At 69.8% G+C, this 90,189-nt stretch carries 80 protein-coding genes and 5 pseudogenes; 53 read left to right on the top strand and 32 right to left on the bottom strand.

Translation table 11 applies throughout. The features are described 5' to 3' along the window. Nucleotides 1–92: 92 nt before the first annotated feature. The 3 genes from EF387_RS09255 to EF387_RS09245 form a co-directional block, all read right to left on the bottom strand. Entirely contained in the window at nt 93–1,601 is a 1,509-nt protein-coding gene (locus EF387_RS09255) for a DUF2637 domain-containing protein (protein ID WP_128376028.1), read from the bottom strand. A 380-nt stretch (nt 1,602–1,981) separates the two neighbouring features. Continuing rightward, on the bottom strand, nt 1,982–2,887 hold the full coding sequence (locus tag EF387_RS09250; RefSeq protein ID WP_128376027.1) for a DUF3558 domain-containing protein: 906 nt from the start codon (nt 2,885–2,887) through the stop codon (nt 1,982–1,984). Between the two features lie 121 nt (nt 2,888–3,008). Continuing rightward, on the bottom strand, nt 3,009–3,860 hold the full coding sequence (locus EF387_RS09245; protein WP_128376026.1) for a DUF3558 domain-containing protein: 852 nt from the start codon (nt 3,858–3,860) through the stop codon (nt 3,009–3,011). Between the two features lie 228 nt (nt 3,861–4,088). Here EF387_RS09245 and EF387_RS09240 point away from each other — a divergent pair, with 228 nt between their 5' ends. Further along, nucleotides 4,089–5,282 (top strand): RtcB family protein, encoded by a 1,194-nt coding sequence (locus EF387_RS09240; RefSeq protein WP_128376025.1) that lies wholly within the window; start codon nt 4,089–4,091, stop codon nt 5,280–5,282. Between the two features lie 3 nt (nt 5,283–5,285). On the opposite strand, the gene EF387_RS09235 is transcribed toward EF387_RS09240, so the two are convergent. The 3 genes from EF387_RS09235 to EF387_RS09225 form a co-directional block, all read right to left on the bottom strand. Next, nucleotides 5,286–5,513, bottom strand: a complete 228-nt coding sequence (locus EF387_RS09235) for a hypothetical protein (RefSeq protein ID WP_420802545.1) — start codon at nt 5,511–5,513, stop codon at nt 5,286–5,288. A 48-nt stretch (nt 5,514–5,561) separates the two neighbouring features. Next, entirely contained in the window at nt 5,562–6,332 is a 771-nt protein-coding gene (locus EF387_RS09230) for an SDR family NAD(P)-dependent oxidoreductase (protein ID WP_128376024.1), read from the bottom strand. 137 nt (nt 6,333–6,469) lie between these two features. After that, nucleotides 6,470–6,808: a YnfA family protein gene (locus EF387_RS09225; protein ID WP_128376023.1), complete on the bottom strand. Its 339-nt coding sequence runs from the start codon at nt 6,806–6,808 to the stop codon at nt 6,470–6,472. A gap of 177 nt (nt 6,809–6,985) precedes the next feature. On the opposite strand from EF387_RS09225, the gene EF387_RS09220 reads away from it, so the two are divergent. Next, nucleotides 6,986–7,459 (top strand): MarR family winged helix-turn-helix transcriptional regulator, encoded by a 474-nt coding sequence (locus EF387_RS09220; protein ID WP_128376022.1) that lies wholly within the window; start codon nt 6,986–6,988, stop codon nt 7,457–7,459. A gap of 185 nt (nt 7,460–7,644) precedes the next feature. Here the strand turns inward: EF387_RS09220 and EF387_RS09215 are convergent, their stop codons facing one another. Further along, on the bottom strand, nt 7,645–8,448 hold the full coding sequence (locus EF387_RS09215) for a helix-turn-helix transcriptional regulator (RefSeq protein WP_128376021.1): 804 nt from the start codon (nt 8,446–8,448) through the stop codon (nt 7,645–7,647). A gap of 309 nt (nt 8,449–8,757) precedes the next feature. Between EF387_RS09215 and EF387_RS09210 the strand changes: the two genes are divergently transcribed. Further along, nucleotides 8,758–9,909: an LLM class flavin-dependent oxidoreductase gene (locus EF387_RS09210; RefSeq protein WP_128376020.1), complete on the top strand. Its 1,152-nt coding sequence runs from the start codon at nt 8,758–8,760 to the stop codon at nt 9,907–9,909. Continuing rightward, a complete protein-coding gene (locus EF387_RS09205; protein ID WP_128376019.1) occupies nt 9,906–10,523 on the top strand; it encodes an FMN reductase in 618 nt (205 codons plus the stop codon). Before EF387_RS09210 ends, EF387_RS09205 begins: the two co-directional genes overlap by 4 nt. A 388-nt stretch (nt 10,524–10,911) precedes the next feature. On the opposite strand, the gene EF387_RS09200 is transcribed toward EF387_RS09205, so the two are convergent. Then, nucleotides 10,912–12,231, bottom strand: a complete 1,320-nt coding sequence (locus EF387_RS09200) for a glycosyltransferase family 4 protein (RefSeq protein WP_128376055.1) — start codon at nt 12,229–12,231, stop codon at nt 10,912–10,914. Nucleotides 12,232–12,574: 343 nt separating this feature from the next. Between EF387_RS09200 and EF387_RS09195 the strand changes: the two genes are divergently transcribed. After that, nucleotides 12,575–13,279 (top strand): response regulator transcription factor, encoded by a 705-nt coding sequence (locus EF387_RS09195; RefSeq protein WP_128376018.1) that lies wholly within the window; start codon nt 12,575–12,577, stop codon nt 13,277–13,279. A gap of 139 nt (nt 13,280–13,418) precedes the next feature. Then, nucleotides 13,419–14,870: a sensor histidine kinase gene (locus EF387_RS09185; RefSeq protein WP_128376017.1), complete on the top strand. Its 1,452-nt coding sequence runs from the start codon at nt 13,419–13,421 to the stop codon at nt 14,868–14,870. Nucleotides 14,871–15,089: 219 nt separating this feature from the next. Here the strand turns inward: EF387_RS09185 and EF387_RS09180 are convergent, their stop codons facing one another. Then, a complete protein-coding gene (locus EF387_RS09180) occupies nt 15,090–16,058 on the bottom strand; it encodes a phosphotransferase family protein (RefSeq protein WP_202918190.1) in 969 nt (322 codons plus the stop codon). Nucleotides 16,059–16,690: 632 nt separating this feature from the next. After that, the gene (locus EF387_RS09175) at nt 16,691–17,299 is read right to left on the bottom strand and encodes a hypothetical protein (protein ID WP_202918189.1); all 609 of its coding nucleotides are present in this window, start codon (nt 17,297–17,299) and stop codon (nt 16,691–16,693) included. Between the two features lie 139 nt (nt 17,300–17,438). Between EF387_RS09175 and hemL the strand changes: the two genes are divergently transcribed. The 8 genes from hemL (at nt 17,439) to EF387_RS09125 (ending at nt 26,426) form a co-directional block, all read left to right on the top strand. Next, on the top strand, nt 17,439–18,758 hold the full coding sequence (gene hemL, locus EF387_RS09165; protein WP_128376013.1) for a glutamate-1-semialdehyde 2,1-aminomutase: 1,320 nt from the start codon (nt 17,439–17,441) through the stop codon (nt 18,756–18,758). Continuing rightward, nucleotides 18,755–19,429, top strand: a complete 675-nt coding sequence (locus tag EF387_RS09160) for a histidine phosphatase family protein (protein ID WP_128376012.1) — start codon at nt 18,755–18,757, stop codon at nt 19,427–19,429. Before hemL ends, EF387_RS09160 begins: the two co-directional genes overlap by 4 nt. Before the next feature lie 301 nt (nt 19,430–19,730). Next, entirely contained in the window at nt 19,731–21,014 is a 1,284-nt protein-coding gene (locus EF387_RS09155; RefSeq protein ID WP_238431411.1) for a polysaccharide deacetylase family protein, read from the top strand. A gap of 420 nt (nt 21,015–21,434) precedes the next feature. Further along, the gene (locus EF387_RS09145; RefSeq protein ID WP_128376010.1) at nt 21,435–22,064 is read left to right on the top strand and encodes a TlpA family protein disulfide reductase; all 630 of its coding nucleotides are present in this window, start codon (nt 21,435–21,437) and stop codon (nt 22,062–22,064) included. Between the two features lies 1 nt (nt 22,065). Continuing rightward, entirely contained in the window at nt 22,066–22,833 is a 768-nt protein-coding gene (locus EF387_RS09140) for a cytochrome c biogenesis CcdA family protein (protein WP_128376009.1), read from the top strand. Nucleotides 22,834–22,836: 3 nt separating this feature from the next. After that, nucleotides 22,837–24,639 (top strand): cytochrome c biogenesis protein ResB, encoded by a 1,803-nt coding sequence (gene resB / locus EF387_RS09135; protein ID WP_128376008.1) that lies wholly within the window; start codon nt 22,837–22,839, stop codon nt 24,637–24,639. Next, on the top strand, nt 24,636–25,730 hold the full coding sequence (gene ccsB, locus EF387_RS09130) for a c-type cytochrome biogenesis protein CcsB (RefSeq protein ID WP_128376007.1): 1,095 nt from the start codon (nt 24,636–24,638) through the stop codon (nt 25,728–25,730). The genes resB and ccsB overlap by 4 nt, the downstream gene beginning before the upstream one ends. Nucleotides 25,731–25,934: 204 nt before the next feature. Beyond that, nucleotides 25,935–26,426: an SRPBCC family protein gene (locus EF387_RS09125; protein ID WP_128376006.1), complete on the top strand. Its 492-nt coding sequence runs from the start codon at nt 25,935–25,937 to the stop codon at nt 26,424–26,426. 68 nt (nt 26,427–26,494) lie between these two features. Here EF387_RS09125 and EF387_RS09120 read toward each other — a convergent pair whose 3' ends face one another. The 5 genes and pseudogenes from EF387_RS09120 to EF387_RS09100 all read right to left on the bottom strand — a co-directional run bounded on the left by EF387_RS09120 (nt 26,495) and on the right by EF387_RS09100 (nt 30,332). Next, a complete protein-coding gene (locus EF387_RS09120; protein WP_128376005.1) occupies nt 26,495–27,769 on the bottom strand; it encodes a hypothetical protein in 1,275 nt (424 codons plus the stop codon). A 179-nt stretch (nt 27,770–27,948) separates the two neighbouring features. Continuing rightward, nucleotides 27,949–28,218, bottom strand: a pseudogene (locus tag EF387_RS48130) (AraC family transcriptional regulator); the annotation flags it as partial. A gap of 21 nt (nt 28,219–28,239) precedes the next feature. Further along, nucleotides 28,240–28,491 (bottom strand): annotated as a pseudogene (locus EF387_RS09110) (aldehyde dehydrogenase family protein); the annotation flags it as partial. Nucleotides 28,492–28,493: 2 nt separating this feature from the next. After that, a pseudogene (locus tag EF387_RS09105) lies at nt 28,494–28,989 on the bottom strand (SDR family NAD(P)-dependent oxidoreductase); the annotation flags it as partial. Continuing rightward, nucleotides 28,986–30,332: a flavin-containing monooxygenase gene (locus EF387_RS09100; RefSeq protein WP_202918188.1), complete on the bottom strand. Its 1,347-nt coding sequence runs from the start codon at nt 30,330–30,332 to the stop codon at nt 28,986–28,988. The pseudogene EF387_RS09105 and the gene EF387_RS09100, both read right to left, overlap by 4 nt. A 367-nt stretch (nt 30,333–30,699) precedes the next feature. On the opposite strand from EF387_RS09100, the gene EF387_RS09095 reads away from it, so the two are divergent. Both EF387_RS09095 and EF387_RS09090 read left to right on the top strand, forming a co-directional pair. Continuing rightward, nucleotides 30,700–31,182, top strand: a complete 483-nt coding sequence (locus EF387_RS09095; protein ID WP_202918187.1) for an MFS transporter — start codon at nt 30,700–30,702, stop codon at nt 31,180–31,182. Then, nucleotides 31,179–31,823 carry a hypothetical protein gene (locus EF387_RS09090; RefSeq protein WP_128376004.1) on the top strand — a complete coding sequence of 215 codons (645 nt, stop codon included), beginning with the start codon at nt 31,179–31,181 and terminating at the stop codon, nt 31,821–31,823. Before EF387_RS09095 ends, EF387_RS09090 begins: the two co-directional genes overlap by 4 nt. Before the next feature lie 372 nt (nt 31,824–32,195). Here EF387_RS09090 and EF387_RS09085 read toward each other — a convergent pair whose 3' ends face one another. Continuing rightward, nucleotides 32,196–32,627: a PLD nuclease N-terminal domain-containing protein gene (locus EF387_RS09085; RefSeq protein ID WP_128376003.1), complete on the bottom strand. Its 432-nt coding sequence runs from the start codon at nt 32,625–32,627 to the stop codon at nt 32,196–32,198. Nucleotides 32,628–32,865: 238 nt separating this feature from the next. On the opposite strand from EF387_RS09085, the gene EF387_RS09080 reads away from it, so the two are divergent. The 15 genes from EF387_RS09080 (at nt 32,866) to EF387_RS09010 (ending at nt 48,823) form a co-directional block, all read left to right on the top strand. Continuing rightward, the gene (locus EF387_RS09080; protein WP_128376002.1) at nt 32,866–34,323 is read left to right on the top strand and encodes a menaquinone biosynthesis decarboxylase; all 1,458 of its coding nucleotides are present in this window, start codon (nt 32,866–32,868) and stop codon (nt 34,321–34,323) included. After that, complete coding sequence (gene mqnP / locus EF387_RS09075; protein ID WP_128376001.1) at nt 34,320–35,222, top strand: menaquinone biosynthesis prenyltransferase MqnP; 903 nt, start codon at nt 34,320–34,322, stop codon at nt 35,220–35,222. Before EF387_RS09080 ends, mqnP begins: the two co-directional genes overlap by 4 nt. 90 nt (nt 35,223–35,312) lie before the next feature. Continuing rightward, entirely contained in the window at nt 35,313–36,017 is a 705-nt protein-coding gene (locus EF387_RS09070; protein WP_128376000.1) for a UbiX family flavin prenyltransferase, read from the top strand. Between the two features lie 48 nt (nt 36,018–36,065). Next, the gene (locus EF387_RS09065; RefSeq protein ID WP_128375999.1) at nt 36,066–36,521 is read left to right on the top strand and encodes an Lrp/AsnC family transcriptional regulator; all 456 of its coding nucleotides are present in this window, start codon (nt 36,066–36,068) and stop codon (nt 36,519–36,521) included. Between the two features lie 84 nt (nt 36,522–36,605). Beyond that, the gene (mqnE, locus tag EF387_RS09060) at nt 36,606–37,769 is read left to right on the top strand and encodes an aminofutalosine synthase MqnE (protein ID WP_128375998.1); all 1,164 of its coding nucleotides are present in this window, start codon (nt 36,606–36,608) and stop codon (nt 37,767–37,769) included. Between the two features lie 191 nt (nt 37,770–37,960). After that, on the top strand, nt 37,961–38,614 hold the full coding sequence (locus EF387_RS09055; protein ID WP_128375997.1) for a UdgX family uracil-DNA binding protein: 654 nt from the start codon (nt 37,961–37,963) through the stop codon (nt 38,612–38,614). Nucleotides 38,615–38,706: 92 nt separating this feature from the next. Next, on the top strand, nt 38,707–39,240 hold the full coding sequence (locus tag EF387_RS09050; protein WP_128375996.1) for a GNAT family N-acetyltransferase: 534 nt from the start codon (nt 38,707–38,709) through the stop codon (nt 39,238–39,240). Between the two features lie 108 nt (nt 39,241–39,348). Then, the gene (locus tag EF387_RS09045) at nt 39,349–39,612 is read left to right on the top strand and encodes a DUF4229 domain-containing protein (protein ID WP_128375995.1); all 264 of its coding nucleotides are present in this window, start codon (nt 39,349–39,351) and stop codon (nt 39,610–39,612) included. Nucleotides 39,613–39,714: 102 nt separating this feature from the next. Beyond that, nucleotides 39,715–40,353, top strand: coding sequence for a TetR/AcrR family transcriptional regulator (locus EF387_RS09040; protein WP_128375994.1), 639 nt, complete (start codon nt 39,715–39,717; stop codon nt 40,351–40,353). A 572-nt stretch (nt 40,354–40,925) separates the two neighbouring features. After that, entirely contained in the window at nt 40,926–41,813 is an 888-nt protein-coding gene (locus EF387_RS09035) for a 2-dehydropantoate 2-reductase N-terminal domain-containing protein (protein WP_128375993.1), read from the top strand. A gap of 132 nt (nt 41,814–41,945) precedes the next feature. Beyond that, nucleotides 41,946–43,175 (top strand): glycosyltransferase, encoded by a 1,230-nt coding sequence (locus EF387_RS09030; protein WP_128375992.1) that lies wholly within the window; start codon nt 41,946–41,948, stop codon nt 43,173–43,175. Beyond that, a complete protein-coding gene (locus EF387_RS09025) occupies nt 43,172–45,031 on the top strand; it encodes a right-handed parallel beta-helix repeat-containing protein (RefSeq protein ID WP_128375991.1) in 1,860 nt (619 codons plus the stop codon). Before EF387_RS09030 ends, EF387_RS09025 begins: the two co-directional genes overlap by 4 nt. 36 nt (nt 45,032–45,067) lie before the next feature. Beyond that, complete coding sequence (locus EF387_RS49405) at nt 45,068–47,041, top strand: right-handed parallel beta-helix repeat-containing protein (protein ID WP_128375990.1); 1,974 nt, start codon at nt 45,068–45,070, stop codon at nt 47,039–47,041. A gap of 94 nt (nt 47,042–47,135) precedes the next feature. Beyond that, entirely contained in the window at nt 47,136–48,014 is an 879-nt protein-coding gene (locus tag EF387_RS09015; RefSeq protein WP_128375989.1) for a polysaccharide lyase, read from the top strand. Between the two features lie 35 nt (nt 48,015–48,049). Further along, on the top strand, nt 48,050–48,823 hold the full coding sequence (locus EF387_RS09010) for a nucleotidyltransferase family protein (RefSeq protein ID WP_128375988.1): 774 nt from the start codon (nt 48,050–48,052) through the stop codon (nt 48,821–48,823). Between the two features lie 19 nt (nt 48,824–48,842). Here EF387_RS09010 and EF387_RS09005 read toward each other — a convergent pair whose 3' ends face one another. Continuing rightward, nucleotides 48,843–49,760, bottom strand: a complete 918-nt coding sequence (locus tag EF387_RS09005) for a MaoC/PaaZ C-terminal domain-containing protein (protein WP_128375987.1) — start codon at nt 49,758–49,760, stop codon at nt 48,843–48,845. A gap of 280 nt (nt 49,761–50,040) precedes the next feature. Between EF387_RS09005 and EF387_RS09000 the strand changes: the two genes are divergently transcribed. Further along, complete coding sequence (locus EF387_RS09000) at nt 50,041–51,951, top strand: AMP-dependent synthetase/ligase (protein ID WP_128375986.1); 1,911 nt, start codon at nt 50,041–50,043, stop codon at nt 51,949–51,951. A gap of 414 nt (nt 51,952–52,365) precedes the next feature. On the opposite strand, the gene EF387_RS08995 is transcribed toward EF387_RS09000, so the two are convergent. After that, the gene (locus EF387_RS08995) at nt 52,366–52,569 is read right to left on the bottom strand and encodes a cold-shock protein (RefSeq protein ID WP_003998944.1); all 204 of its coding nucleotides are present in this window, start codon (nt 52,567–52,569) and stop codon (nt 52,366–52,368) included. A 343-nt stretch (nt 52,570–52,912) separates the two neighbouring features. On the opposite strand from EF387_RS08995, the gene EF387_RS08985 reads away from it, so the two are divergent. Next, nucleotides 52,913–53,770 (top strand): menaquinone biosynthetic enzyme MqnA/MqnD family protein, encoded by an 858-nt coding sequence (locus EF387_RS08985; RefSeq protein WP_128375984.1) that lies wholly within the window; start codon nt 52,913–52,915, stop codon nt 53,768–53,770. 312 nt (nt 53,771–54,082) lie between these two features. After that, nucleotides 54,083–56,005: a serine/threonine-protein kinase gene (locus EF387_RS08980; RefSeq protein WP_128375983.1), complete on the top strand. Its 1,923-nt coding sequence runs from the start codon at nt 54,083–54,085 to the stop codon at nt 56,003–56,005. Nucleotides 56,006–56,095: 90 nt separating this feature from the next. Here EF387_RS08980 and EF387_RS08975 read toward each other — a convergent pair whose 3' ends face one another. After that, nucleotides 56,096–60,946, bottom strand: coding sequence for an FtsK/SpoIIIE domain-containing protein (locus EF387_RS08975; protein WP_128375982.1), 4,851 nt, complete (start codon nt 60,944–60,946; stop codon nt 56,096–56,098). Between the two features lie 666 nt (nt 60,947–61,612). Between EF387_RS08975 and EF387_RS08970 the strand changes: the two genes are divergently transcribed. The 6 genes from EF387_RS08970 (at nt 61,613) to EF387_RS08945 (ending at nt 66,015) form a co-directional block, all read left to right on the top strand. Further along, nucleotides 61,613–61,918: a WXG100 family type VII secretion target gene (locus EF387_RS08970; RefSeq protein WP_128375981.1), complete on the top strand. Its 306-nt coding sequence runs from the start codon at nt 61,613–61,615 to the stop codon at nt 61,916–61,918. Nucleotides 61,919–62,061: 143 nt separating this feature from the next. After that, nucleotides 62,062–62,385, top strand: coding sequence for a hypothetical protein (locus EF387_RS08965; protein ID WP_128375980.1), 324 nt, complete (start codon nt 62,062–62,064; stop codon nt 62,383–62,385). 3 nt (nt 62,386–62,388) lie between these two features. Beyond that, on the top strand, nt 62,389–63,819 hold the full coding sequence (locus tag EF387_RS08960) for a hypothetical protein (RefSeq protein WP_128375979.1): 1,431 nt from the start codon (nt 62,389–62,391) through the stop codon (nt 63,817–63,819). 20 nt (nt 63,820–63,839) lie between these two features. Then, nucleotides 63,840–64,442: a hypothetical protein gene (locus EF387_RS08955; RefSeq protein ID WP_128375978.1), complete on the top strand. Its 603-nt coding sequence runs from the start codon at nt 63,840–63,842 to the stop codon at nt 64,440–64,442. Between the two features lie 2 nt (nt 64,443–64,444). Beyond that, the gene (locus tag EF387_RS08950; RefSeq protein ID WP_238431410.1) at nt 64,445–65,053 is read left to right on the top strand and encodes a YusG family protein; all 609 of its coding nucleotides are present in this window, start codon (nt 64,445–64,447) and stop codon (nt 65,051–65,053) included. Nucleotides 65,054–65,298: 245 nt separating this feature from the next. Next, a complete protein-coding gene (locus EF387_RS08945) occupies nt 65,299–66,015 on the top strand; it encodes a hypothetical protein (RefSeq protein WP_128375977.1) in 717 nt (238 codons plus the stop codon). 13 nt (nt 66,016–66,028) lie between these two features. Here the strand turns inward: EF387_RS08945 and EF387_RS08940 are convergent, their stop codons facing one another. The 7 genes from EF387_RS08940 to EF387_RS08905 all read right to left on the bottom strand — a co-directional run bounded on the left by EF387_RS08940 (nt 66,029) and on the right by EF387_RS08905 (nt 71,805). After that, nucleotides 66,029–66,421: a hypothetical protein gene (locus tag EF387_RS08940; protein WP_128375976.1), complete on the bottom strand. Its 393-nt coding sequence runs from the start codon at nt 66,419–66,421 to the stop codon at nt 66,029–66,031. Between the two features lie 66 nt (nt 66,422–66,487). Next, the gene (locus EF387_RS08935; RefSeq protein ID WP_128375975.1) at nt 66,488–67,315 is read right to left on the bottom strand and encodes a hypothetical protein; all 828 of its coding nucleotides are present in this window, start codon (nt 67,313–67,315) and stop codon (nt 66,488–66,490) included. 58 nt (nt 67,316–67,373) lie between these two features. Beyond that, a complete protein-coding gene (locus EF387_RS47060; RefSeq protein WP_238431409.1) occupies nt 67,374–68,300 on the bottom strand; it encodes a hypothetical protein in 927 nt (308 codons plus the stop codon). Nucleotides 68,301–68,365: 65 nt separating this feature from the next. Continuing rightward, nucleotides 68,366–69,667, bottom strand: coding sequence for an enoyl-CoA hydratase/isomerase family protein (locus tag EF387_RS08920; RefSeq protein WP_128375973.1), 1,302 nt, complete (start codon nt 69,665–69,667; stop codon nt 68,366–68,368). A 2-nt stretch (nt 69,668–69,669) separates the two neighbouring features. Beyond that, nucleotides 69,670–69,981 (bottom strand): hypothetical protein, encoded by a 312-nt coding sequence (locus tag EF387_RS08915; protein ID WP_128375972.1) that lies wholly within the window; start codon nt 69,979–69,981, stop codon nt 69,670–69,672. A gap of 94 nt (nt 69,982–70,075) precedes the next feature. Then, nucleotides 70,076–71,110, bottom strand: a complete 1,035-nt coding sequence (locus EF387_RS08910) for a hypothetical protein (protein ID WP_238431408.1) — start codon at nt 71,108–71,110, stop codon at nt 70,076–70,078. Then, nucleotides 71,098–71,805, bottom strand: a complete 708-nt coding sequence (locus EF387_RS08905) for a hypothetical protein (protein ID WP_238431407.1) — start codon at nt 71,803–71,805, stop codon at nt 71,098–71,100. Before EF387_RS08905 ends, EF387_RS08910 begins: the two co-directional genes overlap by 13 nt. Before the next feature lie 942 nt (nt 71,806–72,747). Between EF387_RS08905 and EF387_RS08900 the strand changes: the two genes are divergently transcribed. From EF387_RS08900 to EF387_RS08860, 9 genes are read left to right on the top strand one after another with little or no spacing between them, the layout of a single operon-like run. After that, complete coding sequence (locus EF387_RS08900) at nt 72,748–73,485, top strand: hypothetical protein (protein ID WP_128375971.1); 738 nt, start codon at nt 72,748–72,750, stop codon at nt 73,483–73,485. A 17-nt stretch (nt 73,486–73,502) separates the two neighbouring features. After that, nucleotides 73,503–74,366: a hypothetical protein gene (locus EF387_RS08895; protein ID WP_128375970.1), complete on the top strand. Its 864-nt coding sequence runs from the start codon at nt 73,503–73,505 to the stop codon at nt 74,364–74,366. After that, complete coding sequence (locus EF387_RS08890; protein WP_128375969.1) at nt 74,363–75,673, top strand: TadA family conjugal transfer-associated ATPase; 1,311 nt, start codon at nt 74,363–74,365, stop codon at nt 75,671–75,673. The genes EF387_RS08895 and EF387_RS08890 overlap by 4 nt, the downstream gene beginning before the upstream one ends. 7 nt (nt 75,674–75,680) lie before the next feature. Beyond that, complete coding sequence (locus EF387_RS08885; RefSeq protein WP_128375968.1) at nt 75,681–76,652, top strand: type II secretion system F family protein; 972 nt, start codon at nt 75,681–75,683, stop codon at nt 76,650–76,652. Further along, on the top strand, nt 76,649–77,578 hold the full coding sequence (locus EF387_RS08880) for a type II secretion system F family protein (protein ID WP_128375967.1): 930 nt from the start codon (nt 76,649–76,651) through the stop codon (nt 77,576–77,578). Before EF387_RS08885 ends, EF387_RS08880 begins: the two co-directional genes overlap by 4 nt. Before the next feature lie 43 nt (nt 77,579–77,621). After that, a complete protein-coding gene (locus EF387_RS08875) occupies nt 77,622–77,873 on the top strand; it encodes a hypothetical protein (RefSeq protein WP_128375966.1) in 252 nt (83 codons plus the stop codon). A 53-nt stretch (nt 77,874–77,926) separates the two neighbouring features. Continuing rightward, nucleotides 77,927–78,391 carry a TadE/TadG family type IV pilus assembly protein gene (locus EF387_RS08870; RefSeq protein ID WP_128375965.1) on the top strand — a complete coding sequence of 155 codons (465 nt, stop codon included), beginning with the start codon at nt 77,927–77,929 and terminating at the stop codon, nt 78,389–78,391. 23 nt (nt 78,392–78,414) lie between these two features. Next, the gene (locus tag EF387_RS08865; protein ID WP_128376049.1) at nt 78,415–78,840 is read left to right on the top strand and encodes a TadE/TadG family type IV pilus assembly protein; all 426 of its coding nucleotides are present in this window, start codon (nt 78,415–78,417) and stop codon (nt 78,838–78,840) included. After that, nucleotides 78,837–79,304, top strand: a complete 468-nt coding sequence (locus EF387_RS08860) for a pilus assembly protein TadG-related protein (protein WP_128375964.1) — start codon at nt 78,837–78,839, stop codon at nt 79,302–79,304. The genes EF387_RS08865 and EF387_RS08860 overlap by 4 nt, the downstream gene beginning before the upstream one ends. A 292-nt stretch (nt 79,305–79,596) precedes the next feature. Here the strand turns inward: EF387_RS08860 and EF387_RS08850 are convergent, their stop codons facing one another. The 5 genes from EF387_RS08850 to EF387_RS48120 form a co-directional block, all read right to left on the bottom strand. After that, nucleotides 79,597–79,947 carry a hypothetical protein gene (locus EF387_RS08850; RefSeq protein WP_128375962.1) on the bottom strand — a complete coding sequence of 117 codons (351 nt, stop codon included), beginning with the start codon at nt 79,945–79,947 and terminating at the stop codon, nt 79,597–79,599. 29 nt (nt 79,948–79,976) lie between these two features. Continuing rightward, nucleotides 79,977–80,495, bottom strand: a complete 519-nt coding sequence (locus tag EF387_RS08845; protein ID WP_338058097.1) for a hypothetical protein — start codon at nt 80,493–80,495, stop codon at nt 79,977–79,979. Between the two features lie 127 nt (nt 80,496–80,622). Continuing rightward, complete coding sequence (locus tag EF387_RS08840) at nt 80,623–81,024, bottom strand: hypothetical protein (RefSeq protein ID WP_128375961.1); 402 nt, start codon at nt 81,022–81,024, stop codon at nt 80,623–80,625. Nucleotides 81,025–81,053: 29 nt separating this feature from the next. Further along, nucleotides 81,054–82,649 (bottom strand): putative T7SS-secreted protein, encoded by a 1,596-nt coding sequence (locus tag EF387_RS08835; protein WP_128375960.1) that lies wholly within the window; start codon nt 82,647–82,649, stop codon nt 81,054–81,056. Between the two features lie 194 nt (nt 82,650–82,843). After that, a complete protein-coding gene (locus EF387_RS48120; protein WP_274388928.1) occupies nt 82,844–83,212 on the bottom strand; it encodes a winged helix-turn-helix transcriptional regulator in 369 nt (122 codons plus the stop codon). Between EF387_RS48120 and EF387_RS48115 the strand changes: the two are divergent. Then, a pseudogene (locus EF387_RS48115) lies at nt 83,178–83,534 on the top strand (NAD(P)-binding domain-containing protein); the annotation flags it as partial. The gene EF387_RS48120 and the pseudogene EF387_RS48115 sit on opposite strands and share 35 nt — an antisense overlap. A gap of 510 nt (nt 83,535–84,044) precedes the next feature. After that, entirely contained in the window at nt 84,045–87,050 is a 3,006-nt protein-coding gene (locus EF387_RS08820) for a BTAD domain-containing putative transcriptional regulator (RefSeq protein ID WP_128375957.1), read from the top strand. A gap of 583 nt (nt 87,051–87,633) precedes the next feature. Here the strand turns inward: EF387_RS08820 and EF387_RS08815 are convergent. After that, nucleotides 87,634–89,031, bottom strand: coding sequence for a cytochrome P450 family protein (locus EF387_RS08815; protein WP_238431405.1), 1,398 nt, complete (start codon nt 89,029–89,031; stop codon nt 87,634–87,636). Nucleotides 89,032–89,194: 163 nt separating this feature from the next. Here EF387_RS08815 and EF387_RS08810 point away from each other — a divergent pair, with 163 nt between their 5' ends. Together EF387_RS08810 and EF387_RS08805 are read left to right on the top strand one after the other, a co-directional pair. Beyond that, entirely contained in the window at nt 89,195–89,932 is a 738-nt protein-coding gene (locus tag EF387_RS08810) for a prepilin peptidase (protein WP_420802544.1), read from the top strand. A gap of 71 nt (nt 89,933–90,003) precedes the next feature. After that, a pseudogene (locus tag EF387_RS08805) lies at nt 90,004–90,189 on the top strand (dehypoxanthine futalosine cyclase); the annotation flags it as partial.

Below are 90,189 nucleotides of genomic sequence, written 5' to 3'. Positions count from 1 at the left end.
CACCCGGGTCGGACCCCCACTGTCGGGGGGCCCCGGGTGTACCCCCCGGGCCGCCCCCGTACGTTCGTGCATCGGGCCTACGCGATGTCGGCCTACGCGATGTGGTCCTCCTCCAGCTCCGCGTTGAAGCGGTTGGAGAAGCGGTTCACCATCCGCTCCGCCTCGCGGGCGGCGAGCGGCGTGCCGAACGTCGCCTCCACGCTGTCGCCGAACTCACGGGGCGTGGGCAGACTTCCGTTGATCGACTGCTTGAAGACCTGGTAGTACGACTCCTCGTCAGGCACCGGGTTGGGGGAGCCGCCCTCGCCGAGCTGTCGGGTGCGGTTCGGACCCGCCGGGATGGGGAAGCTGCCCGTGTCCTCCGGCGAGGGCTCCACGGAGGCCTGCTGCTCGTCGTCCTCGACCCGGTTCCGGGCCTGCCGCTCGGCGAACGCACGCTGCTCGGCCTCGTACTGCGCCTGCTGGGCGGCCTGGTAGCGCGCCCACTCCTGGTCCGGGTCGTACGTGGGGTCGTAGCCGCCTTCGTAGACGACTTCCTGCTGCGGGGCCTGGAACCAGGGATTGCCCTCGGTCCCGGGCAGCTCCTGAGGGAACTCCTGCTGCGGCGCCTGCTGTTGCCCGACCTGGGGCTGACCCTGGGCCTGGGCCTGGATCTGTCCCTGTGTCTGCGGCTGGCCCTGGACCTGTCCCTGTGTCTGCGGCTGGCCCTGGATCTGACCCGGTGCCTGCGGCTGGGCCTGGAGCTGCGCCTGCCGCGGTGCCTCCTGCTGACCCTGACCCTGCGGGAGTTGGTGCTGCTGCGGCGACTGCTGCCGCGCGTACTCCTGCTCGGGTTCCTCGGCGTACTCCGGGCGGCGCGGGGACGGGATCGGGGCTTCGAGTTCGCGGTGCTCGGGCGCCGGGGCCGGTGGCAGCAGCGCCGGCTCGATGCCCGCCGCCGCCAGACCGGAGGGCGCCGTGTCCGCGAGCGGGACGCCGTAGCGGGCCAGCCGCAGCGGCATCAGGGACTCCACCGGGGCCTTGCGACGCCAGGCACGGCCGAAGCGCGAGCGCAGACGCGCCTGGTAGACGAGACGTTCCTGCTCCAGCTTGATGACCTGGTCGTAGGAGCGCAGTTCCCACAGCTTCATCCGGCGCCAGAGGAGGAAGGTGGGGATCGGGGAGAGCATCCAGCGGGTGAGGCGTACGCCCTCCATGTGCTTGTCGGCGGTGATGTCCGCGATCCGGCCGATGGCGTGGCGGGCCGCCTCGACGGAGACCACGAACAGGATGGGGATGACGCCGTGCATGCCGACGCCCAGCGGATCGGGCCAGGCCGCCGCGCCGTTGAACGCGATCGTCGCCGCCGTCAGCAGCCACGCCGTCTGGCGCAGCAGCGGGAAGGGGATGCGGATCCAGGTGAGCAGGAGGTCGAGGGCCAGCAGGACGCAGATACCGGCGTCGATGCCGATCGGGAAGACGTAACTGAAGTTCCCGAAGCCCTTCTTGAGCGCGAGTTCACGGACCGCGGCGTAGGAGCCCGCGAAGCCGATGCCCGCGATGACGACCGCCCCGAAGACGACCACACCGATGAGTATCCGGTGCGTCTTGGTGAGTTCCATTGGCGCCGCCACCCGTGCTCCCCTCCCTGCTGCGTCCACAGGCGCGTTTCGGCCTGAGACTTCCTGACGCGGTTCTTATGCGGGCAACAGAGTGGCACATGTGTGCGTACTGCGGAGGACCGGTATTGCGTGAGCCCGCCTCCGTACGGGGGCGGGCTCCCACGAAAGGACCTGACTGAGCTGGGACTTGGACGTCAGCTCGGGCTATCGGGCCGTCAGCCGGACGATGCGGCTTCTGTGAGCTATTTCTCCGCGCTTCACCGGCTCCTCCGGACTTCTCCCACGTCTCCGCGCTTCTCCGTCTCTCCGGCTTCCCCGCGCTGCTCGCGCCTCTCGCGGGTTCTCGCGTGTTCTCCCGCTTCCGTGCGGTTCGGACCCCGTCAGCGCTTCGACGGGGACGCGGAGGCGCCTTCGGCGTCCTTGGCCGGCGAGGCGCCCTGGCCCGCGGCGCTCTTGGACGGGGACGCGCTCTTGTTCGGCGAGGCTCCCTTGGACGGGGAACCGCTCTTGCCCGGCGAAGCCTCCGCTCCCTGTCCGCCGCCACCCGCGCCGTTCGCCGAGGAGACCGCCGCCACCGACTCCTTGACCGCGTTCTGGGCGAGCTTCGCCAGGTCGTCGGCGTTGGGCGCCTTGTCCCCGGCCAGACCCGCGCCGTTGTAGTCGAGGGTGACGACCACGTTCTCGACCCGCGCCACCACTGTCTGCTGCTTGAAGGTTCCTTCCTTCTTCTTCAGGTCGTAGCGGATCGCGGTCGCCTCGTTGCCGATCCCGCTCACCGGCGCCGACTTGGAGCTCTTCGCGTCCGGGGCGGACTGGGCGTCCTCGACCTGCTTGGCGAAGTACTCCGTCGCCAGCTTCTCGCCCGAACCGCGCACCTGGGACGAGTCGAAGCGCAGCAGCGAGACGTTCAGCCAGCGGAACTGCGAGCCCTTCACACCGTTGTTCTTCAGGCTCGACCAGGAGCAACTGCTCCGGGCGTCGATGTCGTCGGACTGGCCCGCCTTGCCCTTGCCCTTTGCCTCCGGCACCAGTTCCTTGAGCGTCTTCTTCGACAGCACGGCGCACGAATCCGGCAGCTTCGCGTACGCGGCCTGCTGCACGGCCGCCGGGGAGTTGCCGCCGCCTGCCGAGTCCGTGGACGCCGAGGCGCTCGAGCCCTGCTTCGCGTCGTCGCCGGAACCGGAACCGGAGTCCGAGTCCGAGGAACACCCGGAGACGATGAGCATCACCGGGACGGCGGCTGCGCAGACGAGAGTGCGGGTGAGTCGCTGTACTGGTCGGTGCATGGTTCCTTCACTCAAGACGCTCGTTGTTCGTGCGTGCGGACGGGTCCGATGGGCCACGGTACGCCGAGTGAGGCGGTCGCGGATTTGTTTCAGGCCGTTCGCGAGGGCGCCCCGAACCCCGTCAGTCGCCGAGCGTGTCAGCCAGCTGAGCGGCCAACTTCTGCGCTCTGTCCTGCATTTCCTTGCTGTCGGGCAGCTCGGTGACGGTGGCCGACTGCTCCTCGTACTGGACGGTCACGAGCACATTCGACGTGCGGAACACCACAGTTACCGTGCGCTGTGCCGAGGTGGTGTTCAGCTGGTCGTTCAGGAACGCCTCGTCGCCGAGGTCGTCGAGGGTGCGGGGCTGGAGCGCGGTGGGGGTCGCGGAGACGGACGGGAGCGCGCCCCCGGTCGCGGTGGTGCTGGCGGTGGGGGCCGGGGTGGTGCTGCCGCCCGCCGCGACGTCGTCGCCGGCGGTGGCGGACGCAGAGGGGTTTTCCGCGGCTTCTTGGGACTCCGGGGTCGCCGAGGCCGAACCGGCGGGTTCCGGAAGGTCGGCGGTGACTTCCTTCTTGGCGAAGATCTCCTCGGCGCGGCTGTCGTCGCTGACGCTGGTGTCGTACGAGACCACGCGCTCCAGGTCGACCATCAGACGGTCCGTGGCCGTGGCGGACTCCGCCTTCCAGCGGCAGCCGACCCGCCGGTCCGTGTCGTAGGTGACCCGGGCCGTGCCCTCGTAGGCCGTCTCGCGCTGGGTCTCGTCGGCGATCTGGTTGATGCCCGGCAGCAGCGAGTCCAGTGTGCCGCGGCTGACGGCGCCGCACGGCTCGGGCAGCGTTCGGTACCTGCCGGGCGGGGCCGCGCTGGCCGTGGTGGCCTCGCCGCTCGGCTTCGGGTCGTCGTCGCCGTCACCGTCGCCGGAGCCGGAGCAGCCGGCCACCAGCGCCAGGAGAAGCGCGGCGACACCGGACACGTACGCCTTCCGCTGCACGGTGATGGCTCCTCTCCCGAACGGAGTCCCGCTGCCGGGCATCGTCGAGCACCGGGCTGCCGCGGGTTCTTTCTCGCTGTTATTCGCTTGCCGCACGAGTGCGGCCGGTGAACACAATGTGTATCGCACGCACTGCCGTGGACGCCGGTCCGTTGTCCCTTTCATTGACCTTGGCGCCGGTTTTGCGCTTTCAGGCTTCTGTAGTTCTTTCGGGGGAATGAGGACGTTATGTCGTACGTGGAGATGCCGGGCGCGCAGGTTCCCATCCGTATGTGGGCCGACCCCGCGTCGGTGGAGGAGGGAGCTCTGCAGCAGCTCCGCAACGTGGCCACGCTGCCGTGGATCAAGGGCCTCGCCGTGATGCCGGACGTGCACTACGGCAAGGGCGCCACGGTCGGCTCGGTCATCGCCATGCGGGGTGCGGTGTGCCCGGCGGCGGTGGGCGTGGACATCGGCTGCGGGATGTCGGCGGTGAAGACCTCGCTCACGGCGAACGACCTGCCGGGGGATCTGTCGCGGCTGCGGTCGAGGATCGAGCAGGTGATTCCGGTGGGGCGGGGCATGCATGACGACCCCGTCGACCCGGGGCGCTTCCACGGGTTCGCCACCGCGGGATGGGACGACTTCTGGGGGCGGTTCGACGGGATCGTGGATGCGGTCAAGTTCCGTCAGGAACGCGCCGTGAAGCAGATGGGGACGCTCGGATCCGGTAACCACTTCGTCGAGGTGTGCACGGATGAGAACGGTTCGATCTGGCTGATGCTCCACTCCGGCTCCCGGAACATCGGCAAGGAACTCGCCGAGCACCACATCGGCGTGGCCCAGAAGCTTCCGCACAACCAGGGCCTGGTCGACCGCGACCTCGCCGTCTTCGTCGCCGACACCCCGCAGATGGCGGCCTACCGCAACGACCTGTTCTGGGCGCAGGAGTACGCGAAGTACAACCGCGCGCTGATGATGGGACTTCTGAAGGACGTCGTCCGCAAGGAGTTCAAGAAGGCGAAGCCGACCTTCGAACCGGAGATCTCCTGCCACCACAACTACGTGGCGGAGGAGCGGTACGAGGGAATGGACCTGCTGGTCACGCGGAAGGGCGCGATCCGGGCGGGCTCCGGCGACTACGGGATCATCCCGGGCTCCATGGGCACGGGCTCGTACATCGTGAAGGGCCTCGGGAACGAGAAGTCCTTCAACTCGGCCTCGCACGGAGCCGGTCGGCGGATGAGCCGCAACGCCGCGAAGCGCAGGTTCTCGACGAAGGACCTGGAGGAGCAGACGCGGGGCGTGGAGTGCCGCAAGGACTCCGGCGTCGTGGACGAGATCCCGGGCGCGTACAAGCCGATCGAGCAGGTCATCGACCAGCAGCGGGATCTGGTCGAGGTCGTGGCGAAGCTCAAGCAGGTCGTCTGTGTGAAGGGCTGACTGCTACTTCGCGTGCGTCACCGCGTAGATCATCACGAACGCCACGATGTGGATGCCGAAGAGGAAGTAGGCGAGGAACCACCACACGTGGCGTTCGTTCTTCTCTTCCTGCGCGAGGCGCTGCTGTTCCAGGGCGTGCTGTGCTCGGGCCTCCGGTGCTTGGGTGTCCGGTGCCTGGGATTCCAGTTCCCGGGTGTCCGGTGCTTGGGTGTCCGGTGCCTGGGATTCCAGTTCCCGGGTGTCCGGTGCTTGGGTGTCCGGTTCTCTGGGTTCCGGCATTCAGAACTCCCTGTGGACCTTCGTGTTGGACGCCTGGGCACGGGGGCGGAGGACCAGGAGGTCCACGTTGACGTGGGAGGGCCGGGTGACCGCCCAGGAGATCGTGTCCGCGACGTCGTCCGCGGTGAGGGGCTCCGCCACGCCCTCGTACACCTTCGCCGCCTTGTCCGCGTCCCCGCGGTAGCGCGTCGTGGCGAACTCCTCCGTCTTCACCATGCCGGGGGCGATCTCGATCACGCGGACCGGAGTGCCCACGATCTCCAGGCGCAGCGTCTCCGCGAGGACGTGCGCGCCGTGCTTGGCGGCGACGTAGCCGGCGCCGCCCTCGTACGTGCCGTGGCCCGCCGTCGAGGAGACCACGACCACCGTGCCGTCCCCGCCCGCGGTGAGTGAGGGCAGGAGGGCCTGGGTCACGTTCAGAGTGCCGATGACGTTGGTCTCGTACATCTGGCGCCACTCCGCCGGGTCACCCGTGGCGACCGGGTCGGCGCCCAGCGCGCCGCCCGCGTTGTTGACCAGGACACCGATCGTCTTGAAGGCGGTGGCGAACTCGTCCACGGCTGCCCGGTCCGTCACGTCAAGCGGGTACGCGACCGCCTGGTACCCGGCCTCGACCAGTTCCCCCGCGAGCGCCTCGATGCGGTCCTTGCGGCGGGCCGTGAGCACCACCCGGTAGCCGGCCTCGGCCAGCCGGCGGGCCGTCGCCGCTCCGATCCCGCTGCTCGCGCCGGTCACCACGGCGATACGGGAGGCGGGGGCGGGCGCGGTCATGGGCTGCTCCTCGGGGCTGGGTTGCCTGGCGTCGGTCCTCGTGGCTCCGGACTCCGTCAGGATAGGCGGACGGGTTATAGGGGCCGTAGGCCCCCTGGGGCCTGCCCCGTCGTCGGCCCGCACCGCGTACCGGCGGGTCAGCCGCCGCCGCGCGGGGCCCACATGATGACCCCCATCCCGGCCAGACAGACCAGTGCGCCCAACACGTCCCAGCGGTCGGGCCGATAGCCGTCCGCGACCATGCCCCAGGCCAGCGAACCGGCGACGAAGACACCGCCGTACGCCGCCAGGATCCGGCCGAAGTGCGCGTCGGGCTGGAGCGTGGCCACGAACCCGTAGGCGCCGAGCGCGAGCACTCCGGCGCCGATCCACGCCCATCCGCGGTGTTCCCGCACCCCCTGCCAGACCAGCCACGCCCCGCCGATCTCGAACAGCGCGGCGACGACGAACAGGGCGGCGGAGCGAACGATGACCATGAGCGCAGCTTGGCACCTCATGTGTCGGCCGGCTCCTGCGGGGAAGTGGGGAGGGGACCGTCGGGCGACCTGGCGTCGCCTCGTGGCGGGTGAGGCGACGGTGTTCCGTGCGGCTCCCCGCAGCCCCCCGCGGCGTACGATCGCCGTACGACGCAGACGCGACCGGAGAAGGCGCCCATGTCCAACATCAGCGCCCGCCGCAGCCTCCTCCTCGACGAGTTGTCCACCGAGTCCCGGCGGTACATGGCCGCGTACGCCCTCTTCAACCAGGCCGCCGCCGATCATCTGGGGCTGCATCCGACCGATCTTCAGTGTCTGAACCTGCTGGGTCTGGAGAAGGCCCCGGTCGCGACCGGGAGGATCGCCGGGCTGACGGGGCTGACCACCGGTTCCGCGACGCGGCTGGTGGACCGGCTGGAGCGGGCGGGCTATGTCGTGCGGGAGCGGGACACGACCGACCGGCGCCGGGTGCTCGTGGCGGCCGTGCCGGAGAAGATGGCCGAGTTCGGCCGGTTGTGGCAGCAGCTGACCGCCGGCTGGTACCAGCTGTTCGAGCAGCTGGACGAGGACGAACTCGCCCTGCTCATCGGCCATATGCGCCGTACGGTTGAGTTCAGCGCCCGGCAGACCGCCCAGCTGCGCGACGCATGATCGGCCTCGACGGGGCCCGGCACCGGCCTGCCCGTCGGTCGCCTGGTTGCTGCCCGTCGGCCCGCTGGTTGCCGGCCACCGGTCCGCTGGTTGCTGCTTGCCGGCCTTCCCCCGGGTCCACTGCTGGCTGGCTGCTTGCGCTGGGCCCGCTGCCCGCTGCCCGCTGCCCGCCGCCCCGGTAGCGGCTAGCGGGAGCCCTGGGCGTATGCCGTCGGTGGTACCCCGACCGTCGAGGTGAAGTCCCGCACCAGGTGTGCCTGGTCGGCATAGCCCAGGTCGGCCGCCAGGGCCGCCCAGTCCACCGTCGTGTGGGTCTCCGCGTGCTCCAGGGCCTCGTGGATGCGGTAGCGGAGGATGATCCATTTCGGGCCTACGCCGACGTACGAGGCGAACAGGCGCTGCAGTACCCGTACGGACATGCCCTCGGACCGTGCGAAGTCGCCGACGCGGCGGATCCCGCGGTCCGTGCGGATACGGTCGACCAGGGCCATCGCGAGGTCCGCCTGGGGGTCCGGGCGTGGTTCGAGAGCCAGGAGGAAGGCGTCCAGAGCGGCGACACGGACGTCCTCGTCGTCGGGGGTGAGCACGGCCGCGGGGTCGGTCCCCGGGTACACCTCCGCCAGCGGGACCCGCCGGCCCGTCCACTCCGTGACGGCGTGTTCCGGTGCGAAGGGGCGGAATCCGCCCGGCCGGAACTGGATCCCGCACACCCGTCCCCGGCCCTCGAGTTTCTGCGTGAACAGCTCGAGGCCGATCCCCGCGACCTCACCGAACGGCTCGCGGGCCGGGAACTGCTGGAAGACCACGTTCACCGACGGGTGCGGGACCACGTGGGACGCGTACGGCTGGGAGAGGTTCCAGTCGATCAGCCAGTAGTGCTCGAGGTACGGGCGCAGCGGCCCGGCGGGTTCGCGGCGCCGGAAGCGGACCCGGGAGAAGAGTTCCTCGGCGTCCACGATGCCTCGGGTGTCACGGCGTGGGGCGGCCATAAGGCGATCGTAGGCGGGGGGACTGACATCGGACGGGGCCGCGAGGGACCGGTGGGGAATGGCGCGGGTGGGCGGGGAACCGCAGGGGACTGGCGGCCTGCGGGACTGGCGGGGCTGCGGGACTGGCGGGACTGGTGGGGCTATCGGGCTGACGGGAGCGGCAGGACCGGCGCCGTACGAGGCAGGTGGCCGCAGGCTGAGAGGTAAACCGAGTCCCCTGGGTACCCGGCCCGTACCCGGAATAGGGGCAACACGGGGACCGTTACGGAGGTATAGTTTAACGGTCAACAACCTGGAGGGTGAGCGACCATGCAGTTCGGGATCTTCAGCGTCGGCGATGTCACGCCGGACCCCACCACGGGCCGGACGCCGACCGAGCGCGAGCGGATCAAGGCCATGGTCGCCATCGCGCAGAAGGCCGAGGAGGTCGGCCTCGACGTCTTCGCCACCGGCGAGCACCACAACCCGCCGTTCGTGCCGTCGTCGCCCACCACGATGCTCGGCTGGATCGCCGCGCGCACGGAGCGGCTGATCCTCTCCACCGCCACCACGCTGATCACCACCAACGACCCGGTGAAGATCGCCGAGGACTACGCGATGCTCCAGCACCTCGCCGACGGGCGGGTGGACCTGATGATGGGGCGCGGCAACACCGGCCCGGTCTACCCGTGGTTCGGACAGGACATCCGGCAGGGCATCAACCTCGCCATCGAGAACTACGCCATGCTGCGCCGGCTGTGGACCGAGGACGTAGTCGACTGGGAGGGCAAGTTCCGCACGCCGTTGCAGGGCTTCACTTCCACACCCCGCCCGCTGGACGGCGTCCCGCCGTTCGTCTGGCACGGCTCCATCCGCTCCCCGGAGATCGCCGAGCAGGCCGCGTACTACGGCGACGGCTTCTTCCACAACAACATCTTCTGGCCGTCCGACCACACCAAACGGATGGTCGAGTTCTACCGCACCCGGTACGCGCACTACGGCCACGGCACCCCCGAGCAGGCGATCGTCGGGCTCGGCGGCCAGGTCTTCATGCGGAGGAACTCGCAGGACGCCGTACGGGAGTTCCGGCCGTACTTCGACGTCGCGCCGGTGTACGGGCACGGGCCCTCCCTGGAGGAGTTCACGGCCCAGACACCGCTCACGGTCGGCACACCGGAACAGGTGATCGAGAAGACGCTGTCCTTCCGTGACTACGCCGGTGACTACCAGCGCCAGCTGTTCCTGGTGGACCACGCGGGACTGCCGCTGAAGACCGTGCTCGAACAGATCGACATGCTCGGTGAGGAGGTCGTGCCGGTGCTGCGCGAGGAGTTCGCCAAGGGGCGCCCGGCGGATGTGCCGGAGGCCCCCACGCACGCGGCTCGCGTGGCCGCCGCCCAGCAGGCCGGGTCCGACGAGCAGGCCGGGTCCGAGCAGACCGAGTCCGGCCGGAGCGCCGAGGAGGAGGTGCGCACGGCATGAAACTCGTCGTCGTGTCGGCGGGGCTGAGCGTGCCCTCGTCCACCAGGCTGCTGGGCGACCGGCTCGCCGCGGCGGCCGCGGAGCGCACCGGGGCGGAGGTCCAGGTCGTGGAGCTGCGGGAACTGGCCGTGGAGATCGCGCACAACCTCACGAACGGGTTCCCGGGGCCGCAGCTCGGTGGCGCGCTGGACGCGGTGAAGGCGGCGGACGGACTCATCGTGGTCACGCCGGTGTTCTCCGCCTCCTACAGCGGTCTGTTCAAGTCGTTCTTCGACGTCATGGACGAGGACGCGCTCGCGGGCAAGCCCGTCCTGATCGCGGCGACCGCCGGTACCGCCCGGCACTCGCTCGTCCTGGAGCACGCCCTGCGTCCACTGTTCGCCTACCTCAAGGCCGTCGTCGTACCGACGGCGGTGTTCGCGGCCTCGGAGGACTGGGGCGCGGACGGGCTCGCCGATCGGATCGAGCGGGCGGCGGGGGAACTGGCGATGCTGATGGCGGGGCCGGGGCGGTCCGCCGGGCCGCGGGAGTCCGCGCCGGAGGCGAAGGTGACCTCCGGGGACTTCGAGTTCGTGCCCTTCGAGCAGCAGCTTTCCGCTTTGCGCGGGGAGTGACGCGGGGGAGACGGCACGGAGGGAGGGCAGGCGGGCCGACGGGCTGGTGGGCCGCCGACGGGCTGGTGGGCCGGAGGGTCGGACGGCCGACGAGCCGGCGAGCCGGTGGACCGGCCGGCCGGCCGGTCGGCTGGCCGGTGGGTCGGTGAGCCGGCGGGCTGGAGGGTCGGTGGACCGGCCCCGGTGAGCTGGCAGTCCTCCCACCGGGGCCGCCGGCAACAGTCCCCGGCCCCGGTGGGAGGACTGCCACCGAAGCCGGTCCGTTCCGGTCCGTTTCGGTCAGTTTCGGTCCATTCCGGTCCGGTCCGGCCCGTCTCGTTCCGGGGCCGCGTCGGCCGGGGCACGGCGGGGGAGGTCCGCGGCCCGGCCGACGCGGTGTCAGGTCAGCTCAGGTCAGGCCCGGCGGCCGGCGGCGAGCCCGGGGCCGAGCGGGCCCGGCGGGTATCCGGCCGCGCGGCCCCGCGGGGCGGGCGCCGGTCGAGGTGCGCAGCCGTCGTCGCACGCCCCGCCACCGCCGTCGCGCCCACCCCACCGCGTCCACCCGCAACCGCAGCCAGGACCGCTGGTGCCGGGTCGCGAGCAGCTCGCCGAAGAGCAGTTCGTAGCGGGCGACGATCGGTTCGGGGTCGTAGCGGCGGGCGCTCTCCAGGGCGGCCAGGGACATCGCGCGGCGCCACGCGAAGTCCTGGATCAGTTCGATCATCGCCTCGGCCAGTGCCCGGGCGTCGCCCACGGGCACCAGTCGGCCGTCGACGCCGTCGGTGACGATCTCGGCGGGACCCAGCGGGCAGTCCGTACTGATCACGGGGACGCCGCACCGCATCGCCTCCACCAGCGTCATCCCGAACGACTCCGCGTCCGAGGCGCTGACCACCAGCGACGCCTTCGCGAACTCCGCCTCGATGGGCGTGCGCGCTCCCATCAGCCGGGCCCGTCCGGCGAGGCCCAGCTCGTCGATCAGGTTCCGCAGCCGCTCCCGCTCGGCGCCGCCGCCGTAGATGCGCAGTTCCCAGTCGTGCTCCTTCGCGGCGACCGCCGCGAACGCCTCGATCAGCAGGTCGAACCGCTTGCCGGGCGCGAGCCGCCCGGCAGCCGCGATCACCTTCGCGGTGCCGTCGGAGGGCGGTGTCGCGGGCGCCGGGACGATGTTCGGCACGGACGTCACCCGCACGCCCGGCAAGCTCATCCGCGCGCGGTACACGGCGGCGTCGGCCTCCGTCATGGTGACCACCGCGTCCAGGGCCCGGTAGTGCCGGGCGAGCACCGCGCGCAGCTTCTTGCGATGGGCGTCGTGACTCAGGTGCTCCTGGGCGATGCGCAGGGCGCGGCGCGGGCCGAAGCGGGCGAGGTAGACGTTGATGCCGGGGCGGGTACCGATCACCACGTCCGCGGTGCAGCGCTCGAGGTAGGCGCGGACCCGCAGGTCGGTGAGGCGGGAGTACTGCTTGTAGCGCTTCTCGGCGGTGGGGAAGTCGGCGGAGGGCTGGGACCGCGCCGGGTCGGCCAGATCGGCGCTGCCCGCGCGCAGGTCGACCAACGGCACGAGTCTCACCCGGGGATCGACCGCGAACTGCGGGTCGTCGCGGTGCCGGGCCATCGACACGACCTCCACCTCGTGGCGGTCGGCGAGCGCGGCGGCGAGGTTCAGCGTGGTGCGGACGGTGCCGCCGACGGCATAGGCGTTGTGCAGCAGGAACACGATCTTCATACGCGTGGTGCGCCTCATGCGGCTTATGTACCTCATGTGCGGTGTGCGCTTCATGTCGCGCTTGGCGTGGCGCTCCGTGTCGCGCGCCAGGCCGCGTTTCGTGTGGCGCTCCGTGTCGCGCTTCGCGTGGCGCTGCACGGCGCGTTCCGTGTCGCGCTTCGTGTTGCGGCGCCTCATGTCGCGTCCCCCATCGCGGCCGAAGACCTCTCTGCCCGATATGTGGGACACATAGTGACCCGGCGAGGTAAGCCGGCCGTCCGGGGCAGGTGAGAGGCGGGTAAGAAGTCGGCTCCACCACCCCTCACCAGGCGGGACGCGGGCGAGGCCTTGGCACACTGGTCCGGTGTCCCACACCGTGCTGCTCGCCGAGGACGACCGCGCCATTCGTCATGCCCTGGAACGCGCGCTGACGCTGGAGGGTTACGACGTCACCTCCGTCGCCGACGGAGTGCAGGCGCTCGCCCAGGCGCATCGCACCCCGCCGGACGTACTGCTCCTCGACGTGATGATGCCGGGCATCGACGGCCTCCAGGTCTGCCGGGTGCTGCGCGCCGAGGGCGACCGCACGCCGATCCTGATGCTCACCGCGCTCGTGGAGACCGCCGACCGGATCGCCGGACTGGACGCGGGCGCCGACGACTACGTCGTCAAGCCGTTCGACGTCGAGGAGGTCTTCGCCCGGCTGCGCGCGCTGCTGCGCCGTACCGGTGCCGCCGAGAGCGCGCCGCGCGAGCAGCGGTTCGCCGACGGACCCGTCACGACCGCCGGGCTGCGCATAGACGCGCAGGCCCGTCGCGTCTGGCGCGGGGAACGCGAGGTGGAGCTCACCCGCACCGAGTTCGACCTGCTCGAACTGCTGGCCCGCAACGTGGGCATCGTCCTCGACCACTCCACGATCTACGACCGCATCTGGGGCTACGACTTCGGGCCCGGCTCCAAGAACCTCGCCGTGTACGTCGGTTATCTGCGCCGCAAACTGGACGAGCCCGGGCAGCCGCAGCTGATCCACACGGTGCGGGGCGTCGGGTACGTACTGCGGGAGGACTAGTGCGACAAGTGCTTGGGACCGGACGGCCGTGCTGCCCCTGAGGAGGCCGCTGAGGAGCCCCCTGAGGAGGCCGCAGAGGAGCCCGCAGAGGAGCCCGCAGAGGGGGCCGCTGAGAAGTCCGCTGAGGAGGCCGCTGACGATGCCTCTGACGAGGCTGCTGAGCCGACGGAGGTTGGCCTCGCTGCGGACCACGTTCGCGCTGTCCTTCGCGGCCGTGGCCGCGGCCGTCACCCTGCTCATCGGGTTCCTCAGCTATGACGCCGCGGCCCGGCTCGTGCGGGTCGACCAGCAGACCGTGTTCGACGAGGTGGTGCAGAACCTCCGCGACCAGGTGCGCCACAGCGAGCTCCACCCCGAGGACTTCGCCGCCTCCACCCCCAACGGGCCGCGCGACGCGCTGATCCGGCCCAGCCGTATGGATGTGCAGGTGCTGGGACCGGGCGGGACGGTCGTGGACCGCGGCAGTCCGCGGCTGCCGGTGTCCGCCGCGGACCGGGCGGTCACCGACGCGCAGATCGCAGGAAAGGTGACCGAACACCGCGAGGTGGAGGTGGCCGACGAGGCTTACCGGGTGGCGGCCGTGGCGCTCGGGGAGGGGCGCGGTGCCGTGCAGGTGGCGCAGGAGTTCAGCGAGACGGAGGACCTGCTGCGGGAGCTGCAGCAGCGGACCCTGCTGCTGATGACCGCGGTGGTGATGGCGGCCGGGCTGTTCGGCTGGTGGCTGGCGCGGCGGATGACGGGCCGGCTGGTGCGGCTCGCGGGGACCGCCGAGGACGTGGCGCGCACCGGGGACCTCGGCATCCAGGTGCCGGTCACCGGGTACGACGAGGTGGCCCGGCTCGGGCGCTCCTTCGACCGGATGCTCGGCCGGCTGGCCCGCTCGGAGGAGAACCAGCGCCGTCTCGTCCAGGACGCCGGGCACGAACTCCGTACGCCGCTCACCTCCCTGCGCACCAACATCTCCCTCCTGCGCCGCATCGACGAGTTGCCGCCCGCGGCCCGGGAGGAGCTGGTCGCGGACCTGGCCCACGAGTCCCGTGAACTGACCGACCTGGTCAACGAGCTGGTGGCGCTGGCGGCCGGGCAGTCGGACAGCGAGCCGGTGAGGCGGGTCTCCCTCGCGGACGCCGCCCGGGACGTGGCGGTGGCGGCCCGTCGCCGCACGGGACGCGTCATCACGCTCGACGCCTCCGGCGACACGACGCTGGACGGCCGCCCCGGAGCGCTCCAGCGTGCGGTGTCCAACCTGGTGGAGAACGCCGCGAAGTTCGACCGCGACGGCTCGTCCCCCATCGAGGTCGTCGTCGAGGGCCCCGGTGGCGCGGACGGCACGGCCACGATCCGCGTCGAGGTCCGCGACCGGGGACCCGGTATCGCGGAGGAGGACCTGATCCGTGTCTTCGACCGCTTCTACCGCGCCCCGGCCGCCCGCAGCCTGCCCGGGTCGGGCCTGGGCCTGTCGATCGTCCGTGAGGTGGCGGCGGCCCACGGAGGCGCGCCGTTCGCCCGGCGACGGTCGGGCGGAGGGTCGGTGATCGGGTTCACGGTCACGTCCGGGGAGCCGTCCGGCGACGCCACGGAGCCGGGTTGAGATCAGAGGACTCGGTGGAGGTCGACACTCGGGTTGGGGTCGGACATTCGGCTAGAGGCCACCCCAGGCGGCGGTCATGGTTCGGTTGCGCGGGTGCGGTGGATTGCTCGGTTGCTCGTGCTGGGGTCAGGGCCCGGTCGGTCGTGCTGCGATCAGGGCCCGGATGCGCAGGCGGCGGTCATGGCCCGGATGCGCAGGCGGCCGTCATGGCCAAGATCCTCAGGCGGCGGTCATGGCCCGGATGTCCGCGGCGATGCCCGGCAGGCGGTCCGTCCGGCCGGTCGAGGCGAACCAGTCCCACAACTCCAGGGCGTGGTACAGCCGGTAGAGGTCGAGCCGACCGGACCAGCCGGGCGGCAGCGGCCCGTACCCCTCGATCAGGGCCCGCCATTTCTTCGCATCGCCCCGGACCGAGTAGTACTCCGTCTTGGCGAGGTCCAGCAGCGGGTCGGCGGCGGTGGCGTTCTCCACGTCGACGAAACCGGTGACCCGCCAGCCGCGTTCGGTATCACGCTCCACCAGCACATTGCCCTCATGGAAGTCGTTGTGGCACAGCACCGCGTGCGGGCAGTCGGCCAGCAGACCGCCCTGCTCGGCGACCTTGGCCTCGGCCGCCGCCAACAGCTCCGCGTCCCCGCCGAGTTCCCCGAACTCCCGCAGCCGCGCGGCGAACCGCCCCAGCATGAAGGCGCTGTTGCTGGGCGCCGCGTCGACGATACGCGTGGTGATGTACCCGTAGGCGTCCTGCGGGATCCGGTGCACCGCGGCGAGGCAGGCACCGAGCTCGCGGTACAGGGCGCGGACCGTCGCGGTGTCGAGGCCTCCGACGACCGCCGACAGGGGTTGTCCCGGCATCATGCTCAGCACGGTGACCGCGTTCCGCGTCGTCTCATCCGGTGTCACCGCGTCCGGTGTCACCGCTTCCTGTGTGTGCAGGACGGCCGGCACGGGCCCCACCCCGTGTCTGCGCAGCAGTTCGTAGACGTACGCCTCCTTCTGCTGCTTCCAGCGCCACCGGTCGTCGTAGAACTTGACGATCACGGGTTCGTGGGGCGCGGCACGACGGACCTCCAACACCGTGCTCAACTGGCCGCCCGTGCACGGGATCACCTCCGTGACCGCGGCGTCCGGGAGGAGGCCGCGCACGATCGCCTCGGCGGTTCGGCGGTTGCGCTCCGGTGAGGACACGACTGAAACCGTAGGTGAGGTGTCGCCGGAGCACACCTCGATTTCCACGCGGGCGGAGGGCGTGGTGTACCTGGTGTGTAACGGAGGCGTCACGCCACGCGCTTGAGCGGCCGACCGGGCCAACAGCGCTGACATGATGCGGCGTTATGTCGACATCAGGTCATTCACCGGATCTCGGCCCTGCGTCGGAGATCAACGCGCTGCCGACGGCGTCCGCGGCGGCACCCGCCTGGGCCACCGAAGCCGCCAGATCGAGGATCGCGCCGGTGCCCGCGGACCCGGCGGCGGCGTGGGTGGAGGTTCCTGCCGCCGGGCCCGGGCACTGCGCCGTTCCCCGTCCCCACGGGTACGGCGCACAACGGGGTCGTCTCCGCTCGGGCGACCCCGGTCCCCAGTCCCCGCCCCCACGGCCGCGGGTGGCGTGGGGCTCGATGGGTGGTTGGCCCGATGGTTTGCTTGCCTTAGGCAATCATGGAGGGGCTACTTAAGTCCAGCAACTTCTTGGCCGGGTGGGTCGACGGCACACGAGGGTGACGGAACGCCCGCGTGCCGCCTCGGTGAAACCAGCAGCACGACCGGCACATGACGAGGGCGGGGTCGAAACCCCGCCCGAATCCACGCGAAAGCGGAGGTCAGGGCCACACCAGGCAGTAGGGCTGATGCCCCGCCTCATGCAGCCGGTGCGAGAAGTCCTGCCACTCGTGCAGGAGTTGGTAGACGTTGAACGCGTCGCGCGGGCCGCCGCGGTCCGGGACCGTGGACCAGATGAACGCCGCGGCGCCCACCGCCTCCTCGCCGATCCCGCGGAGCGGGTCCACCACCGTCATGGGGAGCCTGACCACCGCGTAGTCGGGGTGCAGGACCACGAGTTCGAGCGGGGGCACCTTGTGCAGCGGGATGCCCTCGATGCCCGTGAGGACCATCGCCGCCATCGTCTCCGGCTTGATCTTGGTGAACATGCCGTTCATGCCGAGCTCGTCGCCGCCCAGTTCCTCGGGACGCATGGAGATCGGGACGCGAGCGGCGGTCGCGCCATCCGGAGCGCCGAAGTATTTGTACGTCACCCCCACCCGGCCACCATTCCTGCTCCCGCTTCCCGCTCCGGGGCGAACGATCCGCTCCGGCTCACTGTGTGTCTGTCGTGTCTCAGCTGCTTCCGCCTCGCGCCGGTGCCTTCCCCGCCTGGCACGCCGAGGACCCAGGTCATCGGTCCCCTCGCCCAGTCCGCCACCGCGATGCATATCTCCACCCGACTGCTTTTTTAAGGCGCGCGACCACAGCAGCGCAACCCGATCATCGTGACAGTGACCTCCCCCACGGTCGCGCGCCGAAACGTGCGTTGAAACACCTGTCCGCGGGATCTTCGGAGCCTCTGACACCATGGCTTGTGTGAGCTATCCGTACGAAGCCCCAGTTTCGCAGACTCTTTTCGAGCGCGCGGCGGCCGTCACGCCCGGCGGCGTGAACTCTCCCGTGCGCGCCTTCCGCGCCGTGGGCGGTACGCCCCGGTTCATGGTGTCCGGTACCGGTCCGTACCTGACCGACGCCGACGGACGGGAGTACGTCGACCTCGTATGTTCCTGGGGGCCGATGATCCTCGGCCATTCCCACCCCGAAGTGATCAAGGCCGTGCAGGACGCCGTTTCACGTGGTACGTCCTTCGGCACACCTGGTGAGGGCGAGGTCGCGCTCGCCGAGGAGATGGTCGACCGGATCGATCCCCTGGAGCAGGTGCGGCTGGTTTCCAGTGGTACCGAGGCGACGATGTCCGCGATCCGGCTCGCGCGCGGGTTCACCCGGCGCACCAAGGTGATCAAGTTCGCCGGGTGTTATCACGGTCACGTCGATTCGCTGCTGGCCGCGGCGGGCAGCGGAGTGGCCACCTTCGCGCTGCCCGACACCCCTGGTGTGACGGGGGCGCAGGCGGGCGACACGATCGTGCTGCCGTACAACGACCTCGACGCCGTCCGTGCCGCCTTCGCCGCCCACCCGGGCGAGATCGCCTGTGTGATCACCGAGGCCTCGCCCGGGAACATGGGCGTCGTGCCGCCGCTGCCCGGGTTCAACCAGGGGCTCAAGGACGTCTGCGCGGAGAACGGGGCCCTCTACATCTCCGACGAGGTCATGACCGGTTTCCGGACGAGCCGGGCCGGATGGTTCGGGATCGACGGCGTACGGCCGGACCTGATGACCTTCGGGAAGGTCATGGGCGGGGGGTTCCCGGCCGCGGCCTTCGGGGGGCGGGCCGATGTGATGGCCCACCTGGCGCCCGCCGGGCCCGTGTACCAGGCCGGCACCCTCTCCGGGAACCCGGTCGCCACCGCCGCGGGCCTCGCCCAGCTGCGGCTGTTGGACGAGGCGGCCTACGACAAGGTCGACGCCGTGTCGGAGCAGATCCGGGGGCTCGTGACCGAGGCGCTCACCAAGGAGGGCGTGGCGCACCGGCTGCAGAACGCCTCCAGCATGTTCTCCGTCTTCTTCACGGAGGGGGAGGTGCGGAACTACGAGGACGCCAAGGCCCAGGAGTCCTTCCGGTTCACCGCCTTCTTCCACTCGATGCTGGCGCAGGGCGTGTATCTGCCTCCGTCGGCGTTCGAGGCCTGGTTCGTCTCCACGGCACACGACGAGCGGGCGGTTCAGCGGATCGCCGACGCCCTTCCGGCGGCGGCACGGGCAGCAGCGGAGGCCACAGCGGCATGAGTGACATCACCGTCGTCCACCTGATGCGGCACGGGGAGGTGGCCAACCCGGGCGGAGTCCTCTACGGACGGCTGCCCGGCTACCACCTCTCCGAACTGGGGCGGCAGATGGCCGACCGGGTCGCCGATCATCTCGCCACGCGGGACATCACCCATGTGGTGGCCTCGCCGCTGGAGCGGGCGCAGGAGACCGCCACGCCGATCGCCAAGGCGCACGGCCTGGACCTCGCGACGGATGCCCGGCTGATCGAGGCCGACAACGTCTTCCAGGGCAAGACCTTCGGGGTGGGGGACGGCGCGCTCAGACGGCCGGAGAACTGGAAGCACCTGTTCAACCCGTTCCGGCCGTCCTGGGGCGAGCCGTATGTCGAGCAGGTCGTCCGCATGATGGGGGCTCTCGACGCGGCCAAGGACGCGGCCCGCGGGCACGAGGCCGTGTGTGTCAGCCATCAGCTGCCGATCTGGATAGTGCGCAGCTTCGTGGAGCGGCGCCGGTTGTGGCACGACCCGCGCAGGCGTCAGTGCACCCTGGCCTCCCTGACCACTTTCACATATCAGGGCGACAGGATCGCGTCCGTCGGATACACCGAGCCGGCCCGTGATCTGGTGCCCGTCCATCTGCTCGCGGGCGCCAAGCCGGTGAAGGGGAAGGGCAAGGCGTTCGGCGCCTGACATCCCGCCGTGTGGGCGCCGAGCGCGTGGAGGCGTGCGCCGCGGACAAAGCATGCGCGCCTTCACAAAACCTGTTCAGTCCCCTCATATTGCTGTTTCTCCGTAACGACCGGGAAATCTGTGGCTTTCCTTGGAACCCCGGTCTTTGCCGCTCCCTCTGAAGGGGTGACCACCCTTCAGGAAGCGGCGAAACGGGGACGTAGTGCGTCATATCGATCGACAGGCGACTGGTTGGCAGGCAACGGGCCGGCAGGCGACGAGTTCACAGGTGACGGGCCGGAGGGCGACGAGTCGGCGGGCCTTGAGCCGACGGGGAGTGATCGGGCTCGGCGCCGGCGCCGCGGCGGCCGCGGGACTGGCCGGGTGCGGCGCCGGAGGCTCCGGCGGCGGCGCCACACCGCGCGACGCGGGAGGCTCTGCCGGCAGGTCCCCGACGGGCCGGCCGAGCCCCTCCGGGAAACCGGTCCGCCCGATCGGTGACGGCTCGACCGCCTTCACCGGCAAACAGCCCAACCAGCCCGCGAAACCGGAACCCCTGGAGCCCGGCCGGACGCCGCCGCAGTTCGTCGTCTTCTCCTGGGACGGTGCCGGGGAGGTCGGCAACGGACTCTTCCCGCGCTTCCTGGAGATCGCCAGGGAGCACGACGCGCGCATGACCTTCTTCCTCTCCGGGCTGTATCTGCTGCCCGAGTCGAAGAAACGTCTCTACGATCCGCCCAACAACCCGCGTGGCGCCTCGGACATCGGTTACCTCACCGACGACCACGTCAGGCAGACGCTGAAGTGCGTCCGCCAGGCCTGGCTCGACGGGCACGAGATAGGCACGCACTTCAACGGCCACTTCTGTGCCGGCTCCGGGTCGGTGGAGCGCTGGACGCCGGCGCAGTGGCGCAGCGAGTTGGACCAGGCGAAGTCGTTCGTGAAGCAGTGGCGCACCAACACCGGCTGGACCGATCTGCCGTCGCTGCCCTTCGACTACGACAAGGAACTGATCGGCGCCCGCACGCCCTGTCTGCTCGGCCAGCGCAACCTGCTCCCCACGGCCCGGCAACTGGGCTGGCGCTACGACGCCTCCTCACCCGGCGGCCGTCAGGTCTGGCCCCGGAAGAGGCAGGGCATCTGGGACCTTCCGCTGCAGCAGCTGCCGTTTCCGGGCCGCAGCTTCGAGGTCCTGTCGATGGACTACAACATCCTCGCCAACCAGTCGATCAACTCGACCAACGCGCCCGCCCACAACTACCCGGCCTGGCGCACCCAGGCAACCAACACCTACATACAGGGATTCAAGCGAGCATACGAGACAAACCGCGCACCTCTTTTCGTGGGCAACCACTTCGAGGAGTGGAACGGCGGCATCTACATGGACGCCGTGGAGAAAGCGCTCAAGTTCATCGCGGCCGAGCGGGAGAAGGGCGAGGACGTCCGCCTGGTCTCCTTCCGGCAGTTCGTCGACTGGCTCGACGCACAGCAGCCGGAGGTGCTCGACAAGCTGCGCACCCTCGACGTCGGACAGCGGCCGACGGGCGGCTGGAACACCTTCCTCGCCGACGCGGGGACGACGACGCGGGGACGACCGGCGGCGTGACCGCGGGGCTGCCAGACCGCCGACACACGGACTGCCGGCTCCAGGACTACCGCCACACGGACTGCGGGCTCCGGGACCGTCGACATACGGACTGCGGGCTCCGGGACTACCGCCACACGGACTGCGGGCTCCGGGACCGCCGACATACGGACTGCGGGCTCCGGGACTACCGCCACACGGACTGCGGGCTCCGGGACTACCGACACACGGACTGCGGGCTCCGGGACCGTCGACATACGGACTGCGGGCTCCGGGACTACCGACACCGGGACCGGGGACCGGGACCACCCGGACCGGGTACGAGGACGCGGGACGGCACCTCGGCCTCGTGGAGTCCCTGGAAACATGGCCTGACAAGGGGCTTACGGCCGTGGAGGGGGGCGCGAAAGATCCTCGGAACGGGCATGCGAAACTTTTCACATGAGTGCCGCCAGCCGCGCCCCTCAGCGCACCGTCCGGACCCGTGGCCGCAACCGTAACGCCCTGATCACCGCCTCAGCCGCCGCCGCGGCGCTGCTCCTTTCGGCCTGCGGCTCCGGGGGTGTCCAAGGAGGCTCCAACAAGACGGGCTTCATCGCCGGCCCCGACGGCATCGCGACCGCGAAGAAGGGCGAGCGGGCCGCCGCTCCCGATCTCTCCGGCAAGACCCTCGAAGGCAAGGACATCGCCCTCGCCGACTACAAGGGCAAGGTCGTCGTCATCAACGTCTGGGGCTCCTGGTGCCCGCCCTGCCGCGCCGAGGCACCGAACTTCGCCAAGGTGTCCGAGGAGACGGCCAAGGACGGTGTGCAGTTCGTCGGCATCAACACCCGCGACACCAGCACCGGCCCGGCCAAGGCCTTCGAAGAGGACTACGGCGTCACCTACCCGAGCCTCTACGACCCGACCGGCAAGCTGATGCTCCGCTTCGAGAAGGGCACGCTCAACCCGCAGGCGATCCCCTCCACCCTGATCATCGACCGCGAGGGAAAGATCGCGGCGCGGTCGCTGCAGCCGCTGAGCGAGGAGAAGCTGCGCAAGATGCTCGACCCCGTCGTCGCGGAGAAGTGACGTGACCGAAGCGTCCGTACTCGCCGCCGGCCTGAGCGAGACGGTGTCCAGCGGGGCTCTGCTGCTCGCCCTGCCCATCGCCGTCCTCGGGGGACTCGTCTCCTTCTTCTCCCCCTGTGTCCTGCCGCTCGTCCCCGGATATCTCTCCTATGTCACCGGGATCAGCGGCACCGACCTGGCCGAGGCACGACGTGGGCGGATGGCCGCCGGAGCCTCGCTCTTCGTGCTCGGCTTCACCGCCGTCTTCGTCTCCAGCGGGGCACTCTTCGGCTACTTCGGCTCGACCCTGCAGAGCCAGCGGGACATCCTCTCCAAGATCCTCGGCGTCCTCATGATCGTCATGGGCGTCTTCTTCATGGGCCTCATGCCCTGGCTGAACATGCGCGAGTTCCGCTTCCACAAGAAGCCGGTGACCGGACTGGCCGGCGCACCGGTGCTCGGCGCGCTGTTCGGGATCGGCTGGACGCCGTGCATCGGCCCGACCCTCGCCTCCGTACTGGCCCTGTCCTCCACCCAGGCGGGTGCGGGGCGCGGAGCCATACTGACCGTCGCGTACTGTCTGGGGCTGGGCCTGCCCTTCGTACTGGCGGCCGTCGCCTTCCGCAAGGCGCTCGGCGCCTTCGGCTGGGTCAAGCGCCACTACGTATGGGTGATGCGCCTCGGCGGCGGCATGATGATCGCGACCGGACTGCTGCTGCTGACCGGCGCCTGGGACCGCATCGTGCAGGAGATGCAGGTCTGGTCCAACAGCTTCACTGTGGGGATCTGATCGATGAGCACCAAGACGGACGACACGGCGAAGGCGGACGGCCCCGACGCCGGCTCCGGCGCCGAGGAGCTGGGCGCCGCCGGCTCGCAGCTGTCCACCGCACCTGTGGAGGACGCCCCCAACCTGCCCGCGCTCGGTGTCATCGGCTGGGCCCGCTGGTTCTGGCGGCAGCTGACCTCCATGCGGGTCGCGCTCCTGCTGCTCTTCCTGCTCTCGCTCGCCTCCATCCCCGGCTCGCTGATCCCGCAGTCCGGGACCGACGAATTCAAGGTCGCCGACTTCAAGAAGGCGCACAGCACGCTCGGCCCGATCTACGACAAACTCGGGCTCTTCAACGTCTACAGCTCGGTGTGGTTCTCGGCGATCTACATCCTGCTGTTCGTCTCCCTCATCGGCTGTATCGTCCCCCGCACCTGGCAGTTCGTCGGCCAGCTGCGCGGGCGCCCGCCTGCCGCGCCCAAGCGGCTGACCCGGCTGCCCGCCTACGCGACCTGGCGGACCGAGGCTGCGCCCGAACAGGTCCGTGAGGCGGCGCTCGGTCTGCTCAAGCGGCGCCGGTTCCGCGCCCATGCCGCCGGGGAAGCCGTCGCCGCCGAGAAGGGCTACCTCCGCGAGGCCGGCAACCTCGTCTTCCACGTCGCGCTGATCGTGATGCTGATCGCCTTCGCCGGCGGGCAGCTGTTCAAGTCCGAGGGCGGCAAACTGATCGTCGAGGGTGACGGGTTCGCCAACACGCTCATCCAGTACGACGACTTCAGGTCGGGCAGCCTCTTCGACCCCGACAACGATCTGGCGCCGTTCAGCTTCACCCTCGACAAGTTCACCGGCACCTACGAGCGCAGCGGCCCCAACACGGGCACGCCCCGCGTCTACCGGGCTGACGTCACCTACAGCGAGGGCGCCGACGGCAAGCCCAAGAAGACGGCCATCGAGGTCAACAAGCCGCTGGAGATCGACGGCGACAAGGTGTACCTGATCGGACACGGGTACGCGCCCGTCGTCACCGTCCGGGACGGGCGCGGCAAGGTCGTGTTCCAGCAGGCCGTGCCGCTGCTGCCCGTCGACTCCAACGTCACCTCCACCGGGGCCATCAAGGTCCTGGACGGCTACCGGGACAAGAACGGCAAGAAGGAGCAGCTCGGCTTCAACGCCTTCTTCGTGCCCACCTTCGCCGGGGCCGGACAGGGGAACATGTTCTCCACCTTCCCCGCGCTGGACTTCCCCGTGCTCGCGCTGAACGCGTACCACGGCAGTCTCGGCGTGGACGCCGGGATCCCGCAGAACGTCTACCAACTCGACACCTCCAAGATGAAGGAGTTCAAGGACTCCAAGGGCAAAGCGCTCAAGCAGCGGCTGCTGCCCGGCGAGACCATGAAGCTGCCGGACGGCGCGGGTTCGATCACCTTCGAGAAGGACATCAAGCAGTGGGCCACCTTCCAGATCTCGCACCAGCCCGGTGACGGCTGGGCGCTGACCGGAGCGGTGGCCGCGATCGGCGGCCTCGCGGCCTCCCTGTTCATCCAGCGCCGCCGTGTTTGGGTCCGCGCCACCACCGGTCCCGACGGCGTCACCGTCGTCGAGACGGCGGCCCTCGGCCGCAGCGAATCCGCGAAGGTCCCGGAAGAGCTGAGCGCACTGGTCGCCCTCCTCCACGCCGAGGCCCCCACCGCCCCGGACGGGCCGCCGTCCGCAGACAAACCCGCGGGTTCCGCCTCCGCCACGGAGACCGAGCCCGCCGCCCCCGGTCAGGCGCCGGAGGCCGAATCCCCCGTACCCGCCTCCGTCGAAGGGGCTGAGCAGCAGTGACTCACGCCGCCGCAACGACTCTCGCTGTCGCGACCAACGAGAATCTCGCGAACATCAGCAATGTGCTGATCTACTCCGCCATGGCCGTCTACCTGCTGGCCTTCTTCGCCCATATGGCCGAGTGGCTCTTCGGCAGCCGCAGCAAGGTCGGCCGTACGGCCGCCGCGCTGACCACCAAGGCCATCGCCTCGGCCGAGGCCCCGAAGGTGCAGGTCAAGGGCGGCACCGCCGTACTGGACCGGCCCAAGGTCGTGGTCCGGTCCGCGGCCGGTGCCCGGGACGTGCCGGACGGGCCGGGCGCGCACGGCGGGGACGAGCAGGGCGACCTCTACGGCCGTATCGCCGTGTCCCTCACCGTCCTCGGCTGGCTCGTCGAGGCCGGGGGTGTCCTCACCCGCGCGCTCTCCGTGGAGCGGGCGCCGTGGGGCAACATGTACGAGTTCAACATCACCTTCTCCACCGTCGCCGTGGGCGTGTACCTCACCCTGCTCGCGCTGAAGAAGAACGTCCGCTGGCTGGGCCTCCCCCTGATCACCACGGTCCTCCTCGATCTCGGCCTCGCCGTCACTGTCTTGTACACCGCCAGCGACCAGTTGGTTCCCGCCCTCCACTCCTACTGGCTGTGGATCCACGTCTCCACCGCGATCTTCTGCGGCGCGGTCTTCTACGTCGGGGCCGTCGGCACCCTGCTCTACCTGTTCCGGGACTCGTACGAGAACAAGCTGGCCACGGGCGGCAAGCCGGGCAGCTTCGCCGGCTCCGTGCTGGAGCGGCTGCCCTCCGCGGCCTCCCTCGACAAGTTCTCGTACCGCGTCAACGCCGCCGTCTTCCCGCTGTGGACCTTCACGATCATCGCGGGCGCGATCTGGGCGGGCGACGCCTGGGGCCGCTACTGGGGGTGGGACCCCAAGGAGGTCTGGTCCTTCATCACCTGGGTCGCCTACGCCTGCTACCTGCACGCCCGCGCCACCGCCGGCTGGAAGGGCCGCAAGGCCGCCTACCTCGCGCTCATCGCCTTCGGCTGCTGGCTGTTCAACTACTACGGCGTCAACATCTTCGTCTCCGGCAAGCACTCCTACGCCGGCGTGTGACGACCGCCGTCGTCTGACACTTCATCAGAACCAGGCCCGGGCCGGTTCCTGTGACGTGAGTCACCGGAACCGGCCCTTGTCGATCCTCGAGCGGGCGGTCCTCGACAGGGCGGGCGAGCGTCCGTGACGGGCTGCGGAGCGAGCCCGTGACCGGCTGCCGGGCGACCGGCTGCGGAACGGTCGGCCCCGAGTCAGGCTGGTGCCATGAACCACTCCGTCGGCGTGATCGAACCGGGCAGCAGCGAGACCCGGGACGGAACCCACACCCTCCGCTTCGTCGTGCGGGTGCCGCACACCATGGAGGAGGTCTGGGACGCGGTGGCCACCCCGGAGGGGCTCGTGAAGTGGCTGGCGGCCGCAGACGTCCTGGAGCGGCACCTCGGCGGGGCGGTGGTGCTGCGCCTGCTCAACTCGGACGCCCCGGCCGTGTCCGGCCGGATCACCGCCTGGGACGTCGAACGGGTCGCCGAGTACACGATGGAGGGCTTCCACGGGCGCATCCGCTTCCACCTCGAACCCGGCACCATCCTCCGTTTCACCAACGAGATCCACGGTGACGACGAGTTCCGCCTCGACTGCCTCGCCGCCTGGCACGACCACCTCGAACGCCTCGCTGCCGCGCTGGACGGCCGCCCCACGGACTGGTCGGCGTGGACTCCCGACCGCTTCCGGGAACTCCGGGCGTCCTACACGTAGGCAGGCTCGGTCAGCGTCAGCCGGTAGCCGCTCAGCCAGCGAGTAGCCGGTCAGTCAGCCGGAGCCGGTCAGCCCGTCGCCAGCAGGAGCGCCCGCGACGCCGCCGTCGCCCGTGGAGCCCAGCCGCTGTCCCGCGCCACCTCCGCGAGCGTGCGGCGTGCCGCGTCGCGCAGCGCCGGGTGGCGGTCGTCGCGGACCGTCGCGAGGAAGGCCACCTGGTCGGTGTTCCCGTCGGCCCGGCCGCGCAGCACGGCCGCTATCAGGGCCGGGGCCTCCTGCGCGTTGTCGATCAGCACCAGCGGACGTCCGAGACGGTGCGTGCGGCGCAGGGCGCGGGTGTACGCGTCGTCGAGATCGGCCAGCAGGGCCCGTACGAGATGGAGCTCGGCCCGCCTGCGGGGTGCGGCCGTCCTGAAGTCCCCGGCCAGCAGCACCAGTCCGAGCTTCGGGCTGCCCCCGGCCCCCGGGTAGTCCCGGTACCAGGCTGCGGCCCTGCGGAGCCGGCGGTGGACGGGGGACACACTCTCGCAGAATGCCTCCAGCGCGGCCTCGATCAGCGGTTCCACGACCGGGCCCGTGGTGGACAGCGCCGCGAGCAGCCTGCCCACGATCCGCCCCGGACCTGCGCCGGAGCCGCCGCGCAGACCGACACCGGGAGCGCCTGTTCCCGGACGGGAGCCGGGGGACGGCCCGGACACCCGCCCTGACGTGCGCCCCGGGCCCCTGCCCACCGGGCCCGGCCCGCCCAGGGCCAGGATCCGCTCGGCCTCGCACCACATCCGCGCGTACGCCGTCTCACCCCGCGCGTATGCCGTATCACCCTGCGCGTGTGCCGTCTCACCCTGCGTGTGAGCCGCCTCGCCCGCGCTCAGGCCACCGGTCCCGTCCGCGCTCAGGCCACCCGTCACGTCCGCACCCAAGCCACCCGTCCCGCCCGCGCTCCAGCCGCCCACCGCGACCGCCAGCAGCCCCGCCGCCAGCCGTGGGAACCCGATCCGGGCGGCTCCCGCCACCGGTTCCGCGAGTTGCTCGGCGATGTGCGCCAGCGCCCGGGCCAGGGGCGGCCCGAAGCCACCGGACCCGTCCGGCCCGAAGCCACCGGATCCCGTCGGCCCGCCCGCGCAGTCGGTGAGCGCGACCGGGGTGTGCCCCCGGTAGGCCGCGCGCAGTTCGCTCAGCAGCGTGCTCCCGTCCGGGCCGGTGAGCAGCACGAACGGCGGTTCCTCCGGATGCTCGTAGGGGGTGGTGTGCCGCCCGTGCGGGAGCAGGCCGACGAGCCGGGGCACGAACCCGGGCGGAGCGCTGCCGAGCAGGGCCTCACGTGTGTGCCGGCCGTCGTCCACCGTGCCTCCCCGCTCCTTCGCCCACCGCTCGCCGCGCGCGCCGCACGACCGTCGGCAGGTCGTGTCCGCGCCGCCAGCAGGTGTATCAACCGGCGGGAAGCACGGGGGAGTTGGTTCGAAGTAGGACTGATGATGTCCTCGAGTGGGGCAGATGCTGCCCGCGTGGTGCGCGGAAGTGTCGACAGCCGACCACGATCGATCCGGTTCCGGAGAGTGAGGCGGGGGCGGTGCAGGAGCTGTTCGACGCGTTCACGGCGGACGCCCTCGACGATCGCCTCGTAGGCGGTGCCGCAGTCGGCCAGGCGACGGCGCAGCGTGCGTTCGCTCGACGCATGTCTGCGAGCCTGTTCGGAGAAGGAGGGGACGACCGGGAGGCTCTGTGCGACGGAGATCTCCAGTACCTCCGGGAGGTCCTGCTGCCGACGACGTGAGGCCATCTGCGCTTGAATTCGCGTCCGGTTCCGGCCTTGCTAGCGAGTGCGGATCCAGACTGTCTTCTCCCTGGTCCACTGGGCGAACGCGTCGGTGGATCGCTCCGCCCCGCCGAATCCGGACTGTTTCCAGCCTCCGAAGGGGGCGGTGATGTCGCCCTCGCTGTAGGCGTTGACGGAGACCACTCCGGCCTGGATGCCGCGGGCGAGGCGGAAGGCAGTGTCCAGGTCGTGGGTCCACAGGGAGGCGGCGAGGCCGTAGGGGGTGATGTTCGCCGTGCGGATCGCTTCCTGGCACCGCGCAACCCGAACTTCGACGCCGCGTAGATGGGGGTCTCGCCCTGCGGGAAGATGCCGGCGAGGGACACCGTGGTGATGACACGGGGGTCGGCGGAGGCCCTCAGCAGGGGAATGGCGAGACGCGTGGCCACCAACGGGGAGATCATGTTCAGGTCGATCTCCCGCTCGATGGTCTCCACCGCGCGCACGTCGAACCGCTCGGTGCTGGTCATGCCGACGTTGTTGACCAGCACGTCGAGACGGCCGGAGACGAAGGCGACGTGCTCGAAGAGGTCCGCCACCCCGGCCCGGTCCCGCAGGTCGCAGCCGAGCCCCAGGTGACCGGGTGCCGGGCAGGCTGTCCGCGACCTGATGCGCGCGGTCGCCGTCGATGTCGACGACGACGCACACGGCGCCGCCGATCGCAAACCGCCGGCACAGCGCGCTGCCGATGCCGCCCGCGCCGCCGGTCACCAGCATCACCTTGCCGGTGTAGTCGTATCCGCTCATGCCACCGTCTCCCTGCTGCGGACGGCCGGCACCGCCGGAGGTCGTCCCTCGGTGGGCCAGCCCATGCCCGCGGCGACCTTGGTGAGGTACTTGGTGTACGCGGCGCTGTCGACGTAGCCGGTGTGGCGCGGGGAGTCCACGAACCTGAGCCCGCCGGACAGGTCGGGGCGGTCGCCGCGGATCATGCGGGCGAACCGCTCGGCGTTCGGCAGGCCTCGACGGGTGTCCTGGATGAAGCCGGCGATCAGCTGTGCCTGCGCGTCGAAGAGTTTGTAGGCACCGGAGTTGGTCTCGATGAAGCCGACGCCGAACAGACCCTCGTGCTCGCGGGAGAACGACGACAGGTACAGGTCGGGGTGCTGTTCGTCGCCGAAGTAGCGCTGTGCTACGGGCACCTTGTGGACGTAGCCGGTGGCCAGCAGGATCAGGTCGAAGTCGGTGCTGCTGCCGTCGGTGAAGTGGACGGTGCTGCCCTCGGCGCGGAGGATTCCCGGCCGCGCGGTGATGTCACCGTGCTGCAGGTGGTGGAGCAGCATCGAGTTGACCGTGGGGTGGGCCTCGAAGAGCTTGTGGTCCGGCTTCTGCAGGCCGAGGCGGCGCGGATCGCCGTTGACGATCCTCAGCAGTGCGCCGAACAGCTTCTGCTCCAGCCACTTCGGCATCCGCGGACCGACGCCTTCGAGGGTGTCCACGGGCCTGCCGAACAGGTGCTTGGGGATGAACCAGTAGCCGCGGCGCATGCTGATCTCCGCGTGGTCGGCGGCGCGGGCCGCGTCGCAGGCGATGTCGCAGCCGGAGTTGCCCGCGCCCACCACAAGAACTCGCTTGCCGCGCAGTTCGTCGCTGCTGCGGTAGCCCACCGTGTGCCGGATCTCTCCGCTGAAAGCACCTGGGATTTCAGGGATGTTGGGGTACCACTGCGCGCCCGTACAGACCACGACCTGCGCGTGCCGACTGGTGCGCCCGTCGGCACGGCTGACCGTCCAGGTGCCGTCCGCATTCTTGGCCACGTCACGGACCCCGGTGCCGAACTCGATCTGCTTCGTCAGTCCGTACGCGTCGGCGAAGGACGTCAGATACGACAGGATCTGGCGCCGCGAGGGGTAGTCGGCGAAGTGGTCGGGCATCGGCCAGCCTCCGAACCCCGAGAGGGTCTTGCTGGAGACGAAATGCGCCGACTCGTACATCGGGCTGCCCGGGTTGTCGATGTCCCACAGACCACCCGCACCCGTGTGCCGCTCGACGTGTGTGTAGGGAAGCCGCCGCTCACCGAGCGCCCGCGCCACCGCCAGCCCTGCGGGACCGGCCCCGATCACACACGTGTCGAATTCGGACTCCTTCACGAGTCCACCTCCTCTCGTCGCCACTTTCGGCGTGGGAGGAACTTAGGCAGCGTGCGGGCACTCACGGACTGTCCTGTGCGGCCACAGAGGGGACCGCAGCGGCCAGCCCGACCGGCCTGGCGCCGCGCGGACCGGTGCCCCTGCCGCTCGGCCGACGGTGAGCCGGCCCCTTGAGGCACCGCCCGGGCCGCCCCGCCCATCCGCTCGTGGCCGCCAGGGTCCTCCGTGTGGCCGTCGGTGTCCTACGCCGCGCCGGTCCGCATTCCTACGGTTGCTCCAATCCGCGAACACCGACCCGTCCACGGTCCGTGACAGGAAGAGGGTCCCCACGCGAGCGCCCCGCCGTCGATGACGTACGAGGCGCTCCATGACCGCATCCGCCGGAGCGACGGCTCCGCCTCGGTCCGCGGGCAGCGGACCGCTCGCGGGAGCCCGCCGGGCCGCGGCCACCGTGTTCGCCGCCCAGGGCGCGGCAGTGGCCGCCGTGTCCACCACCGTGCCCGCCGTGGAGAGCCATCTTGGGCTGTCGTCCCCGGCGGTGACCGCGCTCACCATCGCCCTGACCCTGGCCGCGGGCGCCGGCAGCTGCGCGGGTCTGGCCGCCGTACGCCGCTCGGGCCCCGTCACCGTCATGCGCGCGGCGGTGCCGACCACGGCAGCGGCCCTGCTCTCCGTGGCCTGGGCACCCGGCAGGGTCGCCGCCTCGGCCGCCTATGTCCTCCTCGGACTGGCGCTCGGCGCCATCGACGTGTCCGTCAACACCCGCGCGGCCACCGTCGTAAGAACCGCGGAACCCATCCGCCGTCTCTCCCGTCCCACTGGGGATCGGCAAGGGACGGAGGGCACATGACAGAACGCACGAGGGCCAAGGTGACCACGGGGGCCGCGATGACGGCCGTGCTGGTGCTCGGTGCGCTCCAGGGCTCCAGTGCCAGTGCGGAACCCGATAACACGTCCACCGTGGCCGAGTCCGCCGCGGCGGCGGCCACCGAGTGCGTCGGCGAGCAGCCGGTCGGCAGCCTGCCCGGGCCCGGGACCGGAGTCCCGGACGGCACACCGCTGTTCCGGGTGATGGCGTACGCGGACCGGACGACGGCCCAGGCCCGCTACGACACCGTCTTCACCGGTCTCGCCCTCGACGAGGAGAACAAGGCCGTGGACGTGTACCGGATGCCCTCCACGGCCTCCTCCCAGGCGCTCGACACGCGGATCTGCGCCGCCGCCGAGAAGGGCGTGACGGTACGGCTGCACGACACGCCGATCAGCGAGAAGGACCTCAGCGCGCTGATGGACCGGATCAACGCGGACATGGACCGCTGGGAAGGCACCTTCCAGGTGCGCCAGGCCGGCCCGGACGTCGAGGGGTACGTCGTCATGGGCGTCGACGACCCGGTGAAGGCGGAGCCCGTCATCAAGAAGGCCTACGGGGAGCAGGCGAAGTACATCAAGGTGCGGCACGCCGAGCAGGCGCAGCCGTTCACCACCAAGTAGACGCCACCACGGCCCGCCCGGCGCTGCGTTCGCGGCCGGTCCCGCAGTTGCGTTCGCGGCCGGTCCCGCAGTTGCGTTCGCGGCCGGTCCGGCGCTGCGTTCGCGGCCGGTCCCGCAGTTGCGTCCGCGGCCCGTCCGGCGCTGCGTTCGCGGCCGGTCCCGCCGTCGCGTCCGCGGCCCGTCCGGCGCTGCGTTCGCGGCCGGTCCCGCCGTCGCGTCCGCGGCCCGTCCGGCGCTTGGTCCGCGGCCGGTCCCGCCGTTGCGTCCGGCCCGTCCAGCCCAGCGTCGGCGGAGACGGCTGGCGGGGTGTCGCAACGACCTCTTGAACTGAAGGCCGGCGGGGTGCATCCGCCCCCGCCATCCCTCCCGCCGTCACTCCTTGGCGTCGTCGCCGCCGTTCTCGCGGCGCCGCAGCTCCTCCTCGCGGCGCCGCAGATCGGCCTCCCAGTCCTTCAGCAGCGCCTCGTCGTTCCGGGCCTCGTCGCCCGTCGCCCCGTCCCCGTCGTCCTCGTAGCGCTGCGTCCCGTCCTGCTTCTTGTCCTCGTCGAGGGACTTGAGGAACTCGGGATTGTCGTCGGGCGCGACCCAGCCGGCGCCCCTGCGCGAGCCGCCGATGCGCTCGGCGCTGCGGTCGCGCCCGATGATCAGCCAGGAGATCGAGCCGACGAGCGGGAAGAGCAGGATGAGGATCGCCCACAGGGGCTTGGGCATATGACGGACGTGGTCGTCCTGCGTGGTGACGCAGTCGATGAACGCGTAGATGCTCAGTGCCAGCGGCACCAAGATCATCAGCACCCGGAGCATGAATCGGTCCCTTTGCGAGTCGCTGGTCCGGGCGGCCCCCGCCCCCGGTGACGGGGCCAGGGTAGCCCGTACCGGCCGTGCCATCCCGTGGGACGGCGAGTCCCGACAGCGAGTCCTGGCACCACGTACCCGCGTCCGGCCCACCGTGGCGCGGGCGTGGCGCGGGCCACGGTGGGCCGGACCCTCCGGAGCCGGGGTGGCCACAGACCCGTAGGACCTCTCGGCGATACTGGGACGCATGGCTTACGACGATCTTCGCTCCCTGCTCAGGGCGCTGGAGCGCGAGGGCGACCTCAAGCGCATCAAGGCCGAGGTCGACCCCTATCTGGAGGTCGGTGAGATCGTCGACCGGGTGCAGAAGGCCGGCGGACCGGCGCTGCTCTTCGAGAACGTGCGCGGCTCGGCTATGCCGCTCGCGATGAACGTCTTCGGCACCGACCGGCGGCTGCTGAAGGCCCTCGGCCTGAAGTCGTACGGCGACATCACCGACAAGATCGGCGGACTGCTCAGGCCCGAACTGCCCCACGGGTTCGTCGGCGTGCGCGAGGCCTTCGGCAAGCTCGGGGCGATGACGCACGTGCCGCCGAGGAAGGTGAAGTCCGAGGCCGCGCCCGTACAGGACGTCGTGCTGCACGGCGACGACGTCGACCTCGACGCGCTGCCCGCCCTGTTCACCTGGCCCCAGGACGGCGGCTCCTTCTTCAACCTGGGGCTGACCCACACGAAGGACCCGGACACCGGCATCCGCAACCTCGGCCTCTACCGGCTCCAGCGCCACGACAAGCGCACCATCGGAATGCACTGGCAGATCCACAAGGACAGCCGCAACCACTACCAGGTGGCCGCCCGCCGCGGCGAGAAGCTGCCCGTAGCGATCGCCTTCGGCTGCCCCCCGGCCGTGACCTACGCCGCCACCGCCCCCCTCCCCGGCGACATCGACGAGTACCTGTTCGCCGGGTTCGTACAGGGCAAGCGGATCGAGATGGTCGACTGCAAGACGGTGCCGCTGCAGGTGCCGGCGCAGGCCGAGGTGGTCCTGGAGGGCTGGCTGGAGCCCGGTGAGATGCTCCCCGAGGGCCCCTTCGGCGACCACACCGGCTTCTACACCCCGCAGGAACCCTTCCCGGCCCTGCGGATCGACTGCGTCACCATGCGCAAGCGGCCCCTGCTCCAGTCGATCGTCGTCGGGCGCCCGCCGACCGAGGACGGCCCGCTCGGCCGGGCCACGGAACGCTTCTTCCTGCCCTTGCTGAAGATCATCGTCCCGGACATCGTGGACTACCACCTGCCCGAGGCGGGCGGTTTCCACAACTGCGCCATCGTCGCGATCGACAAGAAGTACCCGAAGCACGCGCAGAAGGTGATGCACGCGATCTGGGGGGCGCACATGATGTCCCTCACCAAGCTGATCGTGGTCGTCGACGCCGACTGCGACGTGCACGACCTGCACGAGGTGGCCTGGCGGGCGCTCGGCAACACCGACTACGCCCGTGACCTGACGGTGGTGGAGGGCCCGGTCGACCACCTCGACCACGCCTCGTACCAGCAGTTCTGGGGCGGCAAGGCGGGCATCGACGCCACGAAGAAGTGGCCGGAGGAGGGGTACACGCGGGACGGCGGGTGGCCCGAGATGGTGCTGTCCGACCCGGAGACGGCGGCGAAGGTCGACCGCCGGTGGAAGGAGTACGGCCTGTGAGCTCAGCCTCCGCCGCGATCCCGCAGCCGGGCCGGACGAGGGCGTTCCTGCGCCTCGTCATGATCGAACACTCGATCTTCGCCCTGCCCTTCGCCTATATCGCCGCGCTCACCGCGATGTTCCAGTGGGACAGGAACATCCACTGGGGCAGGCTGCTCCTGGTCACCCTCGCCATGGTCGGTCTGCGGACGTTCGCCATGGCCGCGAACCGGATCATCGACCGAGAGATCGACGCCCGCAATCCGCGCACCGCCCGCCGCGAGCTGGTCACCGGCGCGATGACGGTGAAGCACGCCTGGACGGGCGCGCTGATCGCCCTCGTCGTCTTCCTCGCCGCCGCCGCCCTGCTCAACCCGCTCTGCCTGGCGCTCGCACCGATCGCCGTGATCCCGATGGTGGTGTATCCGTACGGCAAGCGGTTCACGAACTTCCCGCAGGCGATCCTCGGCCTCGCGCAGGCGATGGGCCCGGTGGGCGGCTGGCTGGCGATCACCGGCGAGTGGTCCTGGACGGCCGTGATCCTGGGACTGGCCGTCGGCATCTGGATCGGCGGCTTCGACCTGATCTACGCGTGCCAGGACGTGGAGACGGACCGTGAGACCGGCGTGATGTCGGTCCCGGCCCGCTTCGGCATCCCCGCGGCGATCTGGGCCGCCCGTGTCTGCCACGCCCTCACGACGGCCCTGTTCGTCTGGTACGCCCTGGTCACCGACGCGGGCGGGTTCTTCTGGCTGGGCCTGCTGATCGTCGCCGGTGCCTTCGTCTACGAACACACCATCGTCCGCCCCCACGACCTCTCCCGGGTCGACCGGGCGTTCTTCTCGACGAACGGCTTCATCGGGATCAGCCTCTTCGTCTGCGCACTGATCGATCTGCTGGTGCGTGGGCTCACGTTGTAGGCCGTACGCGTTCACGCTCGACTGCTCCCCGCGCACGCGCGGATGTCGACCCGACCTGAGACCACTCCGCCCCACCGGTAGGCTCAGGGTGTGAACGCAGGGGAAACGCAGCGTCGGCCTTGGATCGTGGGGGTGTCCGGGGCGTCCGGTACGCCGTACGCGGCTGCCGTGCTGCGGGCGCTGCTCGCGGCGGGGGAGAGTGTCGACCTCGTCGTCAGCAAGGCCTCACGGCTCACCCTCCTCGACGAGACCGGTATCGCCTTCCGGGATGCCCACTGGCGGCGCGACCTGCGGGAATGGCTTCAACGAGGGGCCGACGGAAAGCCGGTCGGCTTCGACGCGTCCCTGGACGACGTACGGCACTGGAGCCCCGGTGACCTGGCCGCGGGGCCGTCGTCGGGCTCGTACCCCGTGAAGGGCATGCTCGTCGTGCCGGCCTCCACCGCATGTGTCGCCGGGGTCGCCCTCGGTCTGTCGAAGGACCTGCTCCAGCGTGCCGCGAGCGTCACGCTCAAGGAGGGCCGCAAGCTGGTCGTCGCCGTCCGGGAGACCCCGCTGAACGGGCAGACGCTGCGGCACCTGGTGACCCTGGACGACGCGGGCGCGACCGTACTGCCCGCCTCCCCGGCCTTCTACGCGGGCGCCACGCACATTCAGGACCTGGTGGACTTCGTCGCCGGACGAGTGCTGGACGCGGCGGGCGTCGAGCACACCCTGTACCGGCGCTGGGACGGCGACGTCGGCGGGGCGCGCTCCTCAGCGGGACCTTCAGGACGGCCCCGGCGTACCACCTGAGCAACACACTCACCCACTCACACTTTTCAGCGGAAGGCTTTCGATCGCATGGACGCGGTGGACAGGCAGCTCATCCAGGCCCTCAGGGAGAACGGCCGCGCCTCCTACGCGGAGCTCGGACGCCTCGTAGGCCTGTCCGGGCCGAGCGTCACCGACCGCATCAACCGGCTGGAGGCGGCCGGGGTCATCACCGGTTACCGCGCCACCGTCGACGCCGCCTCACTGGGCCTGGGCGTGACCGCGCTGATCGGTATCTCGCTCTCCGACGCCGCCGACCACGAGGACGTGGCACGCCGGCTGAAGGAGCTTCAGGAGATCGAGGACTGCTGGTTCATCGCGGGCGACGACTCCTTCATGCTCAAGGTGCGCGCCTCGGACGTCGACGGGCTCGAGAAGACGATCCGGAGGCTCAGCGGCACGAAGGGCGTCTCCCGTACGCGCACCACGATCGTGCTCTCCACGAAGTGGGAGAACCGGGTGGGCGAGCTGCCGGAAGAACGTTAGGCGCGGAGCGCCGTATGGGGCACCGCCCGGCCGAAGGGCCGGGGGTACGGTGGCAAGGCTGTGAAAAAAGGGAGAGGTGGCGGAATGGACGTCGGGCTCAAGCGTGAGCTGGAGGACAAGGTGAGGGCGGGCGTCCGCCTGACCCGCGAGGACGGCATCGCGCTGTACGAGTCGGACGACCTGGCCTGGCTCGGCGGACTCGCCCACGAGGTGCGCACCCGCAAGAACGGCGACGTCGTCCACTTCAACGTCAACCGCCACCTCAACATGACCAACGTGTGCACCGCGTCGTGCGCCTACTGCTCCTTCCAGCGCAAGCCCGGCGAGAAGGACGCGTACACGATGCGCATCGAGGAGGCCGTCCGCCTCGCCAAGGCGATGGAGAACGAGAACCTCACCGAGCTGCACATCGTCAACGGCCTGCACCCGAACCTGCCGTGGCGGTACTACCCGCGCTCCCTCAAGGAGTTGAAGGCGGCGCTGCCGAACGTGTCGCTGAAGGCGTTCACGGCGACGGAGATCCACCACTTCGAGACGATCTCGGGCCTGAGCGCCTCCGAGATCCTGGACGAGCTGATCGACGCGGGTCTGGAGTCGCTGACCGGCGGTGGCGCGGAGATCTTCGACTGGGAGGTCCGGCAGCACATCGTGGACCACCGCACCCACTGGGAGGACTGGTCGAGGATCCACCGGCTGGCGCACGAGAAGGGGCTGAAGACCCCGTGCACCATGCTGTACGGGCACATCGAGGAGCCCCGACACCGCGTCGACCACGTGCTCAGGCTGCGCGAACTCCAGGACGAGACCGGCGGGTTCCAGGTCTTCATCCCGCTGCGCTACCAGCACGACTTCGTGGACATGAAGGACGGCAAGGTACGCAACAGGCTCCAGGCGCGGACGCAGATGGCGACGGGCGCCGAGGCCCTGAAGACGTTCGCGGTCTCGCGCCTGCTGTTCGACAACGTCCAGCACGTCAAGGTCTTCTGGGTGATGCACGGCGTCCAGACCGCCCAGCTGGCACTGCAGCACGGAGCGGACGACATGGACGGCTCGGTCGTCGAGTACAAGATCACGCATGACGCGGACAACTTCGGCACGCCGAACAAGCTGACCCGTGAGGACCTGCTCGACCTGATCCGGGACGCCGGCTTCCGTCCGGTGGAGCGCAACACCCGCTACGAGATCATCCGCGAGTACGAGGGCCCGGACCCGCTGCGCCGGGAGTCACCGCAGCCGATGCGCGTGTGACGAGCGGTGCGCCCGCCCGGGTGCGCACGTGAGGGCCGCGCGGCAGACGCACGCGGGCCGGCGATGTGCGGGGCAGAGGCATGCGCGGCAGACGGACGCGGGCGGGCGACATGCGGGGCAGCGACATATGGGCAGGGACCTGCGGGCAGAGGCACCATGTTTGACCTGCGGCGTCCGGGTACCCGGACGCCGTGAGCCCGCGCACACAAGCCCCCGAAGAGGCCTACACGGCGGAGCCCTTCGTCCCGTCCGCCGCCGACCTCGCATCCCTGCGCGAAGCCGCCGCCGGCTGCCGGGGCTGTCCGCTGCACCAGGACGCCTCGCAGACCGTGTTCGGTGAGGGCGCTGAGGACGCCCGCGTCATGCTCGTCGGGGAGCAGCCCGGCGACCAGGAGGACCGGCAGGGCAAGCCGTTCGTCGGTCCCGCGGGCCGGCTGCTGGACCGGGCGCTGGCCGAGGCGGGCATCGAACCGGGCCAGGCGTACGTCACCAACGCCGTCAAACACTTCAAGTTCACGCTGCGCGGCAAGCGGCGCATCCACAAGGCACCCAGCCTGCGCGAGATGACGGCGTGCGCTCCGTGGCTGGAGGCGGAGCTGGACCGGGTCGAGCCGGAGCTGGTGGTGACGCTCGGCGCGACGGCCGGGAAGGCCCTGCTGGGTTCCTCGTTCCGGGTGACACAGGAGCGCGGGACGCTGCTGGAGCGGGAGATCCACGGACGGCCCGAGCGGGTCGTGGCGACGATCCATCCGTCGGCGGTGCTGCGCGCGGAGGACCGGGAGGCCGTGTACCAGGGGCTGGTGGCGGACCTGAGGGTGGCGGCGCGGGCACTGGGCGGGGAGTGAGCGGCCGGGGGTGACCAAGTGGCCGGTGTGATGCCTGTCAGGCGTGCGGAAAGTGGTTGAGAACCCGGTTGGGTAATGGATAAATTTGCCATATGCCCCTTACCTTCGAACTCGATCCGAACGTCGACCCGGCCCTCCGTGACGGGATCCTCCGACTGTGGACCGATGTCACCAACGCGGGCGGCGCGGTCGGCTTCGTGCCACCGGTGACCGTCGGCACGGTCCGGGTCGAGCTGATGAAGCACCTCGCCGCCATGGCCGAGAAGCGGATGCGGCTGCTGGTCGGGTACGAGGAGGGGGGCGAGGTGGCCGCGACGGCGTTCCTCTCCTTCAACGCGCACCGGCTCATGAAGCACTGGGTGTGGCTGTACACGGTGATGGTGCACCCCAGGCACCAGGGGAAGGGCTACGGCCGCGACCTGCTCGGGGCGGCCGAGGAGGCCGCGAGCGGTTTCGAGGGAATCGAGGCGATACGGCTCACCTGCCGGGGCGGGGAGGGCCTGGAGCGCTTCTACTCGTCGTGCGGCTACCGGGAGGTCGGGCGGGTGCCGTCCGCGATACGGGTGGCGCCCGGTGACGACCGGGACGACGTCATCATGCACCTGCCGCTCGCACGGCGTGCCTGAGGTGGCGCGGCCGAGGGAGGGCCGCCTGAATGATCCGTGGCTGGTCGTGCTTCACTGGACGGTGCCCCATGCCTTTCGGGTACGTTCGAGACGGAAGAGTGGAATGACATGCTCCGCTACACGCTGATGCGCCTAGGGATCTTCGCGGGCTGCCTCGTGGTCGTCTGGGGCCTCGTCTACTCCGGCGTCGTCCCCCGGGGCCTGGGCGATTCCAACTTCATGTGGGTCGTCCTCCTCTCCCTGCTGATCTCGGCTCCCATCAGCTTCGTGGTCCTGCGCAAGGAACGCGATCGTGCGTCGGCCCAGGTGGTGGCGCGAGTGGATCGCGCGAAGGCGAGCCTGGACCGCAACCGGGCGCAGGAGGACTTCTGACCCGGCGCCGCGGGGTGCCGGCCGGCCGCTTTCGGGGCCGGCGTCGGACGGCTGTCCGGCCGGAGCACTGAACTCCGGCCTCCCCGGCTTACGCTGAACCGCATGGGTGCAGTCAAGAGCAAGCGCATGCCGCGTGCCGTACGCGAACAGCAGATGCTGGACGCCGCAGTGCAAACCTTCGGACAACGCGGCTACAGCGCCGCCTCCATGGACGAGATCGCCGACCTCGCGGGCGTGTCCAAGCCGTTGGTGTATCTGTATCTCAACTCGAAGGAAGACCTCTTCTCGGCGTGCATCCGCCGTGAGGCGCAGGCGCTGGAGACGGCCGTGCGCGAGGGTGTCCGCCCCGACGAGCCCGCCGACCGCCAACTCTGGGCCGGACTCCAGGCGTTCTTCACCCACACCGCCCAGAACCCGGACGGCTGGACGGTACTGCATCTGCAGGCCCGCACCCACGGTGAGCCGTTCGCCGCCGAAGTGGCCGCCATGCGCAGGGAGATCGTCGTGTTCGTCACGGAGCTGATCCTGGTGGCGGCACGTGAGGCGCACCGTGATCCCTCACTGCCGGAGCGCGAAGTCGCCGGTCTGGCCGAGGCGTTGGTGGGTGCGGCGGAGTCCCTGGCGGCCTGGGCCAACACCACCCCGGGCATCTCCGCCAAGCAGGCCGCGACGACGTTGATGAACTTCGCCTGGGCGGGGCTGGGGAACCTGATGCAGGGCAACCCCTGGTCACCTCGCTGACGAGTGACGCGAAGTTCATTTGAAGCGTGTAAATGAGCTGCTTTTCCAGATCGGCGAAACGACACCGTACGGCAACGGCCGTGTAATTTTCGCAAGGTATGGCGCATTACCAGGAGTCTCGCCAAGATCGCGACTGTCACCCAGTCAAGTTTCCTTGCACGTAACAAATCTGATCCCGCGTCAGTGAGATCGGTTCCCTCCGATCGGTTAACAAAATTTTTTCGTTTGCGGCGTTGATTGGAGTCTGTCAGCCTCAATACGCTGTCTGGCCGGAGGGGGGTGAGCGCACATGACCTTCGCAATGGGCATGCGCTCTGACAGGACAGGACGCATGTCGACCAGCAGGTATCCGCTGTCGTGACGTCGGCGCGCCGGGTTGCGCGCCTTTTCGTACTCGCCCGCACGGGCCTCCCACGACCACATGACCGGGGGCCCGACCGGGATTCCGCGTCGGCGATCAACACTTCTTCATCCGTCGCTCAAGGCTGCCCGAATGGCGGCGCGGCGGAGTCTTTCCAGCCGGGCCAAGCGCATCTCACGCATGCGCGCATCCGATCAGGAGACCAGCGGACATGGCCAGAATATTCATCGTGGGTTCAGGCGTCGTCGGTACCGCCACCGGCAAGGGATTCCTGCACGCGGGGCACGAGGTGACGTTCATCGACATCCTCCCCTCGCGCGTCGGGGCCCTACGCGCGGAGGGCCTCGACGCGCGGGAGACACTCGACCTGCGCGCCGAACCGGGCGCCTTCATCTTCCTCACCCTGCCCACCCCCAACAGCGGGCACCGCTACGACCTGTCCGCGTTCGAGGCGGGTACCTCGGCCGTCGGCCGGGCCCTGGCCGGGGCGGCCGAGAAGCACATCGTGGTGGTCCGCTCCACCGTACCGCCCGGCACCGCCGAGGGGCTGGTGCTCCCGCTGCTGGAGAAGAACTCGGGCGGCAGGCTCGGCGAGGACTTCATGCTCGCCAGCAACCCGGAGTTCCTGCGCGCGGCCTCCGCGGTCGAGGACTTCCGCTACCCGTGGATGACCGTGATCGCCTCCCGCAGCGCACGCACCAGGGAGCGGCTGCGCGAGCTGCTGTCCCCCTTCGGCGGGGAGATGCGTGTCTTCGACGAGCCGGCCGCGGCCGAGTTCGTCAAGTGCGCGCACAACATCTACAACGCCACGAAGATCAGCTTCTGGAATGAGATGTGGCTGGTCAGCCAGCACCTCGGCCTCGATCTCGACCCCATCGCGCAGACCGTGGCCCGGTCCGCGGAGGCCTCGTACAACCCGTCGTACGGCATCCGCGGCGGCGCCCCGTACGGCGGCGTGTGCCTGCCGAAGGACACCCAGGGCTTCCTCGGCCTGGCCGACTCCATGGGACTGGACATGCCGCTGCTCAAGGCCGTCGTCGAGGTCAACGACCTCCTGGCCGCGAAGGTCGACCAGGAGGCCGCGGCGCTGACTGTCTGAGCCGCGCAGCCGCCGTCCGGGCGGGCGCCGGCCCGCTCCGGCGACACCAGACCCGTACCCCTCCGGCGCCGTGCGGCCAGGCGGGTGGCCCGCACGGTGCACACGACGCACCGGCTCCCAGAGAACAGGCCCATGAGCGGATTCCTCGACAACGCGCTCTACGACTTCCGGTACTACCTCGTCTATCTCCCGCTGGGCATCCTCGGCCTGGTGCGCTGGACGTTCTGGCTCATCCGCAGAGCCCCGGCATCGCTGTACCGGCCGGTCCAGAACCACTTCCGGCTGCCCATGTCGGTCGTGGTCCCGGTGTACCAGGAGGACCCGGTCATCTTCGCCCGGGCCATCGAGTCCTGGCTGCGCAACGATGTCGAGGAAGTGGTCCTGGTCATCGACGTCACCGACGACGCGTGCCGGGAGATCGCGGCCCGTTACCCGGTCACCGTCATCGTCACCGACGTGCCCGGCAAGCGCGACGCCCTGGTGCGCGGCTGGGAGGCGTGCACCACCGATCTCGTCGCCCTCGTCGACTCCGACACCATCTGGGCCGACGACGTGGCCGCAGAAGTCTGCAAACCCTTCGCCGACCCGAAGATCGGCGGGGTGGGCACCCGGCAGAACGTCTACAATCCCAAGGGCTTCCTGCAGCGCGTCAACGACATGTACCTGGACTACCGGTACTTCGACGAGAACGCCGCACAGACCGTCATGGGCCGCGCCGTCTCCTGTCTGTCCGGCCGCACCGCCGTCTACCGGCGGGAACTGCTGCTGGAGATATCCGACGACTTCATGAGCGAGACGTTCATGGGTGTGCCGTGCATGTCCGGCGATGACAAGCGGCTGACGACGCTGATCCTGGAACGCGGCCACCTCACCTACATGCAGCGCTCCGCACGCGTGTGGTCCACGTTCCCCGGAACGCTGCGCATCTTCATCAAGCAGCGGTTGCGCTGGGCCCGCAACACCTGGCGGTCCGACCTGCGGGCGCTGTCCCGGCGCTGGTCGTGGCGCCACCCGTTCCTCGCCTTCACCATGATCGACAAAGGGGTCAGCAGCTTCACCCTGCTGCTGTCACCGGCCTTCATGACGTACGCGATCATCCGGCAGGACTGGTTCTTCGTGGTCTGTCTGGCGGCCTGGTGGTGGATCAGCCGGTCCATGAAGATCCTTCCGCATCTGGTCCGCCGGCCCTCGTCGGTGTTCCTCGTGCCCGGCTTCGTGCTGCTCTCCTTCGTCATGGCCGTGGTGAAGATCTGCGCGCTGGCCACCATCCGCAAGCAGCGCTGGCTGACCCGCCAGGTCTCCGTCGAGAACGGCGTCGTGGTCCGCACCGCCCAGCCCGTGGGGACGGAGGCCGCTGCGTGACCCGCCTGCTGCGCGCCCTGGCCGTCCGCAGGGGCCGGCCGCGTCGCCGGAACCCGAGGTCCCGGCGGCCCTGGCTGTCCCGCATCGCCGTCGTCACGCTGGCGGCGGCCGCCGCACTGGCCGCATCGGCCGGCACCGGTCTCGCCACTCCGGTCGTAGGCGGTCTCACCGCCCGGGCCACCGCTGGTTCGGACGCCGACGCCTGGCAGCGGACCGGCCGCCCGGAGCGGCTGATCGTGCTGCGGCCGGGTGTGGTCGACCTGGTCAGCCGCGGTGTTGTCACCCAGTACCTGTATCCCGGGCCCGGCAACGTCACCCTGGGCTGGCTCGCCGAGCAGGCCGGGCCCGCCTGGCTCGGCGTCGACCAGGACGGGATCCGGGTGCGCTCGGCGATCCTGCTCGCCCCGGACAGCTCCCTGACGATCGGCCCGCTGAAGGGCACCGTACGGTTCGCCGTCGGCGACACCGCGGCCGCCGGAACCTGGATCCGGGGCAGCCGGGCCACGCTCGACATCCGCGACGCGCGCCTCACCGCCGACGGAGGAGCGGCGGACTCGCCCGGACGCCCCTACATCCACATGGGCGCGGGCGGCCGGCTGACCTTCTCCGGCGCTGCGGTGACCGGGTTCGGACCCACCGCGGGCGCGGCCACCTCCCGTTTCTCGGGGGTGACCTGGAGCAAGGGCAGTACGGGCTCCGCGGTGGACTCGGCGTTCAAGGGCAACGGGACCGGGCTGCGGCTGGCCGGTTCCACGGGCGTCCGGCTGCGGAAGGTCGACATCAGCGACTCCCTCGGCGACGGGCTGGTCCTCGACGGCGACACAGGAACCGCCATCTCCGATCTGACCGCCCGGAACAGCGCCCACAGCGGCGTCACCGTCAGCGGCACGGACAATCGCACGCTGACCGGCGTGACCACCCGCGACAACCGCGGCGGCGGCATCCGGGTCGCCGCCCAGCGGGGCGTGCGGCTGGTGGGCACCGTCTCGGAGAACGACCGGGAGACCGGGATACGGCTGGTGTCCTGTGCGCGATGCACCGTCGAGAAGGCGAAGGTGACCGGAGCGCCGGTCGCCGTGGCCGTCTCCGGGGTCGCCGGCCGGGTGACCGTACGCGACGCGGAACTGAACCGCGGCGACACCGGCGTCTCGGTGGCCGCGGACACCCGGGGAACGGTCGTCTCGGGCGGCACGGTGACGGGCTTCGGCAGGGGCATCGCGATCGCCGGGGCCGGGATGAGCATCGAGGAGACCACCGTCAGCGGCTCGCGCACCGGCATCGCCGTGTACGGTGACGCCCGCCAGGTGTCCCTGCGAAAGGTCACCGTGCGCGGCGGCCGAGCCGGCGTCACCGCGTCGAGCACCACCAGTGGAGTGTCCCTCACCGGTGTCACGATCAGCGGCACCACCCGCAAGGGCCTGTCCTCCGCCTCCGCCGGCCTGCTGGTGAGCGGCGGTTCGGTGTCCGGCGCGACCACGGCCGTCGACCTCGGGGCCGCCGCACGGCTGGACTCCCTGACGGTCAGCGGCGCCCGGCGTGGCCTGCACCTGGCCGCCGGTGTGCGGGCCACCGCGAACGGTCTGGACGTCCTGGCCGAACGCAAGGGCATCGAGGCCGACAAGGACGCCCGGATGATTCTCACCGACTCACGGGTGCGGGCCCCCGTCGCCCTGGCCGGCGGCGGCTCGGTCGAACGCCGCGCCGGCACCGAGGTCACCCTGCCGCCCTTCCCCTGGCTCGGTTTCGCCGCGCTCGTCGCCCTGCTCCTGGCCGTCGGGCTGCAGACGGTCCACCAGGTCCGGCACCGGAACACCCCGCTGCCGAAGGTGCCCGACCACGTCCACAACACCGCCTGACAGCCCGCCACGTCACCCGCCAGCCCAGGAGCACCCATGGACAACCCCGCGACCCCACGCGACAGCGCCGGCGCCACCCACAGATCGCGCCCGCACGGCCCGGCGCGGCCCCTCACCGCCACGGTCGCCGCGACGGCGCTGCTGCTCGGCCTGCACACCGCGGTCGCCGGCGCGGCCGACGCCGCGCCCTGCTCCGGGCAGGTCCGCTACGCCGCCAGCACCAACACGCTGTACCTCACCTCCGGCACCGCCGACCCGGCCGGCATCCTCGCGCTGTGCCCGTCGGCGCCCCTGACGGAGATGGACGACGGCGTCTGGCAACTGAACGCCAACCTGGTCATCCAGAACGGCGCCACCCTGGAACTGCACGGCAGCGCGGCGGGCGGGTCGGTGGACACGCTGAGACTGCGCAGCCTGGCGACCAGCGCGGCCGCCGACGTCGTCTCGATCACCGCCCAGTACGGCACCATCGACATCGACTCGACCGTCATCACCTCCTGGGACGACGCCGCGGGCGGGCCCGACACGGACCCCTCCGTGCCGACGGGCGCGCCGGCCGGGTCCAAGGGTCGCGCCTTCATCCGCGCGCTGTCCTACCTGGACGCCGGCGTGCCCCGCGAGTCCCGGATGGACATCGTCGACAGCGACCTCGGTTACCTCGGCTACTACGCCGCGGAGAGCTACGGAGTGTCCTACAAGGGCCGCGGCTGCGACGCCACCCATCTGGACGTCTGCGCGGCGCTGAACGTCTACGGCTCGCAGATCAACAGCCGCTTCCACCACAACTACATGGGCACGTACACGTTCAACGCCGAAGGCATGGTGTTCGACGGCAACGAGTACGACAACAACAAGTCGTACGGCCTCGACCCGCACGACGACTCGGACAACCTCGTCATCACCGACAACCACGCACACCACAACGGCAATCACGGCATCATCTGCTCGCAGCGCTGCAACAACCTGCTGATCGCCCGCAACGAGAGCGACCACAACGGCATCCCGCCCTACCTGCCCCCGGGTGACCCCGACGCCTCGGACAACCAGGTGCACGGCATCATGATCCACCGCGGGGTCACCGACTCGGTCATCGAGGACAACTACGTCCACGACCAGCCCAACGGGGCCGGGATCGCAGTCTTCGACAGCAGCGACGACATCATCCGGAACAACATCGTCGACGGCGCCGAGTACGGCCTGCGCTACAGCGTCGGCTCGACGGGCATCACGACCACCGGGAACACGGTCACCGACAGCGTCCAGTACGCCGTGTTCACCTACCAGGGCTCGGACCTCCCGGCGTACACGAACACCACCGGACGGCCCACCAACCTCGTCTTCATCCAGAACACCTTCGCCGGGTCCGGCAGCAACGCGGTCAAGCTGAACCAGAGTGACGGCACGGTCTTCACCGGCAACAGTCTCACCGGCACCTTCGGCTCCGGGGTCCTCACGCAGTACACCACCGGGACCGTCTTCGACGGCAACACCGTGCCCACGTCACTGAACCACTCGGTCAAGGGCGATACGACGACGCCCGGCAGCATGGTGTTCAAGGACATCACCCAGGGCACCAAGGTGCAGGTGGACAGCGTCAGTTCGGCCTCCTTCACCAGCGGCGCCGGGACGGTGTACCTGGTCTCCGGCGTCCCGGCCGCCACCACGGCGCTGACCGCGAACGGTGGCACGACGACGCTGACCACCCAGGCCGTCGGCACCTCCACCCGGACGGTCACCCCGCTGCCGCTGGCCGTACGGCCCGACAGCGGCACCGCGACCGCCCGGGTGCCGGCCGGGTCCGCGCCGTACGAGGCGGCGGTCGCGGCCGGTGCGGCAGGAACCCAGCTCGCGTTCACCGGCTCGGGGCTGACCCCGGGCACGACGTACCGGCTCACCGCGGCCGGAGTGACCGTGGCCACCGGCACCGCCACCGCGCAGGGCACGGTCACCCTGAACGCCGTGGCCACCACCACGGCGGAGGTGACCTACCGCATCAGCGCGGCCTCCTGAGGGCCGCCCGGCCGCGCGTTCCGCCCCGCGACACCGACCGCGACCGGGAGCGCAACGCCCGCACCCGCCATGTCCGAGTACAGGAGCAGGCACCATGAGCAGTAGACGGCAGATCATCACGGCAGGGGGTGCCGCGGCGGCCACGGCTCTCGTCGCCGCCTGCTCCGACAGCTCGGGCGGCGAGCCGGCCGGCCACCCGAGCGCCTCCGCTTCCGGGACGCCGCTCAGTCGCGGCATGGCGCAGGTGACCCGCTTCTTCGGCCCGGACCTGCTGCCCAGGGACCACGGCGGGTTCGGCCTGTCCCGGGCGGTGCTGCTGCCGGGCCGGGACCCGGTCCTCGGGCCCACGCTGCGGGTCGGCTACCCGGCGGGCTCGGCCAGCATGACCGTAGCCCGGAAGTACGGCCGGCCCGAGGGCGGGGCGCAGCTCTACCTCGAGCGGCGCTCCGGCCCGGTGGATTCCCTGCACCTGCGCTACTACCTGCGCTTCCCCAACGGCTTCGACTTCGTCAAAGGCGGCAAACTGCCCGGCCTGTACGGGGGTTCCGTCACCGGCGGGCAGCACATCCCGGACGGCACGGACGGCATGTCCACCCGCTACATGTGGCGCAGGAACGGCTTCGCCGAGGTGTACGCCTACCTGCCGACCTCCGTGGAACACGGCACATCGCTCGGCCGCAGCGACGACTGGTACTGGCCGGTCGACCGCTGGACCTGTGTGGAGCAGGCATTGCACCTCAACACACCCGGCCGCGCGGACGGTTCGATCACGGTGACGGTGAACGGTGCCCGGGTGCTGGCCCAGCACCGGCTGACGTTCCGTACGACCCCGCGGCTGAGGATCGACGGGGTGTTCTTCTCGACCTTCTTCGGCGGAGACGACCCGAGTTGGGCGACGCCCCGCGCGCAATACGTCGACTTCGCCGCCTTCGCCATCTCGTCCCGCACCCTCGGTCAACTGCCCGGCACCTGACGGGCGGGCCGGACCCACCACCTCTGGAGGCATCCATGACCAGCACCACTCTTCCTGTTCCCCCGATCGCCGCCGGCTGGGAGCGGCCCTCGCTGGTGCGGCAGGCCGTGATCCTCGCCGGCGGTCAGGCCAGCCGGCTGCGCCCGTACACCGACCGGGTACCGAAGGCGCTCGTGGAAGTGGCGGGCCGGCCGATCTTCGAGCATCAGGCGGTCTGGCTGGCGTCGGAGGGTATCGAGGAGGTTGTGATCTCCTGCGGCTACCGGGCCGACGTCCTCAAGGAGTACGTGGCCACCCACGCGCTGCCGCTGCGGGTACGCGTGGTGGTGGAGGACGAGCCGCTGGGGCGCGGCGGCGGCCTGAAGCACGCCGCGCGCAGCCTGCCTCACCCGGGGGAGCGGTGGGTGGGGCTCAACGGCGACATCCTGACCCGGTTCTCGTTGCGTGACCTGGCGCGGACGCACGCCGAGCGGTCGGCACTGGCGACGCTGGCGGTCACGCCGCTGAAGTCGCCGTACGGCATCGTCGAGCTCAGCGGTACGGACTGCGTGACCAGCTTCGAGGAGGCACCCGTGCTGCCGCACTGGATCAACGCGGGCGTGTACCTCTTCGAGCCCGCCGTCACCGACCTGTTGCCGGACCTGGGGGACCATGAGGACACCACCTTCCCCGGCCTCGCCGAGCAGGGGCGGCTGTCCGCCTACCGCGTCAACGGCTACTGGCGGGGCGTGGACAACGCCAAGGACCTGAAGACGGCGACCGAGGAGATCACGGCGTTCGGCTGGGTCGGCGCGCTCGAAGCGGCCTGACCTGCGCCGTCGTCGGGGCTCACCGTCGCGGGGTCACCGTCCCGGTGAGGTGGACCCGTGAGGCGCCGCGGAGTTCGAAGGCGGGCCCGTCGGCGGCGTAGACGACGGCGCCCGGCAGCGGTACCGGCGCCTTGAAGTCGGCCCGTACCCGCACGGCGCCCTGCCCTTCCGCCCCGAACTCGGCGAGGCAGCGGGCGACCGTCCACATGCCGTGGGCGATGGGCCTGGAGAAACCGAAGGGGCTCGCGGTGACGGGGTGCAGATGGATGGGGTTGTGGTCGCCCGAGGCGCGGGCGTAGCGGCGGCCCAGGTCGCCGGCGAGGCGCCATTCGGAGCGGGCCGGTAGCCGCGGGTGGCTTGGTGGCGCCTGCACCCCCTCAGCTCCGCTCGGGGCTGAGGCCGTGTCCCGGCTCGTTCGGTGCCGGGCGAGATAGGTGCTGCACGACTCCCAGACGAGGTCGCCCCCGCACCGCACTTCGACGACCAAGCGGGCTTCGGTTCCGCGCCGGTGGGGAGCGAACCCGTCGACGTGGGCCGCGAGTTCGTACGCCTCGGCGACGGAGAGACCGCGCAGCTGCCGTATCTCGATCGAGGTGTGCACCAGCCCGAGCAGCGGCAGCGGGAACGTGCGGTCGGCCATGATCCGCATGGCCAGCGGGAACGCGAGGACATGCGGGTAGGTGACCGGCAGGTCGACGGCACCGACGCCGAACCCGCAGACGCGCTCGTAGGACGTGAGCCGCTGGACGTCGACGCGGACTTCCGGCAGGACGATCCGGGTGGCCGGAACGGGAGCGTTCCGGGCGTCCGGGCGAGCCCGCTTGAACGGTGACCACAACGCACCACGAGCCAGCAGCGGCCCGAGCCGGGGAGGGGCGGCGAGGGTGACGGAACGCCCGCGTGTCGCCTCGGTGAAACCAGCGTCACTCTCTGTCATTGGAGCAACCCCCCACTTAAGGGCTAAATTTACCTAGAAGTAAGGTTACTCAAGAGTCAGGAGCTGTGGCTACGGCGCGGCCGGGCTCACAAATGCGCGACCACCGCGCGGCTCAGCGAGGGTGGGCAACCGCCTTTCACCCCAGTACATGCCAACCACATACACCTCTCACAAACCTCACTCCCCGGAACACCCTCCTCCGTCCTCCGGCAGCCCCAAGATTGGGATAACTCGCTGACGCGGCCCGAACTTCTCAGCGGCAGACGACAAGGAGCCCCCCATGGCCGGCCACTATGACGCTGTCGCCCGCCCCCTTCTCGTGGAGCCGGAGCTCCGTCGGCTCGACGGGGTCGTCCGGGAGGCGTACGTACCGCCCCTGGTCGCACCCATGACGCACGGTTCGCTCGCGGACATCCCGTTCGACAACGCCCTCGAGGCCCCGGACGAGGCGGTGCTCAGCCGCAAGGACGAGAACGGCGACTGGCAGGACGTGACGGCGGACCGGTTCGCGCGGGAGGTGCTCGACCTCGCCAGAGGGCTGATATCGGAGGGGCTCGCGCCGGGCGACCGGATCGCCATCATGGCCCGGACGACGTACGAGTGGACGTTGCTGGACTTCGCCGCATGGGCGGCGGGGCTGGTCACCGTGCCGATCTATCCGACGTCGTCGGTGTTCCAGACCCGGTGGATCCTGCAGGACTCCGGTGCCGCCGCCCTCGCCGTGGAGTCCGTGGCACAGGCCGCCGTACTGGGACCCGAGCGCGACCGGATCCCCGATCTGCGGCACGTGTGGGTCTTCGAGAAGGGGCACACGGACCGGCTCGCCGAGCTGGGGCGGCGGGACGTCCCGGAGCAGGAAGTGGGCGTACGGCGAGGGATGCTCACTCCGGACAGCCTCGCCACCCTCATCTACACCTCGGGCACCACCGGCCGCCCCAAGGGCTGCGCCCTCACCCACGGCAACTTCTTCGCCGAGGTCGACAACGCGATCGAGCTGCTGCACCCGGTGTTCAAGGCCACCAGCAAGGAGCCCGCGGCGACCCTGCTGTTCCTGCCCCTCTCACACGTCTTCGGGCGCATGGTCGCCATCGGCTGTCTGCGCGCCAGGGTGCGCCTCGGGCACACCCCGAGTGTGGGCACCGAGGAACTCCTCGCGGACCTCGCCGGCTTCCGGCCCACCTTCCTGCTGGCCATCCCCTATGTGCTGGAGAAGGTCTTCAACACGGCGCGGGCGTCCGCCGAGAAGATGGGACGGGCCGCGTCCTTCGACCGCGCCGACCGGGTCGCCCGCAAGTACGGCGAGGCGATGGAGGCCGAACAGCACGGCACCGGACCCGGCCCGGGACGCAGTCTGCGGGCGGCACGCGCGCTGTACGACCCGCTCGTGTACCGCAGGATCCGCAACGCCCTGGGCGGCAAGGTCCGTTATGTGGTCTGCGGAGGATCCCCGCTGGGCAGGGGGCTCGCCGCGTTCTACGCGGGCGCCGGCATCGACGTCTTCGAAGGGTACGGGCTGACGGAGACCACCGCCGCCGCCACGGTCACCCCGCTGCTCAAACCCCGCCTGGGCACGGCGGGCTGGCCCCTGCCCGGCACCCGGTTGCGGATCGCCGCGGACGGCGAGGTGCTGGTGAACGGCGGCCAGATCCTGCGCGGCTACTGGGACCCGCACGCGGGCGGTGTGGTGCCCGCCACCACGGAGGGCTGGTTCGCGACCGGGGACATCGGCGCGCTCGACGACGAGGGCTATCTGACCATCACCGGGCGGAAGAAGGAGATCCTGCTGACCACGGGCGGCAAGAGCGTGCCGCCGGCCCCGCTGGAGCACTGGATCCGGGCCCATCCGCTGGTCTCCCAGTGCCTGGTGGTCGGGGACGCCCGCCCGTACATCACCGCGCTGATCACCCTCGATCCCGAGGGCATGGAGCACTGGCGCCAGATGACCGACAAGCAGCAGGTCCCGTTCGAGCGGCTGATCTCGGACCCCGAGTTGCTGGATGCCCTGCAGCGAGCCGTCGACGACGCCAACCGCCTCGTCTCCCGCGCCGAGTCCATCCGCCGCTTCACCGTCCTCCCCGGTGACTTCGCCGAGGAGGCGGGCCACCTCACCCCGTCCCTGAAAGTGAAGCGGTCGGCGATCGAGAAGGACTTCGCCGAGGAGATCGAGGCGATGTACCAGGCGCAGGACTAGGGCCCAGGGCCATGCCGAGGCTGCCTCTTGTGTACGGCGAACGAATGTACGTTTCCTGACGCTCGCGTGCCGAGGTCATGCCCCCAATATGGAGCACCTGGGTGATATCCCCCATATGTACGAGGCCCCGGAGTCGGGCACCCCTTCGGGGCGGCCGGCAGGACGGTGCTGCCGGCTCGTCCTGATCATGCGGCCCGCCGAGATTCATCCGAGATGGTGGGCCGTCCGGGTGAGGCCGTGGGGGCGGGCCCATGGGGTGAGGCCGCGCGGGTGACCGGGGAGGGCCGGCTGAGGCGCGGGGTCAGGCGGGGGCGACCCGGGCGAGGTCCTGGAAAAAGGGGCAGGGGCCCCGCGCCTTGTCGGCGCAGGGCCCCTTGGGTACTGCTCTCGGTTCCGGATCAGGGGCCTGGCGGCTCAGACCGGGGTGACATTCTCCGCCTGCGGGCCCTTCGGACCCTGCGTGACGTCGAAGCTCACGGCCTGGTTCTCCTCGAGGGAGCGGAAGCCGCTGGCGTTGATCGCGGAGTAGTGGACGAAGACGTCGGGGCCGCCGCCTTCCTGGGCGATGAAGCCAAAGCCCTTTTCGGCGTTGAACCACTTAACGGTTCCGGTAGCCATAAGCCCTCCTTGGGCCAAAGGGTTGCCCTGCTCCAGAACCTGCATCTGCGAAGAGAAGTGCATACGTCTGAAAACGACGAGAGCCCGCGGTCACATGCTCCGCAGGCTCTGTACTGCAAGGGAAACCAAACTGCAACTTGCGGCGAGCCTAGCACGCAGCCCGCCGAATGCAATAGAGGGCAAGATCACGTCACCCGAATGTTTGATACGTCTGTGACATGGATTGACGATCCCGGCGGAGAGCCGGATCGAGCATCCGGACCGATGGCGTCCGCGACGACGCGGTCGCGCCCCGCCGGTACCCGGATCCCGCACCGTATCGCATGGCAGCTAGTCTCGCGATGTGGACAATTCTCGCAACCGGCCGCGCGTCGGCCACATCCAGTTCCTGAACTGCCTGCCTTTGTACTGGGGCCTCGCGCGTACCGGGACGCTGCTGGACCTCGAGCTGACGAAGGACACCCCGGAGAAGCTCAGCGAGAGACTGGTGCAGGGAGACCTCGACATCGGGCCCGTCACGCTCATCGAGTTCCTCAAGCACGCCGACGACCTGGTTGCCTTCCCGGACATCGCCGTCGGCTGCGACGGCCCCGTCATGTCCTGCGTGATCGTGTCGCAGAAGCCCCTCGAGCACCTCCACGGCTCCCGGGTCGCGCTCGGCTCCACCTCCCGCACCTCCGTGCGCCTGGCGCAGCTGCTGCTCGCCGAATCCGTCGGCGTCGTCCCCGAGTACTACTCCTGCCCTCCCGATCTCGCGCTGATGATGCAGGAGGCGGACGCGGCCGTCCTCATCGGTGACGCCGCACTGCGCGCGAACCTGCACGACGGGCCCAGGCTCGGCCTGGACGTGCACGACCTGGGCGCCATGTGGAAGGCCTGGACGGGCCTGCCCTTCGTCTTCGCGGTGTGGGCCGCCCGCCGGGAGTACGTGGAGCGCGAGCCCGTCGTCGTACGGCAGGTGCACGAGGCCTTCCTCGAGTCGCGGGACCTGTCCCTGCAGGAGGTCGGCAAGGTCGCCGAACAGGCCGCGCGCTGGGAGGTCTTCGACGAGGAGGTGCTGGAGCGGTACTTCAGGACGCTGGACTTCCGTTTCGGCGCGCCGCAGTTGGCGGCGGTCGCGGAGTTCGCGCGGCGGGTCGGCCCGGCGACGGGCTTTCCGGCGGATGTGACGGTGGATCTGCTCGAGCCGGAGTCCGCGTAGTCGCTTACTCGGGTAACCGGTGAACGCGCGGGGAATTCCGGTCGACGAATTCCCCATGGAGGTTGGCTCGGGGGCTCCGGCTCCCTTCCGTGGATTTCACTCACGCAATTCGGCGCGGCCGGGCGCGGCCGCGGACATACCGCGTGCCGCCGTGACCCCGGGCCGCGAACTACCGGCCCGTACTACTACGGCGTACTACCGGCCCGTACTACCGCGTCGTACCACCGCTTCGTGACTTCCGGGCAGTAACTTCCGCGGGCGCACACGACTACTCTGCTGGGGGAGTGCAGAGCGTCCGGGGGAGGCAACGCCATGCAGCCGCTCGAAGTCGACGAACCCACGGTGGTGGGCCCCTACCGGCTGCTCGGCCGGCTCGGCTCGGGCGGCATGGGGCGGGTCTACCTGGGGCGCAGCGCCGGCGGCCGTACCGTCGCGGTGAAGATCGTGCATCCGCACTTCGCGCTGGACGCGGAGTTCCGGGCCCGGTTCCGGCGCGAGGTGGAGGCGGCACGGAGAGTGGGCGCCACCTGGACGGCACCGGTCCTGGACGCGGACCCCGACGCGTCCGTGCCGTGGGTCGCGACCGGATACGCCGCGGGCCCCTCGCTGGCCGCCGCGGTCGCGGACGGCGGGGCGCTGCCCCCGCATTCCGCCCGGGTCCTCGGCGCGGGTCTGGCGGAGGCGCTCGTCGCGGTGCACGGACTGGGGCTGGTGCACCGGGACGTGAAACCGTCGAACGTCCTGCTCACCGTCGACGGCCCGCTCCTCATCGACTTCGGGATCGCCCGGGCGACGGACGGGACGGCATCGCTGACGTCGACGGGCGTCTCGATCGGCTCGCCCGGCTACATGGCACCCGAGCAGATCCTCGGCAAGGGGGCCACCGGCGCGGCGGACGTGTTCTCGCTCGGGGCGGTCCTCGCCTTCGCCGCGACCGGTGCCTCACCGTTCCCCGGCGACTCCTCGGCCGCACTGCTCTACAAGGTCGTCCATGAGGAACCCGAACTCGGTTCTCTGGACGGCGAGTTGCGTGAGCTTGTGACGCAGTGCCTGGCCAAGGACCCCGCCGCGCGGCCGGATCCGGCCGACGTGGCGTCCCGGCTCGCCCCCGAGGGCGCGGCCCGTCTGGTCGCGGCGGGGTGGCTGCCGGGTTCCCTGGTGGAGCAAGTCGGCCGCAGCGCGGTGCAGTTGCTGAACCTGGAGGTCTCGGAGGCCGCGCCTTCGGGGCCGGTGGGGTTCAGCAGCCCGTCGGTGGACGGCACGTCGGTGGGGGTGGACGGCCCATCGGCGGGCGTGAGCGGGCGGTCGGGGACGGTGGACAGCCCGTCGGGGGTGGCGGACGGCCCATCGGGGGTGGTGGACGGCCCATCGGGCGTGACAGGGGAACGGTCCGTGGTGGCGGGGGACCGGTCGGCTGCGGCGGCTTCCGGGGCGGCGGCTTCCGTGGGCGGGGCTCCGGGCGCCTCGGCTTCGGCCGCACGGTCCTCGGCCGCCTCCGCCACGGCCGCCGGGTCCTCGGCTTTCCCGGCCCCCGCGGATTCCGGTGTGTTCGGACCGCCCGACCCCGCGTACGGGCTCGGGAGCGCACCCACGTACGTACCGCGGGATCGGGACGCGGAGTTCGACGGGACTCCCCAGGGCCCTGGCCCGGGCAAGCTCTCGGTGAGCGTGGCGGCGGTGTCCGCTCCGGGGGACAACGGGCGGGGCCGGAAGGTGAGTTGCTCCGTCGTGCTCGCGGTGGCCGGCGCACTGGCGGCGGTGACGGTGGGCTCGGCGCTGCTGTTCAACATGGCACCGGGCGTCGGCGACAACGACGACGGGGGCGCCGACGCCGAAGCCCGCCCGAGTGCGTCGAAGTCACTCAGCCCCGACGCCAACGAGCTGAACGTGCCGTCCGCCTACGTCGGCACCTGGGAGGGCGAGGGCGTCGCCCTGGGCGGCACGCTCCCCATGGGCACGTTCCGGGTCACGCTCCGCGAGGCGAAGGCGGGTGAGGAGTTCGGCACCTTCCGCCAGACCGACCCGATCGGTGGCATCTGCGAGAACGCGCTGGTCCTGAAGAAGGTGACGAAGCAGGAGATCATCGCCACCGGCATCCCCGAGGAGTCCAACCGCGACGTGTGCACGAAGGGGTCCCACACCGTCCGCCTCACCCCGGTGGGAGACGACCTGAAGTACGAGTCGGACAACGCGGACGCGGGGAACCCGTTGGCACGGATGTCGAGGGTCGAATAGCGGTCGCCGGTGGAGGCGTGGGCGGAGGCGCGGGTGGAGGCGTGGCTGGAGGCGCCGCACCACGCCGGTCCTGGTTGGGGTGTCCGTCCTTCACATCGGCACGGTGACCGTGACGACCTCGCCGTTGCCCAGATGCAGCATCCCCTTGCCGGGGGTGATCGGGCCGCCGACCATGCTCCGGGTCGTGCGGATGCCGATGAGTTCGCCCGCCGAGGAGTCCTGCGGGGACAGGAGCAGACCCCGGCGGCCCTTCTTCGCCTCCACCTGCCAGCCCGAGAAGCCGCCGCAGACCTCTTCCTCGTCACCACCGATGACCAGGGCCAGACCGCGTTCCGCACCGCGCTGGATCAGGCGCTTCAACTCCCGCTCGCAGTCGGCGTCCTCCAGGACCTCACCGTCGTCGACGAACACCACGATCGGCTCCTGCGGTGACGCCGACTCGATGGCCTCCTCGAAGTCGTCGCTCTCGATGTCGTCGTCGGTGAAGACCTTCAACACACCCTCCTGGCCCGCCAGTTCACGCAACGGCGAGGGCCGCGGGGCGGCGACGACGAGGCGCACGCCCTGCAGGAGGTACGAACGCGCCAGGTTCAACAGAGCTGTGGAGCGGCCCGACTTGGCGGGGCCCGCCACCACGAACGTCGGCACGCCCTGCGCGAGGTCCGGACCGAACGCCATGATGTCGTCGCCCCCGATCCCGGCCAGCGACCACAGCCTGGACGCGGCGACCTCCGGGTCCCGCATCTCCCAGGCCTCCGTGAACCCGATACGGCTGGGCAGCACGTCGACCCGGAAGGGGCGGCGGGAGCGCGGTATCCCGGCGTCCCGCGCCGTCGCCGCCTCCCCGATCGCGGCCAGCGCCGCCGCCTGACCCTGACCGCTCGCATCCTCCGACAGCAGCGCGAACTGTGTCTCCGTCGCCGTCTCGTTCTTGAAGCCACGGCCCGGCGGGATCTCCTCCGGCACCTTGCGGGCGTTGATCCCGAGCATCGAGAAGTCCGACCGGTCCGCAAGCCGCAGCCCGTACTTGTCCTCGGTCAGCGAGGCCATCCGGCCCAGCAGGACCTGCCGGTCACCCGCGATCACCAAGTGCAGCCCGACGCTCGCGCCCTCGCGCATCATCGTCTGCAACTCGTCCGTCAGTTCCCCGTGGTTGTACTCGCCGAGCGTGGGCAGCCACCCCTCCCAGCGGTCCAGCAGCAGCACCAGATGCGGCAGCCGGTCCTCCTCGGAGACACTGGCCCGCTGCTCCCCGATGTCCGCGAACCCCTTCTCCGCCAACAGATCCTGACGTCTTGTCAGCTCAGTCTTGAAGCGGGTGATGAGCCGCACCGCCCGCTCGGTCTGGTTGCGGGAGACCACGGCACCGCAGTGCGGCAGCCGGGTGAGGGCGTTCAGCGCGCCGTTGCCGCAGTCGATCCCGTACAGATGCACATCGGCCGAGGAATGGGTCCGCGCGATCGATCCGGCGATGGTGCGCAGGATCTGCGAGCGGCCGCTGCGGGGGGCACCGCCGATGAGGAGATGCCCGAAGGAGGAGAAGTCCACGACGACCGGGCGGCGCGCCTGGTCGGCGGGCAGGTCCTCGACACCGTACGCGGCCGGAGCCAGCTTGCCCGCGCCGAGCGGCACGGCCGGCACCGCCGGCATGTCGATGTCGTCCAGCAGCAGCGTCTCGGAGAGCGCAGGCAGCCACGGGCTGTGCTGCGCCGGAATGCCGAGGGCGCGATGGGCGTCCCGTACCGCGTCCACGAGCACCTTGAGATCGGTGATCTCCTCTTCCTCGCGCGCCTCGGCCTTGGGCTTGACCAGTGCGGACCTTCCCAGCTCCGCCCAGTCGAGCGGACCCGCCCAGGGCGCGAGCACCTGTGGGTCGGCGGCACCGGGCCGCCGGCCGCCGACCCGCCCCGACTGGAAGGGGACGAGCGAGGCGTGCCCGAGCCGGACGTAGGCACGTCCCGGCGTGCTCTTGCTGATGTGCCCCGCCTCCGGGGAGTCGATGACGTCGCTGGACTCACCGCCGTCGGTGACGCGCAGCGCGATACGGAGGTTGGTGTTGGCGCGGATCTCGGGGGACACCACACCGCTCGGCCGCTGAGTGGCCAGCAGTAGATGGATGCCGAGCGAACGGCCCCGCTGGGCGATGTTCACCAACCCCGTGACGAAGTCCGGAAGATCGCGCACCATCGAGGCGAACTCGTCGATGACGATGAGGAGTCGGGGCACGGGAGTGTGTGAGGGGTCGCGCTTGACGAGGTCCTGGTAGTCCTCGATGTCCTTGGCGTCGGCGGCGGCGAGGATGTGCTCCCGGCGCTTCAACTCCGCGCCCAGCGACTCCAGCGCGCGCTCGACGAGATGCGCGTCGAGGTCGGTGACCATGCCGACGGTGTGCGGCAGCTTCACACAGTCCTTGAACGCCGAGCCGCCCTTGTAGTCGACGAGGACGAACGTCATGTTCTCCGGGGTGTTGGCCACCGCCAGCGCCGCCACGATGGTCTGCAGCAGTTCCGACTTGCCCGAACCGGTCGTACCCGCGATCAGGCCGTGCGGCCCGTCCCGCCGGATGTCGATCCCGAACGGCCCGTCGTACGACTCACCGATCACCGCCATCGTCGACTGCCCGCCCATCCGCCAGCGCGCGGTGATCGCGTCACCGGTGGGCGGCTCCATCTGCAGTACGTCCAGGAGCCGGCTGGCCGCGGGCAGCGCCGAGTCCTCGGTTTCGCCGCTGATGTCACGGAGCGGGGAGAGGGAACGCGAAAGCCGCGCACACCAGGCGGGCGACACGAAGTCCGGCCGTACCTGCCGCAGCCGGGCCACCCCGGTCTGCTCGACACGCAGCCGCAGTTCGAGGGCCTGCTCCTCCTGCCGCCCGGTGTCCTGAGCGGTGGCGTGCCAGGCGTGGAAGGAGGGGAATCCGCCCTGAGGGGCCCCGGCGGCGGCCGCTTCGGCGGGCTTGTCCGCGGTGCTCGCCCGCGGCCTGGGCTCGGCGACGACGACGGCCTGGCACTCCCCGGGCAGGAACCGTTCCTCGGAGTCGAGGCAGATGGCGTACACACTGACGGCCGGTCCCTCGCGCAGCAGCCGTACGACACCGGGCATGGACCGCAGCCGCCGCGAGCCGTCCCAGACCACCACGATGTCCGGGTCGCTGAAGGTGGTGTCCCGGCCGTTGTTCTTGGCGGCCTTCTGCCGGGCGTCCAGGAGCTGGGTCAGCTCTCCGATCCGGGCCCCGACGGTCTCGGCGTCCGTGCCGATGAGAACGTTGGTGTCCTGCGCGCCGGAGGGGCGGGCGTGCGGGAGCCAGCGAATCCAGTCCCAGCTCTCCCGGGCGGTGTTCTCGGTGAGCACATAGAACTGGACGTCCAGCGGGCTGTGCAGCACAGCGGTCTGCGCCACGGCCCAACGCCCCAGCGCGTGCGCCGATTCCCCGGGCCCGGCGATACCGATGACACCGCGCTCGCGCAGCGAGATCCCGACCGGCGCGTCCTGGATCTTCCAGGTGACCTCGCGCTTGTGGTCGTCCTGTTCCGGGTCGTCGAGGAGGACTTCCGAGTCGAGCTGTCCCGTCCCGACCCGGATGAGCAGATGGTCGGGGTCGGTCCGCCGCCGCTCCCACAGCCGGGTACGCGGCCCCGTACTCATACTGAGCACGGTCGCCGGATCGGGGACGGCCTGCCGCCGGTCGAGGCGCTCCGCCACGAGCGCGTCCGACGCGTCCTTCTCGATCCGCTCCTTGGTCTCCTTGTACTCCTTGACCTGCTTCGCATGGGACTTGCGCCCGTGCTTCTTGTCCATGAAGTAGTTGCCGAAGAGGATCAGCGGGCTCAGCAGCGCCATGATCATGTAGTACCAGCGCCCGAAGATCATCACCGAGACGACGGCGCCCACGAGCGGGGTGAACGCCATCAGCCAGGGCAGCGGCCGGGCTTCGAAGTCGCGGGGCGGGGTGGGCAGCCTGAACCGGGTCTGCCGCTCGGGGGGCTGGAGGCGGGGCGGGCGGTTGTAGTCGAGGCCGGTGCCGTCGTCGGACCGCTTGAGGGCGGCGTCGGGAGGGGAGTAGCGGTCGAGTTCGAGGAGGGTGTTGCCGACGGCGATCTGAGCACCGAGGGGCCAGTCGCCGGTCTTGTCCTCGACGGGTTCGCCGTCGAGGGTGGTCGTGCCCCTCGAGTCCTCAGAGTCCCCTGTGTTCCCCGAGCCCCCCGTCGCCGTATTCGCCTTCACCTCGGTCCGCGGGTCCCCCTGGGCGTCAGCCGTCGCCCCAGCCCTCCGGCCCGACCTCCTGCCGGCTCGCGGTTCGTTCCTTTCGGCCGTTCCCGCTTTGTCGTTGTGAACGGTGAATTGGCAGGTTCCGTCGGCGGAGACGGAGAGGGTGAGGGCTCTTCGGCCGAGCTCGGGGTCGTCGACGCGGACGTGGTCGGCGGGGCCGCCGCCGATGTCGTACCGCCCGACGCCGAGCCGGTGCACGGCCCCCGCGGCAGGCCCGCCGGCGACCCGCAGTTCGACCAGCCCGGTGGGTTCGCCCGGGAGGCACCCGGCGGGATCGTGAAGCGAGACCACCGCACCTTCCCGGAGCGGGGAAGTGGGAATGGTGGCGGAGGGATCGACGGCATGCCCGTCGACATAGATGACGGGAGCGCCGGGGTGGGTGGCGTGCGGGTCGGGCTGGGTGGCGGGCGGACCGGGGTGGGTGGCGTGCGGGTCGGGCTGGGTGGCGGGCGCACCGGGGTGGGTGGCGGGCGGACCGGGGTGGGTGGCGGGCGCACCGGGGTGGGTGGCGTGCGGCTGGCCGATGGGGATGATTTGCGCGCCGCCCTGGTAACCGACCTGCGCGGCAAGCTCCTTGGCGATGTCCCCCATGGCGGACTCGGGATCGGCGTCGAGCACCACGTCGGCGTGGGTACCGCCGAGCGGATCGACGACGGTCAGAGTCAGGCGCACGATGGTCCTCCCCGGCGCCACTTCTGTTGTCGCGCCACCCAGTTGTCCCTGTCGACGCTGCCGTTTGCCGCAGCTGCGTCACGTCAGCTGCTTCGGGCTTAGCTGCTACAGCTGCTTCGGCCCGTGCTGCTGTAGCCGCTGCAGCCTGTGCTGCTGTGGCCACTTCAGCGACTCCAGCCGCCGCAGCTGCCGACCGCGCCCCCTGCTGTCCGCTCGACGATATCCGCTTGAGGGTTCCCATCGGCAACGCTGGTGGAACCGGAGCGCGTTGAGAACGGAGCCCCTCACGGAACCCCCACGACCCTCCGACGCAATCCTCACGGCCTGCGGCACGCTCGAACTCGCGGGGCCGCGACGGAACCAACTCGCGGGCTCGCGACCGAACCGAACTCGCGGGCTCGCGACCGAACCGAACTCGCGGGCTCGCGACCGAACCGAACTCGCGGGCTCGTGGCAAAGGGAACAGGGCCGCGGACCACCCCACTCGGGCCCGCCGGGCGCTCGGGTGCGGCCCCGCCGGAGACCCAACTCGGGCCCTGGCAAAGCGAAGCGGGGTGTGCGTCTGCAAGCGTCGTGCGTAAGCTGACGCGCGGCGGAGGATCGCATCATCCGCCACGGGAGCCACGGGGGTTGGCCCTGGGGCATGTTCGGACAACGGAGGGCGCCATGGCCGGCGGCAAAGACGCAGACATCACTTATGACGAGATGCACAAGGCGGCCACGAAGCTGACGGACGCCAAGGACAAGATCGACGAGAGGCTCGACTCCCTGGAGCGCTACATCCAGGGCCTGGTCAAGGACGGCTACACCACCCGCAAGGGTTCACAGGCCTTCGAGGAGTCCTTCACGGAGTTCAAGAAGGGCGCGAAGGACACCATCGAGGGCCTGACGGGCATGGCCAAGTTCCTGACGAACGCCGCGAAGGCTTACCAGGATCTGGACGATGAGATGGCCAAGGGGATTCGGGGCTGAGGCCTGACTCGGGGCGGCTTGCGCAGTCCCCTGGCTCCTTGCGGTGCGGTGGGGTGCAGGTGACCCCACCGCACCGGTGCTGTTACGCATGGCACGAAGCGGCCGGAGAGCAACGGACCGCTCACGGGGAAGGGAAAGCTGCTGTGGGCGAGCATACGAAGGTTGACGACCTTGATGTGATCAAGAGCGTGTCCAAAGGGCTGAACAGCATCGTCGAGGAATTGGAGCGACTCGACGACGAGGACAAGTACGGCTGGAGCCGCGAGGTGATCGGGCACGAGGAACTGACCAACAGGCTCGACGATTTTGCGACCAACTGGGACTACAAGCGCTCCAAGCTCGAGGAAGAGCTGAAAAAACTCGCCGGAATCACGAAGGCGGCAGCCGAGGCTTATGAGCAGATCGACACGGATCTCGCCAACGCTCTGCGCAAGCAGGAGAAGAAGTCGAAGGGTTCCGGGGAATAGCTGATGTCTCGTCCCAAGGATTGGTCACCGGTCGAACTCGACTCGGACCCCGTGGCCGGTGACCCGGCTGCTGTGGCGAAACTCGGCAGACGGTTCCGCGCTGTTGCCGATGCCATCCGGAAGCAGTCGGGAAACATCAATGCGCTGTGCGGGGTCGATGGCTGGCAGAGCGATGCCGCAACCGAATTCCGTAAGGCAGCGGACGGAACGGCGGGGCGCCTGAAGAAAGTTCTGGACCGTTTCGACACGGCGGCCGATCTTTTGGGCGAGCAATCCGACCAGCCGGACGATCGATACTCCTCTGTACTCGCTTCTTCGCAGGAGTCGGCTGACAAGGCACGGAGCGACGCCGAGATCGATCGTGACGAGAAGAACAGACTCGACCGTGCCATCGACGCCCTCGACAAGGCGGCCGACGACTACGAGGAGAAGAAGCGCGATCTCACACGCAGGCGCGATCAAGCAGCCGATCGTATTCAGGACGCCATCAAGCGGGTACACGCTGCGAAGGATGCCAGGAATCGAGCTGCCGAGAAGGCGGCGCGAGCCCTTGAAGATCTGATTGATCACGACGGCCTGAAAGACTCCACCTGGGAGAATCTCAAGGGTGCTCTCAAGAGCATCGCTGATATTGCCGGCTGGGTGGCCACATTCTGTGCCCTCGCCTCGCTTCTGGTCGGATGGATTCCGATTGTCGGTTGGGCGTTGGCCGGTGTTCTGGACGCGATCGCGCTTGCGGCGACGTTGGTCGCCCTGGTCTGTCACCTGGTCCTGCTCTTCACCGGGGATGCCAGCATCGCCGACGTGCTGCTGGACGGAGTGGCCTTGCTGACGCTCGGCCTGGGGCGAGCGGCACTGAGCGCGGGCAAGGCGGCTGCCACGGGGGTCAAGAGCGTTCAGACGGCCAGCCGTACGGCTCGCGCCGACTTCATGGCCGGAAATGTCTTGGCCGGTCGGTCGGTGAAGGCGGCGAACACGCTCAAGGGGAAGGCGACAAAGGCCGCGAACGAGGCTGCAGAGCAGGCTGCCCAGAGGCTCGCGGGAGAACTCCCCGGTGCTTTCGGAAGGCTTGACCAGTTCCGGCACGTACTGAACCCCAAGATGATCTACCGAGATACCGTTGACGCCTTCAAGGGACTCAAGGATTTCAAAGATCTGGGGAAGCTCGGCACGAGGGACGCCTGGGCAGGTGCCCGTCCCTTGGGAAACCCGGAATGGGTCGAATCCAGCAAGGCGCTCAAGGAGATCCCGATCCTCGGCAAATTCGAGACCATGGGCGGCATGCAGTTCACCGACTATGTGAGGTCTGCCGGTAATCGGTGGCTTGCCTACACTACCGCGGCCACCGTGGTGGACGGGAACGACAAGATCCATGGCCTCACCGAGTGGGACAATCCCTACAACAAGTGGAAAGAAGCTTGGACGGTAGGCTGAGCGCGATCCAGGGAGTGCGCGTGAGTGACGATGCGGAATGGCAATGCCTGATCTCGGAGCCGGAAGGAAGTATCAGACTTCCCGTGGGGCAGGGCCTGGAGTTGGGTGAATGGGCCAAGCAGGCCGCGCGGCACTATTTGGGATCTGATGCGCCCAGGAGTGAGACGCGTGAACTGTCATTGGTTCTGGCTCGCTTGGCGGCCACCTCCGAGCTGAGTGACCCGACCTTCGCCTATGCCTACGTGGTGGACGCCGCCAAGGCGGTGACCGCTGTCTACGAGGTCCATGATTACGCCGGAGACGGGTACCGCGCAGTGGACCGGCTGCCCGACCTGATCCGGGACGTGCTCCCTTCGACGCCGGAAAGTCAGGAGGTAACAAAGGTCACGCTGCCGGCGGGTCCGGGGGTGAGGATTCAGGAGCTGCAAGCACTGACCACGGGCACGCTGTTCAAGAAGAAGACGTTGATGGAAACCGTCACCTACGCGGTGCTTCCTCCCCAGGTGGAGAACATCATCGTCTTCCGTATGTCGTGGACCAACCTGGTATTCGGCGAAGCCCTGCTGGAACTGGCGCAGACGCTCGCAGAGTCACTTGAACTGGCGCAGATCCAGGAGGCCTGACGTTGACGGACCCTGTCACCGGCGCGCCGACGCCTGAGATGACAGCGCCGCCGCCCGCCGACTACGGTCTGGTCCTGCCTGACGACTGGTTCAGGATTCCGCTCGAGCCAGGTCAGTGGAAGCGACCCGTCCGAGCCCTCGCGGACAAGGCTTTCGAAGGACAGGACGACGCGGTCGTCCTCAAACGGAGCCTGATCAAGGATATTTCGGACCGGGCGGAGGCGGCGTATGAGAACGGTGGAATCGAGCTCTACATCTCCACCGCCACCATCGGCCCGATTCCGCTCTCGGCGTCACTCCTCGTGACTGTGATGCCTCCCCACGAAGACGCGAGGCTGACCGTCTCGGGAAAGCGCCGGGCTCAGGAAGTAACTCAGGTACACCTGCCCGCCGCTGGACCAGCGATGCGGCGCCGAACGAGAACTGTCCCCGACGAGGATGAGGCTTCCGGTAATCGGCTGCCAGTGACCACCGTCGACTACCTCGTTGCCGTGCCGATGACAGCCGCTTCCCTCCTGCTCACCTTCTCCACTCCCCTGGACGCCTTCGCGGACGCCATGGTCGAGCTCTTCGACGCCATCGCCGGTTCGCTCCACTGGAAGAGAGGGTGACGGGGCCGCCGACACCCGGCGGAGAGACCCGGACGCGCGGGTCGTAGTGCGTGGCATGAGCTGCGTCGGCATTGCGCGGACGAGGTCGTGGCTTTCGCGAAGGGAGCAAGTTTCTACGTGCGGGTTGCCCGTCGCGCACAAGGACCCTGGCGTGCCTCCTGGCGCATCCGGCTCTTTGGTCCACGAAGTACCAACCGTGCCATCATCACTGGGCACGCCGATCATCAATCTCTTGGGACAAGCTCATGCTGACCATGCGACAGCGGACGGCCATAGCCTGCCTCTTCGCCGGTGCCGCACTGGCTTTCACCGGTTGCAGTAGTGATCCAGCCAACAATTCGGCCAACGGTGAGATCGCGGGGGCCGATTCGAGTGAGTCGGACTCGCCGGCCCTGTCCCCCTCCATCACGGCAGAGGAGAACGCGCCGAAGTTCGAGCTGCCCTCCGACGTAGAAGTGACCGTCGAGAGGAAGCCGACGGGGGACGCGACGAAGGACGCGATTTTGCGGGATGTGGCGTACTCGGCCGAGTCTCACCTGGAGGCCTTCGTCAAGGGCGACGGCCGGACCGCGAACATGAACCGTTACTTCGCGGTGGATGCCCTCGACTATTGGGCTGGTGAGGTCGCCAGGGTCAAAAAGGAAGGGCTCACCTGGATCGTGGTGCTGGCACCGGTCGCCTACATCTGGGGCTTTCTGCCGAATAGGAACTGCCACTCGCCCAGTTGCGCGTACATCCCTGGGTCCGGCAGTGCTCTCCTGGCCTACGCCATCACCGCGGCCTCGCTGGGGTCGCTCACGCACCGCGTGCTGGTAGGTCGGGCAGAGGCACGCGCTGCGGAGAAGAGGAACCAGCTCCGGAAGCTGCGCAAGAAGGGCAAGGGGAAGAGCCGCGCGGCGCGTGGGCGGTGGTACCTACCGTCACATCGCCTGGCTCTCGGCCACGCCTGCCCGTTCTTGTAAGTCATCGGAGACGTCAGGCAGTACGGAACTTCTCCACGGCTGCGGAACCGGCGACCAGCAGCGGGGGCACGAACGCTCCGATGACACCCGGCCAGGATCCGGTCACGAGTGCGGGCAGGACGAGCACGACGGACACGAGCAGAGCATGGGTGAGGCCCTGCGGCCGGCGGCTGTGCCACGGATGGCGCGCGAAGATCCACAGCACACCGAGGATGCCGGCCGACACGACCGCGCGCTCCGTCCAGACCCACGCCGGCATGAACGATCGGGGGGTGACGATGGCCAGCAGGAAGTACACGATGATGAACACCGCCGGGACGATGACGCACAGACGCGCCGCCGCCACGACTCCACCGCCCAGGCGTTCCACGAGCGCGGAGTCGGCGAGTGATCGGTTGGGGGGCATCAGTTCATGACTTGCGCTCGTGCCGTGTGTCGGTCTACCGAAGATCAACCTTTCTTGCGCGGCACCCTACTGATTCGTTCGCTGGGGCGACGCGGGGTCGTTCGGCGTGGTGTCCTCGGTGTTGGCGTCGCTGCCCGTGTTCGTCAGGGGGTCGGTGAAGGACACCGTTCGCAGGACGGCGGCCATGAGGTCGCAGAACTCGGCCCAGTAGTCCATGGAGGCCGTGTGGAGGGTGAAGACTGCGGTGAACGGGCCCGTGGGGAAGGGGACGTGGACCTGGATCTGACCGGTCAGCAGGTCGGTGACCTCGCCGCTCGCCGTCACCTCCGGGTTGAGCTTGTATTCGCGCAGGGTGATGCAGGACACCGCCGGTCCGCAGGGGAGGTCGAGCCAGCGGGCGTCGTTGTGCGGGTCGGAAGCGAGAACCGCGAGTATGCCTTGGGCGACGATGTCGGTGCGGGTGCCGGTCGGCTGGGCACCTGTCTGGTCCGTCGGGACGGCTGCCACGGTGAAGGCGCACTGGGCGGCTCCGCCGGAGAGGTCGTGGCGGGGGACGCCGTCGTCGCCCTCGCCTGTGTCGGCGGCGACGTCGTCACCCTTCGCGTCCTCGTCCCCGGCCGTGGAGAACAGGCCCATGGCCGCGTACGACACCCCGGTGCCCGCCATGAGTTCGGCGATCGCCGCGTAGTAGGGGGCGGCGGGTTCCCAGATTTTCTCGTCACCGCGGGAGTAGAGCTCCCGTACGAAGGAGTGGGCGCGCTCCGTGCGTTCTTGGGGGGTGGGAGCCAGGGGGAGAGCGAAGAAGCCTTCGGGGACGTTGAACGAGAGGGGCGGGGGCTCTACGGAGGTGGGGGCGGGTGGGAGCACGCCCGGGGAGGGGCTCGATGTCGTCATCAGTGAGGCTTCTTCTGGTGGTGTGGTGCTTGGGAGCCTGGGGCAGGCAAGTCGAAGGCTACAAGTCGTCCGGGTGGTAGTCGGTGATACTCACCTCGGCACCTTCCGCGTCCATGAGCATGGAGTTCTCGGAAAGACCGAAGAACGAATCGACTCGGCTCGAGCGCATGAACTCGATCCGGTAGTGGCCGCAGGGCCGACGACTGATCACCGGGGTTCCGGCGTCAGGCGCGTTCGATGACGCGACGAAGTTCTCGACGGTGTTCCGCTGTCCAGGTGTGAGGGCTTCCAGCGGGATCAGGTCGAGCGGCTGGTGAAGGTAGCGCATGAACTTCTCCCGTGTGATGGCGTGAAGCCTGCACCAGGATCCGTCGGTGAAGACGACCTTGACGTCGTTTCCGTCTTTGAAGGGCTTCGCTTCCACATGGCGGATCCCGGACCGCGGGATCTCCCAGAGGACCTCGTCCTCGATGAGATCGTCGTTCTTCTTGGAGTAGGGGAAACCCACGATCACGAGCCTGCGGTCGGTGACAATCGCGTGCGTGCGGTAGTGCTTCTCGGGGGAGCGTGCGGGATCCAGTTGCCAGGGCAGGGTGCGGGCGACAGTGCCGGGGGCGGCCCACATGACCGGGAAGTCGTAGACCTCGTCATCGGGGTCGTCCGGCGTATCGGAACCCGAGCCGTGGACCGAACTGCCGCTGACGTTGCCGCCGGCCGAGCTGAGGACGGCCATGATGGCGACGCCCACTGCCATGGCCGCGCCCTTGAGTGTGTTCCTGGCGACCGTGTCGCCGGTCGAGCGAGCCGTGTGCACCGGCCCCTGGGGCCACCCCGGGAGCTCGCCCTGGATGTCGTTGCGCTGGGGGTCGCGGAACCACCTCATGCCCCTGACGCGCATGGCCGCGCCGGTGGCGAAGGTGACGTACGCCCGCGTGAGGAGCGTCTCACCCGGTTCGGGCTGCCAGATGGCCATAACCGTATACATCTTCCCATTGGTGTATCGGGTCTCGTGGTCCTGTGTGCCTACTCTGCCGCGTACACCCCCTGCGTTCAGTTGCCCGAGGCCGATTTCTCGAACTGGTCACCCGGGGAGAGGGCTTGTCCCACGTGCTCGTGAATACTCGGAACTTTGGGGAAAATCTTGAGCACGGAGTCCGTGGCGATACCGAATCCCATGGGGTTGATGTTCACTCCCGGAATGAGGTTGGCGCCCTTCGAACCGAGCCACTGGCCCGCGTGGTAGCCCTGGTTCGCGATCCCTCCCATGCGGGATAAGGCGCCGCTCGTGCTGTGGGCGACCTCGTAGACGTTGTCGGCTGTGCCACCCAGCACCACCCTTCCGGGTAGCAGTTTGAGTCCGCCCTTGACAAACGACGCTTGTTCGCCGGTGGACAGCAGCATCCGCGCGCTACCGATATTCGTCGCTTGGAAGCCCTTGCCAAGCTCTGCGGCCTTGCCGAGCCCGGCTGCCCTGGCCAGCGCCGGGGTCTTTCCCGCGACCTTGATGCCCTTGCTGAGGGCACCGACCCCCGGCATCAACCCCACCGCGTCCAGCCCGATCTGCATCCAGCTCACATCAGCCCCCGCTGCCTTCGCCAAGCCGTGTGCCGCCAGTGCCAGGCCGCTGGTGATGAGGGCTGCTGTGCCGAAGATCGCCGCGAGGGGTGGGAAGGGGAGCGTGATGATGGCCAGGAGGCCGAGGACCGCGGTGAGGTCGCTCAGCAGATCGCCGATGAGTCTGATGAGGTCGGCGTGGTCCTTGATCCACTTGGTGGTGGCGTCCCAGGCCTCCGCCACTCCCTTGGTGAGCTTGTCCCAGAAACCGGGCTCGTCCGGCGCTATGTCCGCGGCCTTGTCGAGTTCCTTGCTGATGTTCCCGGCGGCTCGCTTGTACCGTTCCTCCAGGTCGTGCACCTGACGAATGACATCGTCCACGGCGCCCGAGGCCTCGCCCAGTTCCTCGCTGCCTTTGCCGTCGCCTTTCTGGTCGGCCTTTTGCCGGGCGTCCTGTTTGGCTTCGAGTTTCTCCCCGGCTGACTTCTCCAGGCGGTCGGCCTCGTCCTGGAAGTCCTGGAGCTCGCCCGCCCACCGGTGCAGGGCACGGGAGGCCTTGCCGAAGGATTCGTGGCCCTTGCGGATGAGGGGGGCGACGTCCTTGGCTATGTACTCGGTGAAGGCGCGGGCGGTCTCACCCTTCCAGGCTCCCGCTTCGATTCGCTCCAACTCGCCCAGGGCTGTGCCTAGTTCGCCGGCCAGTCCGCCCAGCTTCCTGGCCAGGTCCCGGGTGTCCTCCACGCTGCCGGGCGTCGGGTCCCAACCGATGTTCGGGAAGGCGGGGCGCTTGCCGGCCACGGTCAGTTGCCCTTCTTGTCGGACTTCTTGGGCGACTTGAGGGATTCTGCGAGGTCTAGGTCGAGTTTGCCGAACTCGTCACCGATCTTGTTGATCATCTTCACCGCGCCGTGCGTGTGCTTGCCGAGTTGCTTGATGCCGTAACCCCAGTCGTCTGCGAAGTCGCGTAGGTCCTCGATGAGTTGGCTTTCGCCGACGGCGGAGGCGTCCGTGGCGCGGAGGGTGCGGCGTGCGGCGTCCATGCTGTCGCTGATCGTGCCGAAGGTTTTCTTCAAATCCTCGAAGACGGTGTCCTCGAGGCGCAGGTCGCTCATGGTGGCCTGTGGGTCCCTCGTTGTCGGTTGCTGGTTGTGGTCTTCCTTGGCGGGCTGGGGCTGGGGCTGGGGTGTGCGTGTGCGGTGCTGGTGCTCAGCGGTTGACGGACTGGATTTCCTGGACTGTGACCGGTTGGTCGTTGCCGAACTCGCCGTCGGGCAGGTTGCCACCGGCTCCGCCGGTTCCGGCCCAGGTGATTTCCCAGGTGACGGTCGCTTGGAGTTTGAACATCTCGTCTCCGGAGGAACGGAGGTACTTGAGGCCGCACGGAGGGGTCTGGTCGGCCTTGCCTTGCGCGTAGGGTTCGCCGATCGAGCCGTCGTCGTTGATCGCGCACTCGCCGGAGGCGGGGTAGGTCTCGGCGTCGGCCGTTCCCGGCTCGAGCCTGAGGGAGACCGGCTTGGCCGTGGTGGTGGCCTGGATGTTGAGACCGCCGACGTTCAACTCGGCCGTTACGGAGACCTCTTTGAACGTCGCCTTGTCCAGCCAGGCCCAGGTGGGGAGGTTCACCTTGGTGACGTTCTCGGGAGCGAGGGTGACCTCGGTGGCCGGGACTTTGGTGCGGCTGTAGGCGAGTTCCGCGAGAACCTCGGGTGTGACGGCGTTCCCCACGTCGGGGGCATCACCGTTCTCGACCCAGAATGGTTCCCTGTCACAGGCTTGTGCCTCGGGTTCCATCCAGCGGTCGGGATCTTGGACCGCGACCCACCAGTTGCCCTCGTCGGCGATGTCCTTGTTGTAATTCTCGAACTCGCCGTCCTTGTACTTCTGGCGGTACTGACCGACGGCTGCCTTGGCGTAGCTGTGCTGACCGGGGTAGTTGACCGTTTCGTCGTATGTCTTCTCGACGGACTGGGCGAACTCGTCCGCGGTGCGGGGTTCGTACCAGCAGGCCGGTGGCGTCCAGTTACCCACGGGCGTCATGCCGTCGGAGGAACCGCCGCCGGAGCCCGTGATGGAGCCGCTGAAAGAGATGCGGGATTCAAGGGTCTGGCCCTGTCGCGTACTGCTTGTCGATAGTTCGCTCTCGGACTTCCCGGGGCCTTTGGCCACGGCAGTCCCGGAAGTCAGAGCGAAGGCGCCGACGAGGGCGACGGTGGCGGCGAGCCGCGCAGTCACGACGCGCATGTCTTGTCCCCCCTCTTGGACAGGACGCTGGTTGTCTGCCAAACACCCTCATCGCTCTTCTCAAGGCGCGTGCTGTAGGTGACATAAGAACTCTCTCCGGAAGGGGATTTGTCGACCTTGCCCGTCTTCCGGTCCTTGTTGTACGCCTTGCTTTCGTCGGCACAGAAACTGACGGCTGCAGTGTTCTTGTCGAACACCTTCACGTTCGCGTCGAAGTACCGTGTGCTGCCGGTCCAGGTGAGGTCTTCGTCCAGCCATGCCTGGATCCACTTGGCCGCACTGATGAGTGCGTCACCCTGCCGGTAGAACTGAACCGTCGACGAGTTCTTGTCTCCGCGCAGGATCGCGTCGTCGACGGCATTCACGCTGCCTTGGGCGTCCGCCAGCACCGCGTCCTTCGCGGCATTCCCCGTCTTCCAGCCTTCGAAAACGTTCTCGACGTCGCGGGGGAACGTGATCTTCGGCCGCTCCGCGTCACCCGCGGTGCCGGCGCTCGGTGAGGCCGAAGTCTTGCCTGCGCCCTGGTCCGCCCCCGCGATCTTGTCGTTGTCCTCGGTCTTGTCACCCCCGCCGCCGCACGCCGTCAGCAGGAGAGCTGCGGTCGCGGCGAACGCGGCAGCAACGGGCAAAGAGCGGCGCTTCACTGTGACTCCCCGTGAGACAAAGATGCCATCAAGTGCAACGACGGTATCCATGGGGTTCGCGGTTTCGCCAGGCTCAACTTGCCCCTGATGGCGGGGCATTCAGGTATTTAGCCAGGTAAATCGGCTCGTCCCTGTGTCCTGATCGTGTCCGGGCGCACACGTACGAGTGGGGTGCTGTGACGAGTTGCCCGGGCTGAGGGCCGGACCCTGCTCTTCGCTGGAGTTATCGATTCGGCAACCCGAAGGGCTGGAGGAGTCGGTCCCGAGGACATCCCCGTCCCCGGTGACGCGTTCAGCCGCTTCGCGGAGTAGCCGCCAGGGCGGCGTGTTCTGAAAGGCCGGCTGACCATGGTGCGGCGTGGAAGCCAGGTCGCTCGGCCGGAGCATGGTCGGCATCTGCCGGCGGTTCACTCGCGGAGGTGATCCGTTCTCGGGCGGAGAAGGTGTGCCGGGTGCGGTCGCTCCGAAGGCGCCGCCCCGGTCTTCGCGGCGGCGCCGGCCGTGGCGGGCCGCCGGGTCCGGTCCGGATGCCACAGCCGTGGCGGGCAGTCGGGGCCCCGTTCAGTGCTCAGCCGCGCGAGCCCACCGAACGGCTCGTGAGTGATTCGTGCAGGCCTCATGACCACCCCGTGACGAACCCCTCTGACGGCGTGAAAGCCCAGCTCCGGCACGGATCGGAGAGCGCCGCGGATTCGCTCCTGCACAGCGGCCGACGGCCCGCATTACCGGCCGGCAACGGGGAACCGAATGGCGGCAGTTGCATGTGAATAAGGTCGAGTCCGGTGGGGTCCGCGATCCACAACGTGCCTTGAGGGGCTTATGTGCGGCTGATACGGTGCGATGGCTTGACACCCGCTCCAGCGCTGGCTATTGGGCCAGATCGGGCAGTACGTCCAGCTCAGGCGGTACGCCCCGCAAGGGCGTGCACGAGCGGAGTGTCCCAAATGGCAGACGAGTTGAACACTTTTTCTTGGGTGTACGGGGAGCGGTTGCGTGAAGATCCAAGAGCGTACGGGGGCGGGCAACACGCGCTCCGCTGCACCGGCTCAGCCGGTGATCGGTGAGCGGCTTCCCGCGCCGCCTCGCGAGCGCAAACCGGCGCTCGCCGCGCTCGCGGTGCTCCTCATACTCGTGGGCGCGCTGGGCGCCACCATGCTGGTGCTGCGCGTCGGGAACCGGATCGAGGCCGTGAAGGTGACCAAGGAGATCCCGATCGGGGAGTCCATCACCGACGACAACGTCACCTCGGTGATGGTCGCCGCCGACGACAGCATCGACTACGTCCCGTGGACCCAGCTCGAGGCCATCAAGGCCTACCGGGCCGTGACCACCATCCCCCGCGGCACTGTCGCCGTCGGGCAGATGTTCGCCAAGACCGTCAGCCTTCCGGCCGGCAAGGCCTCCGTGGGACTCGCCCTCGAGGAGGGCCAGTACCCGGCGGACATCAAGTCCGGCGACACCGTCGCCGCCTACCGCGTCGGCAGGTCATCCGGTTCCTCCGCCTCCAACTCCGGGACCGGCGGCAGCAGTTCCTCGGGCTCCTCGACCGGTACCGACAACTCCCTCATCGTGGACGACGCCAGGATCAACACGGTGCAGGAGGACAGCGACGCCACCGTGAGCAGCGGCAACCTCTCGCTGACGCTCCTCGTCGACCAGGACGACGCCGCGGCTCTCGCGCAGGCCGCCGCCGCGGGCGAGGTCGCCATCGTTCTCGTCCCCGGCAACTAAGGGCGAGCACACCAGACATGGCTCTCATCGCCCTCGCCGCCGACAAAGGCTCCCCCGGCGTCACCACCGCCGCCGTCGCGCTCGCCGCGGTCTGGCCGCGGCGCGTACTGCTCGCCGAGACCGACCCGGCCGGCGGCGACCTCGTCTACCGCAGCGCCGCCGCGCATGGCGGACCGCTCAACCCCAACACCGGCATGCTCTCCATAGCCGCGACCGCCCGCCGAGGCCTGGTGCCGGACCAACTCTGGGATCACGTCCAGCCGTTGAGCGGTGGACTGGACGTACTGGTCGGGCTCGGCATCGCCGAGCAGGCCGCCGGGCTCGCCGGCCTGTGGCCCACCCTCGGCCGTGCCTTCGCCCAACTCGCCGATTCCCCGCACCAGCCCGCCGACGTCATCGCCGACTGCGGACGGATCAGTGGTGACAGCCCGGCCGTTGAGATGTTCTCGCAGGCCGCCCTCGTACTCCTGGTCTCTCGCACCGAGCCCGAGTCCATCGCCCGCGTGCGGGACCGCGCCGCCGCCCTCTCCGCCAAGCTGCACGGGGGCCCGCGCGGCGCCGCGTCCCTGGCCACCCCGCTCATCGGCGTCATCCTCATCGCCGACCCGGGCGACGCGCCCAAGCTCGTCCACCAGGTGGGCGACATGCTGGTGGCCGGGCAGACCGGCGCCCGGGTAGTCGGCACCCTCGCCGAAGACCCAATCGGCGCCGAGCAGTTGGCGGGCCGTCGACGCGGGCGGCTGGACAAGTCGCTGCTCATCCGCAGCGCGCGCAAGGTGACCGCGGACCTCTACCAGCAGTACGGCGCCGCCTGGTCCGTACCGGCCGATGGGCATACGGGCGGGCACCACGGCCGGCCCGCCGCGGGGGCCGGCCGATGACCGCGGTCGACCACCAGTTGGTCAAGCGGTTCCGGCAGGACGCCGGCGACCGCATCGCCGAACAGCGCAGGCTCGACCAGGTCTCCGGCGTCACGCCGATGTCCAGCGAGGACGAACGGCACTACGCCCGCGCCGTCATCGCTCAGATACTGGAGGAGTACGCCCGTACGGAGATCAACTCCGGGCGTACCCCACTCGACGCCGAGACCGAGGAACAGTACGCCGCCGCCGTGCACGCCGCGCTCTTCGGCGTCGGCCGGCTGCAACCCCTGCTCGACGACCCGGAAGTCGAGAACATCGACATCAACGGGTACGACCAGGTCTTCATCGGATACGCCGACGGGCGGGAGGTGACGGGCGATCCCGTCGCCGAGAACGACGAGGAGCTCATCGAGCTGATCCAGGTCCTCGGTGCCTACTCGGGCCTGTCCTCCCGGCCCTTCGACTCCGCCAACCCGCAGCTGGACCTGCGGCTGCCCGACGGCTCACGGCTCTCCGCCGTGATGGACGTGACCCGGCGTCCGGCCCTCTCCATCCGGCGCGCCCGGATGGGCAAGGTCTTCATGTCGGACCTGGTGGGCAACGGGACCCTGACGCCCGAGATCGGGCACTTCCTGGCCTGCGCGGTACGGGCCCGGAAGAACATCATGATCGCGGGCGCGACGAACGCCGGTAAGACGACACTGCTGCGGGCGCTCGCCAACGAGATCCCGCCCCACGAGCGGCTCATCACCGTCGAGCGCGCCCTGGAGCTCGGGCTCGACACCTTCGCCGATCTGCACCCGAACGTCGTCGCGTTCGAGGAACGACTGCCCAACTCCGAGGGACAGGGCGCCATTTCGATGGCCGAGCTGGTGCGGCGCTCGCTGCGTATGAACCCCTCCCGAGTCATCGTCGGTGAGGTCCTCGGCGACGAGATCGTGACCATGCTCAACGCCATGTCGCAGGGCAACGACGGCTCGCTGTCCACGATCCACGCCAACAGCTCCAGCGAGGTCTTCAACCGCATCTCCACCTACGCCCTCCAGGCGCAGGAGCGGCTGCCCATCGAGGCCAGCCAGATGCTGATCGCGGGCGCGGTCAACTTCGTCGTCTTCATCCAGCGGCGCAACAACTACCAGACGGGCGGTCGGCTGCAGCGCATGGTCACCTCCATCCGCGAGGTCAACGGCGTGGACGGCCGGGTGCTCTCCAGCGAGGTGTTCGCCGAGGCTCCGGACGGCCGGGTCGTTCCGCACGCGCCCATCGCGTGCCTCGACGACCTGGTCGCACACGGCTACCGGATTCCCGGCGAGACCTGGGGGTGATCTGACGATGCGACTCGACACGCTCGGTTCCATGGGCGGGCTGTTCTCGACGACGGTGCTGTACGCGCTCGCGTGCGGCGTCGGGGTCGGCGGCGGAGTGGCACTGCTCGTCGTCGCGCTGCGCGGACTGCCCGCAAAGCCACAACACGAGAAGCAGAAGGCGAGCGAACGGGCCAACGAGCTCGTGCGGTTCGCCGGACGGCGCGGCTCGCTCGCGGTGGGTGCCGGACTGGTCGTGCTGCTGTTCACGCGCTGGGCGGTGGCCGGTATCGCCGCCGGTGTCCTCGTCTTCTTCTGGCACAAGCTGTTCGGCGGCGCGGCGGAGGAACGCGCGGCCATGCGGCGCGTGGAGGCGCTCGCCTCCTGGACCGAGTCGTTGCGGGACACCATCGCGGGCGCGGTCGGCCTGGAGCAGGCCATCCCCGCCTCCGCACGCGCCGCGGCACCCGTCCTGCGCCCGCACCTCGACGCCCTCGTCGACCGGCTGCGGGCCCGCACACCGCTGCCCGAGGCACTGCAGCAACTCGCCGACGAAATCGACGACGCGTCCGCCGACATCATCGTGGCCGCGCTCATCCTCAACGCCCGGCTGCGCGGCCCCGGTCTGCGCCAGGTCCTGGGCGCGCTCGCCAAGTCGGCGCGCGAAGAGGTCGACATGCGGCAGCGCGTGATGGCGCAGCGGGCCTCGACCAGGCGCTCCGTGCAGATCGTCGTAGCCGTCTCGATCGCGTTCGTCCTCGGGCTTTCCATCTTCAACCGGGAGTTCGTCGAGCCGTACAACTCGCCGGTCGGACAGCTGGTGCTCGCCTGCGTCTGCGGTCTGTTCGCTCTCGGCTTCTGGTGGCTGCGCAAGCTGTCGACCATCGAGACTCCGGAGCGGTTCCTGGTCCGGGACGAGTCCGCGGTGCAGTTCGTGCGCCCGCGCACGCAGTCCGCCGCCGCGGCCGGAACCCCGCAGGAAGAGGCGATACGACGATGAACGAGCTGACGCTTCCCCTGGCGGTCGGCGCCGTGTTCGGTCTCGGCGTCTACGCGCTGATCCGCGCCCTGATGCCGGCCAAGCGGAGCGCGGTGGCGCAGGTCGCCCGCATCGACGCCATGCGGGCGCGCGGGGCGGCGTACGAGTCGGCGCACCGGGCCAGGCAGGACGGCGGCGGACGACTGGGCTCGCTACGGGCCCACATCGGTGCCCGGGTCTCCGAGTTCTATCTGCAGCAGGGCTGGGAACAGCGCTCGCTGCGCGCCGATCTCGCCGTTCTGGACCGCAGTTGGGAGAACTTCCTCGCGACCAAGATGCTGCTGGCCGTGTCCGGGCTGTTCTTCGGGCCGTTCCTGTTCGCGGTCGTGTGGACGCTCGGCTTCGGCAGCAGCCCGGTCGTCCCGGTCTGGCTGGCGCTGCTGTGCGCGGCGCTGTTCTTCGTCCTGCCGGATCTGGAGGTGCGGCGGGACGCCGCCGAGAAACGACGGGACCTGCGACGGGTGATCGGCGCCTATCTGGACCTGGTGTCGATGAGCCTGGCCGGCGGACGCGGTCTGCCCGAGGCGCTGATGACGGCGGCGGAGGTGTCCGACGGCTGGGCGACGCAGCGCATCCGCAACGCGCTCTCCGACGCCCGGATCACCGGCATCAGCCAGTGGCAGGCGCTGGGTCAACTCGGGGAGGAACTGGGCGTGGAGGAGCTCAAGGACCTCTCCGCGTCGCTCGCGCTGGTCGCGGACGACGGCGCGAAGGTGCGCGAGTCGCTCGCCTCACGCGCGGAGACCATGCGGCACCGCGAACTCGCCGAGATCGAGGGCAACGCGGGCGAGAAGTCGCAGTCGATGCTCGTGGCGCAGCTGCTGCTGTGCGCCGGATTCCTCGTCTTCCTGATCTTCCCGGCGGCGATGCGCGTGTTCCAGGTCTGAGCGGACCATTCTTCGAGAAAGCATTTGGAGAGGACAACTCACCATGTACGGACGGAACTTCAGCACCGGGATCCCGGGGGTCGACTTCCTGGTCACCTTCCTGCAGGCCCGGGTGCAGCGTGCCCGCTCCGGCGAACTCGACCGCGGTGCCTCCGCCGTCGAATGGGTCATCATCTCGGCGGTCGTGGTCGCGATCGTCGGTGTGGTCGCGGCGATCATCAACGCCGCGCTGAGCGACGGCGCCAACAAGGTGGGCGACTGCATCAAGGGTGCCGACGCGGGCAAGACCTGCTGAGCCGTTCTTCGACACCACGTTCACGTACGTCAACTACGCCTAGGCAAACGGGGATGACGGTGCTGCGGGTACGTCGCCGGATACGCGGCTGGGCGCACCGCCGGGTGGAGGCCGCCTCCTCCCGCGGTGACTCCGGTATGACCGCGATCGAGTTCGTGCTGCTGACGCCCGTGCTCTTCTTCATGATCTTCGCGACGGTGCAGTTCGCGCTGTACTTCTTCGCGGACCATGTGGCCCAGGCGGCGGCCCAGGCCGGGGCGCGCAAGGCCCGCGCCACGGCCGACGAGCAGCCCGGCGCGTGGCGGGGCGAGGCGCGGGACGTGGTGGACAGCTACATCCAGCAGCTGGGTCCGCAGTTGGTGCTGGCACCGGAGGTGGTCATGCTGCAGCCGGAGCCGAACACGGTGGGAGTGGAGATCACGGCACGGGTTCCGTCGGTGTTCCCCGGGCTGGACCTGACGGTGCACGCGCAGTCGGCCGGGCCGGTGGAGCGGTTCGTGGAGGAGGGGCAGAACTGATGCCGCCAGTCTCCCTGGTCTCCATGTGGACACGCCGTCGGCGCCGGGCCCCGGCCGACGGTGACCGTGGCCTGTCCACCGTCGAGGTGGTGATCCTCGCCCCGGTGATGATCCTGTTCGTCCTGGTGCTGGTCGCGTTCGGGCAACTGGTCGACGGCCGCGGGGCGTTGGACGGTGCCGCACGCGACGCGGCACGGGCCGGCTCCATCCAGAAGGAACACGCCACGGCCATGGCGGAGGCACGGAAAGCGGCGGAGGCCAACCTGGAGAACGTCTGCTCGGGCCCGGTGGCCGTGACCCAGACCAGCCAGGGCTTCGAACCCGACACCATCTTCACCGTCGAGGTCAGCTGTGAGGTACGGGGCCTGGCGATGATCGGCCTGGACATCCCGACGACGCTGACGGCGAGTTTCAGTTCGCCGCTGGATCCGTTCCGGAGGACGCAATGAAGGTGCGCGCGGCCGTGCGGAGATGGACCAGGACCCGGCGTGAGCGCCTGGACGACCGTGGGTCGGGCGCGGGCGCGGTCATCATCTTCGCGCTGGTGTTCCTGTCGTTGTCGGCCTTCGTCATCGACGGCGGCCTGTCCATCTCCAAGCGGGAACGCGCCGCCGACATCGCGGAACAGGCGGCCCGCTACGCCGCCCAGGACATCGACAAGGAGGCCCTCTACGACAACGAGGGCGGCCCCGCCCCCATCAACTTCGAGAACTGCGACGCGCGTGTGAGGGCGTTCGCCCAGGAGATGGACATGAACGGCGCGGACATCGCCGGGACGCACTGCGTGGCGGCCGACGTCGACCAGGTCGAGGTGGAGGTCCAGCTCACGTACTCACCCGTCTTCACGGGCATGTTCTACGGCGGCGATGTGGTGGTGCGGGGGCGGTCGGTGGCGGAGAACGAGGTGGGGTGAGAGGGATCCCGGGGAGGTGAACCCACGAGGATCCAGTGCCTCGGCACGCGACGTCGGCCGTCAATGAGCGGGCGTGCGAAGGTTGCCCGCCGGGGCAGAAGGGCCCTAGTGCCCCGACAGGCACCGTTCGCCCCGTCGCGACCCCCGGCACGCTCCCCCAAACTCTTCGAGCAGGGGGTACCCCCAGAGCACGCTCCCCCAAGCTCTCGACTTCTCCCCCACTCTCGGCTGCGCTATAGCGGGGGACCCCCATGACGCCGCTCCTGACGGGCAAACGTTGCCTGCCGGGGCACTAGGTACCGTTCCTGCCTTCACCCCGCTTCGCCCCGCCCCCGTCTTTCGTCTTCACGCCCTGCGACACGTCCTTGGCGAGCTTGTCGTCGAGTTTCTTGAACTCGCGTACGACCGCGTCGGACATGTCGGCGAGGGCGTCGAGCTGCTGGCTGATGTCCTCGCGGCCGTCCTCCCAGTTGGACTCGAAGTCCTCGAGCTTGTCGTAGACGCCGTTGTCGCCGATGTCGTCGCGGTACGACTCGAAGAGCTTCTTGGTGTGGTTCAGTCGCCGCTTGATGTCCCGAAGCCGGCTTCCGTAGTCCTCCAGTTCGCTGAGCGGAAGGGCGAGATCGGGTTTGCTGCCGCCCACGTGGTCTCCTCCTGCCTGTTGAGGGGTGCTCAGACGAAACGGAAGGTGCTGGTCACGGCGTCGAAGATGTCGTGGAACGCCTCGGCGAGATCCAGCACCGGGCTGGCTCCGGAGACGAGCACGACCTGGTCGGTGGTTCCCGGGACGGGGATGTACGTCTGGGTCAGCACCATCCGGAGGGTGCGGCTGTCGCCCGGCGCGACGGGAACGTCCTCGACGCCGAACGTACGGGCCGCCGGACCGACTTCGGGAATGTCGACGGTGGTCACGGTGCGCCAGACGTCGCCTTCGCGACGCGGGGTGATGCCGCGCAGGGTGTCGGCGATGGCGCGCGGGTCGGTGGACAGGGCCCCGCCTTGCTTGCTCTTCGCGCCGAGCACCGAGACCGTGACGGTCGCGGAGAGCGGTACGCCGTCGAAGTTCTCGGCCATGCACCCGAGGTAGAGGGCGCCGGAGTCGTGGGCGTCCTTGGCCATCCTGCGGAGCATGGTGGTCAGGTCGGAGCGGTAGGGGGCCAGTTCCGGGGTCTCGCGGACCCGCTCGTCCACCAGTCGACGGATCGTCGCGTCCCGGCCCTCGGGGCGGATGTCGAACTCCCACCAGGAATCCGGGACGGAGAGTGAGATACCCGCCGTCGTGGCGGGTGTCGCCGATCCACTCGGACCGTGGGTGCGGTCACCGGTTCCGGAAGTCAATTCCCGTCACCTCCTCGAGAACGGAGAAGAGGGTGTTCTCGTCGAGTTGCGGAACGGTGTAGTCGAGTTCCCTGATCCTGCGGACGAATTCCTCGGGCAGGGCCAGATGGTAATCGGCCACATAATGCGGCAGGTCGTATCTCCACACCCACGCGCCATCGGTCTTTAGTGATGCCCCACCTGCGATGGCGAACCCGTCCGGCGACAGGACATCGACTTCCGCCCCCATCTCGCTGAAGATGTCGGCACCATTGACCAGATAGGAGACGATCTCGTTCTCGTCCTTCTCTCCCACGGGGCGCACGAAGTCCCGGATGGAGTCACTGTTCTCGATGCCCCACTGCTGCGACTGCTCTCGGAAGAATCCGAAGGTCCTGATCATGTTTGGATTCCTTGTGTCGGGACTGATTGTTACAGAAGGGGCAGGAACGTGCGCCATGTCCCATTGTCCCGAATGGACGGGGTGAAAGGTCCGTTCCCGATGGGTGGTACACCCACCGCGTTCGTGGGCGCCCGCACCGTGGTACCGAGAATATTCGCCATCTCTTGGGCCGGTGCGATTCCGCCCGGCGGTATGGCGCCGGAGTGGCAGGATAGCAACCGCACCGGATCTCCGTCATAGCCAGGAAAGCGGCGCACGGCGTCCGCGACCTGATGAGGGTTGACGATTTCGCCTGCCGCCCGGAATCCGGACAAGTTGTCGCTGCCCGCCAGGAAGGTGCCGTCGCGCAAGCCGTGGATCACGACGTCCTGGTGTCCCGGAAGGCGTTCGGCGACGTTGAAATTCCGTAGCGTCGAACTGTCGTAGCCGATCGCCAGCACATTGTCACCGTGATAAATGGGCATGCCGGAAGCGAGCGCGGCGTCGCCCGGCTTTGCCGGAGGTGCCGGGATCTTTGATCCAGCTCGCTCAGGGTGGCCCTTTGCCATGGTGCGCAGGAACACCGACCTGAGTGCGGCGCCACCGTTTCGGATCCCGTTCGCGAGATTCCTGAGCCCACCCCCTATACCGCCCATGAACGCGGGGCCGAGGGACTTGAGGCCGCCCGCCTTCCACAGCTTTCCGAGCTTCGCGAGGCTGGTGAAACCCTTGGTGGCCGGGATGCAGTCCAGGGCGGCCCATAAAAGGTCGCCCCAGCCTGCCGTGCCATTGGCCATTTTTCTCATCGTGTCGGCGAGGACGACCAACGCGGCGGCGAAGACCAGCCACCCCAGCGGCCCGCCGACGATCATCACGATGATGCCGACGACGGCGACGACCCACTTGCAGACCGTGACGATCTCGTCCCAGTGGTCCGAGACCCAGTCGCCGGCCTCCTCCCACCAGTGACGGTTGGGGATACCCGCGTCGGAGGCCTCTTCGAGTTTCCTGACCGTGCGCCGGGCCGCGTCCTCGCGCAGCCCCTTCGCCTGCGCCGCCAGCTTCTTCGCCGCGTCCAGCGCGCTCTGCGCGGCGTCCACGTCCCGCTGGGCGGCCGCCTGGCGCTCCTTCGCCTGCTGGGCGTTGCGTGTGGCTCGGCGGAGGTCCGCCTCGTCCGGCTGCGGTACGTCCTTGGCGCCGCCGTCCTTCTCCGGGTCGTAGGAGTCCGCCTTCGCGGTGGCCGTACGCACCCAGTCGTTCGCCCCGGACAACGAGCCCTGTGCGGTGGCGAGTTCGTCCCGCGCCCGACGTCCGTCCCGCAGAGCCTTGTCCGCCTTCTCCTGGGCGTCCTCGAGGTCCGGCCAGTAGGCGGCGAGGGCGTCACCCGCGAGCCCGTACGACTTCTCGAGCTTCTTCAGCTTGCCGGGGACGTCCTCGAACTCGGCGGTGAACACGTCCGCGGTCTTGCCCGCCCAGGCGAGGACCGCGTCCTCCTTCGCCATCCCCTTGACGTCCCGGAGCACTTGGCTCACGTCATCGGCGAAGTCGTGCAGACCGCCCGCGAGTTTCCGGATCCGCTGCGGGTCTCCCGGAGTCGGGTCCTTGTCCAGGTCGAGTATGTGCCAGTCCGTCGGCCTGTGCGCCACGCGTCCGTTCCCCCGTAACACCTGCAACGCCTACATCAGAACGTACGTCTGAACGTACCGCACGTTCCAGCTCGCGCGTGGTCGTGCGTCCGGTGGTGGTGTCTTCGCTTTCGCGGAGGTGACAGGGGAAGGGTGGTGGGGTGGCGGACAGCGGCAAGTGCGTGTGATGTGACCTGGAGTCGTCGCGCGCACGCTCACCGGTCGGCGGACTGGTCGTCGAGAACGTTGTGCCGCCCCCACTGGCCCAGGGGGGCCGGCGCCTCGTTGAGTGAGACACCGAGCGGCGTCAGCGAGTACTCGATGCGGGGCGGCACCTCTTCGTACACCTCGCGATGCGCGATGCCGTCCTCTTCCAGTTCGCGCAGTTGCTGGGTGAGGACCTTCTCCGTCACTCCGGGCAGCTCCCTGCGCAGCTCGCCGAAGCGGTGCGGCCGCATCTCCAGTGCCCAGAGGATCAGTCCCTTCCATTTGCCGCCGATCACGTCCATCGCGGCGTCGATCCCGCACGCGTACGCTCCCGGCCGCCGAGTGATCCGCATCGCTCCGCCACTCCACCTGGTCACTCACGCCAGGGTAACCACCCACTCTCAAGTACGTACTTCATCATCCAGGCCTCCCGCGACGAGCCTGATCGACATGGGAGACAACAACGAAAAGAAGATCACGCTGCTCGGTCTCGGTGCGATGGGCACCGCCATCGCCCGTGCCTGGCTCGGCGCCGGCTACGAGCTGACCGTCTGGAACCGCACAGCGAGCCGTGCCGAGGCGATCGCCGCCGAGGGTGCAAAGGCCACGGAGACGGCTTCCGAAGCGGTGGCCGCTAGCGACCTCGTGGTCGCCTGCCTCCTCGACGACGCCTCGGTCGGCGAGGTCCTGGCCGACGCACGAGAACGACGGCGACGTCGTTCAGGTCCTTCGGCACCCTGATGTCCGGTCGGCGGGCGTCTGCCGTGGCCGACGCCGATGCCGAAGCGCTGGTGGAACCCGTGTCCGCCCCCTCGAGGTCCTGCGAAGAGGAGGACTCACCCCACCGCAAGCGGTCAGTACGAGAGCCGCGGTTGCGGCGAGCGTGGCGGTCAGGGGCAGGGCCGGGCGTGCCACGGTTGCTGTCTCCCGGGGTGTTGGCGTATGCAAGTGAGAACGAAGCTATCAGGGCCCGGTAATGGGAAATTGAGCCCCGGTGGATGATTGTGTGCGCAACGTGCGGTGCGGGGCGGAAGAGTTGGAGGAAGGGCCGGCACAACACCCGTGCCCCTGCCCGCCCTTCGACACCCTTCGTAGGATCTCAGTAGGCTCGCACCACGACCCACCCCTGTCCCGAGCGACCACGCCACCGACCCCACGCCCTAGCACCCCACACCCCCACGACTTCACGAAGGCCTCAGGAAACCCTCCATGGCGCGCACCACTTCAAGCTCGACAGGAAGCCCGCCGGGTCCGCCGAACCGGACCCCGCAGCCCCTGCCCCGCCGGCGCCGGTCGTTCGGGGACTTCGTGAAGGCCTTCCTCGCCTTCGTCGCTCTCCTCCTGCTCGTCGTGGGTGTGCCACTGGCCCTCGCCACCCAGGCCGGCTGGCCCTTGCCCGACGGTGCCCCGTCCACCGACTGGCTCAAGCGGCCGATCACGGTCGACACGTTCGTGAACGTGCTGACCGTCGTCGTCTGGCTCGCCTGGGCGCAGTTCACCGCGTGCGTCCTCGTCGAGGTGAAGGCCGCCTTCTCCGGCGTGGGTGTGCCGGGGCGGGTGCCCGGGGCCGGGCCGAGCCAGCTGCTCGCGCGGCAGCTCGTCGCGGCGCTGCTGCTGGTCGGCGCGACCGCCGCCGGCTTCACCCCCGGACTCAGCCAGTTCGGCCAGCAGGTGGAGGGCGACCAGCGGCCCACCGTGGCCGCCGCCCAGCAGACCCCGGGCACCCTGTTCAGCCAGAGCCAGGAGGCCGCGGGCGCCGCCGTGAACGCCGTCGCGGAGCAGGCCGCCCACGCCGAGAGCAGCGCCCGGAACACCCCGAAGGCCGAGGGGGACACCAAGTACTACCGGATCCAGCCGCCGGAAGGGCGCCACCACGACTCCCTCTGGGAGGTCGCCGAGCGCCACCTCGGCGACGGCCGCCGGTACAAGGAGATCTACGAGCTCAACAAGGACCGCGTACAGCCCGACGGTTCACGGCTCTCCGAGGCCAGCCTCATCCGGCCCGGCTGGATCATGGAGATGCCCGGCGACGCCCGCGGCGGTGAACTCGTCGAGATGCCGGAGGAGTCACCCAAGGTCTCCCCAGAGGCCCGGCAGCAGATCTCCGAGTACGCCAGGACCGGCGACCACCAGCAGGGTCGTCAGCAGGGCGACGGCAGCGCCGCCACCGACCGGGACCGCGACACCGCGCAGATCAACATTCCCCAGCAGCGGCCCTCCCAGGACCACGGCCGGTCGCACCAGTCCCAGCAGCCGGGGCAGCCGGGACAGGGACAGGAGCAGGAACAGGGGCAGGAGCACGCCACCGCCGGGCAGGGAAGTGGCGGCGGGTTCGGGCTGCCCGAAGCCCTCATCGGCGCCCCACTGCTCGCCGCCGGCCTCCTCGGCGCCCTCGGCCGCCGGCGCCGCCAGGCGCTGTGGCAGTCCGCGCTCGGCGCGGTCGGCGGGCGCCGCGGTATGGAACCGCCCACCCCGACCGGTGACGCCGCCGACGCGCGGGACGCACTGCTCGTCGGCGCCGACCCCGAAGGCGTACGGCTCCTCGACCGCTCGCTGCGCGGCCTCGCCGCCTCATTGGCCCAGGAGTCGCGCCCGCTGCCGACCGTGTACGCGGCCTGGATGAGCAACGGCGATCTGCACCTCCAGCTCGCCCAGCCCGCCGGAAAGCCGCCGCTGCCCTGGCAGTTGGGGCAGGACCAGACGTTCTGGATGCTGGCGCGCGCCGACGCCGAGCGGTACGACGAGGTGGACACCGCGGCGCCGTACCCGGGTCTGGTCAGCCTCGGCACCATGGACGACTCGCGGCTGCTGCTCAACCTGGAGTCCGTTCCGGGGATCGTCTCCCTGAGCGGCAGTGAGACCGACCGGGCCGGCGTCTTCGCCTCCGTCGCCGCCGAGCTGGCCACCAACGGGTGGTCCGACCGCATGACGATCACCCTCGTCGGCTTCGGCGAGGACCTCACCCCGCTCGCGCCCAACCGGCTGCGTCATCTCGACGGCATCGAGGCGCTCCTGGAGACGATGGAGGCCGAGACCCGGCAGCGGCGCGGAGCGCTGGGCGCGGCAGGGCACGACTCGGTGCTCACCGGCCGTACGGGCCCGGCGCAGCACACGCGTTGGGCGCCGCACCTCGTTCTCCTCGCGGCCGAGCCGTCGCCGGAGGACGCGGTCGAGCTCGCCGAACTGGCCGCGGACGCGGGCCGGCTGGGCATCGGCTACCTCGTCGGCACCGAGGCCGGTGAACTGCCGGGCGCCGCCTGGGAGATGGAGATCACGGGGGAGGGGAAGCTGCTCGCCCCGCTGCTCGGCCTGGAACTCGAAGCGCAGGTGCTGCCGGTGGCGCAGCAGCGCGCCGTCGTCGAGCTGTTCGTGGAGGCCGACCCCGAGCGCGGGCCGGACGGGCCGACGACCACCCCGCCGTTCCTCGTCGACATCAGCGAACAGGGCCGTCCGGCGGTGTACGCGCGGCTCGTCGGACCGTACGAGATCATCGGCCTGGAGACTCCGGACGGCGAACGCAGTCCGCTGCTGCACGAGGCGCTGGCGCTGCTGTTGCTGCACCGCGAGGGTGTGCACCCGCGGGTGCTGTCGTCCGCGCTGTGGCCGCGCGGGGCGACCGAGGACGTAACGGACGCGCTCCTCGAGCGGATGCGCGCCTGGCTCGGCAGTGACCCTGACGGCACACCCCGGCTCGGCACGGACGAGACCGGGCGGCTCACGCTCGCCAAGTCCGTCGTCTCCGACCTGGACGTGCTGCGCTCGCTCTACCACGAGGCGACCCAGGGCAAGGGCGTCGACAGCCGGGTCGTCCGCGGCCGGCTGCTCACGGACGCGCTCGTCCTGGTCCGCGGGCCGCTCCTCGCCGACCGCCCCGAGGGCCGCTACGGCTGGCTCACGCACGAGATCATCGACGCCCAGCTCCCGCTGCTGGTCGCGGACATCGGGCTGGCGCTGTCCGCGTTCCACCTGGAGAAGGACCGGGCGGAGAAGGCGATCGAGGCGCTGAACGCGGCGCTCGGCTCGGCGCCCGCCGACGAGCGCCTGTGGAACGAGCTGCTGCGCGCGACACACGCGACCGGGGACGCCGACCGGCTGAGGACGCTGGCCGCCGACCTGGTCACGCGCGGCGGGGCCCGGGGCCTGCCGCCACGCACGGAGGCACTCCTGGACGAACTGCTGCCGACCTGGCGGAGCGGGGCGACGGCGACGGGCTGACCTGACGGTGACGGCGACGGGCTGACCTGACGGTGACGGCGACGGGCTGACCTGACGGTGACGGCGACGGGCTGACCTGACGGTGACGGCGAAGGGCTGACCTGACGGTGACGGCGACGGGCTGACCTGACGGTGACGGCGACGGGCTGACCTGACCGTGACGGCGAAGGGCTGACCTGACCGTGACGGCGAAGGGCTGACCTGACGGTGACGGCGACGGGCTGACCTGACGGTGACGGCGAAGGGCTGACCTGACGGTGACGGCGACGGGCTGACCTGACGGTGACGGCGACGGGCTGACCTGACGGTGACGGCGACGGGCTGACCTGACCGTGACGGCGAAGGGCTGACCTGACGGTGACGGCGAAGGGCTGACTCGTCGGCGCCCGGCTGACTCACCGGCGCTGGGTTGGCTGGATGGCGACGGGCTGACTCGTCGGCGCCCGGCGCCCGGCGTCCCGGTCCTCCCGCCCGCCGGGCGCCGACCGGGGGATGCCGGGCCTGGCGTGCCCGACCCAGAACGCCGACCGGGGGGCCGACCGATCGATGTCTGGCATGACCTGACGTCACTGCCCGCCCGACATCATCCTCCGCAGTGCCGAGAACAGCCCCCTCGGCTGACCCGTGGGCGGTATGGCCGCAGCCTCCACCGGTGCCAGGTCCCCGCCCGGTCGGACGGACGGCCGGGGCGGCCTACCGCGGCGCTGTTTCGGCTCAGCTCGTAATGCACCGGGAGTTGTCTGAGGCCCCGCACCATCGGCCCCGACCGCCATGGCAACCGGTCCGGCGGCACCGCCAGTTCGGCCCGGTCGAAGTGCTCGAAGAAGCGCCCCACCGCCGTGGTCACGATCATGCTGCCCAACTCGCGGGCGGCGCTCGGGCACTGGTGCGGGCCGGCCCCCCAGCCCAGGTGCGCTCGCGTGCTGACCATCGACTCGGCGACCTGGTCGGGACCGGCCACCATCAGCTCCTGGTGGGCTGCCGCGGCCGATGGCAGGGCGACGTCACCGGCCCGGATCCAGAAGTTGCCCAGCCGTACGTCCCGCGAGGCGAACCGGAAGGGCATGTTGGCCGCCGGAGGGTTGATCAGCACCGCCCGGTTGAGCGTCTCCTCCAGTTGCCCGGTGGACAGGGTGCGGCGCACGGAGGCGTTGCCGACCAGCACCTCCAGCAGCGTGTTCAACACCATCGTGTTGGTGATGTCGTTGAGGTAGACGGCGTTCATGAACAGCTCGCGGCCGAGCTCTTCGTCGGAGAGCCCGGGGTCGGTGAGCAGCATGTACGACGTCAGGTCGTCGGCGGGGCGTTCCCTGCGGTGTGCGGCCACGCGCGTCATGGCGGCCAGGGCGCGGCCGGCCGCCGGGTCGGCGCCGGGTCCGCCGTCCAGCATCAGCCACAGGTCGTGGACGAGTTCGTCACCGAGTTCGCTCGGGAACCCGAACAGCTTGGTGGTCACCATCAACAGCAGCGGCCTGCTGTAGCGCGCGCACAGATCGGTGTATCCGACGTGCCCGGACTCCGCCGCCAGCGCCGCGACGAGGTCGTCCGTGCAGCGGGCGACCGCCGTCCGTATCTCCCACCCCTGCGCGGTGTTGCCGTCCCGGAAGGGGTGCAGCGCCTCGTTGTGGGTCTGCCGGGCGTGGCGGTGCTCCTTGTCGTCCATGAACATCGTCTGCCGCACCTCGTACCCCGCGAGGAGCGGCCAGTCCGGCGGCAGCTGGCCGTATGCCCGTGCCCGCCAGTACTGGACGTCACGGCGCCAGGTGCTCTCGTTGCGCAACACATCCAGGACCTCGCCGTAGCCGAGGACCAGCCACACCGGCACGCCCATCAGACCGACCGGGGCCACCGGACCGTAGGTGCGCCGCAGGCGCTCGTACACCCTGATCGGATCCGCGTCGAACTCGGGTGTGAGCAGCGGTTCCACCCGGAGTGACTCGAGCGTCGGGCTGCCGGCCGGCGCGCTCGTGATCATTTCCATGCCGAAACACATAGCGCACCAACCGCCCAAGAAGGACCAGTGCGGAAGCAAACGTTACGTCTCGGTGATGATCGCACTACATGCAGTCACATCCTTGTATAAGCACTCACTCCTGGTGAGCGTCCCGGACGGGCTCACCGCCGCTGAGGCACCTACGTAAGGTGTGCCCGTGGATCTCGACCTCGTGCTGCCGGGCGCCGCCGCCGTGTGGGGAGCCGTCGTGGGGCTGCTCGTGCCGCGCGGCGCCTACCGCTTCTCCGTCGAACCGGAGGAGCACTGGCGCGACCGCTGCCCCGACGGCCATCTCATCGGCGGCTGGATAGGCACCGCGCGTTGCCGTGCCGGCGGCGGCCACGTGTACGGGCCGAGCGGCGCGCTGGTGGCCACGGTCACCGCCGTCGTCTGCCTCCTCCTCGCCGCCGCCACGGGCACCCGGCCCGAACTCGGTGTCTGGCTGCTGCTCGCCCCCGTCGGCGTCCTCCTCGCCGTCGTCGACCACAAGGTGCAACGGCTGCCCGACGTCCTCACCCTGCCGCTGGCCGCCGCCGCCCTCGCCCTCCTCGGGGTCAGCGCCCTGCTCCCGGAGCACGCCGGGGACTGGCTCACCAGCCTCTACGGCGCCCTCGCCCTCGGCGGCGGCTACTTCGTCCTCTTCCTCATCAACCCGAACGGCATGGGCTTCGGCGATGTGAAGCTGGCCCTCGGGCTCGGCGCGGTCCTCGGCTGGTACGGCTGGCCCGTGGTGGTGCTCGGCACCTTCGCGGGGTTCCTGTTCGGGGGGTTGTACGGGCTGGTGCTCGTCGTCGCCCGGGGCGCCGGGCGCAAGACGGCGATGCCGTTCGGGCCGTTCCTGATCAGCGGGGCGTTCGTGGGGCTGCTGATCGGCGCGTACGCGGCCTGACGTCGGACGGGGAAGGCCGTTGACGTACGCTGGATCGGTCCGTCCACACCCCTTACGAAAGGGTCGTTCCGGTGACCGAGAAGGCCGACCTCACGTCTGTTGATGTCACAGCCGTCCTCGACCGTGCCGCCGGCGGTGGGCGGATCACCCCGGAGGAAGCGCTCGTCCTCTACCGCGACGCCCCGCTGCACGCGCTGGGCGCCGCCGCCGACGCCGTACGGCGCCGCAGGTACGCCGGCACCGAGCACATCGCCACG

This window comes from Streptomyces cavernae (assembly GCF_004023625.1).
GTDB lineage: Bacteria > Actinomycetota > Actinomycetes > Streptomycetales > Streptomycetaceae > Streptomyces > Streptomyces cavernae.
The sequence above is the reverse complement of the archived record's forward strand: the minus strand, read 5'-3'. Positions and strand labels throughout refer to the sequence as shown.

Coding starts and splice junctions, on each gene's coding strand:
- EF387_RS09255 (WP_128376028.1), bottom strand. CDS start 1,601: ATGGAACTCACCAAGACGCACCGGATACTCATCGGTGTGGTCGTCTTC.
- EF387_RS09250 (WP_128376027.1), bottom strand. CDS start 2,887: ATGCACCGACCAGTACAGCGACTCACCCGCACTCTCGTCTGCGCAGCC.
- EF387_RS09240 (WP_128376025.1), top strand. CDS start 4,089: ATGTCGTACGTGGAGATGCCGGGCGCGCAGGTTCCCATCCGTATGTGG.
- EF387_RS09230 (WP_128376024.1), bottom strand. CDS start 6,332: ATGACCGCGCCCGCCCCCGCCTCCCGTATCGCCGTGGTGACCGGCGCG.
- EF387_RS09225 (WP_128376023.1), bottom strand. CDS start 6,808: ATGGTCATCGTTCGCTCCGCCGCCCTGTTCGTCGTCGCCGCGCTGTTC.
- EF387_RS09220 (WP_128376022.1), top strand. CDS start 6,986: ATGTCCAACATCAGCGCCCGCCGCAGCCTCCTCCTCGACGAGTTGTCC.
- EF387_RS09215 (WP_128376021.1), bottom strand. CDS start 8,448: ATGGCCGCCCCACGCCGTGACACCCGAGGCATCGTGGACGCCGAGGAA.
- EF387_RS09210 (WP_128376020.1), top strand. CDS start 8,758: ATGCAGTTCGGGATCTTCAGCGTCGGCGATGTCACGCCGGACCCCACC.
- EF387_RS09205 (WP_128376019.1), top strand. CDS start 9,906: ATGAAACTCGTCGTCGTGTCGGCGGGGCTGAGCGTGCCCTCGTCCACC.
- EF387_RS09200 (WP_128376055.1), bottom strand. CDS start 12,231: ATGAAGATCGTGTTCCTGCTGCACAACGCCTATGCCGTCGGCGGCACC.
- EF387_RS09185 (WP_128376017.1), top strand. CDS start 13,419: ATGCCTCTGACGAGGCTGCTGAGCCGACGGAGGTTGGCCTCGCTGCGG.
- EF387_RS09175 (WP_202918189.1), bottom strand. CDS start 17,299: ATGCATCGCGGTGGCGGACTGGGCGAGGGGACCGATGACCTGGGTCCT.
- hemL (WP_128376013.1), top strand. CDS start 17,439: ATGGCTTGTGTGAGCTATCCGTACGAAGCCCCAGTTTCGCAGACTCTT.
- EF387_RS09160 (WP_128376012.1), top strand. CDS start 18,755: ATGAGTGACATCACCGTCGTCCACCTGATGCGGCACGGGGAGGTGGCC.
- EF387_RS09145 (WP_128376010.1), top strand. CDS start 21,435: ATGAGTGCCGCCAGCCGCGCCCCTCAGCGCACCGTCCGGACCCGTGGC.
- resB (WP_128376008.1), top strand. CDS start 22,837: ATGAGCACCAAGACGGACGACACGGCGAAGGCGGACGGCCCCGACGCC.
- EF387_RS09125 (WP_128376006.1), top strand. CDS start 25,935: ATGAACCACTCCGTCGGCGTGATCGAACCGGGCAGCAGCGAGACCCGG.
- EF387_RS09095 (WP_202918187.1), top strand. CDS start 30,700: ATGACCGCATCCGCCGGAGCGACGGCTCCGCCTCGGTCCGCGGGCAGC.
- EF387_RS09090 (WP_128376004.1), top strand. CDS start 31,179: ATGACAGAACGCACGAGGGCCAAGGTGACCACGGGGGCCGCGATGACG.
- EF387_RS09085 (WP_128376003.1), bottom strand. CDS start 32,627: ATGCTCCGGGTGCTGATGATCTTGGTGCCGCTGGCACTGAGCATCTAC.
- EF387_RS09080 (WP_128376002.1), top strand. CDS start 32,866: ATGGCTTACGACGATCTTCGCTCCCTGCTCAGGGCGCTGGAGCGCGAG.
- EF387_RS09065 (WP_128375999.1), top strand. CDS start 36,066: ATGGACGCGGTGGACAGGCAGCTCATCCAGGCCCTCAGGGAGAACGGC.
- mqnE (WP_128375998.1), top strand. CDS start 36,606: ATGGACGTCGGGCTCAAGCGTGAGCTGGAGGACAAGGTGAGGGCGGGC.
- EF387_RS09050 (WP_128375996.1), top strand. CDS start 38,707: ATGCCCCTTACCTTCGAACTCGATCCGAACGTCGACCCGGCCCTCCGT.
- EF387_RS09045 (WP_128375995.1), top strand. CDS start 39,349: ATGCTCCGCTACACGCTGATGCGCCTAGGGATCTTCGCGGGCTGCCTC.
- EF387_RS09040 (WP_128375994.1), top strand. CDS start 39,715: ATGGGTGCAGTCAAGAGCAAGCGCATGCCGCGTGCCGTACGCGAACAG.
- EF387_RS09035 (WP_128375993.1), top strand. CDS start 40,926: ATGGCCAGAATATTCATCGTGGGTTCAGGCGTCGTCGGTACCGCCACC.
- EF387_RS09030 (WP_128375992.1), top strand. CDS start 41,946: ATGAGCGGATTCCTCGACAACGCGCTCTACGACTTCCGGTACTACCTC.
- EF387_RS49405 (WP_128375990.1), top strand. CDS start 45,068: ATGGACAACCCCGCGACCCCACGCGACAGCGCCGGCGCCACCCACAGA.
- EF387_RS09015 (WP_128375989.1), top strand. CDS start 47,136: ATGAGCAGTAGACGGCAGATCATCACGGCAGGGGGTGCCGCGGCGGCC.
- EF387_RS09010 (WP_128375988.1), top strand. CDS start 48,050: ATGACCAGCACCACTCTTCCTGTTCCCCCGATCGCCGCCGGCTGGGAG.
- EF387_RS09005 (WP_128375987.1), bottom strand. CDS start 49,760: ATGACAGAGAGTGACGCTGGTTTCACCGAGGCGACACGCGGGCGTTCC.
- EF387_RS09000 (WP_128375986.1), top strand. CDS start 50,041: ATGGCCGGCCACTATGACGCTGTCGCCCGCCCCCTTCTCGTGGAGCCG.
- EF387_RS08995 (WP_003998944.1), bottom strand. CDS start 52,569: ATGGCTACCGGAACCGTTAAGTGGTTCAACGCCGAAAAGGGCTTTGGC.
- EF387_RS08980 (WP_128375983.1), top strand. CDS start 54,083: ATGCAGCCGCTCGAAGTCGACGAACCCACGGTGGTGGGCCCCTACCGG.
- EF387_RS08970 (WP_128375981.1), top strand. CDS start 61,613: ATGGCCGGCGGCAAAGACGCAGACATCACTTATGACGAGATGCACAAG.
- EF387_RS08960 (WP_128375979.1), top strand. CDS start 62,389: ATGTCTCGTCCCAAGGATTGGTCACCGGTCGAACTCGACTCGGACCCC.
- EF387_RS08945 (WP_128375977.1), top strand. CDS start 65,299: ATGCTGACCATGCGACAGCGGACGGCCATAGCCTGCCTCTTCGCCGGT.
- EF387_RS08940 (WP_128375976.1), bottom strand. CDS start 66,421: ATGCCCCCCAACCGATCACTCGCCGACTCCGCGCTCGTGGAACGCCTG.
- EF387_RS08935 (WP_128375975.1), bottom strand. CDS start 67,315: ATGACGACATCGAGCCCCTCCCCGGGCGTGCTCCCACCCGCCCCCACC.
- EF387_RS47060 (WP_238431409.1), bottom strand. CDS start 68,300: ATGTATACGGTTATGGCCATCTGGCAGCCCGAACCGGGTGAGACGCTC.
- EF387_RS08915 (WP_128375972.1), bottom strand. CDS start 69,981: ATGAGCGACCTGCGCCTCGAGGACACCGTCTTCGAGGATTTGAAGAAA.
- EF387_RS08910 (WP_238431408.1), bottom strand. CDS start 71,110: ATGCGCGTCGTGACTGCGCGGCTCGCCGCCACCGTCGCCCTCGTCGGC.
- EF387_RS08905 (WP_238431407.1), bottom strand. CDS start 71,805: ATGGATACCGTCGTTGCACTTGATGGCATCTTTGTCTCACGGGGAGTC.
- EF387_RS08895 (WP_128375970.1), top strand. CDS start 73,503: ATGGCTCTCATCGCCCTCGCCGCCGACAAAGGCTCCCCCGGCGTCACC.
- EF387_RS08890 (WP_128375969.1), top strand. CDS start 74,363: ATGACCGCGGTCGACCACCAGTTGGTCAAGCGGTTCCGGCAGGACGCC.
- EF387_RS08885 (WP_128375968.1), top strand. CDS start 75,681: ATGCGACTCGACACGCTCGGTTCCATGGGCGGGCTGTTCTCGACGACG.
- EF387_RS08880 (WP_128375967.1), top strand. CDS start 76,649: ATGAACGAGCTGACGCTTCCCCTGGCGGTCGGCGCCGTGTTCGGTCTC.
- EF387_RS08875 (WP_128375966.1), top strand. CDS start 77,622: ATGTACGGACGGAACTTCAGCACCGGGATCCCGGGGGTCGACTTCCTG.
- EF387_RS08870 (WP_128375965.1), top strand. CDS start 77,927: ATGACGGTGCTGCGGGTACGTCGCCGGATACGCGGCTGGGCGCACCGC.
- EF387_RS08865 (WP_128376049.1), top strand. CDS start 78,415: ATGTGGACACGCCGTCGGCGCCGGGCCCCGGCCGACGGTGACCGTGGC.
- EF387_RS08860 (WP_128375964.1), top strand. CDS start 78,837: ATGAAGGTGCGCGCGGCCGTGCGGAGATGGACCAGGACCCGGCGTGAG.
- EF387_RS08840 (WP_128375961.1), bottom strand. CDS start 81,024: ATGATCAGGACCTTCGGATTCTTCCGAGAGCAGTCGCAGCAGTGGGGC.
- EF387_RS08820 (WP_128375957.1), top strand. CDS start 84,045: ATGGCGCGCACCACTTCAAGCTCGACAGGAAGCCCGCCGGGTCCGCCG.
- EF387_RS08815 (WP_238431405.1), bottom strand. CDS start 89,031: ATGGAAATGATCACGAGCGCGCCGGCCGGCAGCCCGACGCTCGAGTCA.